Genomic DNA, 115343 nt, shown 5'->3' on the forward strand with positions numbered 1-115343 from the left:
CTTTCGTTTCTTCCCGTTTCTTGCATCTTCTCTTGCCTTTCGTGCTGCTTCACGCGCTTGAGCAGCTTTGATTGCTTTTTTTACAAGAAGAGAGCTTACGTCCGGGTTTTCTTCTAAGAAATAGGCAAGTTTTTCAGAAATAACTGCATCTACGGACGAACGAGCTTCACTTGTACCTAACTTTCCTTTTGTTTGTCCTTCAAACTGAAGCAACTCTTCAGGTATTCTAACGGAAACGATTGCTCCCAAGCCTTCTCGTATATCTGTTCCTTCTAAGTTTTTATCTTTCTCTTTTAGCAAGCTTACTTTACGGGCGTATTCATTAAATGCACGGGTCATAGCGCTTTTTGCACCGGACTCATGCGTTCCACCATCCTTGGTACGAACATTATTAACGAATGATAAAATGGTTTCAGAATAACCATCATTAAATTGAAAGGCAAATTCAACTTCAATATTATGGTGAATCCCTTCAAAAAAGACGACTGGATGAAGTGAATCTTTTTCTTCATTTAAATATGAAACGAAGGCTTGAATACCTGTTTCATAATGAAAGATATCGTGACGATCATGTCTTTTATCGATTAACTCTATTTTGAATCCTTTTAACAGAAAAGCCGATTCGCGGAGCCGTTCACACAGTGTGTCATAATTATACACAGTTGTTGAAAAGATCGTGGCATCCGGTTTGAAATGAATCGTTGTTCCCGTTTTTTTCGTTTTCCCTATTTTTTCTAGCGTCGTAACCGGCTTTCCTCCATTTTCAAAACGCTGTTCATAAATAAATCCATCTCTATGAATGGTTACAGTCAACCATTCAGACAGCGCATTTACAACAGATGCACCTACTCCATGTAAGCCTCCGCTTGTTTTATATCCACCCTGTCCGAATTTACCTCCTGCATGCAAGATGGTTAAAATAACTTCAGGCGTTGGTTTTCCTAGTTTATGCATGCCCGTTGGCATACCTCGACCTTTATCTTGTACAGAAATTGAATTATCTTTGTGAATGGTTACAATAATTTCTTCTCCGTAGCCTGCTAGAGCTTCATCGACAGAGTTGTCGACGATTTCATATACTAAATGATGCAGACCTCGTGTATCCGTACTTCCAATATACATACCAGGACGTTTACGAACGGCATCTAATCCTTCTAGTACTTGAATTGCATCTTCATTATAATTAAATTGTTGTTTCCGAGCCATTCATACTACCCCTTTCATCACAACGAACATTACTACATTATGTATGAAACACAAACGTTTGCGCTTCGTGTCTAAGAATAAATGATCATGTATCCTATCTTTTAATTTTATAGTGTTCGCATCAACAGAACGTATGTTTCTATTTTTGCGTACTTACAAGATTTTAGCACAAATTTCCGTATTATAAAAGCAATATCTTGTGTATTCATGGATTATAAGCATTATAAAGCTAGCTGTCTAACGTCTATTGTAGCGGAAACGCTCTTACTATTTCAACGCATGGTGAAACCCATGCAAGCAGTGTGCATGGGTTGGTTGTTCTGCTTATAGATCTTACTTTGTTAAAGCATGCTCAACTTTTATACAACGATCCATAACTACAGTATACCCTTTTTTAGCGAGCAGGTCATATGCTTCTTCATTAATTAAACCAGATTGTGCCCAAAATACGTCTGCATCTACTTCTAAAAACTCTTCTGCAACTTCAAGTAAATGCTCAGAGCGGCGAAATACATTAACGATATCAATATGTCCTTCAATTTCTTTTAATGAAGATACGGCTTTTACGCCGAGCGCTGAGTTTATTGTCGGGTTCACCGGAATAATCTCGTAGCCTTGTTGCTGCATGGCTTCTGAAACCATATAAGACGTTCGATGAGGGTTATCTGATAAACCTACTACAGCAATGCGCTTGCTTTTTTTTAATATTTTACCAAGCTCTTGGCGGGAAGGAATTTTAATGGACATGTCTATTACCTCTCTTAGCTATATAATATGTACTGAACAACATTCGCGATTTACAGTTGATTTCCTGCATATAGTACCCGTTTTCTCTATTTTTGTAAACGTCTTCTTTTTTTAAAATAATTGTCTCTCACCCAAAACTAGCTATGTTTTTTTAAGTATCTCATGGTAAAATAGAAACGATATAGAAATAAAGGAGCTTTCAAACATGAATTATTTATTACCTATTCTTGCCTATATCTTGGGCTCTATTCCTTTTGGACTAGTTGTTGGAAAACTAGGATACGGCATCGATATACGAGAGCATGGAAGCGGCAATTTAGGCGGGACCAACTCCTTTCGTACATTGGGTGTAAAAGCCGGAATTATCGTTACGCTGGGAGACATTCTAAAAGGAACCCTAGCAGCTTCTTTACCGCTTTTATTTAATACGAATCAAAACATTCTCTTCATTGGTTTATTTGCTGTCATTGGTCATATTTTTCCTGTTTTCGCGAAATTTAAAGGCGGGAAAGCTGTTGCCACGTCCGCCGGAGTGATTTTATGTTATGAACCTCTTTTATTTGTTTTCGTACTATTATGTTTTTTTATCTGCTTATACATAACGAAATATGTATCACTGTCATCAATGATTACCGGGGTATTAACCTTTATCTACACGCTGTTTAAACAAGACTACGTGCTTATTATGATTATTGGTTTAATTGTAGCCTTTGTCATTTACAGACACCGCGCAAACATTACCCGTATTCTTAACAAAACAGAACCGAAAGTCACATTTTTGTCAGGTAAAAAGAAATAAGAGGATCTTCCTCTTATTTCTTTTTTTATAACCACCTTGTAAGCGAATACATTTCTTATTTATTAGTTATACTGATACTAAAATAAGGAGGTGAATGATGTGAAGAAAAAATGCCCCATTTGCAAACGAAATAAGAAAATGGATGCACAGCTAGAAGGAAGCCGCTACTGCGTTCACTGCTGGGAAACCATTGGAAAACAATATGATTTCAAATGAAAGAATGAAACGATTTAATATAGAAATGAAGCCTTCACCTCTATATTAAATCGTTTTATTTTATTTTATCTCATTCCTTCCTAGCTGGATTCGTATATATTGGTAATTTATCTACCTTTCTACTATAATAAATGTATCCGCAGTATTGGAAGGAGCATAATGAATGAAATTAACAGTAACAGAAGCAGCAGCTACGTGGTACAAAGATGAAATGATGCTAGAAGGAAACGAAACAATTCGCTTTTTTGTTCGCTACGGCGGATGCAGCAACGTTCAAAAAGGTTTTTCTTTAGGTGTAAACACAGATTCTCCTAAAAACGTTGGCGTTGAAACAAAAGTTGACGGTTTAACATTCTTCGTAGAAGATGAAGACCTTTGGTACTTTGACGGTCATGATTTGACCGTAAATTATAATGAAGAAACAAAAGAACCTGACTTTCATTACGAAGCGTAAGAAAAAAAGCATCGATTTATCGATGCTTTTTATTCTTGCGCTTAACCCTGCTTTTTGGCATCTTCATAGGCTTTATGCCATTCCGGATAATTACGGCGAATCGAAATAGGCTTAAAGTTTTCTTTTTTCACACATACGTGTGACGATGTTCCTGTTAACGCAAGTTCTTCATTTGAATTAAAAATTTCGTAGCCGTACACAACGCGTAGACCGTCATAGTTCTCAACCCAAGTATGTACTACAGCTGTCTCGCCATAATGAAGCGGCTTTTTATATGAAGCCTGTATATCAATAACTGGCGACAGCACACCGTCTCTTTCCATTTGTGCATAGCTAAAACCTAAATCACTAATAAACTGCGTTCGACCTATTTCCATCCATACTAAATAGTTAGCATGATACACAACGCCCATCTGATCGGTTTCTGCATAGCGCACTTCGATTTCTTTCTTCGACACTAGCATGATTCTACCTCCTCTTGCACTGTTCCTGTTTTATCTTACCATATAAGGAGAATATACTCCTACTAGTTTGGTTGTAACTCAATATGTTGTAAGACTAAGCACATTTTGAATGCGATATATCAGTGTTTCCAGCCGCGTCATCTTATTTTCATACTTTTTATAAGGAAGTGTATATGTGTAGTCTTTATTTGTCCATAAACGGTCAAAATAAGCGTTTAGTTCGGTCATAACCTTTTTGTTAGAAGGTCCTGATACTTTAATATCCGTTTCTAAATTCAAGTCATCTAAATTTCGTTTTGTGAAATTTGCTGCTCCTGCAATAATCGTTGCCTTTCTTTTGTTCCGAATAAATAAAGTTTTAGGATGATACTGCTCTTTTCCCGTATGATACCAGCGAACTTTAATATCGCCTTTAGATTTTTTCACAAGTTCTGCTGCTACTGGACGGTTAGGCAGTCCGAACTTTTTTCTTCCAAACGCATTTTCATTAGGATCTAAAATTAATCGTACGTTTGCGCCTTGTTTGGAAGCTTTCAAAAGCGCCTTTATTACGTCTCGATCTCCAAGATAAAACATGCCAAGCCATACATCGTCTCCTTTTTTAGCATGACGTAAATCATGTAATACGTGCTTATAGATTTTTCCTTCTGTTAACAGCTGAACATAGAGGTCTCCCTTTTCTTTTTCTTTCTTCTTATACTGAGGTAACTTTCCTCCGTAAGAAAAATCTGACACCGCTTGTTCACTTTTCACCACATCTCCAATGATATTCCCTTTTACTTCAAAGGCCATGTTAGAATTATAAAAACTTGCATCATGAGGATTGGCAGAGGAGATAATAACGCTTTGATCTGTTGCTACTACTTTTCTATGATTAGCTTTTACATTTAACAACTTTAAATAAGCACGGACCGTCGCTTTAGGCGCATTGGTACCAAACGGATTTGTTATCCAGCCGTTTCCTTTTTCACCAAACCACTGAATAAAAGTTCTCCATACTGCAGAATACAGTGGAATGGAGTCTCTGAGCTTAGATAAATTGGTTTGCACCACTTTGATTCCGTTTAGCCGCAGTGAATCTAACCACTTTGAATCATGTGAGCCGTAGGTTGTATTGATTTCATCTGTAATAAAGACGATTTCGATAGTAGGATGTTTTCGTTTCTTTTCAATCAGCTTACTTGCAAGCGTATCACTAAGGTGAGGGAACGTTTCGCCTTGGTTATAGTAGCCGTTAAATAGAAACATATCCATAATAATAAAAGCTTTTGCGTCATCAATCGCATTCGTAACTGCTTGAAAAATATGTTGTTCAGAAACAGATGTCTGCTGGTCTTGATACGTTAGGTCTGATAAAAGAAATACATCTTCTACTTTGTAGGGCTTACTTTCGTATGAAACTCCTTTAGGCAAGGGCTTATGTGTTTGATAAGAGCCCACAATAATCAAGACGACAAGTAAACTGATCAAAATCCTTAGTACTTTCTTTTTCACGTGCTTTTTCACCTACATAAACCTCTTCGCTAGTTTGTATTAGTATTGTCTTACTAAAAAAATATAGAAAGAAAGCAGCTAAAACCGTTTATTTTTAGCTGCTTATTGTCGTTGCTTTATTTATTAAATCGTACCTTCGTAACCATTTTGACGAGCTTCTGACTCATCTTTTATTTCGCTGCGCATTGCTTCGATACTTACTTCGCGATTGTGATTTTTTTGCTGAATGCGCTGACGCTCTTCTTCATTGCTGCATGCAGCAGCTTCTTCTGCTTCTTCAATGTTTTTCATTGTATTTTGCACCATTGTTTGTAATTTTTCAACGTTATCACTGCGATCGTCTGGATTCGGTTTATTCCATGCCWTTGTATCTTCCTCCTCAAAATAACTTTGTTACAATTGTAGTATGCCGGATTTGTTCATCTCTATAAGTGGAAAAAAATGATTTTAGTTTACATAATATAATTATAATTAAGTTAAAATGTATATATAAAACATACATAATATGGTAATATATACATACAAAGGGGGAATCTCTATGACTAAACGAATGATAACATTACTAAGCGTCATCTTTATTGCAGTGCTTGCCGTATTTTTTATGTCGCAAACCTCATTGGCATCAAAATTGACTGCAAGTGCCTTTATGAAGCCTCATCATTACTCAAAACATGAAGAAAAAATGTTAGCTGTGACAAACCTGGACTACAAAAGCAATATCATTGCATACGATGTGAAAGCTCCTAGTGACGCAAAAGAAGCTTATGTAAAAGCTACTTACTACGAAAAGGGAAAAGCCAAAGAACCTTTATTTTCAGGAGGGTTGACTGTTTCAAAAGAATTTGACATGTTTGCTATTACATATAAAATCGATGATGATACTCACAAAGTTATGTTTAATGTAGGCAGCAACGATACAAACCTAGGAATAGAAGCGGAAAAGCCAAAAAAAATGAACGGCTATTCCTTTACTGGATTAGAGAAAAAACAAACGGTAAAAATGAATAAAACATATCCAATTGCTGCTTTATTTGGTGACGATGGCAGTGGCATACGAGTTGCTCCGCTTTCAACCGACGATGAAGAAGTCGTTAAAGAGCTTATTTCGAGCAATCCTTACGTTTATTTATTCACAGTAGAATTCAAATAATAAAAAGTCGCTGAATTCAGCGACTTTTTATTCATTCACCTTTGGTTTGAATAACTTGAGGATGCTTGCCGGATGTATCTTGCATTTGTTTTCCATTATTTCCACCAGCTTCTCTCGGTTGAGTGCCGATGTGATTCGGAACAAAAGGTTTGCTTTGTTTTTTAGGATTTCCCATGCTTATCCCCTCCTCACCGTTACTCTAACCAACTTACTTTAAAGTTATTCAGCTCTTTCAAGCATACGATCTTCTAACCGCTTTTCAATTTCCATTTCAATGCGTTCAATTTCTGACTGATCTTTTAACAGCTGCGTTTTATTTTCTTGCACTAACTCTTCAAATGAACGTTTGCGTAATTTTCTCATGATCACAACACCTACTTTATGTAATTTTTATGAAAAGTCTGAAAAATCTAAAGAAACTGATATCATATAACTATCTATATTGTAACCAATTTGTCAGATAAGTAAACATACTTTTTGAAAAGTTGTAAGAAAATTTAACATGTTTACTGACTTATCTATATATACGATGATAAAGTAAATAAGTTTCATGTTTAATAAAACAAGCAGCGAAGTTAATTCGCTGCTTGTTGAGCAAAGTTTTCCATTTGTTTAAGCGTCATTGGACCATTCACTCGTTGAACAATTTTCCCTTCTTCATCTATAAAGTAAGATGTCGGAATGGTGGAGACTCGATATTTTTTACTTCCTACACTATCTTGGTCGTCCAATAATACACGAAACGTAAACTGTTTTTCTTTAAGAAACTTAGATACTGCCTGTTTACTGCCTTCTGACGAAGTTAAATTAACCGCAAGCAATTGTACATCGTTTCCATATTTCTCATAAAACGCTTGCATATCGGGCATTTCTTTTTGACACGGCGGACACCATGTTGCCCAAAAGTTTAAAATAACTTTTTTTCCTTTAAAGTCCGATAATTGAACGGATTTCCCGCTCGTATCTGACAGTGTAAACGGAGGCGCTATATCTTTTGGTTCCAACCCATAAGCTTGACCCGAAGCCTGACGAGCACTATCGCCTTTTTTAATATTTAAATCCTTGTATTCGTTTAAGTTAGAATTATCGGATGCTTCATTTGGAGAAAGCCCTTGCCAAAGTGCGTAGCTAAGAAAGCCTACTAGAAGCAAGACCGCAATTATTTTTTTAACCATATGATCGGCTCCTTTATTTCTTCTAAAAAGTGATAATCTATGTACTAATAGATATGTGCAATATCTACTAAAATAATCCTTTTACAGGGCATTTTCTTTTATAATATAGCATATTTCCCTCTCACTTTTTGTCGAAAACGGTGCGTTTGCATAAAAAAAGAGCGGCTCACGAGAACCGCTCTTTTTCTTTATAACTTACGCATGTGTTTTAGACTGTAATTTATCACGAAGTACCATTTGAAGGATACCACCGTGGCGATAGTAATCAATTTCAACTTCACTATCGAAACGAACCAGTACTTCAAATTCTTTTTTGTTTCCGGCTTCATCAGTTGCTGTTACTTTTATAAAATCACGTGGTTTTACTGTTTCATCAACTGCTACTGCAATTGTTTCTTTTCCAGTTAAACCTAATGTATCCGCGCTTTCACCATCTTTAAATTGAAGAGGTAAAACACCCATTAATACTAGGTTTGAACGGTGAATACGCTCGAAGCTTTCAGCGATTACTGTTTTAATACCTAAAAGATTTGTTCCTTTTGCTGCCCAGTCACGAGAACTTCCCATGCCGTAATCTTTGCCTGCAAGTACAACAAGACCTGTATCTTGCTCTTTGTATTTCATACAAGCATCATAAATGCTCATTACGTCATTTGTTGGCCAGTACGTTGTCCAGCCGCCTTCTGTACCAGGAGCTACTTGGTTTTTAATACGGATGTTTGCAAACGTACCGCGCATCATCACTTCATGGTTACCACGACGAGAACCATATGAGTTAAAGTCTTTTGGCTCTACACCGTTTTCTTGAAGGTAAAGACCTGCAGGTGATGTTTTTGCAATTGAACCCGCTGGTGAAATGTGATCCGTTGTCACTGAGTCACCAAATTTCGCTACTACGCGAAGATCATTTAACGGCTCTACTTCACCTGGTTCTTCTGATAAGCCTTCAAAGAAAGGTGGGTTTTGAATGTAAGTTGAATCATTCTCCCACGTATAAAGCGCATCTTCGCTTGTTTTAATTTCATTCCAGCGCTCGTTATCATCGAATACGCGCTCATACTCGTTACGGAATAATTCAGGCGTTACGGTACGGCTAACAACTTCTTTAATTTCATCTTGAGAAGGCCAGATGTCGCTAAAGAATACTTCATTGCCGTCTGTATCAATGCCGATTGGATCTTTTTGTAAATCTACATCTACTGTTCCAGCCAGTGCATAGGCTACAACAAGCGGTGGAGAAGCAAGGTAGTTACCTTTTACTAATGGATGAATACGTCCTTCAAAGTTACGGTTTCCTGAAAGAACAGACGTTACAAGCAAGTCGCTATCTGCAATCGCTGCTTCAATTTCAGCTTCTAATGGACCAGAGTTACCGATACAAGTCGTACAGCCATAACCTACGATGTTAAAGCCGATTTTATCTAAGTATGGGAGCAGCCCTGAATTTTGCAGGTAAGCCGTTACTACTTTTGAACCTGGTGCTAAAGAAGTTTTCACGTAAGCTGGAACATCCAATCCTTTTTCTACCGCTTTTTTCGCAACTAAACCAGCTGCTACTAATACGTAAGGATTTGATGTGTTTGTACAGCTTGTGATAGCCGCAATGGCAATGGCACCTGTTTTCATTGTTGTTTCTGAACCGTCTGCAAGCTTAAACGTAATTTCTTTATCCGCGTCTTTAGCATCAAGTCCGAAGCTTTGGTTGCTAACAGGAGCTGTTAAAGCCTTCTTGAATTCTGTTTGCATTTGAGAAAGTGGAATTAAATCTTGCGGACGCTTTGGACCAGAAAGATTTGCTTCAATCTCAGCAAGGTTAATCTCAACAACGTCAGTGAAAATTGGATCTTCATTTTCTGGTGTGAAGAATAAACCATTTGCTTTTGTATATTGTTCGACAACCTGAATGTCTTTTTCATCTCTTCCTGTTAAACGCATATATGCTAATGCTTCTGCGTCAACTGGGAAGAATCCACATGTTGCACCGTATTCAGGAGCCATATTAGCGATTGTTGCACGGTCAGCTAATGGAAGTTCTGCTACGCCAGGACCGAAGAATTCAACGAATTTTCCGACTACTCCTTTTTGACGAAGCACTTGCGTAACTTTTAACGCTAAGTCTGTAGCTGTAGTGCCGTTTGGTAATTCACCAACAAGGTTAACACCGATTACTTCAGGAACTGGGAAATAAGAAGGTTGACCAAGCATACCTGCTTCCGCTTCAATACCGCCAACACCCCATCCTAAAACACCGATACCATTAATCATCGTTGTATGAGAGTCAGTACCTACTAGAGAATCAGGGAAAGCTACAAATTCACCATCTTCTTCAACAGCATGAACAACGTTTGCTAAATATTCTAAATTTACTTGGTGCACGATACCTGTAGCTGGTGGAACTGCACGATAGTTATTAAATGATTTTTGAGCCCAGCTTAAGAAATTATAGCGCTCTGTATTACGTTGAAACTCGAGGTCCATATTAATTCGTAATGAGTCAGCTGTACCTGCTTTATCAACTTGTACGGAGTGGTCGACAACGAGGTCTACTGGAATTTCTGGATTGATTTTGTCAGGATCTCCTCCTAAATCAGCCATTGCTTTACGAAGTGACGCTAAGTCTACAACCGCTGGAACTCCAGTGAAATCTTGAAGAATAACACGAGATGGTTTGAAAGGAACATCGATATCTTTAATATCTTTTGTTCCCCATTTTGCAAGGTTTTCGACGTGTTCTTTTGTAATAACACGGCCATCTACCTGACGAAGAACAGATTCTAATAATACTTTAATTGAATACGGCAGCTTAGATACATTACCTAAACCTGCTTCCTCTAAAGCTTGTAAGCGGTAATAATTATATGTGCTGCCATTAAGATCGAATGACGAACGAGCGTTGAAAACGTCTTTTTTAGTCATTACTTTTACCCCCTTAAAATTCTATGTATAAAGGATTTACTTACCCCATCCTCTATTCCCTTCACCATCTATCTTAATATAATATTATACATAAGTAAATAAAAAGAATGTTATTAATTAACATAAGTTTCACTTATAACCTTTTTCCGTCCCCCTTTTATTTTTCTAATAATTCATATTTCATTGATTTTTACGCATGCTAGAAACGGAGGTGATTCAACATGGCTAAACGCAAGTCAAACCACGTCATTCCTGGAGCTAACGCGGCTAGCGCTCAAGGAAAAGGAGCGGGTTATAATGAAGAGTTTTCAAATGAACCATTAACGGAACAACAGAAACAAAATAATAAAAAACGCAAAAAAAATCAATAAAACAATCTCTTATTGGGTATACTAATCACTAGTTAGAAAAGCAAAATCGTTTAACTCCATGAAATCTAACGAGAAGGCGTCATTATATATGACGCTTTTTTTCTGTTCCCATTTCCTGTTTTTGTTAAACCTATTTTTAGAAAGGGGAATTTTTCATCGGATAAATTCCCTGTCGCTATCCTACCCTAATAAATGAAAGGGAGGCTTTAACTATGAACAAAAACAGCAGCAAAGACATCAGAAGAAATGCGCCAAAAAGCAATTCTGGACAGCCAGAACCGCTAAGCGGATCTCATAAAGTAAAAAACCGTAAGCATTCTCGCCAAAAACACAATAGCGGACATGATATGTAAAACAGCGGCAAGCTCTCTACAGAGCTTGCTTTTTTATGCGTAGAAAAGACAGCTAGTACTTCAAGCTTATTCTTTGCGCAGGAGTTCACTAAGTACATAAACGCGCATATGATAGTAAAGTGAAACAGTTTAAATAATGGAGGAACGCAGAAATGAAAAACAAGCGTCTGCCAGCAGACCAAATGTTTGTAAAAGGCTTTCAAGAGTTGTTAGAAGTCATGCTTTCAAATCCCTTTATGAGTTATTTAGATTATGATTCCGTTCGTATAGATTTATTTGAAACAGAACAATCATTTATTGTCGAAGCTGAATTATTAGGGTATCACCCTAAGGATATTATCGTTCAGATACAAGCTGACCACTTACAGCTGACAGCCAAAAAATACTGTATTAGAGAATTTCATGATGAAAAGCAAGGAACGCTTGCAAGAGAACAAATGGAAGAAAGCGTTGAACGTACAATCGACTTTCCATTTCCATTGATGAATAAAAAAATTACCGCTACATTTAGTAACGAAATCCTTGAAATTACGATTTCTAAACATGAGACAAATGAATCTAATCAGCAAATAGTCCCTATTGAGTTCCAATAAAGCTGGAGATGTTGTCTCTGCAGTTTTATTGGAACTATTTAATTGTTTATTTAGCACATAGTTTTTTAAGAATATTCTTCTTTTCAAAACAATGGGATATCTAATTGATTTTACGGCACACTACTAAAAAAAGAGTAAAAGGAGAAAGTTTATGCTTCATACTGCTTGGAAAGGTAAAATCAGCTTTGGATTAATTGATATCCCTATTAAACTGCACGGAGCAATTGAAGAAAAAGATGTAAAGCTGCGCACGCTACACTCCGTTTGCCATACACCTATTCATCAAGAAAAACATTGCCAAACGTGCGGACGAGAAGTAGAATCCGATGAACTGGTTAAAGGATACGAAACTGCGACCGGTCAGTTTGTTGTACTTTCACAACAGGAAATTGACAGTGTCAAAGAGCCCTTTACAGCAAACAAAGCCGTTGAATTGTTACACTTTGTTTCGTTAGATGACATTGATCCCCTGTTTTTTGATAAGCCCTACTATATTTCTCCTGGGGAAACAAGCCTAAAAGCTTATTACACTTTATTAAATGCACTTGAAATAACGAATAAAGTCGGTATTGCGGATGTATTTTTATATTCCAAACAGCAAATGGCAATTATTCGCTCCGTGGGCGGATCTCTTGTTCTTCACACGATGCATTTTGAAGAAGAGCTTCGTTCAGTCACAGATGTGCCTAACTTATCCAGTACTTCTTCCATTAATGAAAGTGATACACAAGTGACGGTGGAATTAATTGATAAGCTATCTACTTCTTTTAATCCATCTATTTACAAAAACAACTACCGAGACGCCTTGCAAAACGTCATTCAACAAAAAATAAATCAAGGCGAAGTTACAAAAGGCGGCGGAAGCGAAGAACGAGATATTCGACATTTAATGGAAATGTTAAAAGTGAGCATAGATCCTTCTACTTTACACCCGACAAAATCAACAGCAGAGAAAAAAACTTCATCCTTAAAAAAGAAAGCATAAAAAAGCTAACGAAGAAATTCGTTAGCTTTCATTTGCAACAGAAGTCTTAGGAACAATAGTTCCATATGACGCCGGTATTTTTAAATATTGCGTTACTTGATTATTTTCTACAAAGACAATAAAGTTATCTTTTTTATCTTTTCCAATACCTTTTGCTTTTGCTTCAGACCACGTGAAGCCCAGCTTTTCATTTACCTCACTGCGAGTCGTTTCCGGTCCAAAAACATATACTTTATCCCATCTAAAATCACATAATTCATTAAAATCAAGGATGGAAGCTTCTTCTTTACTTTGATTTGTTTTTTTAATTTCATTAATTACAGTTTGCTGAAGTTGCGCTTGGTTGCGTTCGCTGTATACCCTGTCAATAAAAAAAGTTGCCAATAGCGCTACTAACGTGAATAGTAGAATCTTTTTCACTTCGTTGTCCTCCTGAAACGTTCTCTGCACATGATACGACTTCTTTTCGATACGGTTTTATTCTCTACTATTCTAGAAAATTCAACAGGAAAATACAACTAAAATCTCGAAATGTCATCAAAACATAAAAAACTTAACACTATGTCAACGCATAAAAAAAGTCTTGTTCACTTTCTATCTATTCACCTACTCAGCGCTGAAAAAATGTGGTTCTACCGTACAAATAGCTTCAATAAATTCTTCTACTAACCCTTCTTCTCCCGGCAAAAAAGGCAGCGCACCAACTCCAACACGTTCAATACTGTTATAAAAATGATGCTGCTTATAGCTCTCTGCTTTCCCTGGAAACAGCACAATCGCTGTTTGTACTGGTTTTATTCCATTTTCCTCTACAATAGCGTCTCGGTAACGGTGCATGGTATTAATATCTTCTTCTCTAGGTGAAGGCGTATCGTGATTTGGTTTGATACGATACTTAGCGTCAAAAAGATATACACTTTTTTTCTCCCCTTGCTTTACTTCAAGCAGTAAGTCAGGCTTTTGAATAACGGTATGAGTATGATGGTATGCTTTCTGATACCATAGCGTGACTTCTGCTTTCCCCACTTGAAAACGATGATAAGACGGCTGCATCCTGACGTTCAACCCTTGTTCTGTCGTTGTCATGATGTTTTGTTCTATCCGCTTGCCGTAAGTTTGCAACTTCTTTAAAAGACTAACATACGTCCAGTATTCGTAGAGAGTTGCGATGTCTTTTAATGAAAGGTGGTAAAACTCTCCGTTAAGAGCCAACCCTCGCGTTAAGAACATAAAGTATCTGCTTGCTTCCCGGTAGCGGGGTGCCGTACGGAGTGTAGAAGGAAGAGTTGAAACTTGTATGGTCTTCACTCTTTGCCAGAACACATTGTTTAGCAGCCTTTTTAATTCGGTATGATTGGTTTCTAGAGCAGACACCGCTTCTTTTTTTACATATCTATCTTCTATCAACTTGTCAATTAGTGCAGTTAGCTTGTGATACAGCTGCGTCATCATCCATTTAACACTTTGGTTTTCCAAATTATCATAGGTAGCTACATGTCTTGTGCCAATTGCTTTTGTGGGTACTACTTTTATATGCCGATTAATTTTAATTCCTCTGCTTGAAGATGCAAGATAGGTAGGGTGGGTTCGGACAAATGATATAGCACGGCTATCTTGTTTTTTTATTTGATCGCCTCTCATGAGCTCATGTTCAACTTTTACCGATTGAAACGCCTGATTTTCAATCTGACGCACAGAATGAAGAAAGGGTTTCATATAGTGAGAGAGAACATGATAAAATTCCGTCCATGTTGCTTGCTTAGACCAAACAGATTTTGCTTCAATATATGTTTTACGAAGCATATCGTATGCCAAATCATGAATATATCCGTTCACTTCATCAACCATGTTTACATAATCTGTCTTGTAGCTCATCTTTGAGGGGAAAATTTCAAGAGTAAAGGAGAGCTCTTTTTCTCTTTCGCTGTAAACATGAAACGTAGAATACCCTACTTCATTTTGAAAGCTTATATTTCCCGTCAGAATGTAGGGAAATCCTACGCTTTGAAAGCTTTGTTCAACTGCTTTTGAAGCGTGGTTAACAACCAGGCTTGTTTCATTTTTAGAAACAACTGTAATTTGATAGGTTTCATTTTCAAAAAATAAAGGCTCAAGCGGCGGTTTTGAGGTCATCATGCCTTTTGTTCGATTTAATACTTTTACATGTCTAATTCCTTTTCCTGTACAAGAAAAAAACATCACTTCTTCTGCAGATTTTATTTTTTTCTTATTTTTCCCTTTTATAACCACCGTACACGTGTCAGTTTCAATTTCAACGTACGGTATTAATCCAAAATGACGTGTATCCGTATACTTCAAAACGTCTCATCATCTCCATTATTTTGCGTGCGCTTTTAGGAAATCTCATTCCATCTGCATTTACGACAGCTGTCTCAAATTCATCATCTAACAGCGTATTTGTACAGTAATAATAAAGGTTTTTTAATAAATCAAATGTGTACCCATCGCTTCCTGAAATACGAGGCAAAACTTTTTGCAAAACCTGAAAATCAAACGCCTGATCAAATGTAAACATTCCACTTTTCACCGCGTAAATTAAATAAAAGCATATTTCGTCGCGTACGCGGTAACCTATTTGTAAATCGACTTCTATAAGCATCTCATTGACGGTTAGCAGTTCATTTGTTACTTCGTGAATGAGCTCAGCATGTTCAACATACGCATCTTTTAAGTGAACATATTGACTTTGAATTTGTACATTTTGAATGCCGTGCTGAGACGGATCTTTATCATCTAAAAAATCAAAAGAATCTAGTTGAATCTTATTTAACTCAATGGTGTTGGTACGATCTAACAACTTTTGGCTAAACCCATGAGTTGTTTCATCCATATTAATTGTACCGATAATGAGAAGATTGGATGGCAAATAAATATCTCGGAACATCTTATGTCCCGGGAATAACGGAGCCGTTTTGATTTTCCCTTTTGACCAGCTCCTGCTTTCCATCACGCTTAAAATGTCGCTAAAATAATGTTCAACTCGAGCTAAATTCATTTCATCCAATATGGCAACATATGTGTAAGCTGGATGCTGAATGGCTTGCTGCATAATCGACAGAAACGATCCTCTGCGAAAATCTCCTCTTAAATCAATATATCCTAATAAATCTGAACTATCGTGCCAATCGGGTCGAACCGGAATGAGCACTTGTCTTCCATTTTCAATCGTGGCACCGATACTATCTGCTAAGAGCTGAGCAAGCTTTGTTTTCCCTGTACCGCTCATTCCTGATAAAACAATAAACGGTTTGGTCTTTAAAGCAAAGTAGGCGTTGGCTATATCATGTCGTTCATATGTAAATCCAGATTTCCTAATATACTCATGAATATGGACGATTGCGTCTTTGTCCCCCATCATCTCTTTGCTCATTCCGTATGTTTTTATATACTGTTCATGCATACTTAGCAGTAAATGCAAGTCCTCTTGCAGCTGATCATTGCTAGGTAAGTCTGCTATATTGTAAGGAAGATAAAGAGCTACTCTATCCTCAAAGCTTTTCGCTTCCATGCTTGTACCAATGACAATATGATTATCTTTCAATACGCGGGCATGTTCAGGAGTAAAAAATCGAATGTCTTTCAGATCTGTTCCTTCTTCTGAGTCTCCTCTCATCATGACCAAGTAAATGCGCTGACCGTCTTCACTGAATAAATACGCGACCATCACGTCACTCTCTATATTCTTATTCGCAAGGGTCACGTAAGGAAATGTTTCAGCGTGGTGTCCCGATATACGCATTTCTTCTCGATTTATATGCTCCAATCGATAAAGAGAAATCGGAAGCCTGCGTGTAAGCATATTTTCTATTTCATGTTTTACAAGTACGTCTCCACCCATTTGTTTATAATGTTCCGCTACATACAGCAGCCGCTCGCGCAAAATCATCGAATTCTCTCCTTTCTGCCTTCACTGCAGTTTGTAAAAATAAAAAGCATCGTCAGCTGACCACGCAAAAGGTTCATTTCTTTTATTATAGACGCTTTCTTCGTATAGTAAGCTATTTTATAACGTTAGGAAACTCTACATTATTCTTTTCTCTACATACATGTTTATGTTCATTTTAATGAAACATGACAGAAAAGAAAAGCGTTAGGGGCTTAATGAATGAAGAGGCAATGATATGAACAGAAAAATAAGCAGCTTGTGTGCCCAAGTATAAAACACCCATTATGCTACATGATTATTTAACATCTGATGCTTTTGGCTGAGTAAAGAAAAAGATAAAAATAATAAGCGGCAGGGCGATAAGAAAAATACTCGTCTCTGAAGGTCTTACTGTAGGTATATCCGTTAATGACATTTTAATCAGTCCTTTGTAAATTTTTCAACTAAGTCAGGATTTACATAAAAATGTTTTGATACAGTACGATGAAAAAACTGAGAGGATTGATTCAGTTCACTTAATGCAGGTTCTGTTTTGGGAACGCCAAAAATAGGTCCGCTTACGTTAATGGTAAACCTTCCAGAAGAAATAAAGGCGCCCGACACATTGATCTGGTTATTAAGCAGCAAAGCCGCAAGAAACACATCAATCATATCAATAATAATATTAATTCCCGCATTTCCGTCTTTTCCTTCGATGCGACTGGTTCCTGTAATAGGTCCGCCTACTGAAACACGAAAAGCTCCGGGTGTCACAAATACTCCTATAATTGTTATTTGGCCAGTTAATAATAATATGGCTGTTACTACATCAAGATCTCGTTGAATGGCAAAGATAAGTTCCCTTTCTTTGTCAAAGCCGCTTTTCCATTCCACATTCTCCACACCCTTAGCACATACTATTCTAAACACGTGTAAGTGTTATTCTAATTCTGCTTTTTCTTTTCTCACTCGCGCTCAGAAAAGTGTAAAACAGATTTTACTGCGTCTTCAATTTCTTTATACCCTGTACATCTGCATATATTGGAAGCTAACCACTCCTTTATAATATCGTCACTGCCTGAAGGATGGCGTTTGGAAAGCAAATGAGCATTCATAATAAAACCCGATGTACAATAACCGCACTGAAAAGCAAAGTGTTCAATAAAAGCTTTTTGCATAGGTGAACTCTTCAGTCCTTCTATAGTCATTATTTCTTTCTCTTCTGCTTCTGCCGCTAACATGAGGCAGGATTTCATTGGCCGCTGATTTATCCCTACTGTACAAGCTCCGCAGTCTCCATTTAAACAGCCTGGTTTTGCTCCGGTAAGGCCCAGCTTTTCTCTTAATACGTAAAGCAGCGTATCTGCTGTTCGGATATCAACCATTTTTTCTTCCCCATTAACCTTTAGCTTAACTGTTATTCTATACCCTTCATCTCTTAGCACATTACGTTCCTCCCAGCTCTTTGAAAATATCAATCAATAAATTTTCAATCACAAATTTGCGATATCGATCCGATCCTTCTCCATCATTTAAAATTGGAGCCGGTATATAATCAAGAGCAGTTTGAAGTCGATCTTCTAATGGAATGTCTTTCTGGTTTAGCACTTCTTCTACTTCAGCTGATCGAAAAGGAAACGAACATACTCCGCTGAAAGCTACTCGAATGTTTTCTTCTGTTTTTAAAGCTGCTACTGTAACTAGTGGATATCCTGTATCCCACTGCTGGCGCTCCTTTATACTCATATACGGGAGGTCAGCATACTTTGTTTCCACAAACACCTGAACAAGCAACTCTCCTTTTTTCAGCTGTAAACGCCGCTGAAAAAGATCGTGAATCGAATGGAGCTTTATTCCACTGAGATCTGCCACTGCGAGTTGACTATCCGCTAGAAGGAGCGGCAATACGGCTTCTCGATAAAAGATATGCCCACAAATATTTCCTCCCAGCGTTATTTTATTTCGAGCCGTGTGATCTGCCACTTCGCTAGCAGACTTACTTAATAAAGGAAATACGTTTTTCTCTTCCAGTTCAGTCAACGTTACACCTGCACCAAAAATCATCCAGTCTTCATCGGCTTCTGCTTTTTGAAACTCGGGTATATTTTTTATATCAATGACAGCATGGGTAACAAACAAACCCAACCTGCCCAATGTCAGAATTTCAGTGCCTCCAGCATAATAACGCGGCTGTTTGCCTTGATTCTCTAACTCTTGAAATAAGGCAACTGCTTCTGAAACGGTAGCAGGTTTGTGATATTCAAAGTCAAATGAAATCATCAGCATTCCCTTCTTTCATTCTCCAAATTAATTCTGGAATAAGCGGAAGGTGGTTTAATTCTGTTTCTGCTGCCACCGTTAAGCTGTTTCCTAAAGAAGCCGGCATACCAAGCAGCCCGTGTTCTCCCACTCCTCTAGCTCCGTAGGCCGCATCTAATTGAGGCGTATGAACAAAATCTACTACGTACTCCGGATGCTCTCCGTAGCGAAGAGGACGATATTTCCGAAGCTGAGGGTTTAAAATACGGCCATTTGAATCAAACCAAAATGTTTCTCTTCCGGCAAACGATAGGCCCATACTCATCGCTCCCATGACTTGCCCTCTTGCCATTTTCTCGTTTAGCACGGTTCCTATGTCAATAACAGAGACTGCTTTTACAATACGATATCTATACGTTCTAGGGTTATATTCCACTTCAACTCCTTCAGCTGCTACCGTCCATTCAGGACCGGGACGCCCAGCTCCCGTTTCTTTATCCAAGTAGGTCATCCCTCTTAAAATATAATTGCCCCTCCCTATGATTTGCCCTCCAATTGCATTTCCGTTCGGATATTTATAGCCATATACAATTTCTTTAAAGGCCAAGGAGGTTTCAGGCTCATCCCGTAAAAAAACTTTTTCATTTTTTATTTCGATATCTTCCTCAGAAGCTCGAAATATACAAGAAGCTATCTTTTTTAATTGGTTAATCACATCTTCAGCCGCTTCTAAAACCGCTCTTCCTGCCATAAAAGTGCCTCTGCTAGCCACCGTTTTCCAATGTTCAGGAGTCGTTTGAGTATCTACTTCCATTCGCACATGAATACGTTCCACGGACATCTGCAATTTTTCAGCCAGTATTTGCGCGAGCACTGTTTTCGTCCCCGTGCCTAATTCAATAACGCCAGACATTAAATTCACGCTTCCATCAGGATTGAATGTGAGAATAACACCTGAACCTGCGTTTGTTTCAATAGTGGAGGTTTTCCAGACGCAGCTAATCCCTTTGGCAGTAATAAGGCCGTTTTCATGAACTATTCTCTGCCCTTCCTCCCATTTCATTAGCTGCTTCAAGCGACGAATACATTCCGGTAAGTTACCAACGCTGCTAGAAGTTAAACGTACTTGCGTAGGAGTGGTATCGCCCGGCAGAATAGCGTTTTTTTCTCTAAACTCCAAAGGATCTATACCTGCTTTTTTAGCAAGGATGTCCATCGTGCGCTCAAACGCAAATAATAGTTCCGAATGGCTAAATCCTCGAAAAGGGGAAGCGTAAGGGTGATTTGTATATACACATAATGAATCACAGAAAATATGTTCAAGACTATAAGGTCCCGTACAGTCAGCTGCTGCTGCTTTACTCAAGTCCGTTCCTTTATCTGCGTAAGCACCGCTGTCGAACAAATAAAGAATGTCAGCGGCCTGCAAGAGTCCCTCTTTAGAACAACCTAGCTTGATTTTGGCATCTAGACCTACGTGAGCAGGCGAAGTAAGCATATCTTCTTCTCTTGTGTTCAATATTTTAACCAGCCTTCCACCCACAGCTTTTGAAGCTAGATAAGCAAGCAGCTCCAGCTGGACAGCTGCTTTTCCTCCGTACCCTCCTCCTACTAGCGGTGTTTCAACGATCACTTTTCCCGCTTCAATTTCAAAGTACTCACTGATTAATTTTTTGACCATAAAAGGAGCTTGAGAAGAAGTGACAATTTTAACTAATCCATTTGGAAGGATTTCAGCAGCGGCGCTTCTTGTTTCCATTGCCGCGTGATCTGAAGGAGATAGAGAAAATGTTTCTTCGACTATTAACTCACTTTTTTGCCAACCTTCTTCTATATTGCCTTTTCGAATTTTAACTCTGTTTGCTACGTTGGTGCCGGGCTCTGGATACACCGTTTTATCATGCTTGTAGATGTGCATATGTTCATGCACTAAAGGAGAATCAGGCTCAATAGCTGCGCTAGGAGAATGTACGACAGGCAACGGTTCATATTGAATATGAACGGAGCTCGCCGCACGCTCAGCGAGTGCAGGAGTTTCTGCTACTACCAGGACTACGGCTTCTCCGTGATAACGCACTTTTTCAAATGCAAGCGGTCGCCGGTCACGAACTCCTTCCCCGGTTAACGGCAAGTGCTCACCCGTCACAACCGCGTGAACACCGGGAATAGCAATCGCCGCTTGGACGTCTATGGCTTGAATCCTTGCATGAGCGTAAGGACTGACTACTATTTTGGCATGCAGGGAGCCTTTAAACATGTAATCATTTGTGTATCGCGCCGTACCCGTTACTTTTTCCAATGCATCTTTTCGAATCACGCTTTTTCCAATGATCTCCACTCTTTTCACCTCCATCAATCAAAACAGTCGACGTTTCTCTTTGTATATCTTTTTAATGTGTTCATACGCTTGTTTTGTATCAACATCCATAAAAAGGGAAGCGTCGGTCCATTCGTAAAATATTCCATTTTCAGGTCCGCTTTGTCTTATGATTTTTCTTGCCCCTTGATCTCCTTGCAGCTTATCCAAGCTTGAAAACATTTGTTTTGAAAATAAAACCGGTGCTCTGGAAATTCCTTGATAAAAAGATGAAATAAATGGAACAGAAAAATGTTTTTTAAAAAGAGAAACAAATGTATCTATCAGCACGATGCTTATAAGAGGCTGATCTGCCAACAGCACAATAATAGCATCAGCGTTTAATTCTTTTGCTTTTTTTAATCCGCATTTTAAAGACGCAGACTGACCTTTTAAGGCGCTACTACAAGAAGTATGACTCCACTTCTGCTGATATGCTTCTGAAAAAAGAACAGGGTCAATCCACTCAAGATGATCTCCTTTCTTAGTTACTACTATCGTATGATTTACTTTTGAAGAAACAGCTGTTCGTAAAGCTTTACTTCCCAAACATCCATTCCCTAAAGGCAGCAGCAGTTTATTTCTGCCCATCCTTTTACTAGCTCCTGCGGCAAGATAAACAGCAACAATATTTAACCCGGACATTTTCATCCCTTTTTTTCATCATACATTCGGAGGTTTTGAATTAGTTCAGCAAGAATACTAACGGCAATTTCCTGCGGTCCTACCGCTCCTATAGAAAGTCCTACCGGCGAATGAATGCGTGAAGAAATATCAGTATTCAATAATCGAAGTGTTCGCTTTTTAGATCCTAAAACTCCTATATACTTCACAGGGTTTGATTTTAATAGCGAGAGAATTTCTTGATCGCGATAAAAATTATGCGTCATGATCACAACAAAATCATCGCTTTGTATAGATAATTGTTTGTCTACTTCCTCTGGAAATCCAATATGTATTTCCTCTGCTAGCGGAAAATGTTCTTTATTACATAAAGCCGGTCTCCAGTCGCATAAGGTAACAGAAAACCCCGTAATGGCAGCAAGTGATACTAAATATTTTGCATCAACACCTGCTCCCCAGATAACTAGACGAGGCTTTGGTTTATATAGATGAGCATATGTGAGCAGGGAGCAATTTAAAAGTTGAATACCGCTCTTTCTCCCATTCCAATCATCTGTTGCAAAAGATGATTCGTCGCTATTTCCACCAAATGTTTCGCCCGTTTTTTCTACATAAAAAGAGGTTGTTTGAATAAAGTTTTTTTCTAATTTTTTAATATGCAAAACAGGATTTCGGTTATCTAAATGACGTTTTACCCGCAAAAGATTTTGCTTCATCCTCGCAGTTACAGGTTCTAGGAGAATATACAGGATTCCATTGCAGCCTGCTCCTTGTCCCCATCCTGCATCACCTTCTTCTTTCAAATTGTACGTAACGGTTAATACGTGCTCAGTGTCGAACAACTCTTTTACGCGCTCAGCAAGATCTGCTTCTACACAACCAGCGCTTAACATCCCAATGTTCTCCCCATTTTCTTGAAACAGCATGGACGCTCCTTCTTTTAAATATGAGGATCCTTCTACATGAACAATCGTTGCCAACACACTTTTTACTGTTGATGTGTTTACAGCATGTAAAATATCGTGCATTTTTATTATTCCCTCCTTTTCCTGTCGAGGTTTTAAAATCTTTTCACGTTTTACACAGAACTACAATACGCTACAGTAGACCACTTCTACTCTCTGAATGAATCCATGTATTATTCATATTTTCAAAGAAGCTACAATAAGCTTTTAAAGACTTAGAAGAACTGTCGTTTGAAAGGAGAATAATATGCTATTCGACTCAACAAAAATCAACCTAGGAAATTTGAACGTTCGCAGTGCTGATCAAGCAAGCAGTATTTCTATTGGAAATACGTCAAAAGTTACAAGATATGTCACAGCAAAGAAAAATCAGGCCTTCGGACAGCAGCACGCTGATCAATGTTTTACAGCAGGATCTGCTTACAAAACTGTAGATAATGATTATGTAGATGCATTTGCAACAAAAAATGATAAATAAGGAGGAAACCATATGATTTTTTCGCCCATGGTCATTAACTTACAAGCCTTCAAAGTGAACGTTTTGGATAATTCATCCGTTTTAAGCATAGGACCTAATCAGCAGCTTGATGTGTTCGTATCTTACAAACGTAATCAAGGTCTGGGAGAATCAAACGGAGATTTTTCTCCGAACGTAACTCCATTCTCATGGATTATAGACTCAGATGTAAATGATTCAAACTCAGTTAAAAATAGCGTAATTTAATTTTTTCATCTCCTCTGCCTCTACTGCGCACAACTAGCAGCATATCTTCATCTATTCGTCTATTAGCATTCAATCGGAAGCCTAATAAATATAACCTGCATCTGAACTGGCTATATTTATTAGGCTTTTTCTATGAAATGGGCACTTTTTGAAAAGATGATGGGCTGTCAATTTGATCTCGATCATCGACACAGCTTCTCGTTCCTATAAAGCCGCTATCATCACCAAAATTTTGCCCAAATCCCTGTGTTTTTTTATCTGAATTATTCCAGTCTGCTAGTAAATTCTGTCCGATATTTACTGCAGACGCATTTTCAAAGGAATTTATCTTTAGCATTAAAATATTAATATTTATAGATGCACCTGCCATTTAAACCACCCCCCTTTCAAACTATATTCAAATTCCATCTTTTTATGATGTGTGGTAAGGAGGAAACCATATGGACTTTGATAAACTTATGCAGTGGATGGAATTTGCTAAAAATTATCAAACAAATGACTTTTGGAACGGTGTTTTTGATCAAACTGCTTTTAACGAATTTATGAAAGAAAATATGGATATGAATGCTCCTGATTCATATCAGGCACCTCAGGCTTCTAAAAGTAATTTTCCACCTGTTGACATTTACGTTACGCCTCACGAGATCATTGTTATCGCTGACCTGCCTGGTTATCTAAAAGAAAACTTACACGTTTCCGTTTCAGGCAGCAGACTTCTATTAAAAGGCTCACCGCACCCTCTCATCACAGGACAGCCGGTTGTACAAGAACGACCTTCTGGAGATTTCAACCGAATTATTGAGTTGCCAGAGCCCACCGATGCACATCATCTGCGTGCAAAATTTGAAAACGGGCTGCTTATCCTTTCTTATCACAGGCAGTTTTTCCAAGAAGAACGTATTCACATTGAATAAGGTTTAGTAGTTTTACGAATGAATTTTAATGCTGCACATAAGTATTTATAAATGCGAAAAATTTAACGTTCACTTCTAAACTGGCTCACTATGTATTTATCTAACTGTGATTACAGAGGAAATAAGCCCAAGATGAGGAGAAGCGAAATGTCTATGAAAGGATTTTTCAACCCCAAACAGACTAACCAACAGCTTCATACTGAGCTAGCGGACTTCAAACATCAAATCAAGCGCATTAACACGCTTGAAGTTCACATGAATCGTTTTTTAAAACTCGAACCGCAAATTGGTTCTCTCATCATGCTCAAAAAAAAGCTGGAGGCTCAGCCCACGCACTCCAATGCTTCTTCACCTTCACAAAGAAGCACTCATAAAGATACGGAACAAACGTATGCAAAAGACATGCAAGAAACTGCTAAACAGCTTCATTTTTTAAAAGAAAAAGTAGCGCAATTGGAACAAGTGATCTCCACACAACCTCCTCGCGATAAAAAGATAGAAGCTATACCTTACATGGATATAACTCGGTTAGTAGAACAATCTGTAAAGAAGCAAATGGCTCCTTATATCGAAAGAATGACAGAATTAGATAACAGAGTTTCAGCATTAGAACGCAGCATGTCGCTTGTAACTGAAGTACAGGTGGACATGCTAAAACGAACGTCTGCCCTTCAAGAAGAAATAAAAGGGATTCAGCAAAAAGCGGCACTTTTAGAAAATGCTCCCCCGCCTATTCATATTGATAAATTTTTTCTTGATAAATACGAACAAAACAACAATATTGGCCAAGTTGGCATTAAAGAACTCGGCGGTACTTTAAACATCGGAGCTACATACGGAAGCGGAGCGATACCAAAAGATTTCACGGACCAAATTCAAAAAGATATGGAAGAGTTAAAAAACGCAAAATCAGATATTTCTTCTGGCACAGCGAAGCCAGGACAAGAGGATACAAAGGGTTCTCCTTCCGTTTCAGAAAAAGAAGAAACATATACGGAAGTTCCTATTTTTGACGAAGAGGATCTAGAAGACGACCCAAAGGGAGAGTCAGTTTAAAAAAGTCATAAAATTATATCTAGTTATGACTAGAATTTTTGCACGCTATTCTTTACACTATAGGTAATAACTTCAAAAAAGGAGATATGCTGATGCCAAAGCTTTTATGGAGAATAGGTGCTGTCATGTTGCTAATGTGTGGAGGCTTTATCTTTTTATTTATTGCTGCTTCGCAAATGATGGTTCAGCAATACAAACCTTTTTTTAGACGCGAGAGTGCATAACTCTCGCGTTTTTTTATTGAATGTTATCCTGTTTATGGTAATATATATATCAAAAAGATATAGGTGAGGAAAATAAATGAAGGAAAATCAAACAACATATGCAATTTTAGGACTGCTTACCACGGAATGCAGAACTGGTTATGAAATTAAGCAGTTAATTCGATTTATCACCCAAAAAAAAATATGTACACTCTTTTTTTAGAGTTAAAAGCTTGTTAATCTACATATATCATTACATTTTGATCAACCGTACATATTTTTTATTCTGTACATAAATGAAATATATTTGTTGAAATATGTCCACTTCCCCCTACGTAAGTGCACAAGATTATATTTGAACATATTAATATGAAATATTCTTCTTATACATATATTTGAGTATTTGAGCCATAAAATGCAGGTGCAATAAATTACTTAGTTGCGAAACACCTTAATGTATATTATGGAATGAAGAATAATGCCTAATTAGAATGTCGCTATTTCCTGTGAATATCAAAAAAAATAGACGTGTGAATTGACACGTCTATTTTAAATCTATTCTATAAAACCACCTTAAAAACAACGATCTAGAATTCTATTCAGAATTCACCGATACCCCTTACCTTTATTAAACCTTTAACTACTCGTTACACATAAAACTTTTTTTATTGATATGATTTTATACTTCACGTAATTTTCTCCTATTAAAAGTTAATTTAACAAACTATTACATCAATTCATCAGCAAACATTCTCTTAATTAAATCTAGAAACTTACTCTCTCTATACACCCATTCACCTGTATTTTGTGTATATGGGGTTTACTCAAAATTTTGCCAATATCTTTTGAGAGTTTTTCACAGATTTTCAAAGCCTTTTGGGGTGAATATTCTTTTTTTAAAAGAAAATTTAAATAAATATAGAATACTGAAATTGAATTGAAATTTGTCAATGAAATAATATTTAGAAATGAATAAACAAATTAAACTACTCAAGGGAATAAGGGTATTCGAGCTAGTATAAGGAAACATTGATCAATCTGGAAGGGAAATATTGACTGAGATTACAGCACTGAAAGGCACTTTACTATACAAATAAAGTGAAAATGAAGGTTTTAATCTGGCAATCTTATATAGAGAAAATTTAAGGGATTCAAATGGAATTTCTAAGGAACAATTAAAAATGGCTAACACAGGATTCCAATCTTTATTGGACCTGTAACTCTTTTAAAGGAGGAAAATACTAGATATCCATACCTCCTTTATTCTACCTTCCATATAAAGAGTAGGAGTTACCTATGAGCAAGCTTTCTCTAAGTCAGTGCACTACATTATTCTTTAGTTCCCTAACTTTCGGTGAGAAAGCTTCCTTTATCTTGAAATGAGTTTTCTTATATGTACTAATAAGTATGAACATATAGTGTAAATTTTAGAGTATTGTCTATTAAGTTTTTAAGACGAGTTGGACAATTTAATTAGAAAAAAACTACTGTTCAAAAATATTCAGCTGTTTAGCCTTATCCATAGCTGGATTATAAAATACTGAAGAAACTACTGTTCCAATATCTAAATATTTTACTTTCCCTTCACCTTTTGCTCTATTTAACCATACATTTAGCTGTATTAATTCTATTTCGAGAACTTCACTCAATTTTTCTACCTTTATAGGTTTATTTAAATGCTTGTCAATTAAAGGCCAGACTAAAGTATATATATCAGTATATTTTTGAGGTTTTTCTTCTTTAAAAGTAAGTGCTGATTCTAACAAATTCTTTAAAGTCTTTTCTTTAAGAAAGTTTACTGTATATTTCTTGGCTCCCATATTCTCTAATTCAGAAAGCCCCTTAGAATCTTTATCCTCCCTTACATATAAGGGGACCCAATTCATCTTTAAATTTTCAACTGCTCCAGCCCAAGTCCCCCCTTTTTTATAATCACTAGAGGTAGCTACTGTAAACTCTGATAGCCCATATATAAATTTGTTTCTTTCCAAGGCTGTGTAACTATAGAAACGAGAGTCAGGATGAAAGGGAGAAATAGCTACTAATTGCTTATTAAGTATATTATTTAAGTTCTCTTTCTTTTTAATATATTTAGATAAGCCGTCCGATAAAATCGCTATAGTCTTTCCACCATTTTCTATTGCGGTTTGATGTGCAACTGAATCAATACCCTTTGAGCCTCCAGATACCACTGTGAAATTCTCAAAGACTGCTTTTTCAGAAAGTTTTTTTGTAAATTCAGTAGCATTTTCATTAGCATTTCTAGAACCGACGATTCCAATAGACTTTGTTTCTAGAAGACTAATATCTCCGGCTCCATAAATAATTGTAGGCGATAAAGATTTTAGAATTTTTTTAAATCGTTTAGGATAAAATTTATCAGCTCGAGTAATAATCCAAATACCCATTGAGGCTAGTTTTTCTACCTCTATAGCCATAGAGGGTCCCCGAGATAGCAAAGTAACAATACGTTCTGCTTCCTCACTAGTAATTCGCAATTGATTAATTATATCGTTACGAGATTTATTAAAAAGATTGGAAGGCCGGGCTATTTCTGTTTTAGCAATTTTTGTAGATAAGTTTATCCATTCTTTTTGTGTATATGGTTTATAGTTATTCACTATCTTTTCTTGAATTGTTACATAGGAACATAAAAGTAACGTAGCAAAGCTGTCTTTTGAGATAAGTTCAACCACTATTCAATCCCCCTTCTGTTTGGTAAGGTTAAGTTTTTGAAAGAGCGAGGGGAATTACGTTTTCACATCCTGCCTCTTTTAACTTCATAGCACATATTGCAAAGGTCCACCCTGAATTCATTATATCATCAATTAACAAAACTGGTCCTGAGAGGATATCACCATTTACATTAAAAGCATCCATAATATTTCCTGCTTGGCGGTTTGCATTTTTCATATTTTTTTGCTCAGGTGTGTCTTTAACTTTGACTAACACCTGTTTATAAGGTAATTTTAATGACTCTGCTACTCTTCTTGCAAAATCAGGTACTAAACTAGGATTTCGGAGTGAAGGAACAGCTGTAAGCCATTGCGGACGATTTAGTTCTTGATAGTGATCATAAATGAATTTTGCACAATAGTACGCTAATTCATCGCTAAAATGTTTATCGTAATAGCGGTTTTTTATCACTAACTCCCCTAAACCTTCTTTTTGATAAAAGCTCATAGCACGTCCTTCTAAAGATTGAAAACTTGTGTGAATATTCCCTCTCATCCCATTACTACCGCCAATAGGCCACTTTGTTTTTGGTCTTATTACTAATTTTTGCTGTTTAATAAATTGTTCTGCTTGTTGAGTGGAAATAGCATTAATTTCTGATAAAGGAGAAGGATATGGGTCGCAATTTTGGCAATTATCACAATTTAAAGTTGCCTGTTCTCCTAAGTGGGAAATTAAATAATTCATTAAACATTCGCTCTTATTTTCTGCATAAGCAACCATAAGATTCAATTCGTCCAATTTTGAGTTTTTTATTTTTGTGTTTTCTAAAGAAATTGGATTCACATTAGCAGAACGGTTGTATTTCTTTGTGTGTTCGTCTTTATAAATTAATGACTCTGCTTCAAGAAGATCGATTATTTTTCCAATCTCCCTTTGAGGTAAATTATAATAATCCATTAAATCATAAACTGATTTAGGCTCTAAAGTAATTAGTTGTAATATATTTAAATAATCTTCCTCATTAACAATGCCCGATGTAATCATTCTTTCTAATACTTCTCTATCATTTGGAGAATACAATAAGACAATTTCTGCTCCCTCATTATCTCGCCCCCCACGACCAATTTCTTGATAGTAAGTAATCAGTGAGGATGACATATTATAATGAATTACAAAACGTACATCTTTTTTATCAAATCCCATTCCCAGCGCAATAGTGGAAACTACCACCTTTAGCTCATTGTTAATGAGTTTATTTTCTATCTCTTCCTTTTCCTTTTTATTACGTATACCACTATGATAAAAACTAGCGTCTATCCCCCTAGAAACTAACCAATCTGTTACTCTTTCGCATTCTTTTTGAGTAGTACAGTAAATGATACCTGATCCTTTAAGATTATTATTTCTTAAATGGTAATCAAGCCATCCCAATTTTTCATATGAATTTTTCATATGAATGTTTCTCAGATTAAGCTTTTCTCTCACTAACGAACCACGTAGAATTTCTATATGGTTTCCTAATTGTTTTTTTATGTCATCGGTAACTCGCTCATTTGCTGTAGCAGTAGTAGCTAGCATTGGTACTTGATTTTCTAATGTATTAACAAATTGAATTATTTTTTTATACTTCGGTCTAAAGTCGTGTCCCCAGTCTGAAATACAATGAGCTTCATCAACAACAATCAGCGCTAATCCAGGTCCTCTTTCCAGTAATGGTAACGTTTTTCCTTTAAAAAGTTTACTATGAAGTCTTTCAGGAGCAACAACTAGCAAGTCGCATTCGTTGTCAACAATAGCTTGATTCACCTCATCCCATCTTTCAGTATTATCACTATTAATGGTATAAGCATTAAGACCTATTTCAGACGCAGCATCAAGCTGATTTCTAATTAATGCAAGTAAGGGACTAATAATTATGGTTACACCTTTATTTTGTTTACGAAGAAGTTTTGCTGCAACAAAGTAAACTACACTTTTCCCCCAACCTGTTGGCTGCACTACTAAGGCTCGCTTGTTCTCTAATAATAATTCTATTGCTTTCCACTGGTCTGGTTTTAATTCTTTATTTGGTAGATACGACTTAAAAATTTTATCTGCTAATTCCTTCAAAATTTCATCCCCCATAAGTCAGTGCCATTTAATCACTTCTAAATTTTAGAACTTTTTAATTTCAAACCCATTACCATTTTTTACGTTTGATTATTTTTCCATATATACTGAAATAGACATAACTCTCCCTTTTAAAAAGGACCTGTTTAAGTTTCTTAATAGCTTGTGAACTCATTTCTTTTTCATTTTAAATGGTTCCTTTATCACACTTAAACGAGGAAAGAAACTATTTTGGATATGTATTACCTTAATTAATTCCAACTCGATTCAAGAATTTATTGTAACTATAGTATTTATTATACAATTATTCTTTCCTTTTAGAAATATTAATTTAGTTCAAAATAAGACTTTTATACTTAAAAATATGGTAAATTAAAGAATTATATAATATAATTTACTTATTTTTAGGGTGGCTGTATTTCCCCTGCTTACCAATCAAATTTTATAGATAGAAGATGAAAGTGTATAAAATGAAGCTTGAATTATAATTCTCTTCCTTTCCCCTGAGCTTGACGTTAAGATTCAAGCTGTAATAAATAAAATAGTCAAAGTTCACTTATGATTTGTTAATGTCGATAATTTGTGGTGTCGTATTAACAAAGATATAAGCGGATAACATAAAAAGCCTCTTATATAAATAGAGACTTTTTATGTTATCGAAAACGTAACGGATGTTTGTCTAAGAAGTAGTAATTGCTTCTTAGCTTATATCATCTTTTGTTTAGTAACTTGGTCTATTTATCCAAAGCTTTCATTGAATAAAAATTATTTTAAACGCTGTCTTTAGCAGTTAAACTCTTTTGCTTTCTTAAAAATAAAAATATACCTAATACGACAAAGAAACCGCCTAAAATCTAGAAGCCTATAATAGGTTCTCCTAAGAAAGAGGATTACAGCTAAAATTGTTGCCCCAATGGGTTCACCTAAAATACTCATCGAAATAGTTGCTGTATTTACATAATTCATTAAAAAGTTATATATTACGTGAGCAATTGTAAGGAAAATAGCTAGTAATAAAAAAACTCCCCATTCGTGTGTATCATAGCCAATTGTAGGTACACCTGTGATAAGGTTATATAAAGCCAATGCAAGTGATGCAAAAAAAAATGCGCAAAAACTATATATCCAATGAGAAATCCTCTTTACCCTATTTTGCCCTATTAATAAATAACCAACGACTGCTAATACACTCAAAAATGATAAAATATCACCCATAATGACTGACTCACTACTTTGTCCAAGATCACCCCACCCAACCATAACGACTCCTATAATTGAAATTCCTATAGCTAGTAAGGTTGAAATACTGACTCTTTCTTTATAAACTAAGAATCCTCCTAATAAAGCAACTATCGGTTGTAAATCTGACTGAGCCATTTGTGAAATTTCTTTACTTATATCTGCTTCTCTAATTTTCTGTAGCAATGTAGCTGTATTTAAATTACTTATCTCTTTATTCTGGTATTCATATTGCACACAATTATATGCACCACCAATTAATGCATTAGCATTGGAAACTATATTAATCGCCCTATCTATATTATTTAGAGCTTATACATTATTAGCATTAAAGGTGTTCATTTAAATTAAACTTTGAACAAAGAAAACTTTAAATCAACCAGTACGGCTGTTAATTTTATATCTTCCTTTTCTGCAACATCTTTTATGTAACTTAGAACATACTCATCAGCCGCGGGCCCTCCGATAGTAATGGTATGATGGTACTCTTCCTGTTCATCATATGATATTAAATCTTTATCAATGAGTATTCGCAATTCTTGATTATAACGTATTTCACTTATATGCAAGAATCTTCGCATTACTTCACCATCCAGCTCGAAATTGCCATAAGTATCAGGCTCTTCAGTCCTGTAGACAAGCGCATAAAAGAACTCTCTTGTTATTTTAGGCAGTGACATCAAAACCTTAGTGAATCTTTTAAAAGCTTCTTCAAAATCTGTTTTCATTTCTTCCGTATACACTGTTCCTGCATCAGCTTTTAAGTATTTGATTAGTAAATCGCAATTTACGAATTCGTAATTTGGTGTAATCTCAATAGAATCCATTATTGAAGTTGATTCACCATTAGGTGTTTCATCAAACCCTAAATCACTGTATACCCTCACCAAATTTTCTTGGAGAAAATCGTAAACCAATTTTATCTTTTCGACCGGTAAAGAAACTATTTTGCTTTCTAAATCTGGAAAGTCTAATATATCTTCTGTCTCGTTAAAGTTTGTCACTTCTTTAAGGTTGTCAGGGATAGAATAAGAACTCTGTTTAGTACTTAAAATGAATATTTTAAATTTATCATAGCGCTCTTTATGTTCATCAGAAATTTTTTCTAGAGTTTCTTTAATTTTAGACTTTTTCTTATTACTAGTTATTTGAAAAGCTACTCTGTTTTTTCTATCGCCCAAATCTATACCTGGTTCATTGTGTCTCTCCTCATTTAAGTTAACTAATTCATAACCATAAACAATATTTAGGAGATCCTTTGCAAAATCTTCGCAGTAGCGGTTTAAATCATATAGGCCAACCTGTCCCCTAGTTTTAAGCGAGAAGCTTAATTGACTTAAACCATCTAATATCTCTCCTAGCAACTTACCTCTACTTAGCATAACGTTCCCCTTTCAATTACGTATTCTAATTTTCACTTTTTAATTTTACGGCCTAAATCATATAAAGTTAATCATAATTTGGATGAAAATGAAATTTTAAGAAAGTAGGAATATTTAAGAGATTTTTCTATAGAACGTATAGGAAGCCTATAGCAAAAACAGCTAAATTGGCAATTTGTGTGTTAGAGAACAACACAGTATTCTTTACTTACAAAAACTAAAGAGATGGAGATGGTGAGAGTGATAAAAAACAAGGAAAGAACTTATCAAGAATGGGATCATAGAATCATTCCTTCAAGCTTTGGGGTATTAAAGGGTCAGCAGCGTTACTATAGAATCTTCTACGGCTTAGTTAATTGGAGAGAAGCGGATAACGGCAATGATCACATAGCTTGTGTTCCCTTTGTACAATACGGCACTACTGGTGATTTTAAGACAGCACAAAGAAGAGGAGAAATTAGAATGACTTATCCGTGCCATATCTTAGCACAGGATTTAGATAGGGTATTAGCTGCTATGACGGAAATAAAGGCCGAATTCAATAAAGAAGCAGATATTTAGGCCGTGCATAAAATTAATATTTCACCCCAATAACATAAAAAAGCCATTGGCTTACATTCCAATGGCTTTAAGGCTCAAATCCCGTAAAACAACTTTCCTTTTATTTTTCTATTTAGGTTTTTAGAAGTTATTTCATAGTCAATTTCAAAGGAACTATCTGCATTAACTAAAATATACGAAGGAAATGAAATATTTTCACTGACATTTAATTTATTGAAGTCATATTTAAGCACTGTATAGTCTTGTTCATAAAATGCTTCGGCGTTTAAAAAGGAACTCATAAAACTGCGGAAGTCTGATTTAGAATCTTCCAATGTTTTAACATTGCTCATATATGATTCAAATGAAAAACTTGGTGGCATCCACAAAGAATGAGATAAGCTAACGTTCTCATTTACTTTACTGTCAGTCTGATGCCTCAATAATTGATCAAAGAAGCCATTTGATTGTGTAAACTCTTCAATTAAGTCTATGCTATTAGGTGCTTCAAATGAATTTTCAGTTGCAACATTTACGGTCTTAGGAAATTTAAGAGTGACCTTAATGTCTTCATTAAAAATTTGTCCTTTATTGCTTAATACTAAAGGGACAATTGAGTATTTGCCAAGGTATTCAAAATAATTTACCGCTGCCTCCAAATAGTCTAATCTTTTTACAAACTCCCTAATTAACTTTTCTTTTTCAATTTGTTCCCCTTCTAGGGTGGTTCTCCCACCTTCTAGAAGTCTACTTGCCCCACTTGGTTCAACAACCTTTAATTCTCCTACAAAGAAGAAACTTTTAGACAGATGTTTACCTACTAATCTGTATGTACTATTTATTATAGTTTCTTTTTGTTTATCCGGTATTTCACTATACTTAGACTTAGAAAATAAAAAATCTGAAACACTCGATTTCTGCATATTTCCATCCAATATTTCGTTTGTAGTATTACCCTCCTTTTTAGGTAATAGGCTAATACCTTCAATTTCACTAATTATGTTTAATACCTGTTCTTTAGCGCTATCTATAAGAGGGTTAGTATTAAATAAGAAAGGGATTTGCTCCATTTTTGTCGAAAAGTCTAAACTTCTGCTCTTATAGAATTGAACAACAAGGTTTTTTCTAACAGAACCTTCTCCCTTTACTTCCGGATAATTAAAATAAACCCAATCTAATATCTGTTGTTCAAATTCTTCTCTACTTAGCTTTCTACCGTCTTTAGACAATCCAAAAAATTGATAAAAAGCTCCACGCATTATCAATTGTCTAAGTTGATAGTTTACGGAATGACCGTTCTCATCCAAAAACCTCTCGAGCGCTACACTAGCCATTGATTCCAACGACTCTTGGTTGAAATTTTCAAATTGGATATGTATTTTTCCTGAATAAGAATTCAACGTCTCGGATAACTCGGATTGTTCAACTCTGGTGTTTAAAGGGGCGTTGTCTCGTTTTATTAGTCGATTAATAAACTTCTTTGTACTATCATTGCAACTTCCTATTAATAACAAAGACACCTCTTCAATATCGATCGCATCTTCAATTAATTCCTCTAACCAGTTTATAATATTTGCTTTAGAGATATTATTAATTGAAGATTTAACTTGAGTAGCCTTTCTCATTCCATTTTCGTATTCCCACAAGACATCTATTTTGTCGTTTTGTGAATCAGGCTCAACTTGAACATACTTCCACTCTTTTTCTTTTAACGAATTTAAAACAGCTGCAATCGCTTGGTATAAGTAACCTCTTGATCCTTCTTTTCCTCCCATAATAAACCCCTTCTATTTATATTTCCTATAATTCTATTATTTAACATTATATCTTAATTCTTTTAAAGGGATATCCTTAACGTTTTTGGGTAAAAGTAATTTAAAGTACAAAAAAATGAAGAAGCAAAATTTCTCCATTTTTCTATATTGTCTATTCTAATAGAAAAGTAAAGCAACTTACCTACCATTATTACTTTCTAAGCATTTTACTTGTCCTTTTTTAGTTTCCTAAGTAATTTATGATATCCATATATCCCTCCTGCTGTGAGGAAAAGAATTGTACTCCATCGGCTAGGAAGAAATTTAATTAACCACACTGACATTATGATAGTTGCTACAGTCAAAAGCCCTACCCAATTATCATACTTCAAGCGTTTTTTGTTAGCTAAAACAACGATATAACCAATTGGCGGGAATAGCTTTATACAGGCATTCCTATATGGTGTATAACATTTTATAATAAAAAAGGTAGAATACGAAACATCGCTATTTTTAATAATTTTCAAGCTAATGAAAATTATTTACTACTACATTTTGTTGCCGTTTCATAAGGTCTTTTAATAGTTATTTTAAGCGCCTATATACCTGTGTAGAAATAATAATACAGAGGTGATCTTTAAAGAAACATCAATCCTCTTTAATTAAAGTAAATTCAATATCTTTTATAAACCTAGATGGTTCTTTAATATATCCATTTAATCTTTTTGACATCAAAAAATAACAAATTGACTTCGCTCTAGTCAATGATACAAAGAATATTCTTTTTTCCTCTTCAATTTCAGACTCTTTAACTTGATAAAAAGCAGGAAAAGTCCCTTCTTCCATTGCGGGCATAATAACTACCTCATATTCTAAACCTTTAGAACTGTGCATTGTAAGTAACGATACAGCATCTCCTTGAACACCTAGATTTGAAAATTTCTCAATGTCTATTTTCTCTTTATTATGCACAATAAAGTCCACAAAATCACTTATATCATTGGCATCATCTATGTATTTAGAAGAAGACAAAATATATTCCTTTATATTTAATTTTACAAAGATAAATTTTATCCATTTTAAAAATTCTGATGTACACTCTTTAGAGTTGATTAAGGTTAAATATAAAAATATTTTTTCTTCATTGATAATTTTAATTGATGGTAGTGTGTCGTATTTGAAAGCAATCCATTCATTTAAGAGATCTTTAAAGTGAATTTTACGATTGTTCAATATCCAAGCAGCGCAATTTTCTAAGAATTTAATAAAATTCCCTCTATTAAATTCTAGTGCCATAACATAGCTAGGAATACCATTTTGTTCAAGGACATTTAGACAATCTTTTACTTTATTTCTTTTTCTCATAAGAATTGCAATGTCCTTGTACTCTATGCCATTTTGCAGACAGTTAGGTATAATCTTATTGGCAATATACTCATATTGCGTGATATGGTTTCCTTTAAGTTTTATAAGGTTAATTTCCGGACTTTTTTCTATTGGCTTTTTAGCATTAAAAAACCCTGCTGGTAAATTCATAGTATTTGACGATATATCTAATATCTTTTGATGACTTCTATAATTGTTTTTTAATTCTACGCTGTCAAATTTGTCTATGTTTTCAAGTTCTGACAAGTATTTTGGTACGGCACCGTTAAATCCATATATGGTTTGATTAGGATCACCTACAACTATTATTTTTATAGTCGTATTGTGAATTAATGTTAATACCATTTCGTGAAGAGGTTTTCCTAGATCTTGATATTCATCTATTAATACATAAGGGAACTTGGCTTCTAAACAATCTCTGAGATAAGGTTCTTGTTGAATCATCTTCGTAGCTATTTTTACTATAGAGATAAAATCAACCATATTGTGTTGCAAAAGCCTTGCCTCGTAAGCAGCTGCCACCTTTAAGGCAATGTCATAAGTTTCAATAGTTACTTTGCTTTCTCCTTCCATCATAAATGTTCTTTCTTTATCAATCTCTGCCTCACGGAGCTGATCTGAACTAATAGATAGGTTTTCTTTTATTTCTTCGATCCAAATTTTCTTATCTTCTTTAGAAATAATTTTAAAATCTTTATTTATTCCATACTCAAAGAGTCCTACATATGGCTTTAATATTTGGGATAAACAAAAAGAATGTATAGTACCTATAAATGAATTATTCTCGTCATAGTCTATTAGCTGTTGAACTCGTTCTTTAATTTCCTTAGTGGCTTCATTACTAAAAGTTATGCAAGCAACTTTTCTTGGGAATTTAATACTTTCTTTCAATAGCTTTGCCATTTTTAAAGTTAAAACATTTGTCTTTCCACTTCCTGGTCCAGCCTTAATTACAATGGATCCCGTAGAGTTATATGCTATTGTTTGTTCTTTATCATTCTCTAACATCCTTACTTTTTCTAAGTAAGCTTCATTCACATTAATCACCTGATATTTTTGACTTAAGAGCTACTAGTCCATCTTGAATATATAAGGGAACCAATAGATTAGAGTAGGTAGACAGTCTCTGAGCAAACCTACCCTTTCCTACCTTGTTTTGACTGTTTTCAATTTTTCTTAAACAACTATAAAAGTTCCCTGCTGCAAAATCATTTCTAAAATTTTGCTTTTGCTGATCCCCTCCTAGTGTTAGTTCTTCAAAGGTATCACAAATATTTTTTGAGGCTACACTGTCCTTAGAGTTTGCAATCATTAAGTCAATTTCTAAAGTATATTCACTAAAATAATAGCCCTCTTTATTAAAATCAACCTTGCTGATATCCTCTTTCTGCGAATCAAATATTTTCAGCTCTTCTAAAACATCACGAGCTAAATCAAAACCTAACCAACCTTTATTTTTATGATGCTCTTCCTCCAATTCGTGATATACGCGTTCCAGTTTATTTTCAGAAGAACTGTCTTCAACTTCATAATAGTAGTCACCATCTGTGAAAATTATATAGGGAATACCTAATTCTCTCAGTAGAACGATATAAGGCTTAAAATTAGTGGAATTGATATTACAACACACAATTCCATAAAAATCTAAGTCTATTCCTAGATTCAATGCTAGTCGTGGTATTAGATATTCTTCGGCTATTCCCTCAACCAATATTACAGCTTTTCCGAAGTATAATTCACTCCTTTTTATATCCATATATCTCTCTGTGTCTAGCAAATCTTTGTTACTGAGCTCAATATTTTTAGTAGAATTTATTACTGTCGAGTCTCCTTTGCCTCTCAAATGGACAATTGAGTTGATTGGAGATACTGAAGTTATGTCTGTAGAATGCGTTGTTAAAATGATAGACATTGATTTTTGCATAACATCCCTAAAGATACATCTCTGTAAAATGGGGTGTAAATGTGCCTCGGGTTCTTCAATAACTAAAATTGTGTGACTTTTATCGGAAGCGAAATTGTCACTGAAGAACTTATATAGGTCCAAGGAAACTTCCCTTTCCTCAGATAGTTTATAATATCTTTCACCTTGCTCATTGTAAAATTCCTCTAATAAATTTTCACTATCAAGTTCTTTCAATCTTGACAAGTCTTCTTTCGAAATTATAGTAGGGACAGTTTTATCCTCTAAAGAGAGTAAAACTAAAGATATGTATAGTATATTTGTAACACCTAAGCTTACTTCTGAGGTAGGGCGTTGCTTATTAGACCCAATCATTAATTTCAAAGTGTTTAAAATCCTGTCAGGATTAATATCTACTGTTTCTAGAGAAATGCCAGAGTAAGATGTTTGATTACCAACAATCTTAATGATATTTTTATTAATTTTTTTCTTTAAATCAATTATCTCTTCAAAACTTAAAATAGAATTGCCTTCTTCTTTCATTTTTTGAGTTATTTCTTTCAGTGATTCTTTATCGAAATCATATTGTTTAAGTAATTGGTTAAATGGTGACCTTTTTAAAGTCTTAAAGTCACTAGTTGCATCCCTTAAGCCATCAACGACTTTTAGATTTAATACTTTACGATGTTGATGAGTGAACGCAAAACTTTTATCTTCCCCTAGATAGATTAGATAGCCATATTCTTTTTCACTAGTTGGGGCAAACTCGTATGTAATTCTTATAGTTGGTGGATTTGTATCAATAGTTGCATCACAAAATGTCGCTAAAAGTGCCGTATTATGCTCGAAGCCCTGAAGTTCTATGGATACTTCAATTGTTTCCTTATTTTCCATCGGGTTTTCAATTGTATCGTTAAAATCTGTCTCTTCTAAGTGCCTATCGTAATCGGATAAAGCAGGATCCAAAATTAATTGTAATGCTCTTATAAAGTTTGTCTTTCCAATATTATTTTCGCCAAGAATTACCTGCTTACTAGTTAAATCGACGTCTGTATCTTTAAAATTCCTAAAATTTTTAATAGTAACTCTTGATATAAAAGGATATTTTATAGTTTCTTTACCCAAAATAAATCACTCCCCAAATGAATGATAGCATAACCCACACATAATATCCCATCTAAGGTTTTTGGAGGAAGTTTTAATTTTATGTTATTTAAAAAAGAGTAAAAACTCCTAGTAGTTTTTACTCTTTTTTTAAAAGAACATTTTAATTCAATTGTTATTTATTAGTTCGTTTAATAACTCTTTGTTATTAGAAAAAACCTGTTCCTCGGAGGCAGCTAAAATAAGTGAATTGTATCTTCTTACCTCATCTTCACTTATTTCAATAGTAGTAGGGTTTTTTACAAAGTTTTCTTTTGAAATTAACAATGCTTTGTCTGGTGATACAGGATAGTATAATTCTAATTCATCAGTTTCAACATCAGAAGAATAGTTTGCAAGCGTATTTATAACTGGTTGGTCACCGGTGATAAAAGGAATATTTCCTTTACAAATTAGAATATAACATTTGTAATTATCTCTTTGTTCATATATGCCAAACGCTAAACTGGTTGCGAATATATGAGATGAGATATTCCACATATTCTCTACATTCACACCCATTTTATCTCCCAATTCCTTTGCACTTCTTAAGAAATTCATTTTAATTTTTTTTGTTCTAAAATATTGAGTACTTAAAAAAATTAGGAAGTCAACAAAAGCATCATCGTTTTCTTTTACATTTAAGTAGCCTTTTTTCAATGCTTCTAAATAAGGAATAGCTCTTTTTTCAAGATTTGTATGATGTTCTTCTTCCAAATTTGTTATTAAAACATCTATCATATTATTTATTTCATCTGTTGCTATGTTTTGTGATTCTAAGAACTGTTTGATTCTAAATATTTCAGTGAAATTAACAATCCATTTCCTATTTAGTTCGCGAAGTTTAGGGGTTTTATGATCCTTAATAAATAGTTGTTCAATCAACTCAGCTTCACTAGGTGTAATGTTTTTTAGTTTATAAAACTCTCGTTCCTTTGCAATTTTTTCAGGATTTACAGGAAAAACATTTTCATCTTTTGTTCTGTAGCAATATAATTGCCTATTGTTGTAACACCAAGATGCTAAATAATACTCCCATACATAGTGCTGCTGCAACTTTTTCTCCAAGGCTATCACTCATTCCATTCATTCTGAAGTCAAATGTGCTTGTTTAAATATGTGCTAAGTAACTTACTTCATAATTAAGCTTCGATATAAGTTAGTTCTATATAAAATCAACTAAGTAATGATATTACTTAGTTGATTTTATATAGGGTCTATCTTAGTAGACAAAGCTTCTCTCTTACATTACTAAGTAAATGTCTACACAGTTATTTTTTTATTTAAAAGAATTAGAATCATTTTTACATTCACAAAGGCATTTTATCTTGATTCTTCTCTTAGATAGAATTTCACTCTGATTTTGGATAGTTAGGCATAGCTGTTTGAATTGTGAAATCGGCATCATTAATACTAATGCTTACAGGAAACCCATATTTATCTTTACCAATGAATGTGTTACCCCCAAGATATGTTGCATTTAGATAGGCTTCTATAATACAATCATACACATCGTCACGGCTCCAATTGTCTGGAAACAGAATGTTATCCTTCTTTAGTATGTTATCAATTAAAACATCAATCCTAAAAGCTCCTCTGTCACCTAAATATCGTTTTGAACGTTCAATAAAAACGATCTTTCTTGGTGTTATAGCCTCTGCTCTATGATGCAAACCTCCCGTGTCATCCCCTTCGTAAATATGTGCAAAAAAGGATCTTTCTTTACTTTTCCTTCCTTTAGACGAGAATACATCCTCTGTACTCTTTATATCCTTTAGTGCCTGCTCTCTATCACTTTCATTAAGGACAAAAAGAGGATCTCCAGTTTTCCATTCAGCATCACCACGTTTAAATTTTCCAGTTATACCTAAATACGCCTGATGAGGAGGGATGTAGTTCGGACTTTCTTCCTCTGGTTCTGTGTAAGGCAAATAATTATGGTTTCTATCTGTAGATTGAGCCAAATCTTTTCTCTCCATTCTATTCTGAAAATTCGATACCTTTATATATTAACAGCATTTCTATTAAAAAGGCTATATGAACTACAAAAAATCTATATTTTTTCTATTATTGGAAATTATATAAATCAAAAGTTATAGCGTTATCCCAAATGAAAGTCCTTAAAAATGAAGAGGAATTAAGAGCGCTGGTGGCTGCTTTGTTTAAATTAGGGCAAGGTACAGTAGAAGAACCCGCGAATTTCTTTCACCTGTTTATTCAGTCCTATGGAATGAGCTATCGAGAGGATACTAAAGAGGAACTTATTTGATAGTTTGAAAAAGGATTTCCTTCTTTAAATACTCTTACTTAACTGTCTCTTATGTAAAGATATAATGTTTTGAGTGTTTAAAAAGCCTTTATTTAAAACAAAGGCTTTTTCTTTGTTCATATATATTTTTTGTTTGTTAAAAGGAACTTATATGTTAACTCACCCAATTCATACTATTTTTCTCAAAGTTGTAGTGATCGTACTAGCCTCTTGTTAATTCTTTTTTATATTATGAAGAAAATCCGAATTAAGATTATTCAATTTAAGGTAGAAAATAATTAACTCCAGGGAGTTAATTATTAAAATTATTCTTCTAACTTATTTAAAAAAATCAACTTCTCGTTTTGTTGGTTCTTATAAAGCTCCATCTGCCACGTTTTAATACTATAAAATCCCTTGTCGATTCTATCTTTTTCTCCTCTTAGATATTGAACTAAGTCTCTTGGATAATGGGAAGTGTTATACTCTAAATTCACTTTATCATTGGGACTATATAAATTAACAACAAACATAGCCTTTCTAACATAATCCATCCCTACACAAGCAATGTGAGCTGTTGAACCTAGACGAAAGATGAACATAATTCTATAAATGTAAAATCCCCCCTTCTTTATCTCTATTTTGAGAATTTCTACAATTACTCACTAATCTTTATTACTACTTTCATTTACTGTAACTCGCATAATTAAGTAACCTTTTATTCATTAGTCCCTTTGGAAAAAGATGGGGGGATGCTTGTATGAGAATTAATTCTGCCTCTTTTAATAAAGGCTGATTAGCATTCGGTAAAACAGCAAGGATTTTTACAATTAACTGATCTTTATCGAAAGAATGTTGAAGTTCTATACTGTGGTGTTTTCTACTTAACAGTAGGCTTCGATGGGTTGCAATCCGCGCCCTTAAATTTCCACTGCATCCAATATAAACTTTATTATTTTTATTATTCTCCAAAACATAAATTCCAGCTTTATTTGGAAGATCTCCATTTCTTTTATACTTCAAAAGCTCATTTTTTTGCATCATTAAAACCAACTCCTTTTACAATTTAAGGAAAATAATAACTTAACAACAGCCTTTAGTACAAATCTCCCCACTATAAATTTCTATTTATAAGAATAAAAACACCTGGTTCACACCTAATGATTATAGGATTATTTTGAGATTCAATATTTTTAGTTAACTGTCTACAGTTAACTGTCTTTTATCTATTAAAGTTAATATATTAAAAAAATTCATCTTTTTAACATAAAAAATTTTTTTAGCTTAAAATCTTAAAAACTTAAGAGGTGAATTATGTGAGAAACAATCCTAAAAATTTTTCAGTTAAAATAATTAAAGGACACGCATATGTCTATTCCTGGTCCTACCGTAAAACATCTTATCGTACACATTCGCTATCACAACGCTATCATTGGAAATATAGAGGAAGATATGGAACTCGAAGGGTTAGAGATTTTATGAAGCGTTTAACTGTAGCAGAGCAAAATCATTTAAAAGAGGAAGTTGAAAAGAAACTTAAAATACATAAGGAAATTCAAAGAAAAATTGAGGAGATGCTACAAACTGAGCCTTTCAAATCTCAACATAGTATAATACTCAAGACTAAAAACAGAATAATACGCGAGCGTGCTTTGCAAAAGTTTTACAGTAAATTAAATTCTATTGTTAGAAAAGGTGAAATAGATTAAGTTAACATCCTAATATAAAAATTAAATAAGCAAAGAATATTTAGATAATATTCTTTGCTTTTTATAACCTACCTTTTTAACAATTCTATAAATTTTCCCAATACAATCTTCTAATATAATATTTTTTATTTATTACTTCAGTAAATTTTACGACTTCCTTTGTTGTTTTGTGTTGCAACATAAAAGAGAAGTGGTAAGGATTATTGCACTACCACTTCTCTTTTATTTCAGCTATTTATTAATATGCATCATTATTTACGTCTATAACTTCTCCAGTTCGTGATCCCACAGAATACATTCCATAAAATTTTTCTTGATTTTCCTCCTGTGAATATTCATAAACTTTTATTATATAGTCACCTTCTTCATTGATTCCCCCCTGATCAGCAACTGTTAAGTTACTATCAGCTGGTAATTTTAGATATTCTCTCACAAGTTGCTCTGCCTGTTCTGGTGTTAGTACATTTTCTCCACTAGTATTTTCTTGCGCTTGGTTTGGCGCTTCTTCTTGAATTCCATCTTCTTGAGTAGTATCACGTTCTCCTTCACTACTACCATCCTCTATACCAATATTCTCATCACTAAAGTCTGGGGGTGGAATATGCCCCTTTTTATAGTCTCCATCATAGCCAGCACTTGGCCCCGTTTGACAGTTTACTGTTCCATCAATAGAAATGTTGTTCCCATTTCGTACGAACTTTAACTGGCAATTTGGACCTCCTTCTCCATCCTTAACTTGTAATGCTACATTCCCATTGATTTTTGCAGTTCCGTCAATTTCAGTTACCTTAACTCCACCATTTAGTGCTTGTTCTACGCTTTGAACAAAAGTAGCATTAATATTAAACTTAAAGGTATTTCCCTTAACATTAGATATCGTCATTACTGACCACTCAAATTTTTGAGGGCGTGTCCATTCCCCTTCCCAGTTAGTTTTATTTTCAGTACCTGCTTCTTTTTCTGCTTTTTCTTTTTCTTTCTGTTTTTGAATTTCTTCATAATCAGTAATTACAATGGGAATTGATATTATTTTCCCTTTTAAGTCCCCTTTTTTAACCTCCAATACCATTACAGTACTCTTAGCTTCTGGTTCTTTCTTAGCCGTTACTACTATACTATTTTTATTCTTTTTGAATTGTGCAATTCCAGTTTGATCAAATTTTATCTCTAAATTTTTCGGGTTAAATGTTTTGAAATCTGTTGTGAAATTAGAAAAGTCAAAGTATTCTTCTTTTACTTTAACAGATTTATTAGTATTAGCTTTTAGTTGTACTTGGAGAGTATTTGCTTTTATCCCTTTGCTTTTTTCGCATTTCCCAACATCTTTATTTGACTTGTAAACTACTGTTTTTAAAAATTCTTTTTTGAATTCAGTATCTTTTCTTATACCTTCTATACTAAATAAAACATTCCCCCCAGTTACTAACTTACTTTTTATATTTCCACATAAAAATTTTGTTTTCTCTCTAGTAGAATATCCTGCTGCTATCTTACCATCTAAATCTGCTTTTAAAGACCCTCCTGCACCTAACCCTACTATGTGATAGGCCTTAATTTTAAATCCCATTTCAGGTCCTAGTTCAACGTTTGCCTTGCCCAGCCCATCTAATTGTGACGTTAAGTTCCCTTTGTTTTTATATACAATGTCTGGTGTCTTTTTCTTCTTGTACACTATTCCATTCTTTGTAATGTTTTCGTATTTAACCGTATATTTAAAATCCCCACTTGCTGTAACCTTTGCTACAAATTTCATTTCACCTTCTATGGAAATACCTGTTGTGCCTATAGGAAACTCACCTTTACCTAGGTTGAAACTGAAGTCACCTTTTTCTTTCTTCCCACCTATTTGTTGTACCATTTTATTAAAATCCTTAATCTCTTGAGCCTCGTCTACTTTCTTTCCTTTACGTATATTTAAATCTGCTTCAACCTTCGAAGTGGTAACAAACTCAGCCTTTTTTACATTTAAAAACCTACTATCAATGTCTACATCTACTTCTGGTTTAAGTAACTTTATACGTCCACTTAGTTTCACCTTTGCCTTACCAATGTTGATACTATTTATCCTTAATTCTATACCCGACTTTTTGAATTCTGCTCCTACCTTTTCTTCTTTATCTAATATGCTATTTTTAAATTCATACTTTGTTTCATCTTCTACTAACCCCATCAAAGCAGATATTTGTGTGTGTGGTTCAAGTGCTGCTACTTCTTCAATACTTACACCTGAAGCAGGTTTAAAGTTTTCTTTTGTAAATTCATATGTTTTATTTATGTTTATTTGCTCATATAGTTCAAAGAAATTAGGTTCTTCTACTGTAAGGTTATATGCCTCATTTTTTTCTTGTTTCTTAACCACCTTCACTGCAACACCAGTGGGTTCCTGATTAGTTTTTAAAACCAGAATATCTCCAACTTTCACGCTTTTATCATACCTTTTAGATACTGAAACTTGGTTATCCGAAGCTTCAATAATGTCCTCATCTTTTACTACCTTCAATTTAGGGCTTAATTTTGCTTCTTCAACTTCTTTTCTGTCTGTAGAGAAACTTTGGAGATATTGGCCATCTACATTTTCTCCATCAGTATATGTAAGCCCCTTTTTAAAATTAATTTGATAACTCTCGCCTTCTTTATATCCACCAGCAGGAGGGTAAATTAGAATACTTTTTCTGTCAGGGCTTAACCCCACCTGCACACTAACTCTTTGATAATTTTCATCTAAAACATATACATTACTTGAAGTAATACTATTCACATTAATTTCCTTGTAAAAAGAAAATTCCCACACCTTATTAGTCTCTACGTTATTTTCTGTGTCTACATTATTTGGGATATTTTCGGTCTCCCTAACTGTTTCCTTCTTAACTGAGATACTTTTAGAATTTTGAGTAGCTACTGTTTCTGTTCTCTTTTCACTCATTATTTTATATGCTTGAATAACAATTGCGCAGATGACTAATAGTGCAAGAACATATATGACTATTTTTTTCATTCCCCTACCCCTTTTACATAGGCTTCTTTTTATTTACGGGCAAAACTTTCTTAAACTTTTTTTACTCCTTCCTCCAGTTTTACAATACAAAAGACTCAAGTCTAAACTCCCCTCCTCATATCGATATATATAAATAATAACCATATTATGAATATATTCCTATATATTTTAATGAATATTCTGATTTATATTTTTTTGTTGATTATCATAACTATCACTTAGAGAGTTTAACTTATAAGAAGAATCGCATTATAAAATAAATAAGAACATTCTTGTTTTATGATTTTCGACAGTTTAATTTAAAACGAGACTGGATATTATTTCCTTATATCTGTATCTATTAATAAGATAAAACGAATATAGTTATAAAGTCATATTACTAATCCTAAAAATAATAACACTATCTTAGCACCCTAAATTTCTGTATAATATTGTTAATCCAATTAATAGGGAGGATAATTAATTGTCTAGTCAATTTTCGGCGGGCAACTCAGCAATCGGTTATATTTATCAAGTTAGATATGCACTATATTTAATACTAAAAGATGAAAATCTTGAAAAAGATGTAGCAATTGAAAGATTAGATGATGTTTCTTTTGAAGAAAATGGAACCCCCCAAGAATTAATTCAATTAAAACACCATACTAATAAAACAGCCTCTTTAACAAATAGCAGTTCCGACTTATGGAAAACAATTAGGGTGTGGAGTGAAGCTATTAAGAAAAAAGAAATTGAATTACCAGGGGTGGTTTTATCATTAGTAACTACTGGAGTAACCCCTAAAAACTCAGCTGCATACTTTATTAAAGCAAACTCCCATAGAGATCCTAAACAAGCTAGAGAAATTCTATTATCATTTATAGATAAATCAAAAAGTGTAGATAGAGTTAACTATGATGCTTTTCTTAGCCTAACGGATGATGAACAACTAGAGCTTGTAAGAGCTATATATATAGTAGATGGTAGTCCTGACATTATAGAAGTTTCTGACTTGATCAAAAATAGGTTGAAATTATCAACTAAACGAAATCATTTACAAGCGCTGTATGAAAGAATAGAGGGTTGGTGGTTTAATAAAATAATTAATCACCTTGTAGGTAATTCTATAGATTTTGTTTCTGGTTATGAAGTCCAAGATGCCATTACTGATTTTGCAGACCAACTAAGATCCGATTCCTTACCTATTGATTACTATGATGAAAATCCGACAGGTAATCTTAACGAAAATATGCTATTCATAGAACAGCTTCGCTTACTCAATTTGGATAATAAAAGTGTTGAGCTATCAATAAAAGATTATTATAGAGCTTTTATTCAACGGTCTAGATGGGTAAAAGATGAACTGCTTTTTGCAGGTGAGCTACAAAGATATGAAAAACGATTGTTTGACGAATGGGAAAGACAGTTTATTAAAGTTAACCGTTCAACTCGAGATACTATCGAAGAAACTTTTATAGATAAGGGTTTAGAAGTCTTTGATTGGATGAATGACTCTCAGATCCATATTAGAGCAAATTGCACAGAACCTTACGTAATGAGAGGCAGTTATCATATATTAGCCGACAAAAAAGATTTATCTTTAGGATGGCATCCAAAATTTAAAGAACGAATTAGCAAATTATTAGAAAGTTATAAGGAGCAAAAAATATGATTTCTTGGGAGCTTAGAGCTACGGAAGTAGCACATTATTATAACCCTGCTTATGTAGGAAGGCTGTTAAAAGAATTTATTAATGCTTATGAAAACGAAAAGCCTGAAGGTGTTCCTTATGAATTAACTTTTATTGCATTACCGTTAGTAATATTAAAATCTTTTAGATTAGCGCTGCCTAGAACAATAAGAACCCAATTACATAACTGGATTGAAGAAAATAGTGATTACAAAGTTGAGTTTGCAGCCACAGTTAAAGAACTAATCCCTATCGTAAAAGAAACTTTAATATTTTTATTACAAAAAAACCTATTAATAATTAATGATAAAGGCAAGTTAGTGATAGGTTCTGAAAGGTTAAATAGAAAATATCACAGAGATACAGAGGAGATTTTAGAAAGTATAGACAAAGCTAAATTTATGGGCAAATGGTTCGCAAAAGCTGGAGAGGTTACAACTATTTATGCGTTATGGGGGATTAGACCGTGACTATGCAAATAAAAGAAATAACTCTTTATAATAAGCGAGGAGAAATCAGAACTCTTCCCTTCAATATAGGTACAGTCAACGTAATTACAGGTAAATCTGGAACTGGAAAATCAGCTATTATACAAATTGTTGATTATTGCTTAGGTAAGTCCGAGTTTGGGATTCCAGATGGAGTTATTAGAAATGCTGTATCTTGGTTTGCTATAAAGCTTTCAATGAATGAAGGAGAAATCTTTATAGCGAAACCTACACCACGAGGAAATGCTGAGAGTCAAAGTAGGGCATTTATAAAGATTGGTAGAAAGATAGAAACCCCTATGCTAGATAAGCTAATAATAAATAGCAATGACGATGCAATTAATGATTATCTTTCAAAGGTTATTGGTATAAGTTCGAACCTAAATATACCTTCTGAAAAACACACTCGTGATGCTTTAGAAGCCAACTTTAAGCATACCAAATTCTTTTTATTTCAAAAGCAGAGTCTGGTTGCAAACGAACAAGTTTTATTCCATAGACAACTCGAACCCTTTATGCCTCAAGCTATAAAGGATACTCTTCCCTATTTTTTAGGTGCGGTGAGAGAAGATACTTTAAAGTTAAATTATGATTTACGTAATTACAAAAGAAAATTAAAGTTATTACAAAAAAAGATTACTGAAACACAAAAACTTAGTGGCAAAGGAACAACAAAATTAAGTGGTTTGTTTGAAGAAGCAAAATCCGTTGCGCTAGTTGATAATAATATTTCTGTAACTAATGAGCAAGAAATGATTTCAGTTTTAAAAAATGTCCTACTATGGCGCCCTTCTACATTACTTGATAGCCAAAGTGATCGATTAAATGAATTGTTTGAGGAGCGTAAACAACTATTACAATCATCAAGAAGCATATCTGAGGAAATTAAAAAGATAAATTCTTACGAAAAAATGATAAATTCTTATTCTGAGGAAGTTAAAAGTCAGGCTTCACGTTTAGAATCAATTGGCCTTTATGATGAATCTGAAAATGATAACCTTTGTCCTTTATGTTCCTCAACTCTTAATATTATTCCACCTACCATAAAAGAAATGCAGAGTTCATTAGCTGGATTATCGAAAAATCTCTTGAATGTAAGTTCAGAGAAAGCAAATTTAGATAACTATCTAAATAAGCTCAAACAACAGCTATCTGATGTAAAAGAAGAATTACTGGAAAAGAATTTACAAATAGAAATGTTAAATGCACACGAAGACTTTGTTAAAGATATTGAAGATAAAAATAATAAAAAAGCCTGGGTGGTAGGACGTATAAGTCTTTTTTTAGAAAACATTGTACCTTCAAATGAATTATTATTAGAAGAAAATGAGATTAATGAACTTGAAGCTAGAATAGAGGAGCTATTAGATAAGCTAAGCGAAGAACGCACTGAGGAGCTTATAGATTCAATTCTAAACTTAATTGGAAGACAGATGACTACTTGGGCTAATGATCTCCAACTAGAGCATTCTAAATTTCCATATCGTCTAGATTTGAAAAAATTGACGGTTATAGCAGATAGTGAAGAACGCCCTATTCCTATGCATAAAATGGGAAGCGCAGAGAATTGGTTAGGATGCCATTTAATCACCCTACTTGCTCTTCATAAATTTTTCATACAAAGAAAACGACCAGTACCAAATTTTTTAATCCTCGATCAGCCAACTCAGGTTTACTTTCCTTCAGAGGTTTATCAAAAACTTGAAGGAGTCAGTGGTGAAATAACTGATGAAGATAGCATTGCAGTTAAGCGAATGTATGATTTATTATTCAATGTGTGTGAAGAATTATATCCAGACCTTCAAATTATAGTATTAGATCACGCAAATATAAAAGATAACAGATTCCAACGCTCTCTTGTAGAAAAACCTTGGAGAAATGATCAAGCTCTAATTCCAAAGCATTGGATATCTAATTAAATTTCTTTTAAAGAGTAAGTTACACTTAAACTAAAAATACAAACAGTATTTTTAGTTTAAGTGTATTTTTAGTTCTCCATATTAGTAATAATATTTAAAGCTAAGATTATTCATAATTAACCTCTTCAAATTTTCCCACTAACCACAGATTATTTTGTCTAGCTAGATTTCTATTCATTATTAAGTGGTGATACATAACATTATCCATCCCAAAAATCCCCAAATTTATCTGCGATTCTATCATACATTTCTTCGCCGGACTTTTTCTTCTCAAGTTCCAATATTTCCTCAACACACTCCTTATTATCTTCTAATTCTTTTGATGTAGGAAACAGAACACTTATATTTGTATTAGTACTTTTTGAGGGATTCAAGCCCATAGAAATCGCATTTCCTTTAAGTCCAACTTTTTCTCGCATATTTGGAAAATAGCTCGAAATATATAAATTATTTGAAAGAGTGACATAATGAAGTAGCTCTTCTTTAAGTTTTCGATTTTCTTTGGATAATTTCTCATTTTCCTCCTTAGCTTTAACTAGTCTTTCATTCTCTTTTTCTAACTCTTTTGCCTTATTGTATAGATTAATTCTTGACTCTTCTAGATAAAACAATTGATTGACTAATTCCATTGGATTAGTCCCATATCGTTCAATAATATAATCTATATTAACGTGATTTATTTCATCGTTTTTATCCAAGTCTAATTCCCGGCCGTCTACCATAGGTTTGTTAATTAAATCTATTTTTTCCTGAATCCTTCTACGCCATATTTGTCTTCCTATAATGCCGCCAGTACATTGCTGAAGATTGCTAGGATTTATCTTTTCTCCACGCAGCTCAGCTTTAACTTTTAATGCAATTTCAACTAAATCGTCATCAGTAAACCTTGTAAGAGGACCTCTGCTCCCATTCAACCTCACTTTTCTATCTTCAGGGAATTTTTTATTAATCCATTTTTTGATTACACCTGCAATCCGGTGATATAACTCGATACTACTACTCATAATGGTATTTCTCCTCCAGTAATCTAGCATCAATTATCGCTTTATGATCAATATATTTAAAAAGTTGAATAGCCAGTGATTTACTCTCATTTTCATTCAACTTTTTGATTCCTTTCAAATCCTTATATGTATCTAAGCTTACTGTTGCCATCAAATCAAGTACCTTTATGACGTTTTCTTCAAGTTCTTTTGAATGGCTTTCTAGCCACTTAATCCCTTCTTTATATTCATCAATGGTAGGTTTAAATGAATAGTAATCTTCACAAAGTCTACAATCTTCTACACAATTACTTGGAAAGTCAATATCTCTACAGAAACCGTAATCAACTTTACGCCATTTTTCTTTTTTTACTTTTTCATCTGTGTCTATCCCCGATTTGTAACGGTCTATTTGCTTACTATTTAAACCAATAAAACCATCAGACATCGAAGAGCCAATTTCCCCTTCCACCTTCTTCTGCGCTAATTTATATACATATGAAGTCGCAAAGTGTTGTGCGTGGGTATAATAGTTACCTGGGGAGGTTATTCGCTCGTGTCCGGCCAAACGCGTAATTGACAGGATATTGAATCCTTGTAGAAACATATTTATAATAGCAAAATGTCTTGTATCTCCAGGCTTTACTTGATCTAATTCAAATTCACCATATTGTTCTTCTACAACTTCCTCATAAAAATGTTTTATAAGTCGATGAAATTTATCATCGTTTTCTACATCTTCAGTTGTAACTCGTGAAGGCATAAACCTTTTATTTATCCAGTCCAAAGGCGTTATAAGATACTTATTAGATTCAATACCCATTCCCTTTAACCATAAAGAATACTTATTAATTAGGTCATATACTCTCTTGTTAATAAGTATCTCTTGTTCCCAATGTGTTTCGTCTAAAGACGATGAAATCATCTTGAAACGAGGTATTGTTATCCAATACGACATATCTTTTTTAACCTTTAAACAGTCAGCTTTAATACGTAAAAATTCAATAGGACGAATTGGTATAATATTCGTCATAGTCCACCAGAGAAAAACAGGATAAAATTTAATTGTTGTTTCCATTGGATAAGTCACAAAATAATCATTCACACAATCATTGAAAGTTAAAACATCCTTAAATACAGGAAGATCCCGACTTTTTTTTTCACCCTGCTTTAGACCCTCGAAAATCTCCATAACTTTATTTTTTATATTTGGAACAGAATAAAAGCTAAGGTAGTTAACTAACGCCCTTCCTTTAAGATAACTATCTTCAACATCTAGAACTTTGAGAAAAAATTCTTTAATGATTTCTTCATCTTTTAAACCTTTTGTTGACACTATTGTTTCTTTTAAATGTCTTAATTCAGCTCTAACCGTCTTTGCTTTATTGCCTGATTTTCTTAAAAGTAAAAGGTAGGCTTTAAGAGAAGGCACAAACGAATTGTATCCCCCTAAATCAAAATTAAATAGTATCCACTTACACTGGATTGTGCAATAGAAATGCCAAGTTATATCACTAAATGAATTGGCTTTTACATAACCAACTTTTTTCATCCCCTCTAATAATTCTTTATATTGATTATTATTAGTTTTTGCATTAAAAGTATATTTCTCCGATACTTCGATTTTATAGTTAAGTTCCTCTGTTAGGACGCTTGTTATTTCCATTCAGATCACCTATTCAACAAATTTTTTACTTCGCAAATTTTGAATTCCCTCACGGATTTCGTCTAAGGAGATAAAACTATAAACTTGTTCTTTTGGTAAAGTTACTTTCGCCTCACTTAAGATGGTTAACGCAGTAATTAGCAACCTTTCATCTCTTTTAAAAGTGCTCTCATATCTTGCCTTGTTCATTGACCTCACCAACCTTCTAAATTCCTTTGCAGCCTCTAGTAGGACGTAAAGTTGAGGAATAAAATATTCACAACCAAAACAATTTTTTCTACTTGGATATTTACAACTTGGATATACCATACATTGCCCAGGGTTTGTTTTAGCCGGCATTTCTTGATTAAAGATTTTCTTAATCAACTCAATAAGATCATTTTCAGGAAGTCTAGACAATTGTTGAATAACATTCTGCCTTTTTTGGTAGTTATCATTCAAAAAATGTGCCCAATCTTCAAGTTCCTTGAGCTTTATTTCATTTCGTAAAGTTTCTATTGTATTTGTTCTTTCTTCTAAAGACTGAATTGCCTCAGTATCTTCCAAGGCCAATAAAATCATATAATTATATAACCATCCAAAATGACCACGTTTAAATAAATTTTCTGAAACTTTGTTTATTGAGCCATCTTTATTCATTACTTTTACATAAATAGACGTTGTATCACTGATTCCAGGATTTTCTTTTTTATCTTTGTGTGAACGTGAGTATTTAACAAACGAAAGTGCAATATCTGCATTATCTGCATCTTCTTCTACGAGGTGGTAATATAAATAAGTCATTGTACTACGATTCATTTTTCTATTCCTAAACATTTTAAGCTCTGGTTTCTTATCAAAAAAATAAAGATGATTCTTAGCGATATTATAAGATCTACCTGCTCGAGTGATAAAAGTAAAAAGAAGCTTTTCACTGCCTTTTCTTCTTCTGTGAAGCTCAGAAATGACTACGGCGTGTGCAACACATTCTACAAGAGTAGGCTCGACTAAGAATGTTAGATAAGACCTTGTTTTATTTGTACACTCTGGTCTTAACTTAATATGAAGTTCATTTATTATGGTTTGGCACTGCTCCATTGACATTCTATTTTCCTTAAACCAATCGTGGCGGCTAATTCCTATTTGTTCCAGAGTTATAGGTGGAACTTTTTCTACTATGTCGGAGTGTCTCCATACATCTGTTAGATGAATTAAAACATACACCCACATATTTGCGTAAGAAGCGCTCCTCAAAGCTCTTGGGAGGTGATCTTCAATCCTTCTTGCGTACAAATTAATCTCTTGATATATTTCAGGAGAGTATAATTCTAATTCTTCATCATCCTCTTCTTTTCTATTTTCTTTAATTGAAAACTTCTTTTTCAACTCTATATCTTTTAATGCAAAAGCAAAATCTATAAAAGTACAAAAACGCTTTTTAACATAAACAGGTGCCGTAGTTTTAATTAAGGCTGATTGTATATCATCTTCAATACCTTCACCTATATCCTTAGATAATAACAGTAATATTTTCTTGTACATATTTACATTCTCAGCAACCAAATCTTTTACTCTGCTCCCCTTTGAACGGGTTTTACCTATAACCTGCGTTACGTATTGTATGAATAAATCCGTAATTTCAGGTATTTCGGGATTTATTATTTTGAAGACACGTTCCTTAAATTCCTTTATCATATTTTCTTTTGAATAATAATCATCAGTTTTAACTACAGGGCGTGTCTCTCTTTGTAACCACTCGTAGTTATCGATATATTCAGAAACTTTATCAACTGGAATTAACCACCTACCTTCAATTTTTTGAAAATGAGGAATATCCCCTTTTTTAATTCTATAAGTTACTGTCTGTCTAGTTTGTCCCACCTTTTCACTAAATTTATTAATGGACATATACTTTTCTTGTACTTCTTTTCCTGCTAGTAGTATTTCTTCAACGTAATTACAAGGGACCATCCACGTATTTCTGGACATATAAGCATCTGGAATTACTCCCTCTTTGCAATAATTTTGAACTGATGATTTACTTTTCCCAAGTCTTTCTGCGGCTTTACTTACAGTTATATATCCTTCTTTTCTTTTATGTTTTTTTATTAAACCTTCTAAACTTTTTCTTTTAACATAAGCCACCTTAAAGAAAACAAATTTGTCCTTGTCTGGAAGTCTATTTTCTAAATTGGGCAATTGTATTAAGTCTAGTTTTAATTCCTTTGCAACTTCAGAACGGCTAACAAAATCACCAGTATCAAGCTTCTCTTTAAGTACTAGTAAAGTTCTTAATTTTTGTTGATGTTTTGATATGTAAATACCTTTTGAAGTAAGTATAGTTATTTCTTCAGCTTTAAGCTCCCCATTATTTATCATACGTTTGATGGGACTTTGACTAATTCCCAACTTCTTAGCCAACTGAATAACAGTAAAATAATTTTCCTCAACACTCTCTTTATTTAAAATAATATTCAGAATTATCAATTTGGGTATTTGCCACGAATTATCAATATTCTTACTGCCTTTAAACAAACCTTGTCTACAATAGCTAGTAACAGTCGTTGGTTTTACCTCACCTAAAACTTCAGTCAAAATAGTTGAAACTTGTTTGCTTGTTAAATAATCTCGGGTTTCTGCATTGAGCTTTTGAATAGCTTCTTTAGTACTCAGCATCTATTTCTTCTTTCCAATAATCTAGGAATATAATCATTATTCAACTCTTTAAACGCATCTTCTATTTTTTCACGCAGTCTGCTTGTCTTCGCAATATAAGGAAGGGCGGAAGTTATGTGCTTGTCACCACGTTTATATGCAATTAAAAATGGATTATCTGTACGTTCTGCAACCATATTAGTAAAAGTGCCTCTACCAATATGTGTAGACCAATCTACCATTCGAAGGTGATCTGCAACAGCAATATCATCTACATCACCGTAGACCTTTAAATAATTACAGAAAGCTTGTTTTACATTATTAAAATATTGATTGTAACTTTTCGCAGTCATTGCTTTTCCCCGTGCATTGATAAAGAGGGCGTCACTACCATTAATTGACCTGAATCGAGCTATATGATCCTCAAATAAAACAGTTAGCCAGCCTTTAACATTAAAGACCTCCTGTGTTCTCGGTCGTTTAACTTCTGAGCTTGTTTGATCCTTTATATCTGTTCTATAATTACGATTCTTAATGTTCAATATAAAATCTCCATTTTTAATCCTTCTCGTTACTTGTGCTCTTGAAAGGTTAACTACTTCTCCACAACGTAGCCCTCCCATAAACTGTAGATAAATTCCTAAAGCAATTCTTGGAGCTTCTATTACCGTTATTTCCAACAGAAGCGGGAAGTACTTAAGTGGAAACAAATGCTCTTTTTTATCTTCGGCTAATCTAGGATAAATGACTCCTTTGAACGGAGACTTGTAATATGTTGTTTTTGAACTGCCCCACTGTAATTCTTTTTGAACAAATTCTTTCTCTTCAATCTCAGGTAAAAACCCTTTTCTAGATAGGAAAACATAAAAGTTAGTTAAAGTTCGTTCATATTGTCGGACCGTTCCCCCGCTAACTTCAAGTTGATTCAAAAAGTTAGTAACGTGAGAAAGCTTTAGTTCGGTGAGGGACTCTATTTCTAATCGCTTTTCATTTAAATGAATATAATTTAAGAATTTCACTATGTTATCCGAATGCTTTTTCATCGTGTTAAAACTCTTAGCTGAATATCTTTGTAAAATAAATTCCGATAAAGGATGAATTACCTTGACAGTTGCACCACTACCTTGATTTATTTTTTTAGCAGAAATTAATGCAAATTTCTTTTTAACATTGTTTTCTCCCCAATCTATCTGCATCACATCAGTAAAATACTTAAACCTATAAATTGGTAAAACCATTGTATCAGTATTATCCACACGGTTTAACAATTTCACTCCCCCATTCTTATCTTAAACAGTATTTCTAGCAGCCTTGATTGTAATTCTTGCTTCTAGGGTCCTCATTCTCACTTCTGACGAGCCGTACACTCTCCCTAATGCTATGTCTTAATAAACAAAAAATATGTACAAACTTAATTGGTAACATTTGATTAAGATACCTTATAATGCTATTTTATTACGTTTTATATTATATGTACACACAAAAAAATCTCTATAAAATCAAAAAAGCCTTTCATATCAATAGAACTATTCAATCTAATATAATTTAATATGTTCAAAATATTTATGTACAATGATATGGCGATAATGGATCGAAGTTTAAATCATTTTTGGAAAATCAGTTATGGCCAAATTTATCCCACTTTACAAAAGCTTGTGAATAATGAACTAGCAACGGTTAATTCCGTTGCTCAAACTGATAAACCAGATAAAAAAGAGTATGTCATAACAACTAAAGGAAAAGAAGTTCTGCAAGATTGGCTGCGTGAACCTATTAAGCAGCTCCCTTCCGAAAGAAATGAAATTTTGTTAAAACTCTTTTTTAGTAGTCAGCAAGAAAAGCAGCTCACAATTTCCCAGTTAAAAAACGCTCAGCAGAAACTAACTGAACGTTATACCATGTATTGCGGAATTGAAGACAGCATTTCTAACAGCCCTTCTCCCGATAGAACGTATTGGCTTATTACCCTAGACTACGGTAAACGAACAACGTGTGCTTCGATAGAATGGTGCAAAGATACGATTAATAAATTATATGATGAGGAGGCGCATAATTTATGATTCATTCCAATCGTATGATGGCTAAGCCCGGTCAGGAGTTGGTCGTCTTTGTTATAGGAATGCGCATTAATAAGTGGACAGCCGTACACAAATGGTTCCCTGTATTTAAAGCAATGCCTCCTATGATTCGCGAGTTGTATACAAACAAAAACCTTGGCTTTTTATCTTTGCAAGGAACTTTTAATTTAAGAACCATCACGCTGATTCAATATTGGGAGTCAGTTGAGCAATTGACCTCCTATGCCAAAGGTCCTCAGCACTTAAAAGCTTGGAATTCTTTTTATAAACAGGCTTCAAAAACGAATGCAGTGGGCATTTATCATGAAACGTACGTCATTCCTGCAGGAAATTATGAATCAGTATACGTGAATATGCCTTCGTTCGGTTTAGCTAAAGCGCTTGGATCTGAAACCATAACGAAGCATACTCAAACTGCCAAAAAACGTTTGAATGTTAAAAAGCCGCTTTAACTAAAAGCGGCTTTCGTTATATTTGTTATACATATATTTTCAGCATTTGATTGGCACCTTTTTGAAATTCATACGGGACGTCTGCTATTTCTGTTCCTTTTACTAGAGGCGCAATCTCTTCTAACAGCTGCGGCAAATAAGTAGAAAGCTTTCCGCTTAAATTCGTTAAAGGAAACAAACGTACTTCCTCTTTTGTAACGCGTATCAGTTCTTTTAAAGCTTCTAAATGAAACGTATAATCTAACCGGTCACTGTACATAAATAAAAAGTTTGCACAAAGCGTTAAATCAAACTCGTTCTTTTGAAACGGCAAATTAGGAAGTGCTCCGTACTGATAGGCTTCGGGGTTCTTTTTCATATGAGCAATACAATCTTTTAATGCTCTTTTTCGATGTTCAGTTAAATCATCAATAGACGAAAAATACTTCCACACATACTGTTCCTGTACGTGCTGCATTTGATTCATCGTATGAATTAAATCCAGGCTTCCTTTCTTTTCAAGCTCTTCTGCCGTAAATTTATAGGCAATATCACAGCTAGTAGCCTCCGTACCTTGCTGCAAGGCATGAGCAGTAAAAGAACAGGCCCCGCTAGCACAGTCTAACACTTTTTTTCCTTTTAAATACTTTTCATCCAAATTAAACATAGCTCTGTACTCTTCAAACGTTCTGCCGATAAAAACAACTCGGTCAATTCCTAACTTTTTCTTTGCTAAACTCAACTCTACTCAGCTCCTATCTTTTACATAGACTTTTATTTTACAGAAAATTGGATTAAATTCCAATAGTTTATGTAGTAATTAGTTTAATCACTATCTTTTGAAGGCCTAAAAACAGGCCCCAACACATAACTCCTATCGATAAACTCATAAACAAATGAAGAGAGTTTTTTAAGCAAATATAGACGACAGCAAGTAGTAAAATAGTGCCTGGGAGTCCATAAAGAACGCCGAGTGTAAACTGACTGACCACTTCCTTTTTTCTCCTTGCACTGATAACCATACAATACTTAGTAAGCTCACAATTGGAAGGGCAGCCACAATTCCACCGTATGTCGGAAATCTTTTGGCCATTTCTGTTACCCCTGCAATAATAAGAGCCGACATTAAAATTTTGATGATACTATACATGTTTTGCACGCTCGCTCAATAACTGAAAAGCCTGTTGAATCAGCTGCTTTTCAGATGCTGTCATTTCGCGTAAAATAGCTGATACTTTTTCTTCATCCAAGCTTGAATTCCGTTTTAATAGGTCTTTTCCTGCTTCTGTTAAATGCAGAATTACTTTTCTTTCATCATGTATATCTCTATTTTTATATACATACCCTTTATCAATATTTCTCTTTACGTGTTCAGATGCCGTATTATGTGAAACGTGTAAATAATCCGCAATTTCTTTTATTCCAACCGAAGATGATTTGTCGATATGCTGTAAAAGACGTATGGTTTGGTGTGTAATTTTCTCTTGATGCGTATAGTGCAAATGATAATAAATAGACGTCCAATAGCTGTTTAACTCCTCTACTTTCATGATCCTGCTCCTTTATATCGTATTTTCAATTATTATCGTATTATACGATATATATTACAGAAACGACACCCAGTTTTCAATACTACCTTCTTTTTATCTTGTATCTCACATAATAATACGATTTAACAGTTACACTAATTGTACACACTGTGAAAGGCGGTTGTATGACATTGATTCTTCGACTGTTAAAATGGGTTCCGAATCTCTTTACGATTGGAAATTTGCTAAGCGGCGTATTTTCCATAGCCTTTAATATGAACAGCTACGAACGCTTAGCTGCTCTTTTTATTTTTCTAGCCGCTTTTTTCGATTTATTTGACGGCAAAATTGCGAGAAAGCTGAAAGTTAACAGCGAGTTTGGTGTAGAGCTAGATTCTTTGGCTGATATTATCAGCTTTGGCGTAGCGCCTGCAATGCTATTTCATACTCTTTCTCCCCACTCTTGGCTAACCGTACTCGCTTTTATGATTTATCCAAGCATGGGCGCATTAAGATTAGCTAAATTTAGTGCAAATCCAACCATAGGTTATTTTATAGGGCTTCCTATTCCTTTTCCCGCTCTAATTATCGCACTGCTTGGCATGTTTTATTACGTAAACCCTTACCTTATGATTATGTTAGCTATTTTGATGGTTAGCCCTATTCGCGTAATGAAAATTTAAATGCAATAAAAGACAGACAAAATGCCTGTCTTTTATAGTGCTGTCCATTCTTCACACAGCATTTTATGCTTAAATTTCAGCTCATGTTCTCTTTTTTCAAGCTGAGCTTGTAAAGACAGCCACTCCTTATTATCAGGTGCTGAGCATAATTTTTCTTCAAGAGACAGTAAGGAATCCAGTACGTCTTCAAGCTGAGCAGCCACTTCTCGTTGCTGTTTTATGTTCATTTTTTTCAACAGTAGTTTTTCATTTTTCTTCATTTTTTTCACCTCTTTCTTTTCTTTACCCAATGGTGAGTGTTTTAGTATAGAAAGTATTATATGGTTAAAAATATTTCTCCTGTAATAAAGATCCTTTAATAGCTTATTTTATTTTTAATGATTATTTAGAACATAGTTTAATAAGATTATTATATCTGATACAATTAGTAATACTTTTACAAACCGTGATATACTTAAAAAAAGAAAGGATGATGAATAGAAAATTATGCTGCAAAAATTTGGTTTTTCTCAGTATGAAAGTCAAGTATATGAAGCGCTGCTTGCGAATGATGGCCCGCTGGATGCTAGTTCAATTGTTACGTATTCGCATGTTCCAAAAGCAAAAATTTATGAAGTGCTTAATCGTTTAATTGATAAAGGTATTGTAGTAAATACATTGTCCGGGAAAAAGAAACTTTACTCAGCGGTAGCCCTTCAAACCGTCATTCAAAAACTTACTGCTGATTTTGAAAATGACATTAATGAATTAAAAACATATAAAATTAAAAAAACGTTTACAGATGATCATGTTTGGAGTTTAAAAGATAAATCCTCTATTTCTGCTCACATCGAACAATTGATTCATGAAGCGGAATCTTCTATTATTTTATCCGCGTGGAATGATGAGTTAGCACATTACCGCTCATTGCTAGAAGAAAAAGAGAAACAAGGCGTAAACGTCGAGGTCTTAACCATAGGAAACTTGCAGACTGCCCTCAAACATTTACATACATTAAATCCAATAGATGATCATAAAAACCTTGAGCCGTCGCAGTTGATTATTGTTGACGATGCTTACCTTTTATTTGCCGGCATTGAACATGAGACATGGAAAGCAATAAAAACCATGTCCCAGCCGCTTGTAAAAGTTTTTGCTGATTTCTTTTATCATGACGTTGCACTTACCCATATTACAAAGAAATATCAAGAGCAGCTTCTTCAAGATTCTGAGATCATGGATCTGCTTACTCGCCTGCGATATTAAAAGGTTACTAATTCATTAGTAACCTTTTTAATATTACCTATTGAAATCCTTTCTAAAAAAGGTTACTATTCTAGTTGTAACTTTTTAAAGAGGGGGTTTTTTGATGAATAAAAAAGTTTACATACTTGCGATTGCTTCTTTTGTTGTTGGAACGGTCGAATTAATTCTAGGAGGCATCTTAGACTTAATTGCCGATGCATTTCATGTATCATTAGCAAAAGCAGGTTATTTAATCTCTATTTATTCGTTTGTTTATGCCTTGTCTGCGCCGATTTTACTAAATGTGACGGCTAAGATAGAGCGTAAAAAAGTTTATATGTGGACATTATTTATTTTCTTATTGAGCAATGTATTTTCAGCCTACAGTTCGGGCTATTATATGCTACTGATTGGACGTATTCTTGCTGCTGCGAGCGGTTCTTTTATCATTGTACTATCTACCACAATGGCTTCTAGAATGGTAAAACCTGAATACCAAGGCAGAGCAATTGGCATCGTATTTATGGGAATCAGCGGCTCACTTGTTTTAGGCATTCCTCTTGGTATTTTGATTGGAAATGCGCTTGGCTGGCGTCAAGTATTTGTTATGATTGCAATTTTGACTGCCATTATTATGATTACCGTTTGGTTTACAATGGAGCGTCTAGCTCCTGCTCCAATTGTACCGTTAAAAACTCAGGTAAAAGCTTTACGCAATAAAAAAATGCTCGCTATTCACCTAGCAACATTATTTGTACTTGCGGGCCATTTAACGCTTTATGCGTACTTCACACCATTTTTGCAAGAAACACTAGGATTAAATACAACGATGGTGACCATTATTTATGGTATTTTCGGTCTTGCTGCCGTGGCAGGAGGAGGACTTGGAGGAGCTGTTTCTGATAAATGGAACCCTTCTTCATCTGTTATCACCATGATTGCTCTCTTTTTTGTTAGCATGATTGCTATGCCTTTTGGCGTTCATTTACCATTTATTGTGTTCTTGCTTCTTATGATCATTTGGAGTGCGCTCAGCTGGGCGGTTTCACCAGCTCAAAGCAATTTAATTATCCATAGTGCACGCGACACGTCGGACATTTTAATCAGCACTAATGCAGCGATTTCACACGTAGGAATTGCGATCGGCTCCTATGTTGGAGGAATTGTCGTTAATCAATACTCTGTTATTTATAACGGCTGGGTCGGGTCTATTTTTGTTTTGCTTGGTCTTTTCTGCTCTCTTTATGCGGTAACACGAACAGAAAGCACAGCAGATACGCTTCACAGTAAATAAGCTTTTATAAAAAAAGCGTACACATATAGTGTACGCTTTTTTTGATTATGATGGGTCTCCATGCATTTCAGCTGCAAATTGAGATTCGGACATGACGATAAAACCATGCTTTCTTAGCAACGCAGTCGTTACCCCTTCACCGGCTAATTTAACATTTGAAAATGCTCCGTTATATATATGTTCACTTCCACATGAAGGGCTGTTTTCTTTTAGTACAATAACAGTAGCTTTTATTTCTTTTGCGATGCTCAGTGCCTTATAGGCCCCGTCTATGTATATATCTGTCACGTCTTTTCCCGATCGTTCAATAACTCGCGCATTTCCGTTTATTACGTCTATTCCCGTTCCTTTTATAATTTCTGCCGGTTCTCTAGGCGTGTGAAATCCACCTAACAGTTCCGGACACATCATCACCGCTTCTTTATTTTCAACGAGCGCTTCAATTTCCTTAACTAAGGCACTGCTTCCATTATATCTGCAAGCTTGACCTGCTAAGCAGGAACTAACCAGAATCACAGAATTCTCCCTCCCATAAAAAAACACTTCTCATTCATCATACAAAGAATATATGATGAATGGAAGTGTTTACCTTTTATATTTTATTCAAGATCACGCTTTGACTCCTGCTCTTTGTCTCGATCCGTTTTCGCTTCAAATTCAGAGCGAGTCATTACGTCCTCTACATGCATATTTACTTCTACTACCTCTAATCCCGTCATATCGTGAACTGATTTTTTTACGTTATTAACAGTTTCAGAGAAAATGGCTGGAACATTTTTTCCGTATTCGACAATTACTTTTAAATCAAGGGCAACTTGCTTTTCTCCTACTTCAGCGTTAATCCCTTTTGTGATATCTTCAGTGCTGCGGAAGCGATCTGTTAACCCGCTCATAAATCCGCCGCTCATTGATAAAATTCCTTTAATTTCATTAGCTGCAATTCCAGCAATTTTTTTAATGACTTGATCTTCAAATGTTAATGTATTTTGATGTGTATTTTCCTGAGATTTTACTGCTGTATTTGTTTCATTAACTGCCATAACTAACATCTCCCTTAAAGTGATTTTCTATCTTCCTTTAGTAAAGAATCCTACCCAAGCATTTATGTCTAAATGACCGTCTCTCCACTTCCCGATTACATAACCAATTCCCATAAAAGCTACAATTAGCAGCGTGGGGCCAAAACCAATTGTTAATAGCAAAATTGCCAACACTAAACCTGCCAGAATACCAAGTACTCGGCCACGGTACGGAATCAATTTATCTGGAGTACTCATTATGTCCCTCCTTCATCACACAACACGCTCTTTCTTTCGTGTTTGTGTATCTGTTAAGTCAATACGGACGGAGTGAACAGGAAGCTCAAGTAAGGCCTCCACGGCGCGTTTTGTTTCAAGCTGCATCTCTTTTCCTAGTGTTGGTAGTCCATCTCGTCCAAACAACGAACAGTTGATATACAGACTAACTTTTTCTTTGCGAGAATGAATAGAGGCATGGACTTCAGGAGAGCGTATTCCCTGAAAGCTTCTAATTGCTCGTAAAGCTGTAGATTCGATCGTTGCTTTAGAAATTGTTATTTTGCCTTCACCAGTTACAATTGCTAAATTCTTCTTAGGCGGTCTGCTAAATATGCCTGTTAAAAGAAAAATAATAAAAATAACAGCTAAAAATGCGCTTATTGATAAAATTGTGTAGTAAAACCACTCCTGATGCTGCCACTTTTCTAACCAATTTGAAAGGTGAGGAACCCTATAAACCATCAGTGCTAACATACCTGAACAAATCAGTCCTGCAATTCCAATAATTGCGATTAAAAACCGATTAAAATTATTCAATTTTCCACCTCATCTCAACGTGAACTCCTACTGCTTTTTTGTTGTGTGTAAAGGGAAGGCAACGAGATATTCAATAGTTACCCGCAATATTTTTTTGATAAACTTTCTAACTGTAAAACTGAATAWAAAAAAMACGACTAGGTTTCCCTAGTCATTTTCCGCGTCTCTATACGTTGTCTTGTGAGCTTTGATGAACTTATTACCGTTTATTAAACCGCCAATTAATAAAATAGCGGCGGTTAAATAAAACCAGACCATTAAAATAATAATACTTCCAAGCTGACCATAGATTTGCGAGTAGCTTCCAAACTGGACATAGTATCCGAATCCGGTAGATACAACTTGCCATCCTAGCGTGGAGAAAACAGCCCCTGGAAGTACATCTTTCCACGTTACTCTTGCGCTTGGCATCAGTTTGTAAAAAAGAATGAAGAAGCCTAATAAAAATAATGTCCCAATTCCCCATCTAATTGTCGTCCAGCTTTGAAACCATATATCAGGAACATGGACTTTTGTTAGGACCAAATGTCGAATGACCTCTTCAATAATTGGTACAAACAATGAAATAGCTACCACAACCATAAAACCAAAAGTTAAAATCAAATCATTGATTAAACCGCGCAAAAACGTTTGTTTTCTTTGAATATGATACGCGTCATTTAACGAGCGAACCAAAGATTGTATAGCCATAGATGCGAGCCAAAAAGTCGCTAATAAACTAAAAGATAAAACTTTTTTCCCGCTATTGTTAACTGTTTCAATTGACCGTTCAATTACGTCGTAGGCGCTTTTAGGCGTAAATGGTTCAATAAATATCAGCAAATTGTTTGTATCAATTGGAAAGAAACTCAGCAGAGAAAAAAGAAAGATAATAAACGGTACAAAAGATAACAAAAAATAGTAGGCTGTTTGAGCAGCCTGATCAAAGAAACGCTCCGTAAAAAAACGAGCGGCAACGGTCTTAGATGTTTGAATCATAACAGCGTTCTCCTTTACTTTCGCTTCACCCTGTAGTGAAATTCATATTCATTTTTTATGTTCAACATGTATTGGATAAGTTTCGGCTTATAAAGCTTTCCTTTTCCATTATCCGCGGTTAACAAAGAATTTAACCTGTAAAATTATACAGCCGGTTCATAAAGAAGATATTATTATAATTACATCTGCCATTACCACCATATCAATAGATCTTCTTTTTCTTTCATAAAACCGTAAATTCTCTGAGACTGCTTTCCCTTTTTTCTTACATCTTAAACTTTTTTACGCAATGTTAAAAAAGTAAAACATAAGAGCGCCGATCAGCATCAGCATAATCATTGAAACAAAAATAACCAAAGCGTGAGAAGATTGATACGTTTGGCTGTTAATTTTTTTGCGGGTTGAAAAATAATGATAGGTTGAGAAGAGAAGCAAACCTGCACTTGCAGCTAAAGAAAAGATAATAACAGCAATAATAAGAGTATCGGCTGCTTCACTTAATTTTTTTCCGGAATTGAAATGTAGGCCGCCTGCAACAAAGCCAATGCCGAGTGTGGCAATAGACGTTCGAATCCACGCTAAATACGTTCGTTCATTTGCTAAATGCTGCTGAATATAAATGGATTCATTTTCTTTTTTAGTCATTTACATACCACCGTCCCTTTATATGTCTTCTATTATAAATAAATGCTCAAACGAAAATAAATTGAGGACGCTTCACGCCACATTATACCCGAAAAGAACGAATCATTACCATCTTCAAGCGGTCAAAAGAGCTTCTTCATAAACTAAAAAAAGCCAACGGGATAACCCCAGCTGGCTTTTTTGATTTATGAAACATTTTCCTTATCTTGATTATGCTGATATTCTTCGTCCCAATAATCAGCGTTTTGAATTCCTAATTTCCTTGGAGAAAAGGTAGGGTCTATCCCTAGTTTTCTCTGCTGGCGATAATCTTTTAAAGTTATTAAAGCAGGCTTAGCTAAAATCAAAATTGCAATTAAATTGAGCCAAACCATTATTCCAACTCCAATATCTGCTAACGCCCATGCAGTTTCAGCCGTTCGGATAGATCCGTATAAAGTAGTGGCTAAAAGAGCTGCCTTAAGGAACATGGATACTATTTTATTTTGTTTGCCTTTCAATATGTAAGCTAAGTTCGTTTCCGCAATATAATATTGTGACATAATCGTAGTAAAGGCAAAAAACACGAGAGAAACAGCTACAAACCCTGATCCGAATCCAGGAAGCACCGTCTCAACTGCTTGCTGCGTATATTGAGGCCCGGCTTCAACTCCTTTTAAATGATCCACAATGAACGAACCATCTGGCCCTTGGGTGCTGTAAGAACCTGTAATTAAAATCATAAAGGCTGTAGCAGAGCATACAAGCAGCGTATCAATATAAACTGAAAAAGCTTGTACCAGACCTTGCTTGGCAGGATGTGAGACTTCCGCTGCTCCCGCGGGGTGAGCTCCGGTACCTTGACCCGCTTCATTTGAATATACACCTCGCTTGACTCCCCACGCTATAGCCATGCCAATAATTCCACCGAACGTAGAATCAAGTGCAAACGCACTTTTAAAGATTAAAGCAATAACTCCTGGTAAAGCTTGAATGTTCAATCCGATAATCACTAACGAAACAAGAACATATCCAATGGCCATAAACGGAACAACATATTGTGCCACGGCAGCAATACGCTTAACGCCTCCAAAGATAATTAATCCTAAAATAACAACAAGTACAATCCCAGACGTTAAAGGCGGTATTGAAAATGCATTATTTAACCCTGCTGTAATTGAATTTGCTTGCACTCCTGGTCCAAGTACACTCATAGCTAGCAGTGCGGCAAAAGCGAAAATCAGTGCGTACCACTTCTTTCCCATGCCTTTTTCAATATAATAAGCAGGCCCACCTCGGTATTCTCCTTTATCTTTTACTTTATAAATTTGAGCAAGTGTTGATTCAATAAATGCACTAGCTGAACCTATAAAAGCAATAAACCACATCCAAAAAATTGCTCCTGGACCACCGAATGCAATGGCTGTTGCAACTCCCGCAATATTTCCAACTCCCACGCGCCCTGATAAAGCAAGTGTTAACGCTTGAAAAGACGAAACGCCCGATTCAGAACTTTTTCCATTAAACAATAAAGTAACCATATCTTTCAAATATCGAACTTGTACAAATCTAGTGAGAATAGTAAATAAAAGTCCCACTCCTATACATAGATAAAGCATCGGCGTACTCCAAATCATTTCACTTATTGTACTAATCATCTGCTCCAATATACACTCCTCCTTAAAACACTCTCCACATTATGAATAATGAGAACATAGTTTTAATATAGAGTTAAAAACCAGAAAATTCATTCTTTTCGTCAGGTTGTTTTACACATTATTTGATAAATAGACAAAATTTGTGGGTATAACGTATATTTTGGACAGATTATCTGACGCAGTTTTTAGTGAAGTATAAGTTCTTTACATAATTCCATTGTCACAGCATAAAGTAATGAGTGAACCAAGGGTCACTTTATGTTCTAAGCCAAGCGTAAACACAGGACATCTTTCTGTTTTCATTTCACGGTAATATTTCACTAAGTGAATCATTTTATTTTTAAATATTTCTGATATATGGTATAATTTAAACCGATAAAAAGATGCTGCATGTATGCTAAAAGAGCAGGCCATATGGTTTCGCTCTTTTGTTGTTTTTACGCTATGCGGCACAACGAAAGAAGGAAATAGAATGGAATTATGGAAACGAAACTTGTACATTTGCTGGTTCGGTTCTTTTTGCACCACAGCCGGGATGAGTTTAGTTATTCCGTTTTTACCGCTTTATATTGAAAAGCTGGGAGTTCACGATACGAGTTCCATCAGCAGATGGGCTGGTATTGCGTTTGGAGCTACCTTTTTAATGGCGGCTATTGTTTCTCCTTTATGGGGGAGTTTAGCCGATAAATACGGGCGAAAGCTTATGCTCCTTCGCGCAAGCTTGGGTATGGCAATTGTTATGACTTCTATTGGTTTTGTGCAAAATGTCTATCAGCTTGTCGGACTGCGCTTTTTAATGGGCGCTGTTTCCGGCTTCATCTCTGCAGCCATTACGTTAGTAGCGACTCAAACACCTAAAGAGCATAGTGGTAAAGCATTAGGTACGTTATCTACAGGGGCTGTATCAGGATCTTTATTAGGACCGCTAGTAGGGGGCTATTTAGGAGATACAATTGGATTGCGTCACGTCTTTTTCGTGACGGGTGCATTTATGTTTTTGTCTTTTTTAATTGTAAATTTAATTCAAGAAGACAAAAAAGAGACGGCGAAAACGACGAAAGAATCTAACATTGGGTTACTATCTCTAAAAAATTCAAAGGCCGTGATTGGTATATTTGTTACAACTTTTTTACTGCAGCTTGCAGTTATGGCTATTCAGCCAATCGTTACACTGTATGTAAAACAACTGTCTACTCATACCGATCACCTTGCCCTTATTTCAGGTTTTGTCGTGGCGGCAACAGGAATATCAAATATTTTAGCTGCATCAAGACTCGGCAAAGTCAGCGATCGCGTTGGTCCTCAAAATGTACTTCAAATATGCCTGCTCATCGTAGCAGTTATTTGCGGCTTACAGGCCTTTGTGCATAGTACTTGGCAGCTATTCTTACTTCGTTTTTTACTCGGTTTTGCAATGGGAGGATTATTACCTTCTATTAATTCTTATTTAAAGAAAATTGTGCCGGACTCGATTACCGGTAAAATGTTTGGCTATAATCAAACAGCGCAATACTTCGGGAATTTAGCCGGTCCAGTCATTGGCGGACAAATTGCCGGAGCTAAAGGAATTCCTTACGTATTCTTAACAACCAGTGTTCTTCTACTATTGAATGCTGGGTGGGTGTATTATCAGCGCCATCACGGACAACAGCTAGACGGTAAAGCCGCATAAAAAAACCTTCCGTTAAAACGGAAGGTTTTTTTATTACCACAAGGGTTCTTCTTCGCTGCTTACTTCATAAGAAAGTGGCATCATAACAACCGCTGCTATGAAGAAAATAAGCTCCGCGACAACAATGGATGGAAAGGAAAAGTCAAATAGTGAGAGAATAAGCCAAATAATAAGGGGTGCAAATGAGTAGATTGATAATCGCTTTTGGGATTTTGCAGAGATATACTGTTGTTTGTCACAGTGTGGGCATTCTAAAACGTTTCTAAATGTTAACAGTTGTTTAAAGGTTGTCCTCCAGTTCCATTTATGATTACAATTTTGACAGGTGGCCATGGGCATCACGCTCCTAAAAAGATTTATGTACATATAAAGTATACGTACAAGTTGGTAAAGAGTTTCATTTTTATGATTAAAAACGTTTTTACTATTATAACATAAAACAAAATAAAAGGCTTTTTACAAGAAAAAGCCTTTTATTTCAACGTTTATTTAGATACAGCTTCATTCGTTTGAGAAGCTGTTTTTACTTTTATAACCATAATAACAAAAGCTAGCAACCCAAGAATCGCTGCTACGAGAAAAGGAGCTTGAGGCGCTACGGCATTGCCGATAACTCCTGATAATAAAGGAGCAAAAGCTGCACCTAACCATCTTAAGAAATTATATCCTCCAGATGTAATTCCTCGTTCATAAGGAGATACTTCCATTACATGACTCGTAAATAATGCATTATTAAGTCCTGATACAAGACCTGCTGCCATGATTAAGACAATACGCAACCATGTTGCATCAAAGGCAAATAAACAAATTAAAATAAGTGAAAAAACAATTAAGCTAACATGTAACACTTGTTTTGGCTGATATCTTTTCTCTAACTGATGTGCTAAAACCGCTGATCCATAAGCTAAACATAATCCCCATCCAAAGAAAACAAAGCCAATTTGAAGAGCTCCGATCGATAGAATAAGCGGCGTATAAGCTAACACTGTAAAAAACCCGTAGTAATAAAGCATGCCTGATACAGCGCCTTGAGTAAATGGTTTTAATTTATAAAGTTTAACCATGTCTTTAAAACCCGCTGCTTTACGAGGCTTAGTGCTTGTAGGCTGTTTAACAATCGTTAATACTAAAATAAAGGCGATAAAAATTAAAGCACTTGTACCGAAAAACGGCAATCTCCAAGAAGCATTTCCTAACACGCCTCCTACAAGCGGTCCTCCGGCCATTCCCAAACCAATCGCAGCTTCATATAATCCTACTGCTTTTTTCACTTCACCTGATAATGCAATAAGCAGCGTCATAGCTGTTGCAAAGAAAAACGAATTACCAAGTCCCCATCCTGCTCGGAAAATAGAAAGCTGAGGAATATTGTTAGAAAACCCGCATAGTGCTGCAAAAATCGTTACAATGATAAGTCCTGTTACCATCAAACGCTTGTCTCCTACACGTGATGCTAAGATGCCTGCTGGAATCATCATAATAGCCATCATTAACAAATAGGAAGTAAATAACATTTCTACTTGCCAATGAGAAGCTCCAATTTGCTTAGCAATCTCTGGTAAAATCGGATCTACTACCCCGATTCCCATAAATGCTAAAAAAGTAGCTACTACCGTAATAATTTGACCTAATCGGTTATTTGAATGCTGTCCTTCCACTCTTTCATCTCTCCTTTTGTTTTTTCATGTATTTCCATAGCAGATTCTCGCATTTGTTTTAATTCTGTTTTAAATGCCTGCATTTTAACCACTTTAAAATCAATCATCTTGATTTGATTTTCCAGTAAATTTTCTATTTTAGTTATCTCTTTCGCTGATAATCCTTGCTGCTCACTTCTTTCTTCAATCATTCTTTTGAGCGACATAAACTGCTGCAGCTCCTGTAAAGAAAAACCGAGAACTTCTTTTGCTTCTGCTACTTTTTTTAGTTCTCTTACCTCTTCTTCGGAATAAATCCGTGCATTTCCTTTTGTACGCTGCGGAGGCAAAATGAGTCCAATCTCTTCATAATACCGAAGAGCACGCTTGGTCAAACCAGTCATTTTCGTTACGTCATCGATTAGATACATATTTTCCCCTTCACCTCCCTCAAACATTAACGTTAACGTCAACTATCTATTACCATTATAGATTAACGTTAACGTTAATGTCAATAATATYGAGACATTTTATGTAAATTTAAAAATATGTGCACAAAAAAACCTATTGATAAATCAATAGGTTACATCAATATGTCATATAGCTGCTGTGCTGTTTCTCCTGTAACTTTACCATATACTCCTCGTCTTTTAGAAGTAAGTTCCGCACTCTCGGAGGTGAATCGTACATTGTATACGACTCCTTCATAAGTAAGCTGTACATCTGGGTCAAGAGCGACAGTGTAATCAGCTTTTTTCCATTGAATTTGTTTCATAATTGATTCTACAGCTAAAGCATCTTCTGAACTTAACGTTTTATCTCCTGCTTTTATAAGCTTGCCCTCCCTTTTTTTATTAAATTTTAGTTCAGAATGATAAAATGAAAACTCAAGTTGGTTTTTATCATGTGCTATGAAATCTTGGGGTAGTTCTACATAGCGGACAACTTCTCCTTCGTGTACAAACACAAGCATTTGATTAGCAGCAGATATTTTTTTCATTACCTCTTCACTGATCGGTGCGTTTACAAGTTTTTCTACGTCGGCTTTCTTGCTTTTGTTTGTGAATAAATATCCTTTTTCCCATTTAAAATCACTTAACTTCGATACATCCACTGACCTTACACCTTTTTTTTCAAATAATTGCTGAATATTCTTCCCCATTTCTTTGTCGTTGGTGATTTGAGCATTAGAACTGCACCCTGCTAAACAACAAAAAATAAAGCCTATTGCTATAAGAGCCTTCACTTTTGCCTTCCTCCTCCCTACCATTCTTTTAGACAATTCCAACTTTGTACCATTTTAACATATAATTCCTATTTTTTCGTCAAAACAAAGAAAGAATACGCTTACATAATTTCACGCATATAAATGTGATTTATTTACAAGTTTTTTCTGAATATTTTAAGAAAATTTTAATATTTTATTTAGTTCGTTTTTAAACTTTATCTTTAGACTAAAAAATAAGTTAAAAATAAATAACACAGGAGGAAAACAATGACTTGTCTATCTGAAGTTTTAAAGTTTAATAAAAAATTTGTAACAAATAATCAATTTGAGGCTTTTCAAACATCCAAATTTCCTAACAAAAAAATAGTCATCTTAACTTGTATGGATACACGTTTGTTAGAATTACTTCCTAAAGCCATGGGGCTAAAAAATGGAGATGCAAAAATAGTGAAAAATGCCGGAGCTGTTATCTCCCATCCCTTTGGCAGCGTCATGAGAAGTATATTAGTTGCCGTCTACGCTTTGCAAGCTGATGAAGTATGTGTCATCGGTCATCATGAATGTGGAATGACGGGCATGAAAGCTGAAGCTATTTTAGCCTCTGCTGAACAAAGAGGGATCAGCGCGGAACAGATTCGTAATCTAAAATATGCCGGTATTGATTTAGAATCATGGCTGACTGGGTTTGAATGTGTAGAGGATAGTGTCGAAAACAGTGTGGATATGATTCGAAATCACCCTTTATTACCAAAAGATGTGCTTGTTTCTGGAATGGTTATTCATCCCTCAACAGGAAAACTTGACGTCGTTGTAAACGGCTATTCCCAAGACCAAGCTGAAACCGTAAGCTCATGAAGGAGGATTTTATCGAATGCTAAAAGATAACCGATTTCAAGGCTATTCAGCAGGGCATTTACAAAAAGATATTATCGCCGGTTTGGTTGTTGGGGTCGTTGCTATTCCTTTAGCAATGGCCTTTGCCATCGCTTCTGGTGTAAGACCTGAATACGGGATTTATACAACCATTATCGCAGGAATTATGGTTTCCATATTAGGCGGATCTAAATTTCAAATTGCAGGTCCAACAGGTGCATTTGTTCCGGTGCTGCTTGGAGTTGTCATGCAATATGGTTATGAGAACCTCATTATTGCCGGCTTTATGGCTGGAATTATGATTACGCTGCTCGGGATATTTAAGCTAGGTAAATTTATAAAGTTTATTCCGCGCCCTGTGACGATTGGATTTACAGCAGGAATTGCGATTATTATTTTCTCAGGTCAGATCGCTAACTTTTTAGGATTAAAGGGAATTGCAAAACATGAGGAATTTCATTTAAATATGATTGAAATCCTACGAAAAATTGCAACGATTAACATTTACAGCGTCATCATAGCCGCTATTTGTTTAGCTATCGTGATTATAACGCCAAAGTTTTTACCTAAAATTCCCGGTGCTCTTCTAGGTCTTCTTATTTCCACACTTGTAGCCATTACACTGTTCCCAGGAAAAGTTGCAACGATTGGCTCTACTTACGGTGCCATTCCGAGTAAACTACCATCTTTTAGCTTCCCAGATTTAACATGGGATAACATCGTGATGCTATTTCCGGCTGCCTGCGTAATTGCGATGCTTGGAGGTATTGAATCTTTACTATCAGCTGTTGTTGCTGATAATATGGCCAAAACCAAGCATAATAGCAATAAAGAGCTTGTGGGCCAAGGAATTGCTAATATCGCTACCTCGCTATTTGGCGGAATTCCAGCAACTGGTGCCATTGCCAGAACAGCGACCAATATCAAAAACGGCGCAGCTTCTCCGTTATCAGGAGTTATACACGGCTTAGTTGTTTTATTGGTCCTTGTGATGCTGGCTCCTTATGCATCAAACATTCCGCTGGCAAGTATGGCACCTATTTTAATGTTTGTGGCTTGGAATATGAGTGAGCGTAAAGAATTTGCGCATATTTTAAAAACCAAGTCAGCTGATTCATTTGTACTTGTAGCTACGTTTTTATTAACAGTTTCAATCGATTTAACAACAGGTGTAGGCGTGGGTCTACTTTTAGCTATTGTTATGTTCGTGAAACGAATGAGCGGATCACTGAAGATTTCAAAAGTTTTAGCGGAAACATCTGAAAATGCTCACAAATCTGAGTTGATGGAATATACCATGCAAGGATCTCTTTTCTTTGGATCGGCTGAAGTATTAGAAGATTCCTTTGATAACATCGCTGAAGCGAAACCGAAAGTTTTATTGCTTCGAATGAGCCAAGTATCCTTTATTGATACATCTGGAGAAGCTTTACTATCGAAGGTAGTCGAACGTTTGAAAGATTCGCATAGCCAAGTCGTTATTTCTGGCTTACAGCACCAGCCGAAAGAAATGTTAAAGTCAACCGGTCTATATGATAAAATCGGTGAAAAAAATATATTTTCTTCCGAACCTCCCGTGAGTAAGATTAAAGCTCGTCATAGAATCGTTACTACGTAATAAAAAAGAGATCCGAACGATTAATCGTTCGGATCTCTTTTTTTTAAATATTAAACCGGTACCCTGCTCCCCAAACCGTTTCTAGGTACTGAGGGTCTGCTGGGTTTTCTTCTAACTTTTCTCTTAGTTTTCGAATGTGAACTGTTACGGTTGAAATATCTCCTGAAGAATCGAATCCCCATATTTTTTCAAATAGATGTTCTTTACTTAATACTTGATTTGGATGAGAAACGATAAACTTCAGCAAATCGAATTCCTTCGCTGTAAAAAACACTTCTTTGTCATTCACAAATACTCTTCTAGCGAGCGTGTCAATCGCTAAGCCATGAATGCGAATCATACGCTTTTCCTGCTTATCAGAGAGTCTTTCATATCTCGCTAAATGCGCTTTGACCCTTGCGACCAGCTCCCCAGGGCTGAATGGCTTGGTAATATAGTCATCTGCACCTAGCCCGAGACCTCTAATTTTATCAATTTCTTCTTTTTTAGCTGAAACTAAAATGATTGGAATATCTTTTGCAGCTCGAATTTGCTTGCACACTTCAAATCCGCTCACTTTAGGGAGCATAATATCCAAAATAACCAGATCAAAATGTTCATTTAGAGCTTTTTCTAACCCCTTATCCCCGCTATATTGAACGTCTATTTCAAAATCGTTAATTTCTAAATAATCTCTTTGCAATTCAGCAATACTTACTTCATCTTCAATTAACAATATCTTCTTCATGTGTATCACCATTTTCATTCATTTTTTGCAAAGAAAAGAAAATACTTGTTCCTTCGCCAAGCTTACTTAGTGCCCAGATGTCTCCCCCGTGGCGTTCAACAATTTGTTTTGCAATGGCCAGTCCAAGTCCACTTCCTCCAGTATTGCTATTGCGGGACTGTTCTGCTCGATAAAACCGGTCAAAAATATGCGCTAATGCTTCCGGTGAAATCCCAGAGCCGTTGTCTTTCACTTCAATAATGAGTTCACTTTCGGTAGCAGAAAGAACGATATCGATTCTTCTTCTTTCTTTATCCATAAATTTAATGCTGTTGGTTGTTAAATTTATTAAAACTCTCCGCAGCTGCTCAGCATCTGCCTTTGCATACAGTGTCGTTAGAGAATCATTAGAAAATAAAACATCAATATCATGTTCGCTCATTTCAAACTGAAGCTCTTGCACATAACTTTCCATAAATGCTGAAATATTAAGTTTTTTAAACACAAATGGAATTTCGTGCAAATCCAATTTAGAAAATAAAAATAGCTCATCGATTAACGCATTCATGTCTTTTGCTTTTGTTGAAATCGTTAACAAATATTTAGAAAGCTTATCCGGCGTATTAGCTACTCCATCTTGAATTCCTTCTACATATCCTACAATGGAAGTAATAGGAGTTCGTAAATCGTGTGAAATACTTGAAAGCAGCTGCTTTCGATTATCTTCATATTGAATTTGCAGTTCAACAGAAGATTTTAGTTTTTGCCTCATTTCTTCAAAAGCTTGCGTTAATTCGCCTATTTCATCCTTTGAATTAGCAGAGATCTCAAAGTGAAGATCACCTTGTTTTATTTTTTCAGCCGCTTCTTTTAATTCACGAATAGGTTTAATAATGCTTCTTGAAACAAGATAGTTTAAAAATCCAATAATAACAATGACTAAAATTAATAGTAGAAAGATTAAAAAAGGGAAAATTCGATTAATAATACCTACATAAGGGCTGATTTTTCGCAAAACGTAAATGCTTCCTTTTTCTTGATTCGAGAAAGGAAAATCAAGGTTGATATATGTAAAGTACTGCTTGCCTATGCGCAGCATGTCCTGCTGATACGAATGATTTCCTTTACTTTTTTGATTCTTTGGCAAGTATTTACGAAGGTTTTCTCCTTTAATGGATTCTGAAGCATATACAACCTCTGTGTTTTTTTGAATCACAATATCAATATTTTCAAATTCATATTTTTTAACCATATCCGGCCGCAGCAGCTGCTCCGGTTTTTCTTCACTCAATAACTTTAAATCCAAGAATGCATTTTCTTCTTCTGGCGTTAACAATTTGTACTCATAGGAGTGACTGTACAGTTTTCTTACAAAATCGGCGTCTCCAGTAATAGAGAAGAAAATGAGAAAGCCCGATAAAAAAAGCAAAATAATAAAGACAAACACAATACTGATATACGTTAAAACAAAACGCAGTTGAATTGACATTTCTTACCCTATGCCCCTTTGGCTTTAACAAAACTATTTGATAGACTAGTAAAGGTGAATAACAAATAGATCGTTAGACATTATACATGTAGCAAAAATTAAAACAACAAAACAAATGTATATTCTCACTTTACCGTGATAGAGTGAGAATGAACACCACCTTTTTTACCATTTTATGAATTACTGGAAAATTATGATCTATTTTTCATAATATTCTTAGGCTGAAAGGTATACTATATGCCTTAATATTTAAAAAAAGGAGATTTTTTAATGAAAATTATTAAAGCTACTTCCTCTCACATCCCTTCTGTTGCCCGTCTGTACGTAGACAGCTGGCGCATTACATACAAAGAGTTAGTACCTGATGCTTATTTAAACAACTTGTCTTATGAACAAAGTAGAGAAAAATGGTCCCTTTTTCTTACCGATCCTTCTCATTTTATTTTGCTCGCTATCGATGAACGAGGAGAGATCGTCGGCTTTTCAGCGGGTAAGCCTCATTTGTCACGCGCTGAAATATACGCGCTATACGTTTGCAAGGAAGTGCAAAGCCAAGGAATTGGTCATCTTCTATTTTCTCATTCAGTAAAAGAATTTGCTGATCAGCAATATACGTCTATGATTATTTGGGCTATGAAGAAAAATAAGAAAGCGACTCAGTTTTATAAAAAATTAGGCGGCAAAAAAATCTTGAATCGTACAAGTCAGTTTGGAGAAACTAAAGTTGAAGACGAAGCATACGGTTGGGAACGTCTTCCTTCTAATAAATAAACGAGCACACTAGTGTGCTCGTTTATTTATTAGAAGATAATATTATTGAGCCGTTGTCTTTTTATCCGTTGAATGAGCTTTATTACAAAGCCCATTCCAGTGCCAAAAACAATTCCCTTGACTCACTATAAAACAATCCAGCCATTTCTGAAAATTCATATGTAATACATGTGCATCTTGAAACGATGCCTTCCGCTTTTTTACTATTATATACGCAGAGTGCGCTGATTTTTTAGAGTCAATGATAATCTCTTCTTCTCCGACAGACCCAATTGTCATATAAAGACTCTGACTTTTATAAGCTGTTTCTCTTACATCTTCTAAGCTATAAAGATTCCCTGCTATTTTTTTGTCAGCATCAATGAACAAATTACACCCATTTGTTAGCTGCAAAAACTGCTTGTAGTCTTCAGGAAGTGATACATGCATTTCTTCTTCAAAAACATTCAGTTGATTCTTGCTTACTCCATTAAAAAAAGTACATGTGGTTCTGTATACTTCTCCTTCATTTTTACACACTTCTATAACATTATTGTTTTCCCACAGCCGCTTTCGAAGTGAATTTATTATTTTTTCAATCATACTCTTCCTCCAAGCGTTGGATTTAAAACGGTTACATTACATTAATTAAACAATAATGTGCTAATTCCTTCTTTCCTACTAAATTATACGACAAACTTTAGAAATTCATGTTCAAATAACATAGAAAAAAGCAGCGAATATCGCTGCTTTACAGGTTATACAGGTGCTTTTTCTTCCTGTTCAGGATGGTGATCGTAATCAATAAGCGCTTTTGGAAGGCCGGTATATTTAGCCCAATAATAAATCCCAAGAGATACGACCGCTATGATAATTAAGTCTACAGGCGTATCGATCAAACCCTTTCCTCCGCCGAACGAACCAATATAAGAAATAAAGAGCATGATAATATAATAAGCAACTAACCACCAAGTTGATTTAATCTGCTGACGAAGACTTACTTCGTTTTTAGGCACATATTTAGCAAAAATCAAATATATAACAAACATAACCAATTGAGAAGTTAACAGCCATGAAATAGTCTTCCATCCTGACCAGTAGACAATAAAGGAAGCAAAAATAAAGGATAATGGACCAATTATACTCATTCCTCTTAATTTAAAAGGCTTTTCCAAATCTTTTGCATTCACCATAAAGGCCGCTGATGAAATTGGTGCAATCGCGTAAGAAAGAATAAGCGCAACAGAGCATACGTTTACGAGTGCATTCCATGAAGGAAATGGCAGTGTCCAAAAAATCGAAAGTCCTAATGAAAGCCATAGAGATGATCGAGGAATCCCTGTTTTTTTATCCACATGAGCAAACGTTTTAAATAGCGTACCGTTACGAGACCAAGCATAGATAAGTCTAGATGTTGTATTCATAAAAATATTACCGTTACCACCCGGTGATAAAATAGCGTCTAAAATAACAAGTGTTGCTAGCCAGCCAAGGCCAAGAACAACAGCGATGTCTTTAAACGGCAGTGAGAATTTATCTTGAATGCCGGACCAACCGCCTTTAATCATGTCAGATGGAATAGCTCCGATAAATAATACTTGTAGAGCAGTATAAATGAGAGCTGCTAGAATGATACAAATCACAAGAGCAATTGGAATATTACGCTGAGGATTTTTCACCTCTCCAGCTACCGATACAATTGGATGAAGGCCTAAGTAGGCGAACATAACCCCGCCTGTGGCAATGGCGGCCTGGATACCATCAAACCCCCCGGGAGCAAACTCTCCCATCGTAAAGTTTCCTGACTTAAAATAAAATGCCAGCGTTACGATTACTGTAAGCGGTACAAAATATTTAAAAATAGAAATGATAATATTCGATTTTGCAAATGCTTTTACACTCCAGTAATTGAGTAAAAAGAATAAGCAAAGCAACACAAATTGTAGAATCCATCCAGATATGGTCGGTGAATCAGATCCAGATTTTGTTAAACCCGGAAACCAATAGGCCACATACTGTCTCACAGCTGTTACTTCGATAGCGATTAAGCTAGTGTACGCTACAATCGTAATAAATGAAATCATATAGCCTACAAGATGACCGTGTGAATAAACAGGATATCGAATAATTCCTCCTGTACGAGGCAAGGCAGCCCCTAGCTCAGCGTATACAAGGCCTATTAATAAAATAATAACTCCACCAATAACCCAAGAAAAACTTCCTGCAGGACCGGCTTGCGTAGCGACATTACTAACGGCAAACAGCCAAGCGGAGCCAAAAATAGCCCCTAATCCAATCAATGTTAAGTCTAATAGGGATATCGTCTTTTTAAACGGACCTTTATTCTCCATAAGCTTCCTCCTTTGGATGAATCATCACTTTTGTTGTTTTTTTTGACAACATTCATATATATTCGATAATATGTGTCAAAATTTTTATTACTATACCCATTCAAAATCACTTTGAATCCCTTTTCTTAATTTCTACAGATTAATTAACAGAAAATTTTAAAAAATAACTCTTATATTCAAGACACACTAAAACTTTTTCTTCTCTTCTTTAATAGGTAAAATACTCAATAAATGAAAGGAGCTAGACAAATGACTTTACCAGAAAATTTGCCTGTTGATTTTACAGCTTACAACCACTTAACATTCCTTCCGCTCGGACGCAAAAATAAATCGATTCGGTCCGTAGGAAGTAAACATACTAAAGGGCTGCTTGGACGTTTAAATGACTACTTTGAGCGAGCAATGAATGAGTTATCTCAAGAAGATATAGTCCTTTTTCAAACGTTCTTATATGGAAGTCATAGGGGCGGTTTTCCCGTCGCAATTGATAAAAATGAAGACGTTTATCCTCACTTTTGGAAACCAACTTCATTCCTATGGAAAGAATATAATAAGAATCGCGGCATTCCTATTCATCATGATGAGCTTTATTCTCAAGATTTTACGGTTTTAACTAAAAATGAGTTGGAAAACTACCTCGGAAGTATTATGAAAGATTACATGTTTTGCGCTAGGATACATGATTCTTCCAAAGAAGAATGGATTCAACATATTAATAAGTGTTTCTTCAAACATCCGCTCATTTCCCTTTATCATCGAAATGCAGATGTGATTGAAGCAATTGAACAATCAAAAAAATCACCTTTGCTTTTTATTATGAAAAACCCTGAGCAAATTGCTTTTTGGCGCAATCGGATTGAAATCATTATGAGACCTTTTCGCTCTCTTTCTTCCATCGCCTTTGAGAGAGGTTTTTCAGATACGGAAGATACGGTATTAACTGTTCACGGAGAAAACGAGATCATTCGCTTAACTTCAGAAAACAGGGGTCTCGCCGTAACATATGATGTCACAAATGATACTATTTCACTCGATGATGAGTATAATGTAGTGCTAGCAGCGAAACGATTAGCTACAACTCAGCGGCAGTTCGAAGAGATTATAGATGAAAATGAAGAAGTAATTCAAAAACTGCTTGTCTTTTTTAAATGGAAAAGTCTTTTAAAGCATCATGAAGTGCACATCAAAGAGATCCAAGACAAATTGTGCATCCTAACCACTTATCAACTTAATGAAGAACAAGTTTTACAGAAAAACGAGCCCTTTCTTTCCTTCATTCAAAACGTATTACAAGTGAAGACACCGAATGCCAATCTCGAAGTTGGTTCCATTCAATGGTTTTCACAGTGGGATTTTCCAGATGTCACCCTGCTGCAGGAAACAAACAAATTTACATGTTATATGAGTCCAAACGAAATAGAAACGAAGCTGACAGAAATAAGCGCTAAGATAGAAAATGAACTTCATAAGCAGCGTCAGGACCTGCTTTCGACTCCGCTAAAAATCGGTCAAATAACTTTTGATTCAAACCAAATGTTACGGCTATTAACACTTATAGATACCTTAAAAAACACGGAAACTCAGCAGGTTTACGTACAAATTTTAGAAGGCGTTTCTACTAACAGTATTCGTCAAAAAGAGCTCGATATAATACCCGCGTTTGGATTATTAAATTCCATAAAGCGCAAGCGCATTGTTACGTATTTACAAGAATTACAAAACTATCAGATGCTTAAAAAAGAGAAAAAAGGATTCAGCCTCACTCCAAAAGGAGAAGCCATCCGACGTCTATTTGAAGAAGAATCACGGAGAATATGAGATTGTATCTCACGTGATTCTTCTTTTTTGATTTTGAAGACTACTTTCTCTATTAAATGCTTATCATAATTAGAAACCTCCATTCATATAATCATTACTAGATTAGCAAAGTCCTTCATACCTATTAGCCTGACGCTGACATAGAGAGGAGATTTCGCCATTGAAATCTAGTAATCGCGCCAATTTTGTAGTGTTAACATATAAGATGGTTCTTGTTATTTTATCCGTTGTTTTAATGACATCATCTATCATTGTTCTAGTAAGTTACTCAGCATTTAAAGAACAGTTCAATTCTTCTATTGTCTATCAAACGTTATCAAAGCATAAAGCAGAAAGCCTTTATTATTTGATGAGCCAGGAAAACCACCACTTTTCAACGGCTTTTGATAAAAATTACTCGCCTCCAGGTCTTTCTTCTACACTGCTCGAGTTATCAACAAGTATTCGAGCAGAAGACGCGAGAAGCTTGTTTGGTTCAGAACTGCCTGGATTCAGTATTTACGACTCCAATATTATCATCGCCGGTGAAGGCACAAATTTCACCAACTTCCCTAGAGAATCTGCACCGCCGCTAGATGAAACGCTAAAAGAAAGAAATTCTACTACAAAAGTTCAGCAACCTAAAGAAAACGATGGTACGAACGCTCCAAATAATAATACAACTGGCGGAAAAAAGGTATTTTATATTTATCATACACACAGCTGGGAATCTTACTTGCCTCTGTTAGGACTTGAAGGTGATCCAGATGCTAATAAAGCAGTAGATAGCAAAACCAATATTAATATAGTCGCAAATATGCTAGGAAAAGATTTAGAGGCTCAGGGAATTGGGGCAGAAGTGGATCAAACCAATATTGGACAGAAATTAAAAGAAAAAGGCTGGAACACCAACCAATCTTACGCCATGTCTCGCACAGTCATTGAAACGGCGATGACTGAGAATAGAGATTTAACTTACTTTATCGATTTGCATCGAGATTCGCTTCGAAAAGATAATACAACCATTAAGATTAACAATAAATCGTATGCAAAAGTTGTGTTTGTTTTAGGGAAAGCGAATCAAAACTTTGAACAAAACTTAAAAATGGCAAAAGCGCTTCATGAAGGTCTTGAAAAGAAATACCCTGGGTTAAGCCGCGGAGTTATTGGCAAAAACAAATCCAGCGGTAACGGTGTATATAACCAAGATGTTTCTAAAAATGCGATTTTAATTGAAGTGGGCGGGGTTGATAATAACTTTGATGAATTAACCAACACAGCAAAAGCACTGTCTGATGTCATTAGCCAATTTTACTGGCAAGCTGAAAAAGTAGATGCTCCTGCTCAATAAAAAAAGCCCTCTTCACTGAGGGCTTTTTAAAATTCAATTCCTTTTACAGCCGGAATTCCTTCATCATAATAGTGTTTATGAGGCTTCATTTCCGTCACAAGATCTGCTGCATCCATCACTTCTTTTTTGGCAGAACGCCCGGTAATGACCAAATGCATATGCTCAGGGCGCTTTTGAATAAGATCAATTACTTCGTGTAGCGGTAGCACATCATCAATAGGAAATTTCTCGATAGCCAGTGCATTATTTAACTCGTCTAAAATAACTACATCATATTCGTTCGAGAAGACTTTTTCCTTCGTTAGCGCCCAAGCTTTTTGCAAAGCTTCACGATGTTCAGGCGGTGTTTTTGTCCACGTAAAGCCGACTCCTGTTTGAATCATTTCAATTCCTATTCTGTCAAACATCAGCTTTTCGCCATATGTACGCTGAGGAGATTTAATAAATTGAATCATTAATACTTTTTGTCCGCGTCCCGTAGCGCGCAACGCAAGACCTAAAGCAGCGGTTGTTTTTCCTTTACCGTCTCCGGTATAAATTAACGTAAGACCCCGTTTGTCTTTCAATCTAAAAACCTCTTTTTCTTCGAATTTCAGTTTACAGCCATGTTGTTTTTTCTGTAAACGGTGTTCTAGCAGGCTCTTTCATTTTTGTAAGAGACTCTTCATTTGGGTAACCTAAAAATACGTTTCCTACTACGACTTTACCTGAAGGCTTGCCGATAAACTCATGCAATCTCTCGTCTCGAACAAGACCAACGCCTCTTGTTCTCCAAACGAATCCAAGACCTAGTTCTTTAGCTGCTAGCCACATGGAATGAATCGCGCATGAAACCGCATATTTGTTGTCTTCAGTGGCTTCGTCGTCTCCTTCAACTGTGTCAGCAGTTACGACGATATGTACAGGCGTATTTTTTACTGCTTTTAACGAACTTTCTACTAAATGGGGCTTTGTAGGAAAGCGCTCCTTTAAATAAGCTTCAGCCAGTTCTTCATACTTCTTTTTTGCTTCTCCTTGAATCACATAAAAGCTCCAAGGCTCTCTCATTCGGTCATTTGGAGCCCATGTTGCTGCTTCAAGCAGCTGTTCGATTTTCTCTTGCTCCACTTCACGCGCTTCATGATCTCGTACCGCTCTTCGTTCTTTTAGCTGTGAGATAATCGTCATATTGTCTCCTCCTTTTAACATTAAAGCAGAATATTTTCCGCTCTTTCTTCGAACCATTTTATTTTTTCTCTAATTGTCACTACTTCACCTACAAGCACGATAGCAGGATGAGCAATTTCTGCTTTTTTTGCTATTTCTTCGATTGTGGCAAGCGTTCCCGTTACGGTGCGCTGATACTTCGTCGTTCCCCATTGAACAAGCGCTACTGGCGTATGTTTATCTCGTCCATGGTCCATCAACTGCTTGCATATATGAGGTAAATTTCCAACGCCCATGTAAAACGCAATTGTATCTATTCCTTGAGCAAGCGCTGACCAATTTAAATAATCTTTTCCTTTTTCTTCTCTTCCATGACCCGTTACAATCGCAAAAGAAGTGGCATGATCTCTATGGGTAACAGGAATTCCTGCATAAGCTGGAGCTGCAATTCCTGACGTGATACCAGGCACTACTTCGTAAGGAATTCCTTGAGTAGCAAGCACTTCAGCTTCCTCTGCTCCGCGGCCAAACACAAAAGGATCGCCTCCTTTTAAGCGCGTCACTACTTTTCCTTGAAGCGCTTTTTCAACAAGCAGTTCGTGAATACGATCTTGGATGACTCCGTGCTTACCCGGTAATTTCCCGCAAAAAATAAGCTCGGCGTCTTTTTTAGCATAGTTTAACAACTGTTCGTTGGCTAAGCGGTCATATAAAATAACATCCGCTTCTTGAATACACTCCATTCCATATACGGTTATTAGCTTCGGATCTCCTGGTCCTGCTCCTACTAAATATACTTTTCCAACTGTCACACGGCATCTCTTCTTTCTTTTTTTACCGCTTTACACTGTTCCACCCAGTTTTCTACCATCTTCGTAGAAGAGCCGAAATGAAAGTGCGTATAGCCGGCAATTAAATTATTGTTCATATAGCCTTCTTCTTTCATTCCTCGCATCCCTTTTGTATCATAGGCAGGCGAAAACTCTTTCTCTGAATGAAAAGTTGAATAATGAAATTCATGGCCTTTAGCTTGTATATCGCCTTTAAATAAAAAATTCCCCTGCTTTCCCGTTACTTCTCGGTACCCTAAAGCAGCTAATTTTGTCTGCATTCTTACTTGTCCAGGAATAAGCCCCACCATTTCATGGCATGTATCATCTGTTGTGACAATACCATCTGTTAAAAACATAAAGCCTCCGCACTCAGCTAGTGTAGGAATCCCTTTTTGGATGGCTGCTCGAACAGAATTTTTAACGTCGATTTGCTTAGCCAGCGTTTCAGCAAATTCTTCTGGAAATCCGCCTCCTATATAAAGACCGTCAGCATCTTGTGGAACCATTTCTCCTTTTAAAGGCGAAAATTCTACAAGCTCTGCTCCGTAAGCTTTTAACAATTCGAAATTTTCTTCATAATAAAAGTTAAAAGCGGCATCTCTCGCTACAGCAATTTTCACTTGAGGTACGGACGGCTTTGTAAAGATAGGCTCATTAATTTCTATTTTAGGAGCTAAAGCCAGTTCATATACTTTTTCGATATCAATTGTATCATGAACAAGCTTTCCTAACTGTTCAAAAAACGGTGTTAACTCTCCTCGTTCAATCGACGGAATGAGCCCGAGGTGACGTTCAGGAATCGTAAGATCATCGTTTCTTTTCAAGTAGCCTACTACAGGGATATGACATTCCTGCTCAATCGCTGCCTTAACAAGTTTATAATGTCCTTCACTTCCAACCCGGTTAGCAATTACACCAACGATGTTAGCTTCCGGTAAAAATTGCTGAAACCCTTTTACAATCGCCGCTGCACTTCTAGCCATACTAGCACAATTGACGACTAAAAGGACAGGGCTATTGGTGATTAAGCTGATTTCTGCTGTTGTTCCTTCGTTCGTTAACGGGTTTTTCCCATCGAAAAATCCCATAACTCCTTCCATGATGGAAATATCAGCATCTTCACTAGCGCGAGCGACAATTTCTCTAACCATATCGTGTTCAAGCATCCAGCTGTCTATATTTCGAGACGCTCGTTCTGTAACAGCCGTATGATACGTTGGATCAATATAATCGGGTCCGCATTTAAACCCTTGAACTCTGTAACCAGCTTGTCTTAATGCTGCCATCAGCCCGATTGTAAGTGTTGTTTTCCCTACGCCACTTCCGGTACCGGCAATGACGAGTCTTCTGTTTGACATGTTGCTCTCTCCTTTAGTCATATGGAATAAGTGCCACTGAAATGGTTACATTCCCTGACTTTTTCTTCACAAGTTCAAGCTTATCAGCACCGCTGTATAACATAGCAGCAGGTTCACTGACGCCATATGCACCTGTATATTTAAAGACAGTATCTGAAGGCTGTTGGATACTTATGCTGTTTAGCTCTTGGGGCGAATAATAGACAAACTCCCAGCCGTACTTAGATGCCACTTCTAACAGCCCTTCTTCATCTTTCTTTAACTCTATTGTACATAATGCTTTTACACTTTTCATTGAAAACTGAAGTTCAGCAAGCGTTTTTTCAATAACGGTTTCAATTTCCGCTGTACTTGTCCCTCGATTGCATCCCATCCCAATCGCCAGTACTTTTGGACGGTAAAGAACACCGTTTTCTAAGATCGCTTCTTCCTCTTCTTCTAAATTGCGATGCGTTACAACCAAGGCTGCATGTGGCGATGCTTCAAGAGCTGTCTGAATCGATGAATACGTTTTAATGTTAGCTGGAACAGGGTGTTCATAATGCCACCAGTTCTTTTCACCTGATTCTTGAACCACTGCTATTTCTTCTTCATTCACCACAGAAGCGCTGACAGGCGTTAGTTTTTCTGCTGATTCCCACACCCATCCAAAGCGCTTACCAAATAAATCAACTGGAATTGTTTTTTGCACATCGGATGCTGTTGTAATAACAGGATGAGCTTCAAGAGCTGCCGCAACTTCACGCGTAAGCTCATTTGCTCCTCCGATATGACCTGAAAGCACGCTGATGACATTTTCACCTTTATCATCAATGACAACAACCGCAGGATCCGTTTTCTTATCTTTTAAAATAGGGGCAATCATACGCACAACTGCTCCGAGTGAGATAATAATAATAAGTCCTTTATAGGATTCAAAAAGAGAAGGCAAAAGCATCCGAACGCTTCCTGAAAACAGCTGAATGTTCTGCTCTTGTTCGTCTCCTTTTTCAAATTTGCTCATGTAATACACGTCAGACTGCTGAAAAGTGCGGCCTAGATTTCTTGCAATTTCTACGCCGTGTTTTGTGATAGCTACAACGGCATAATCTCCGCGCTGTGTAATGAGGGCTTTTTTTCCTTCTTGGAGTTGAATCATTCCGACTTCACTCCTCTTCGAAAGCCATGGGTAAATGTTTTGTCATAAAGTTTTGAACGATAATCTTTGTCATGAATGTGTGGATCAAGTGCCCAGCCTGCCAAAATCATCGCCTGCTTGCGAATGCCGTTTGTTCGCATAGCATCATCTAGGTCTTTTACCGTTGTGCGAACAATTTTTTCATCTGGCCACGTTGCTTTATAGACTACTACAACCGGCGTGTCTTCACTCCAACCGGCGTTTATAAATTCTTTCATTACTTTTTTTGTGAGCGTCGCGCTTAAAAATAGCGCAATCGTACATTTATGTTTTGCTAAATCAGTTAATTTTTCAAACTCAGGCACAGGCGTTCTTCCTTCAGCACGAGTTAAAATAACTGTTTGAGTCAAATCTGGAATGGTTAATTCCGCTTCAGCCGCTGCTGCAGCAGCGAATACGGAGCTGACGCCCGGAACAATTTCAATATCAACGCCTTCTCTTTTTAAAAGTACCATTTGTTCCATAATGGCTCCGTACATAGCGGGATCTCCGGTATGTACTCTTACAACCATTTTTCCTTCACGCATGCGCTCAAGCATCGTACCGACCATTTCTTCTAAATGCATACCCGCTGTTTTTAACACTTCAGCTCCTGGTTTAGACTTAGCAACTAGCTCTTGACTTACCAGTGAGTCAGCGTACAAGACAACATCTGCCTGCTGAAGTAATTTTAAGCCTTTTACGGTAATTAAATCTGGATCTCCGGGTCCAGCTCCGATTATGTATAACTTCATTTTCGCACCACCATTAGCGTTAAGTATTGTAAATCCGCTCCTTCTAGTTCTGAAGCTTTCCAGATAATTTCTTCATCTGACGTTACTTTTGTCACCACTGACGCTTTTTCAAGCAGATCAAGCTCTTTTAAAAGACCGACCATAAAATCGATGACTTTGGCCACTTTAATAAAAATGACGCAGTCGTTTTCCATTAATACTTTTTTCATTGTTTCATAATCTTCACGAGCAGGAACAATTGCTACGTGTTCATCACCGTCTGCTAACGGAATACCTAAACGAGATGCAGCTCCATTAATGGATGAAATACCAGGAATTACTTGAATCGGAGCTTCAGGGTGACGTTCTTGCATCAGGCGCATCATGTGAATAAACGTACTGTAAAGCATAGGGTCGCCTTCTGTGACAAATGCTACATCTTTTCCTTCCTGGAGCTTTTCCCATACCCGTTCTACCGTTTCGGTCCATTTTCTTTCCAAAATAGCAGGATCTTTTGTCATTGGAAACACAAGGCCGAGCATATCTTTTTCATTTGCACTGAAATAGACATCAATAATTTTTTGGGCGTAGCTTTTGCTTCCTTTTTGTTTTTTCGGGTACGCGATAACGGGTGATTCTTTTAATTTACGAAATGCTTTTACTGTAATCAGTTCTGGATCTCCCGGTCCAACTCCAAGTCCGTACAATGTTCCAATCATATTCATTCTCCTCTTTTGGCTGTAATAATATAAATGGGGTTTAAAGCGTCAAATCGTGTTAAATGTAAAATGGGCTTGCTTCTTGAAATTTGTGCAAGCGTAACAGCAGTCTCGAATCCTCGCTCTTTAAAAGCTTTCATCGCTTCTGCTAAATTTTCAATCGTTACGGCATTTAATACGATGCGCCCTCCTGCATTTAATCGGCTGCAGCACACGTCCAAAATGGTTTCCATGCCTCCTGCTGTCCCTCCAATAAACACCGCATCAGGATTAGCAAACTCACTTAACCCTTCCGGTGCTTTTCCGTGCACAGTGTGGGCGTCTACTCGAAATTTCAATAGATTTTCTCTGCAGTTTTCTAAGTCTGCTTCATTTTTTTCCACGGCAAAGATTTGTCCTTCACGCGCAATTTTAGCCGCTTCAATTGCGACTGAACCCGTACATGTTCCGATATCCCATACGACGCTGTCTCTCTTTAGCTGCAGGGCGCTAATACTAAGTGTACGAACTTCTTTTTTAGTAATAAGTCCTTTGTCCGGCTTGCGTTGAATAAATTCATCGTCCTCTATTCCAAGAGGCCAAATTGGGCTTTTTTCTACCTGCTTTAATATCACGACATTAAGCGGGGAAAAGAGTTGATTCGCCGCTTCTTCCAGCGTAAGCAGCTGACAGCGCTCCGTTTCTCCTCCTAAATTCTCTGCTACAAACATCTTGTATTCCGTCATGCCAAATGACAATAAGTAGTTTGCCAGAGCACTAGGAGAATTTTGCTCATCTGTTAAAATCGCTACTTTTTTATGGCCGTCTATGCGCTGAGCGAGTCCCTTTATACTTCTGCCGTGCACGCTTGTAAAATAAGCGTCTTGCCATCGCTCTTTTAAACGTGAGAATGCAAGCTGAATAGAACTTAAATAAGGATATATTTCAACGTCTAGCTTTGTAGAAAGATAGCTTCCTATTCCGTAAAATAACGGGTCGCCTGAGGCTAACACAACCACATTTCCTTCTTCGTTTTTTAAACGTTCAACAAGAGGAGAAAGACCCCCTTCAATCGCTACTTTTTCTCCTTCGAAATCTTGAAAAAAATCCAGGTGACGCTTTCCTCCAATTAGCACATCACTTTCATACACCCACTGTTCATACATCGGAAGCAAACTTAACTTCCCATCGTCACCAATTCCAATAATTTTAATTGCCATGTTGCACCGCCTGTCCTAAAAAATCTCCTTTTAATGTGTAAAGAGACGTATCGACATCGATTCCGTCCCCTACTTCCTTTAATGCTGATAAACAGCAGTACTCGCACAGTTTTTCAAAAAACTGATGATGACCGCTTTGCGTCATTAAATCTCCCACTTGAGAAGCTGTGTTTGCACCTTTTATTTCCTCTACCAGTTCAGCAGAAGCGCCTGACTCAGAAGCAGCTTTTGCTAAAAAATTAAAATCAATGGGTGCACTTTTTGAATGAACCATCATAACGCCCTGCGCGACTTTTGAAAACTTTCCCATCATGCCTACGAGCGACACTTTTTTCATTCCTTGCTTTTTACATTGTTTTAACGTAAATCCAACAAAATCTCCCATTTCGATAAATGCTTCTTCCGGAAGTTCAGGGAACTGTTTCATTCCATACTTTTCGCTTCGGCCCCCTGTCGTAATGACAACGTGCTCACAGTTACTCGCTTTAGCAACGCTGATGGCCTGAACGATACTTGCTTTATAAGCAGCTGTCGAGAACGGAACGACAATCCCCCGCGTCCCCAGTATCGAAATGCCTCCTAAAATACCTAGACGCGCATTTAATGTCTTTTTCGCCATTTCTTCTCCTTCAGGAACCGAGATGACAATCTTAACGCCTTTTTGTATATTGTATTGGGCTAGAAGCTGTTCAGCCGTTTCTTTCAGCATCTTTCTTGGAACAGGGTTAATGGCTGCCTCACCGACAGGAACTGGGAGACCGGGCTTTGTCACACGCCCTACTCCCACTCCTCCATCAATGATAATGTCTGCACCATTACACCACGAAACTTCAGAAATAATCAGCGCTCCGTGCGTGGCATCGGGATCGTCTCCAGCATCTTTAATGATGCTGGCTACAGCACTGCTTGTGCGATACTCGCATTCTTCAAGATGAAACGTAGCAAAGCGACCTACAGGTAGGTAAATCGTTGACTCATCTTGCACTTCTCCTGAAATTAGCGTAAGCAGAGCTGCTCTCGTAGCTGCCGTTGCACAAGCGCCCGTCGTATAGCCTTCTCTGAGTTTCTTAGGTTCTTTTGGTACTTCCTTCATGCGTTACACCTGATCTGCAAGAATTGAAATTGCATTTAATGCAGCAACCGTTACCGTACTGCCGCCTTTTCGCCCGATGTTTGTAATAAACGGTACGTCAAGTTTTGCAAGTTCTTCTTTAGATTCAGCTGCTGAAACAAATCCTACCGGCAGACCAATAACAAGCCCAGGCTTCGCTTCTCCTTCTTTAATCAAACGAATTAATTCAAGTAAAGCTGTGGGTGCGTTCCCAATTGCAAAAATTCCACCGTCTGCTTCTTTGATGGCTTTTCGCATCGAAATAATTGCACGCGTTGTATTTAAGCGCTTTGCTTCTTCCATTACGTCCGGATCCGAAATATAAACTTTGATTTCACCGCCGTGTTTTTCAATTCGCTGCTTGTTTGTTCCTACTTGCACCATTTGTACATCTGCAACTACTTGCTTGCCGCTGCGAATAGCTTTAATTCCTGCTTGAATCGCATCTGGATGAAACAGCATGCTGCGCCCAAGTTCAAAGTCTGCAGACGCATGAATTACGCGCTGAACAATTGGGTACTGTTCGTCTGTAAACGGATGAGGCCCAAGCTCTTCTGTAATCATCTCAAAACTTTTTCCTTCTATTTGCTGAGGCTGAACAGTTAACGGTTTAAATTCTGTACGAAAATCCATCTCAATCAACTCCTATTTTGGTTTACTAAAGCATGAACCACTTCTTCAAACGTGGAATACACGGTTCCATACTCAATTTTCGGTCGCCCAATCATAATAATATCTAAGCCTAACTCTTTAGCTGCTTCCACTTTTTCATCCACAGATCCAACTTTTCCGCTTTCTTTTGTGACCATGACCGTCACTCCGTATTGCTTATACAGCGCTCGATCAAACTCTTTTGTAAACGGCCCTTGAATAGCAATAATATTTTTTTGCGGGAATCCCAATTGCTGGCACTTTTCCATATTATCCAGCCTTGGAAGCATACGAGCAACAAGCCGTACATCTGAAAGAGGAAGCAGCTTTTCTGTAAAAACCTGCAGCGTTTTGCTGCCTGTTGTGAGCATAATAACTCCTTTTTTCACAGCTGCTACTTCTGCTGCTTCTTCATACGTAGAAACCATCGTCATATTATCATAGGTAAAAGCCTGCGAAGCCCGCTCATAGCGTATGTAAGGAATCGCTGTTTCAGCAGCTGCGCCGATAGCATTTTTAGACGCTTCTTCCGCAAAGGGATGACTTGCATCCACAATAGCTTTTACACGATGTTCGTTTACAAAATCCATCATATCTTCTTTTGTGAGACGTCCAATTTTCACTTTCACTTCTGCACGCTGTAATTCGATAGCTGCGTTTTCGGTTACAACCGTTGCCGTAACCTCATGACCTGCTTTTTTCACTTGCACGGCTAATGCACGTGCATCGCTAGTTCCGGCTAACAATAAAATCATTTTAGCCCGCCGACCTTATCTTCATGGTGGTCGTGGTCATGATGGTGATCGTGGTGATGGTGTCCGTGATCATGGTCATGATCGTGATGATGATGGTGATCAATATGCTCCATAATGCCGAGGCGATATTGACACGTATCGCAGTTCATTTTCACTTCACCTTCTAATCCTTCTTCAGCACGTTCTTTTAAAATTGTCTGCAGTTTTGGGTGAAAACCGAAATAGCCGGCGAGCTTAAACTCAATGTTTTCATGCTGCATTTTATACTGCGTCACCATTTCTTCCAAACGCTTAATTAGTACTCCTGTAAATAAGAAATACGGGAGAATAACCACTTTTTTAGCGCCTAGTTTTAAACATCGCTCTACCCCTTCATCAATCAGCGGAGCAGTTACGCCCATAAAAGAAGTTTCAACGATTTTATAGTTTGTTTTTTCCCAAAGAAGGCGCGTAATTTTATATAAATCACTGTTTGCATCAGGATCACTTCCTCCTCGCCCTAAGACGATAACAGCCGTGTCTTCAGCTGGAGTTTCTAAATTCTCTCCTGATTCTTGTAATCTCGTTTTTAAAATTTCAAGGGCTTCTTCATGAACGCCAATGGGACGTCCGTATACGAAGTTTACGTGTGGATATTTTTCCTTAGCTTCATCTATAGCCGCCGGAATATGTATTTTAGAGTGGCCAGCAGGCAAGAGCATAATTGGAATTACAACTACATCTTTTGCTCCTTTTGCCACACATGTATCAATGCCTTGACTTACATTTGGGCGTTCAAATTCTAGAAAACACGTTTCTACTAAAATAGATGCGTCCCAATCATGCTTCATAGTCGAAATAAATTCGCGAATTTGATCGTTCCCTTCAGGATCTCTGCTTCCATGACCGACAAATAAAACTGATTTCATATAATGCCCTCCCATTTTTTAATCTCCACACGGAGCTGGTTCTACTTTTATTTTTGGTGTTATATCTTGATAGTCGAATCCATAAACGTTCTTCACACGCTTAAAGAATTTATGAAATCGCTCATTAGGATGACCTTTTTCTTTATATTCATGGACAATGTTCTCCACTATTTCAACAATGTCGTCAGGTGCTATGCCTTCCGCCACAATTTGACCTGAATGCGCATTTCGTCCAACCGTTTTAGCTCCTAAAAATAAATCAAACGCACCTTTTCTATAGACAATGCCGATATCTTCTTGAACTGCGCCATAACAGGCCATACCGCATCCATTAATACCAAGCTTCAGCTCTTTTGGCATGTCCATTCCCCCGAGGCGTTTTTGTAATTCTTCCGTATGTGGAATAGCATCGCTTTTTTCTCCGTCACAAAAATCACACGCTTTAATTGTGAACACGTCTCCGACCGGAGATAGTAAAAAGGAAGCTGCTTGGAGCTTTTTAATAATCACATCTGGCTGGGCTGTTGGAATTTGAAGTTTGATTTGATGGTCAGGTGTATACTCCATCGTACCTTTTTCACCAACAACTTCTGCTAGTGTTGTCATTTGAACAGGCGTGAATTTCTTATTGGCAAGTCCTGGACTAACCGCGACTTCGAAAATAGACTGTACTGGCTGACGTACGACCGCAGAAGTAGGTTCACCTAAAATTGCTTGAAGCGCTTCTTCTGCAAGAGCTCGTGAAGTTGCTGTTTCTTCTGTTTTGGTCTGAATTGCTTCAATAGTCGAAGCTGTTTGCTTTACAGTCTCTTCTTGATCGAGAGCCCATGGTTCTGCTTCTTTTCGAAGTCGCTGATGCGGTCTTAGCGGCTGCTCCGTTTGGTTGAGGGTATATTTTCGCTGATACCCGCGCGGTGTAATCATTAAATCGTCGTAAAAGAACGTAGATGAATTTCCGACAACAACGGTAGTCAGCATGCCAATTTCATGATTTAACATGTCTTTTAAGTTGGTCATTACGACTTCTTCACGGTCACGATAAGCGCTTTTCACAAGACCAACAGGCGTATCAGGGGAACGATACTTTAATAGAATTCTTTGCGCTTCAACAATTTGTCTTGTTCGTCTTCCGCTCTTTGGGTTGTAAAAAGCCACTACAAAATCTGCTTGTGCAGCTGCTTCAATTCTTTTTTCGATTAGCTCCCAAGGCGTAAGGTGGTCACTTAAACTAATTGTACAAGCATCGTGCATCACGGGCGCTCCAAGGAGAGATGCGCATGAATTGATAGCCGAAATGCCAGGAATTACTTCCAGCTCTACGCCCGTTTCTTTTTTCCAGCCTTTTTCAATCAACACTTCATACACAAGGCCTGCCATTCCGTATACTCCCGCATCTCCGCTCGAAATGACAGCTACGGTTTTTCCTGCTTCAGCTTGCTTTACAGCTTCCTGTGCACGGCTTACTTCTTCGGTCATTCCCGTACTAATAATTTGCTGATTCGTTAACAGTCCTTGAATTAATTCCACATAGGTTTTGTAACCGATGATCATATCACTTTCTTGAATGGCTTCTCTTGCTCGCTGTGTAATATGTTCAAAGCTTCCCGGCCCAAATCCAATAACTAAAAGTTTACCTTTCATGCTAGCTCCTCCTTTATGCGTTACTTTTTACTTTGTCAATTCCTTCTATGGAGTCACTGTTTTCCGGAGAAACGAAACCATTTTGATCATATTCATAAATAAGCGATTCCTTTATACTGCAGCCTCCTGCTAAATGTTCTTCGACAATCCGATGAGCCACGGTTTCAGTGACCTGCTTGTACCAATCTCCTGAAGGATAGACGATAGCTACAGGAGCATCTTTGCATCGTCCGTTACAACGTGTACGCGTTGTATGAACCGTTTCATCCAAATCCAGTTCTGTCACTTTATTTCGAATAGCTTGCGTGGCTTCTTCTCCACCTTTTCTCATACAGCTGCTTCCATTACAAATCAATACGTGATGTTTTGTTCCATTTAAGTTCCACGTCGTCACACTCATTCGCTCCTTTACTAAAAAAAGCGCCTCTATCAATGATAGAGGCGCAGAAAAATTCAAACTAAGTTTTTGCACTTCCACCTATATCCCGTAGGGTAAGCTTCGCATTGGAAAAAGGCTGGTTTCCTGACTTCGATTCATCACTTGATTGCGCCTTCCCGAATACAGTGGCATATGCAATCAGCTCATCTTCACAGTGGCGGGTACCGCGCTGGCTTCACACCAGACTTCCCATTTAACGCAATGTGGACATTGCGCACCTTTTTTGCACGATATGTAGTTTTGCGATACGAGAAAAACCCGCTTCGCTAATATGCGAGCGGGTAAAACGTCAGAATAAGAGTGTACACGAATGCCACTTTAAGCCAACGTTTCCCTTCCCGCTCCCCGGAGAAATAGAAACTTCACAATAAAGACAGGTCTCCTGACTTGTGTATCATTCTACTTGAGAACCTTCCCGTGATTTTTCCACAGTGGTTATACTCGTTCGTCCACACTTACAGTTGCGGGGGCAGTACTGGTCTTTCACCAGTTTCCCTATTAAGCCTTCTTGGCATCTTTACTGTTGCTGTTTGATATATATGAACCTTTTAAACTATCAGAATAATAGAAGTAACTACCATATCATAGCGTACATTTTTTTTTATTTCAACTCTATTCTTTTTATAGGATATAAAGAGCCATAAAAAAACAAGAGCAAAAAATCAGCTCTTGTTTTTCTACTTATATAGCTACCAATGTTAAATGAGGATCATTATAATACACGACTTCTGAAAGAACTTTACAGCCATTTGTTTTGGCAAAAGCTTCTCTCGCCTGCTTTTCAGTTTCAAATTCAAACATTTTCATTTCTTTTCCAGCATATACCGTCAGTACCCACATGAAAAGATTCGCCTCCGATTATTGTAGTGATCGCTATATCCACATTATGACGAAACCATTTCCTTTTGAAAACCCATTCTACAAAACTTGTCACAAGAAACTTTTAAAAATTTAAAAACATTTTAACTTCTGTAAATGAACAAAATGTACAAAAGGTTTAAGCAGTATGGTACCTTTTTAAAAAGGTGCTTTTTTAACCAACTGTTGATTCACCAGTAAAAAAATATATAGTATTTATAAAAAAAAAAGAAGCCAGACAGCCGGCTTCTTTTTTAAGAAAGGAAAGAACAGACATCACAATCCCGTTCTGTTCTTTCCTTTGCATAAAAATACACTAATTAAATATCCCTTTCTTAAAGCAGAATCATGTTCGACTGAACATAGTAATAGAGAAGCTTATACGTATGATTCAATGAATCTTGATGCGTTCTCTCAAACGCATGAGAAGAATCAATTCCTGGACCAATCAAGCCGTGTACGATATCGTGTCCGGCACGAATAGCAGCAGAAGCATCTGATCCGTAAAACGGATAAATATCTAATTTGTACTGAATATCATGCTGCTTAGCTAGCTCCACTAAATGCTTTCTCAAACCGTAATGATATGGGCCGCTTGAATCTTTTACACAAATAGACACGGTGTATTCATCAGTAGATTGTCCATCTCCCATAGCACCCATATCAACCGCTAAGTATTCTACTGTTTGAGGCGTAATGTTCGAATTTCCTCCGTATCCAATTTCTTCATTATTTGAAATGAGAAAATGCGTAGTGTATGGCAGTTCGATCTGTTCTTCTTGAATTATTTTCATGAGCTGAAGCAATAAAGCTACGCTTGCTTTATCATCGAGATGACGAGATTTAATAAAACCGCTTTTTGTTATTTCTACACGAGGATCAAACGAAACAAAGTCGCCGACTTCAATTCCAAGACTGCGAACATCTTCTGCGCTATGTACTTTTTCATCCAATCGAATTTCTATATTTTCTTGATTCCGCTCAGCTTTCCCTGCATCTTTATACACATGAACAGATGTTTGATGCATAAGGATGGTTCCTTTAAATACTTCTCCTGATGAAGTTTCAATTTCACAATATTCTCCTTCAATAGAATTGTAGCGAAACCCTCCAATCAGGTCGATTTTCAGACGTCCACTCGGTTTGATTTCTTTTACCATAGCACCTAATGTATCGACATGAGCCGTCAGCATGCGGTGGTGATCTGTATCTTTACCGGGAATAGTAGCGACTAAGCCCCCTTTTCGATTGCGATACGTTTGAATATTTAGCTCTTTTACATAGTCTTCGACAAATGAAATTACCTTTTCTGTATTTCCAGAAGGACTGGGAATCGAAACAAGCTTTTTAATTAACTGAACAGTTTCCGTCATTATGACACTTCCTTTGTCTCTCATTTCTTTTATTTTACCATATGTTTCAAAAAAGATAACAGGCAGCTCCAAACAAAAAAGCCGGGCAGATGCCCGGCTTTTTTGTTTTAAGCTATGTTTGATTTCTTTAATTGATTTGTGTAATTTAATGATTTTTGCTTATCAAACTCGCCTTCAGACTTGGACATTACAATAGCAGCTAAAGCATTTCCTACTACGTTAACTGTGGTACGCATCATATCAAGAATGCGGTCAATTCCTGCAATAAATGCCATGCCTTCAAGAGGGAAGCCCATAGATTCAAGTGTAGCAAGTACAACTACAAACGATGCCCCTGGTACACCAGCCATTCCTTTTGAGGTTAACATTAGCACAAGAAGGAGCTGAATTTGATCCATAATGGAAAGGTCGATGCCGTACATTTGAGCAATAAACAGCGATGCCAGCGCCTGATAAATGGTTGAACCATCTAAATTAAACGTGTAGCCCGTTGGAATAACAAACGATGTAACCGATTTAGAACAGCCGAAGTCTTCCATCTTTTTGATAAGAGACGGTAAAACGGCTTCTGAACTTGCCGTTGTAAAAGCAAGAAGCAGCTCGTCTTTTAACACTTTTATCAGCGTAAACATGCTTGTTCCAGCCATTTTAGCAATAATTCCAAGAACCACAAGCACAAAGAAAATCATGGTGAAGTAAACGGCGAACACTAATTTTCCTAATGGAATAAGTGATCCGACACCAAACTTTATAATATTAACACCAATAAGTGCAAATACACCTACTGGAGCAAACTTCATCACCAAATTAGTTACCCAAAACATTGCATCCAAGACGCCTTCAAAAAAGGCTAAAACAGGTTTTCCTCTCTCTCCAATCGAAGCTACGCCTACACCAAACAGTACGGAAAATAAAATGATTGGTAAAAGATCGCCTTCTGCTACCGATTGAAAGACGTTTGTCGGAACAATATGAAGAAGCTCTTGAGCAATCCCTGTACTTTCAGACGTTTTTGCCGTTGCCTCATATTGAGAAATATCGCTTTTTTCAATATGTCCCATATCAACCCCTGCACCAGGGTGAAATAAGTTCGCGGCAATAATCCCCACTACAATAGCAATGGTTGTAACAATTTCAAAATAAAGAATTGTCTTTCCGCCAAGCTTACCTAATTTTTTGATATCGCCTACTCCTGCGACCGCTACGATTAATGCTGAAATCACAATCGGTACGACAATCATCTTAATTAAATGAATAAATATGTCTCCAACCGGCTGTAAAATAGAAATGGCTGTATCGCTTCCGTAAAAGATAGCACCTACAGCTACGCCTAAAATCAGTCCAATTAGAATCTGAGTTGCTAGACCTAACCTTTTCACTTTCTTGCTCCTTTCGCACAGTTGACTTTCACCCATCGAGCATATGCGGTTCCGCGAACCGTGTATAAATATACATCCTTACAGCACCTTATGTAAACAGTTCTTTACTAAAAGGATGTAAGGCCGCACATGCGAATTTTTAAAACTTACAGTTCTGTTTTATCATATCAAATAATTGTTGTATATTGAGATTTTTTTGCTAAGAATTTTTCTATTTTTGCTATTTCAGCGAATAAATTAAAAAAATAAAATTTTATATTGAAATATGCATTTTAGGTTAGTATAATACGATACATGTTTATTTTTATTATTCGAATATAAAATTCTGAAAATTTTAATTATTCAACGCGATAATAAAAAGCATTTATAATTTTGGAGGTTTTAACGTGTCAAACAAAGTTCCTTTTTCATTTATAGTGGTTATTGGCTTTATGCTTTTTGCCCTATTCTTCGGCGCAGGTAATTTAATCTTCCCTGCAATGTTAGGTCAGTCTGCTGGAAGCAATATTTGGTCAGCAAACGCTGGATTTTTAGTAACGGGTGTAGGTCTGCCTCTTCTAGGCGTTCTCGCATTTGGTTTTTCCGGAAAAGAGGATCTGCAGTCTTTAGCTAGTCGCGTACACCCAGCTTTCGGTATTATCTTTACTACGATTTTATACTTGGCAATCGGACCGCTTTTTGCGATGCCAAGAACGGGAAGCGTTTCGTTCGAAATCGGCGTTAAGCCTTTTTTATCAGAAAATTCAGGGCACCTTCCCCTTATCATTTTCACGGTAATTTTCTTTACTATTACCTGCTTTTTTTCGCTAAATCCTGCGAAAATTGTCGATTTAGTAGGAAAAGTTTTAACACCTATTAAATTAACGTTTATTGGAATATTGGTAGTTGTAGCCGTTGTGAACCCAATTGGAAAATTTGAAGCACCAAGCGAAGCTTATACAACACACTCATTTTTTAAAGGCTTCCAAGAAGGCTACTTAACAATGGATACACTAGCATCATTTGTTTTTGGAATTATTATTATTAATGCAATTAAAGAAAAAGGAGCAAAATCCAACCGACAAATTATCACAATTTGTGCAAAAGCTACGGCTATCGCTGCCGTTATTTTAGCTCTTATTTATAGTGCATTGTCCTATATGGGTGCTTCAAGCGTATCAGAGCTTGGACGTCTTGATAACGGAGGTACGGTTTTGGCTGAAGTATCAAATTACTACTTTGGCTCTTACGGAGGAATTCTTTTAGGTCTGATGATTACCGTTGCTTGTTTAACAACAAGTGTAGGTCTTGTAACATCTTGTTCATCTTTTTTCCATAAGCTGTTTCCAAGTGTTTCTTATAAGTTGATTGCTGTTATTTTATCAGCATTCAGCGCCGTTGTAGCGAACTTTGGTTTAACGGAATTAATCGCTATTTCGGTTCCCGTCTTAACAGCTATTTATCCGTTAGCTATTGTGTTAATTGCTTTAACATTCTTACATCCTTTATTTAAAGGACGTTCTGAAGTTTACCAAATGAGCCTTCTGTTCACGTTTATCGTTAGTTTATTTGATGGCTTAAATGCTGCTGGATTCAAAATTGCGGCAGTAAACGATCTGTTTACATCGATTCTACCTATGTATGGAGTAGGTCTCGGCTGGGTAGTTCCTGCTATTGTAGGAGGATTAATCGGTCTTGGCATTACCTTCCTTCGTACAAATGATAATACGAACAGAAACACTTCAAGAAAATTGATTAAATAAAAAGAGGATGCACTCGCATCCTCTTTTTATTATGGCGTATTATGAATAAGGAGTTTTTTTCTCCATTAACTTCACTTCTTCTCTTAACACATGTTTTTCGTATAGATATTTATCCGTACGTTGAAAATGATATTTATCCGCTTTTTCTTTTTCAGATGTGGTCAAAAGCACTCGATGATTAGAAGCATCTGACACACCAAACGTTTCATTTTGATAAGTAGCATACGGAGCTATAAAAAACACTTCTTCAACAGCATCACGAGGAACTTCTTTTGTGAAAGTCGTATCATTGTATGGAATGAATCCATTTGCTACATCGCCTTTATCATAGCTAATTAGCTTTACACCCCCGTTTTCCGTTTCATAACATTCGTAATCTCGTTCATTATATGCTGCATACAAACCTTTTCGAATCACAAAAAACCAGTCCTTTACATTGGGTTAGCAACCGCTGGTACAAATCGTTTTTCTTCTGCCACATAGGTAGCCACAAGTACTTCTTCCCCATTTACCACTTGGTATAGTTCCGCTCCGTTTGCTGGTGGATAATAGTTATCGAATTTGAACTCTGGAACGGTTTCCCCGTTTCGAGATCCTGTAAACCCATTAAGCGTACATGGAGGTCCGTCTGTTGTTTTTCCTCCGAACACAGTTCCGTAGGGAATATCAACGTGGCTTACCGCTTGCGATTTAAACTTGATTACACCATACGTCGATCCTTCTTCAGGAAACGGCCTTTTGCCTGAACCATCGATGTAATCTAAACGTAAGCTTTCAACAAAATCTTTGTAAGAAGTAATATCATGAACATCTTCAGCTTTAGCTACATACCCCCCCACTGCTGTATAAGATCCATCTACATACTTTTCAATATCTTTAGCAGGAATCGTTTTTTGCAGCAGCGTATCTTTTGTAAGGGGAGAAACAGAATCACGTATAACCTTCATTACTTCTATTTCATGAGAAGTTAATGTTTTAACATCCTTTAATTTTAGTTCATTAAACTCTTTTTTTGTAAGATTAACGCGCTTCAGCACTTCATTAATTTTTTGATCAAAATCTTCTAAGCTTTCTAAATCTGAAGCCTTATAATGAGCATCAACTGTTCTTACATCTTTATGTACTTTTTTAACTTCGTTTAATTCATACTGTTCTACTTCATCAGCCGTTTTAAACGTTTCAATGCTTGAAATCGTTTTGCCATTCGTATCAGCTACAACGTAACCGTCTTCAGCTTTGATCACATATCCGACTTCTCCGTTACCTAACGCAATTAAGTCTGACTGTTGAAAAGCGGCTTTCTCTTTTTCTTTTTGAAATTCCTTATCTGTCATTCCCTTAGTAACGAGAGCTTTAAGTTCTGACGTGTCTTTACTGTCTTTTTGATTTGCTTCTACTTTCTCAGCTGTAACTGATGAAGTTTCTGTATTAGATGGAGAATGAGTGACTGTCCCGATCACAAAAATAAGACCAAACACAATCCCTATGCCATACAAAAATTTGCTTGTTTTATGAGCTCTAAATAAAATTCCTAACACAATACAAACAATACCTGCAATCAAGCTATCTACTAATAATAGATGTCCCAACCAAACCCCTCCTCTTTAATTCTTGTTTATGTTAAAAAAATCCATAAAAGAAGTCAATACAATTAATGTAAATAAAGTTTTAAATAGGAATATATTCATAATTATTACTAATTAATCCCTTTTAGTAGGTATCAAAAATAAAACACACCATCTAAAATAGATGGTGTGTGAAGTATAGTAAGTAATTAAGAAATTTGTTTAAGTTCTGATGAGAGTTTTAAAAACTCTTCTTTATTTTTCATCAATAGCGTGCGGTCGATTTCTTCTTTTAGCTGTGCTTTACGAAATTCTGCAATCGCCTTGTCTAGAATCATCTCAGCGAATAATGCATCAAGCACCTTTCCGTTGGATTTTTGCGGTGAATTAAGTAAATTCTTTTTCATAAGAAATCAACTCCTTGGCTTTTTTATAATATAACACAAATATTCTGACTTTTCAATCATTTAAACCAAGTATTTTAATCTATTTTTTTTCACATAAAAAGGCCGCCCTTTTGTTATAAAGCGCGGCCTTTTATTACGAATCTGCGGCTTTTTCTTTTACTTCCGCATAGTAGTTTTCATATTCAATAAATTCAGGAGCCTGATGAGCTGCCATGATACCGTGGTAGCTAATATCTAAGCCCACTTCTTCTTCTTCTTCCGTAGATCGAAGCGGAACCACCAAGGAAATAACCTTTAACCCTATCCACGTCGTAACAAATCCCCAAGCGCATAGAGCGATTAACCCAAGAAGTTGAACGCCAAATAATGTCCAGCTCCCTCCTGTAAACACACCGCCGTCTGTAGAAAACAAGCCTACAGCCAACGTGCCCCATATTCCCGAAGCAGCGTGTACAGGAAAAGCTCCTACAGGATCGTCGATTTGACGTGCTTCGAGCCAGTTTGTAGCTGCCATCATTAATAAACCAGATACAGCTCCAATAAAAATAGCAGATGGTGTGTTAACAAAAGCGCACCCGGCCGTAATGCCAACCAGTCCGGCAAGCGATCCATTTATCACAGAAGGTGCATCTGAACGGTTGTAGCGAAATAAAGTATAAAATAAAGTAGCTGCTCCGCCTGCTGCTGCTGATAACATTGTGACAATAGCAATGTGACCAATTCTAACGTCAGTAGCACTTAGCGTACTTCCTGCATTAAACCCGAACCATCCAAACCATAATAAAAAAGCACCCACTGATGCAAGCGGCAAATTGCTTGGAAGAGAAACAGAACTGATTCCATTTTTCGCGAACTTCCCTTTTCTCGGTCCAATCATTATTGCAGCTGCTAAAGCTGAAAAACCGCCAAGAGCATGAATAACTGCCGAACCGGCAAAATCAAGCATCCCTAACTTACTAATCCATCCGCCTCCCCAAATCCAGTGGCCGGCTATAGGATAAATAAATGTAGTCATCAAAATCGCATATAAAAGATATGCGCGGAAATTAATTCGTTCTGCCACCGCTCCAGAAACGATAGAAATGACCGCAATAACAAACGCACATTGAAACAGCCAAAACGTTTCAAGCCCAATTGGAATGTCAAGGTGCGATAAATTACCCGAGAGCGCAAAACCGCTTTTACCGACAACTCCACCTAAATCATCGCCGTACATTAATCCAAAACCAATTAAATAGAAACAAAGCGTTCCTATTGTAATATCAGCGAATACTTTCATAATAATATTCACGCTATTTTTATAGCGGACAAAACCTGCCTCTAGCAAGGCAAAGCCGCCTTCCATTAACAAAATCATCGCGGCTGTTAATACAACCCACGTTGTATTTATACCTAAACTTAGTTCATTAACACTCATATCCCAACGCCTCCACTGCTTTTTAATCGTTTTATTTCTTGTACAATAGCAGGCGAAAGCGTAATTTCACTTGTTTCTTCATTTTCCGCTTTTATTAATTCAAGAACTTCATGAAGTTCTCGCATTTGTGCTTTAAGGTGATCAATTTTTTTAAAGCGCTCCTTTACGTATACCATATACTCGACCGCTTGATGCTGACTTAAAGGACGCCCGGTAAAAAATTTACGAAACGGTGATAGTGATTGATACCAAGCTTCTTCAGCACGTTTCTTCTCTTCGTATTTACTAATTTTCGTTTTTATATCTTCTATTTCTTGTGCTTTAGCTTCTTTTAACTTCATTATAAATTCAATTAATTTTAATTGAGGCAACGTAATGACCACATTATGATAAAGTTCATCCACTATAACCATGTTATATCTCCTTACATAAGATGTTATATTTTGATTATATGTAGAACACTATAGTAAGTCAATGTAATTTTTTGAAAACTCTTTAAATAGTAAATGCGCCCTATCTTTTTAATACTTATAGAATATTAAGTTCGTATGTGTTGAAATATGACGTTATTTGTTTTATCGTAGGAAGAGGAATCATGTTAGTTCCCTATTTTAATTTTATTTACCTAGGCAATTATTCGTTTTATTTTTTATAAACTTTTATTAAACAAAGGGTTACGAGGTTCTTCACTTATTTTTTCAACGAAATGAGTTGATTTTATCTCGTATTAAAATTAAAATAGAATTATGTGCAAGATTTCACAACTTCACAATGTAGTTTGAAAGTCTAGCAGATAACTAGGAACTACATATGCAACAGTATCCAGCAAAGGAGGACTTTTCATGTCTCAATCAACTATTCAAAAATCAGCTGCAGAGGAAAATGCTGCTGTACAAACAGAAGCGGCAGTTAACAAAGGTCAAGCGGATGTGTTAGATCAATTGTTAAAGCCTGAAGTACAAGAAGCTCTTACTGTTCTTGTAGATAATTTACCAAAATTATCTGAAATGGTAACGGTGCTTACAAAAACTTACGACGTTGCGCAATCATTATTAACTGACGACGTATTAAAAGAAGATCTACTTGGTGGAGTAAAAGAATTTATCGAGCCGGTAGAAGGAACAGTAAAAGGTCTTGCAGCTACTGCAATCGAAGCAAACGATCGTGCAGAAGCAAATGCTTCTAATTCAATCGGTTTATTCGGTTTATTACGCATGCTTAAAGATCCACAAGCTCAAAAACTATTCCGCTTTGCACAAGCGTATTTAGACATTACAAACGAAAAACAAAAATAATTTTCATTAAAAAGTGTGGACGGAGGATCGACTATGTCAAAACATATTTTAATTTTAGGCGGCGGTTACGGTGGTTTATTAACTGCAATGACAGCTCGCCAACACCTAAGTGCGGATGAAGCAAAAATTACAGTAGTGAACCGTTTTGCTACTCACCAAATCATTACAGAATTACACCGTCTAGCTGTAGGCGGCGTTTCTGAACAAGCGGTAGCTTTACCACTTGATAAATTACTTAAAAACTACAACGTTGATTTAAAAATTGCAACGGTAAAAGAAATCTCACCAGATCAACGTGAAGTATCTCTTGAAGATGGTACAAAATTAAGCTACGACTACCTTGTTACAGCTTTAGGTAGTGAAACTGCTTACTTCGGTATCCCTGGTTTAGAAGAGCACAGCTTCGTTCTTAAATCAGTAAATGATGCAAACCGTTTACGTGCACACGTAGAAGCTTGTATCGCTGAATACAGCAAAACAAAAAATAAAGCTGACGGTACAATCGTAGTTGGCGGCGGCGGATTAACAGGTATCGAACTTGTTGGTGAATACGCTGACTTAATGCCAAGCCTATGTCTAAAACACGGTGTTGATCCAAAAGAAATTTCTCTATACTGTGTAGAAGCAGCTCCTACAGTTCTTCCAGGCTTCCCTGCTGAATTAGTAGAGCGCGCTCAATCAAGCTTAACAAAACGTGGCGTTACATTTGTTACTGGTACACCTGTAACAAAAATGGATGCTACAACTGTTGAACTTAAAGACGGCAGCAAAATTGAAACAAAAACAATGGTATGGACTGGCGGAGTTCAAGGTAACTCTGTAGTTGCTAACTCAGGTATCGAAGTAAACCGCGGTCGTGCACTTGTAAATGAATTCTTACAATCTACATCTCATAAAGATGTATTCCTTGCTGGTGACTCAGCGGTTGTAATGGGTCCAGAAGGTCGCCCTTACCCACCTACTGCTCAATTAGCTTGGCAAATGGGTGAAGTTGTAGGCGTGAACTTAGCAGTAGCTATTCGCGGCGGAGCAATGGAATCATTCGTTCCTGTCTTCTCTGGTACACTAGGAAGTCTTGGACGCAAAGATGCAATTGGTACAATCGGCGGAAACAAAACGCAATTAAAAGGTTTACCAGCATCACTTATGAAAGAAGCAAGTAACGTTCGTTACTTATCTCATATCAAAGGATTATTTGCATTAGCTTATTAATCCGTCTTAAAACGAAAGAGGAATTCTCCTCTTTCGTTTTTTTATTTACATAAGCCAAGAAATAAGAAGCGGCAGCGTAATCAACGATAAAATAGCACTAATAACAAAAGCAGATGCCGTTTCGTTTTCCAAGCTTTCAAACCGCAAAGCAATCATCGCTGCTACAGCAGACCCAGGAAAAGCTACCAGTAAAATAGCTTTTGTCACTTCATCTGAAGACAACCCTATCCATACTGCAATTCCGAGCATAACGATGGGTTGAACCGCTACTTTTAAGACGGCTATCCCAAGCGCCCCTTTACTAAAGTTAATTTTTCCAATTCCAATCGTTACTCCTACCGCAAACAAAGCTGCTCCCGATGTAATACTTCCGATTTGATCAAGCATATCCTGTAAAAGTTTAGGTGACTGAAAACCGCAAAGGGTTAAAATCACTCCAATTAACGGTACACATGCCAAAGGCTCAGATAAACCATGCAAAATGGAATGAACCGTTACTTTAAATAAACTTGTTTTCTCTTGCCCTTCTTTTCGCCCCCGTTGTCCAACGGTTCCTAAAATCGTTGCCAGCGGATCTAAAACCGCATTCACCACGATTCCTGTTATAGCAATTGGAATCGCTACTGCGCCTGCACCAAACAATCCTCCGAGTACTGGAATGCCCATAAAAGCAAACGTTGGCTGAGCTGAGTTTAAGGCAAACATAGAAGAGGCAGTTAGCGTATTCTTCCCTGCATACTTCACGACAAGCAAGATAATGAGGTAAAACCCGACGATTCCTAAAATCAGCGCTACTAAAAACGGCCATTCGTCTATGAGTGTTTTTCTTGGCGTTGTCGTTACACCTACAAATAAGTGTGCAGGAAGCGCAAACTTCGTTACTAATGTGTTGAGCCCCTTAGACGTTTGCTTATCAAATTTTTTAAAGTGCCCTGCTAAATAACCAAGCAAAATGACAAAAAAGATAGGCGCGAGAATGAGGAAAATTTGACCTATGCTCATTTATCATTCACCTCATTCATCTTTTGCCTTAACCGGTTTATAAACAGGCTGCCATACCGCTGCTTCTACAAGTTCATTTACATTTTGCTTGGTAACAGTTGCTACGGTATCTTTTACAGCAGCATCAGCAACTGCTACAGCAACCGCCTTTGATACTTTTTGAAGATCTTTAATGTTGGGAAGAAGCGTATCTCCTTTTGTGTCTGTTTCTGCTATACGCGCTACTGCATTGGCTGCTTCTGCAAACATAGATTCAGTAAACTTTTGAGCGCGAACCACAATTGCACCTAAACCAAGACCCGGAAACACAAACGCATTATTAGCCTGTCCGATTTCATAAGTGTTCCCGTTATATTCAACGGGTTCAAATGGACTTCCCGTTGCAATAAGGGCTTTTCCTTCCGTCCATTTTATAATATTTTCCGGAACAGCTTCAGCAAGTTTAGTAGGGTTGGAAAGAGGCATAATCACCGGGCGCTCTACATGTTTTGCCATTTCTTTAATGATTTCTTCAGTAAAAGCATCCGTGACGCCTGACGTTCCAATTAAAATTGTTGGCTTCACTTGCTTGACAAGCTCCAACAGTGAAATTTTATTTTCATCGTCTTTTTCCCATTCTTTAATCTCTTCATTTTGGCGAACATACGGCTGTTGAAAAGGAGCTAAATCTTCCATATCTTTGGTTAACAGACCTCTGTAATCATATGCCCAAAAACGATCATATGCTTCTTCTTCAGACAGCCCTTCAAGCATCATCGCACTATGAATACGATCAGCATTCCCAATTCCAGCAGATCCCGGTCCAAATACAACAACCCTTTGATCTTTTAGGGGCGTTCCTGTAATGCGCACCGCTGTTAAAACGGCTGCAAGAGTAATTACTCCCGTTCCTTGAATATCATCATTAAACGTTAAAATTTTATCGCCGTATTCTTTCATAATGTGACGCGCATTAATATTCCCAAGATCCTCCCAATGAAGAAGCGCTTTAGGAAACTTGGTCGTTATTTCTTTTACAAATTGAGCAATAAAACGATTATAGTCTTCTCCTTTTACTCGTTCATGACGATTTCCTAAATACAAAGGATCTTCAAGAAGCTTTTTGTTATTGGTCCCCATGTCAAGAACAACAGGCAGTACGCGGCTTGGGTCAATTCCTGCTGCAGCCGTATAGACCGCTAACTTTCCAACTGCAATATTTATCCCTCCTACACCCCAGTCCCCAATGCCGAGAATACTTTCTGAATCCGTTACAACGAGCAAATCAATATCTTCGCTGTCGAGTCCTAAGTTTTCAATCGCATCACTTAATCGATCCGCTTCATTTACGGATAAATATAGTCCATCAGGTCGATGGTATTCATGGCTGTATTCTTGGATGGATTGACCTACAGTAGGCGTGTAAATAATGGGAAGCATTTCACTTAAATGATCGGTTAATAAACGATAAAATAAGACAACGTTCCGATTATGTAGGTCATTCAACGAATTATTTTTTTGAAGATCATTCGGTGCTTTTTTGAACTGTTCATATGCTCTTTTTGCCTGTTCTTCTAACGTTAAAACCGTTGGAGGAAGAAGTCCCTGCAGATGAAGGTTTTCTCTTTCTTCTTCAGTAAAAGCAGAACCTTTATTTAAATAAGAAGTGGATAAAACTGATTTTCCTTTTAGTGAAGTTGAAATTGACCCATCTTTTTCTACTTTATATGCTCTCATGTTTCTTTACCTCTTTTCCTAAAACAATTAGATAGGGTTAGGTTCAGCAAAGAGATATATTTTTAACCATTTATTTTTAATGAAAACAAAAAAGAGATTGAGCCATAACTACATCAATACAATCTAGAGACGAAAAAACGGGATAAATGAAACCTGTGTTCAACCTAACAATAAAAAAATCCGAACGATTTATCGTTCGGATCTTCCTTACACGAAAATACGTTTTTTCCCATCTCGTTTTTTATACTACACTATAGTCTTCCTGCTCACTTTCTAAGTAATTAGGTGGATGTATATGTGAAGGCACAAGACATTCATAGCTTTCCCCTTCTAGTCTATCCTCCAGCTCTTGTTTGGCTTGACTAATCAGCTCTTGATTTTCTATCATTTCAATCGCCGTAGCCGCGATGGCTTTTCCAGCTAATAACATCGCATCATGGGCATACTCCGTTTTCCCTTGAGCAACGGCTTGCCATGTATGAAACGGCGTAGCATAAGCCCACGTTGCGGTCACGCACTGTGCAGTGGGAACATTCCAGCTAACGTCTGCGACATCCGTTGATCCTGTCATGAAGGAAACATTTTTAGACATAGGAGCAATTTGGTTGAAGACTGGATGATCCGCTAAAGCTCTGTCTAGCAGTGAACCCACTTGTTTTTTTGCTGCCTCTTTATCTTCGGCGGATGTAGACTCGTAAATAGCTTTGGCAAAAGCTATTTCTTCATGTTTCACTTCAGCCAAATTTATCTGCATCATTTGCTTATGCATGAGCTGCTCCATTGTTTGATTTGGAATTAGATTAGCGCAGGCTCCTTGAATTTCCTGTTCCATTTGTGTTTCAGTCATTAAAGCCGCTCCCTTTGCAATTTTCACAACCCGTTCATAAAGTTCTTTTACTTGAGATGGCTTCGGAGCACGAATTAAGTACATCACTTCCGCTTCTGCTTGAACAACATTAGGAGAAATGCCTCCGCTGTTTGTAATGGCGTAGTGTACGCGCGCTTCATCTATCATATGTTCACGCATATAATTCACACCAATATTCATCAACTCTACAGCGTCTAAAGCGCTTCTACCAAGGTGAGGACTAGCAGCTGCATGACTGCTTCTTCCTTTAAATTTAAAAGTTGCTTGCATAACCGCATTCGATGACGTATGCATAACACCATTAACGGTAGCGGGATGCCATGAAAACGCGACGTCTACATCTTGAAAAAATCCTTCTCGTACCATATACGTCTTTCCGTAACCACTTTCTTCAGCTGGACATCCATAGTATCGAACGGTCCCCGGGACATTTTTTTCTTTTAAATATTCTTTGACAGCAAGTGCAGCTGCTAGTGAGCCTACGCCAAGTAGGTTATGTCCACACCCATGGCCATTTCCGTTTTTTTTGACCGGATCTGCTACTGCACACTTATCTTTTTGACTCAGCCCGGTAAGCGCATCGTATTCACCGAGAATAGCGATGATCGGATAACCGCTCCCGTAACTTCCAATAAAACCTGTTTCAAGGTTAGCAATATGTGTACGAAGCGTAAACTCTTCTTTTTCTAACATGTCGCAAATCAGCTGTGCAGACTTATACTCTTCAAACCTCGTCTCTGCATATTCCCATATTTGATCACTGATTTGAGTTAGCTCGTTTCGCTTTTTTTCAATAAGTTGTTCGACTTCTTTAATAATACCCATGAGACATTCTCCTTTTTCTTCATTATTTAACAGCATTTTGTGCGTCCACTACCACTTTTGCAGGTCGAATCGAAAACAACGAAATAGCACAGACAAGAGCGCAGATAATTAATAAAGCAAATGCTGCATTATACGACCCGCCAAACGATTGTACTAAAAAGCCAATGAGCATCGGTGTTAATACGCCGGCTGCTTGAGCTCCTGTATTGATAAAACCATTTGCTGAACCGACCACTGATTCAGGCAACATTTTTAAAGGAGCTGAAGCGATTAAAATCACATTAAACGAAAACAGCAAGGTGACTGCACTTTGAAAAACGATAAACATGCCTACGCTAGGTGAAATGGCCATGAAGCAAAGAAAAATACCCATCAGTAAACCAAACACCGCCGCTATCGTCTTGTCTTTTCCGTCCGGAAGCTTGTCTAAAACAAAGCCGCTAACAAACATTCCGATAATGCCTACAAATGCTGGGATAGCGGAAAGAAAACCGATGTCCGTTAAATTCAGATGTCTTACTTCGGCTAAATATGTAGGCATCCACGACATGAGCCCCCAGTTAATGGCGTAGATACTGAAGTATGCAATAAATAAATTCCAAATCATCGGAGTTTTGATAATTTCTTTTAATGTCATCTGCTTAGCAGGAATAGCAGAAGTCTCTGTTTTTTCTCTCTGCTGCTTTTCTTTCAGTAAAAAAACAAACAGAACTGTAATAACGAGTCCGATGGCTCCTATGATATAAAAGATACTTCTCCAGCTTATCGTTTGCATCAGCTGCGTCGCTAGAATTGGTGTAACCACGCCCATAATCGTACCTGACGATAACAAGAAGGACATGGCTCTACTGCGTTCTTGCTGAGGAAACCACCCTGCGATTCCTTTTGATGCAGATGGAAAATAACTCCCTTCCCCTAAACCAAATAAAAAGCGAATGATAATAATAGAAGCAAAAGACCAGGCCATGCCGGTAAAAACCGTAAACAAAGACCATAAAAGCACGGCGATTGTAATGACTTTTTTAAATCCAAAGCGGTCTGCTAGCCACCCTCCAGGTATTTGCATCAGTGCGTATCCTGCAAAAAAGCTGCTTAAGATGATGCCTGTAGAAGAAGCATTCAGATGTAGATCTTTCGAAATATCTAAAATAGCGTAGTTAATAATAAAACGATCTAAGTTTCCAAGCGACCAGCCTAAAAATAATAAAAATAAAATGACGTATTTCCAGTTCGACCTTGCTAGCATAAATGCACTCATCTCCTTTTTATTCCATTTAATGTAATGTTTTGTAACAAATCAATTCGTTATATAAATATTAAAAAATTCTGACTATTTTTTCAATGTGTATTTCTATATAATAAGAACTATAACTATGTATTTTTTTACATTAAGTAGTCTATAAGGGGTTGTTAACATGAGTGATTTATTAGCTAATATGAAAGGTTATCTTACATCTATTATCAAAAATAGTCCTTATCAAATTTGGACAAGTATTGATTCTGCAAATTTTAACGTGATTTTTTCCAGTTCTTCATGTTCATCCCTGACTTACCCTCCTCCCACTAGCCTACATAACGGCAGTGATTCCTTTCAAAAGCATATGGCATATGAAGAGTTCGAGGAAATTTACTTGTCCTTTCCAAATCGCTATGCGTTTGTTGTTCGCATATTTGCTAAGCACGACTGGACACCCCCACAAATAAAACAGCTATCGGCTACCTTTTCTCCTTATGTGCTGCAAAAAAAGCTGGAGCGGCATGAGCACATTTTAAACGTGCTTATGAAAAGCATTAAGGAAATTTCACTTTTACAAGACTCAGATTATCTATTAACAAGAATTCTTGAAAATGCTCTTTCAGTTATTTCTGTTGCGGATATGGGCGTGCTGTGGATGTTTGATTCTTCCACTCAATTTCTTTTGCCTCGCGCCTGGTCCGGGGGGCCAAACAATGAAATTCAAAACATGAAAATGAAAGTTGGCGAAGGAATTATCGGAAAGACATTTCAGCATAATAAAAGCTATATGTATACGAACTTAAAAGATATATTACGCGATTCTTCTACTATGACTGACGATAATATTCATTATCTTAATCAGTCCTATACGTTTACAAACATTCAATCTATTATTTCTGTCCCCATTTGTATGGAAGAACAGACGGTATGCGTACTCATTATTTATCAAAATGGTACAACCCCTCTTTTAAATGAAGAGGATAAAGAATTGTTAGAAAGCTTTTCTGATCAAGTATCGATTGCTCTCTTAAACTCAGCGCTTTTTGAAGATGTAAAAAAACAAAATGAACTTTTAATACGCCGGGATCAAATTCATCGCACCTTCATGAATGTTTCACTTCAAAGTAAAGGAATTGAACCAATACTTACCGAATTGCGCCGAATGGTTACATCCCCTGTCACCATTGTAGATTTTGTTGATAATAAGGCCTATGGCTTCTTGAAATTCTTTGATATAGACACAAAAACAGCTGAATTTCATACACATTTTCTTTCACATACAAAGCCTTGTTTTTATACTATTGAGGCACACAATGAAGCACACAGTGTTTATATTCACCCCATACACGGCATTGACACGCTCTTAGGGTTACTTATTATGCAGGCAAATCAAGGAGATCTTTCCTCTCTAGATCAAGTGGCACTCGAACAAAGCAGCTCTGTTATTGCATTAGAAATGCTGAAAAAACAAACGTTAGTTGATTTATTTTACAAGCGAACACATGAATTATTTAGTGAATACTTATCGTGTTATGACACCACTTTGCTGTATCAAAAAGCAGCTGAGCTAAACATTGATACAAAAAAGCATATTCTAGTCGCTCTCATTACCATTCGTTCACAAGCGGACCTGCA

At 36.4% G+C, this 115343-nt stretch carries 110 protein-coding genes, 3 pseudogenes and 2 riboswitches (2 of these 115 cut by a window edge); of the genes and pseudogenes, 34 read left to right on the top strand and 79 right to left on the bottom strand.

Annotation, left to right across the window (positions count from 1 at the left end; all coding sequences use genetic code 11):
• Both parE and AC1D0Y_RS21315 read right to left on the bottom strand, forming a co-directional pair.
• Positions 1-1206 carry the 5' portion of a DNA topoisomerase IV subunit B gene (parE, locus tag AC1D0Y_RS21310; RefSeq protein WP_013057241.1) on the bottom strand. 771 nt of this gene lie to the left of the window's left edge, so 1206 of the gene's 1977 nt are visible here — the first part of the coding sequence; the start codon lies at positions 1204-1206; the stop codon falls past the left edge of the window.
• 333 nt (positions 1207-1539) lie between these two features.
• Positions 1540-1953 (bottom strand): CoA-binding protein, encoded by a 414-nt coding sequence (locus tag AC1D0Y_RS21315; protein ID WP_013057242.1) that lies wholly within the window; start codon positions 1951-1953, stop codon positions 1540-1542.
• A gap of 205 nt (positions 1954-2158) precedes the next feature.
• On the opposite strand from AC1D0Y_RS21315, the gene plsY reads away from it, so the two are divergent.
• Together plsY and AC1D0Y_RS21325 are read left to right on the top strand one after the other, a co-directional pair.
• The gene (gene plsY / locus AC1D0Y_RS21320; protein WP_060745510.1) at positions 2159-2752 is read left to right on the top strand and encodes a glycerol-3-phosphate 1-O-acyltransferase PlsY; all 594 of its coding nucleotides are present in this window, start codon (positions 2159-2161) and stop codon (positions 2750-2752) included.
• Positions 2753-3131: 379 nt separating this feature from the next.
• A complete protein-coding gene (locus AC1D0Y_RS21325; protein WP_013057245.1) occupies positions 3132-3422 on the top strand; it encodes a HesB/YadR/YfhF family protein in 291 nt (96 codons plus the stop codon).
• A gap of 41 nt (positions 3423-3463) precedes the next feature.
• Here AC1D0Y_RS21325 and AC1D0Y_RS21330 read toward each other — a convergent pair whose 3' ends face one another.
• The 3 genes and pseudogenes from AC1D0Y_RS21330 to tlp all read right to left on the bottom strand — a co-directional run.
• Positions 3464-3886: an acyl-CoA thioesterase gene (locus AC1D0Y_RS21330; protein WP_028408348.1), complete on the bottom strand. Its 423-nt coding sequence runs from the start codon at positions 3884-3886 to the stop codon at positions 3464-3466.
• Positions 3887-3964: 78 nt separating this feature from the next.
• On the bottom strand, positions 3965-5392 hold the full coding sequence (locus AC1D0Y_RS21335; RefSeq protein WP_397427715.1) for a phospholipase D family protein: 1428 nt from the start codon (positions 5390-5392) through the stop codon (positions 3965-3967).
• 111 nt (positions 5393-5503) lie between these two features.
• A pseudogene (gene tlp / locus AC1D0Y_RS21340) lies at positions 5504-5740 on the bottom strand (small acid-soluble spore protein Tlp); the annotation flags it as partial.
• A 178-nt stretch (positions 5741-5918) separates the two neighbouring features.
• On the opposite strand from tlp, the gene AC1D0Y_RS21345 reads away from it, so the two are divergent.
• Entirely contained in the window at positions 5919-6530 is a 612-nt protein-coding gene (locus AC1D0Y_RS21345; protein ID WP_028408346.1) for a hypothetical protein, read from the top strand.
• A 31-nt stretch (positions 6531-6561) separates the two neighbouring features.
• Here the strand turns inward: AC1D0Y_RS21345 and AC1D0Y_RS21350 are convergent, their stop codons facing one another.
• The 4 genes from AC1D0Y_RS21350 to acnA all read right to left on the bottom strand — a co-directional run bounded on the left by AC1D0Y_RS21350 (position 6562) and on the right by acnA (position 10621).
• Positions 6562-6705 carry an acid-soluble spore protein N gene (locus AC1D0Y_RS21350; protein ID WP_013057251.1) on the bottom strand — a complete coding sequence of 48 codons (144 nt, stop codon included), beginning with the start codon at positions 6703-6705 and terminating at the stop codon, positions 6562-6564.
• Between the two features lie 44 nt (positions 6706-6749).
• Positions 6750-6893: an FbpB family small basic protein gene (locus AC1D0Y_RS21355; RefSeq protein ID WP_013057252.1), complete on the bottom strand. Its 144-nt coding sequence runs from the start codon at positions 6891-6893 to the stop codon at positions 6750-6752.
• Positions 6894-7105: 212 nt separating this feature from the next.
• Positions 7106-7705: a TlpA disulfide reductase family protein gene (locus AC1D0Y_RS21360; RefSeq protein WP_098658312.1), complete on the bottom strand. Its 600-nt coding sequence runs from the start codon at positions 7703-7705 to the stop codon at positions 7106-7108.
• 195 nt (positions 7706-7900) lie between these two features.
• A complete protein-coding gene (gene acnA, locus AC1D0Y_RS21365; RefSeq protein ID WP_477707890.1) occupies positions 7901-10621 on the bottom strand; it encodes an aconitate hydratase AcnA in 2721 nt (906 codons plus the stop codon).
• A 221-nt stretch (positions 10622-10842) separates the two neighbouring features.
• Between acnA and sspO the strand changes: the two genes are divergently transcribed.
• From sspO to ku, 4 genes are all read left to right on the top strand, one after another.
• Positions 10843-10992 carry a small acid-soluble spore protein O gene (gene sspO / locus AC1D0Y_RS21370; RefSeq protein ID WP_013083371.1) on the top strand — a complete coding sequence of 50 codons (150 nt, stop codon included), beginning with the start codon at positions 10843-10845 and terminating at the stop codon, positions 10990-10992.
• A gap of 212 nt (positions 10993-11204) precedes the next feature.
• Positions 11205-11345 carry a small acid-soluble spore protein P gene (locus tag AC1D0Y_RS21375; RefSeq protein ID WP_013057256.1) on the top strand — a complete coding sequence of 47 codons (141 nt, stop codon included), beginning with the start codon at positions 11205-11207 and terminating at the stop codon, positions 11343-11345.
• 152 nt (positions 11346-11497) lie between these two features.
• Positions 11498-11938: an Hsp20/alpha crystallin family protein gene (locus AC1D0Y_RS21380; RefSeq protein WP_013057257.1), complete on the top strand. Its 441-nt coding sequence runs from the start codon at positions 11498-11500 to the stop codon at positions 11936-11938.
• Positions 11939-12089: 151 nt separating this feature from the next.
• The gene (ku, locus tag AC1D0Y_RS21385) at positions 12090-12923 is read left to right on the top strand and encodes a non-homologous end joining protein Ku (RefSeq protein WP_098658310.1); all 834 of its coding nucleotides are present in this window, start codon (positions 12090-12092) and stop codon (positions 12921-12923) included.
• A 21-nt stretch (positions 12924-12944) separates the two neighbouring features.
• On the opposite strand, the gene AC1D0Y_RS21390 is transcribed toward ku, so the two are convergent.
• The 9 genes from AC1D0Y_RS21390 to AC1D0Y_RS21430 all read right to left on the bottom strand — a co-directional run bounded on the left by AC1D0Y_RS21390 (position 12945) and on the right by AC1D0Y_RS21430 (position 23076).
• On the bottom strand, positions 12945-13343 hold the full coding sequence (locus AC1D0Y_RS21390) for a hypothetical protein (RefSeq protein ID WP_013057259.1): 399 nt from the start codon (positions 13341-13343) through the stop codon (positions 12945-12947).
• Positions 13344-13529: 186 nt separating this feature from the next.
• The gene (locus AC1D0Y_RS21395) at positions 13530-15242 is read right to left on the bottom strand and encodes a DUF2357 domain-containing protein (protein WP_477707891.1); all 1713 of its coding nucleotides are present in this window, start codon (positions 15240-15242) and stop codon (positions 13530-13532) included.
• Complete coding sequence (locus AC1D0Y_RS21400; RefSeq protein WP_477707892.1) at positions 15196-16830, bottom strand: MrcB family domain-containing protein; 1635 nt, start codon at positions 16828-16830, stop codon at positions 15196-15198. Before AC1D0Y_RS21400 ends, AC1D0Y_RS21395 begins: the two co-directional genes overlap by 47 nt.
• Positions 16831-17250: 420 nt before the next feature.
• The gene (locus tag AC1D0Y_RS21405) at positions 17251-17703 is read right to left on the bottom strand and encodes a hypothetical protein (protein WP_025751732.1); all 453 of its coding nucleotides are present in this window, start codon (positions 17701-17703) and stop codon (positions 17251-17253) included.
• Between the two features lie 71 nt (positions 17704-17774).
• The gene (locus tag AC1D0Y_RS21410) at positions 17775-18254 is read right to left on the bottom strand and encodes a (2Fe-2S)-binding protein (RefSeq protein WP_034651629.1); all 480 of its coding nucleotides are present in this window, start codon (positions 18252-18254) and stop codon (positions 17775-17777) included.
• Between the two features lies 1 nt (position 18255).
• The gene (locus AC1D0Y_RS21415; RefSeq protein WP_028408338.1) at positions 18256-19089 is read right to left on the bottom strand and encodes an FAD binding domain-containing protein; all 834 of its coding nucleotides are present in this window, start codon (positions 19087-19089) and stop codon (positions 18256-18258) included.
• Positions 19076-21406 (bottom strand): xanthine dehydrogenase family protein molybdopterin-binding subunit, encoded by a 2331-nt coding sequence (locus tag AC1D0Y_RS21420; protein WP_477707893.1) that lies wholly within the window; start codon positions 21404-21406, stop codon positions 19076-19078. The genes AC1D0Y_RS21415 and AC1D0Y_RS21420 overlap by 14 nt, the downstream gene beginning before the upstream one ends.
• Before the next feature lie 18 nt (positions 21407-21424).
• Complete coding sequence (locus tag AC1D0Y_RS21425; protein WP_477707894.1) at positions 21425-22075, bottom strand: NTP transferase domain-containing protein; 651 nt, start codon at positions 22073-22075, stop codon at positions 21425-21427.
• Positions 22072-23076, bottom strand: a complete 1005-nt coding sequence (locus tag AC1D0Y_RS21430) for an XdhC family protein (protein WP_263035731.1) — start codon at positions 23074-23076, stop codon at positions 22072-22074. Before AC1D0Y_RS21430 ends, AC1D0Y_RS21425 begins: the two co-directional genes overlap by 4 nt.
• A 184-nt stretch (positions 23077-23260) precedes the next feature.
• On the opposite strand from AC1D0Y_RS21430, the gene AC1D0Y_RS21435 reads away from it, so the two are divergent.
• The gene (locus AC1D0Y_RS21435; RefSeq protein WP_028408334.1) at positions 23261-23491 is read left to right on the top strand and encodes a hypothetical protein; all 231 of its coding nucleotides are present in this window, start codon (positions 23261-23263) and stop codon (positions 23489-23491) included.
• 12 nt (positions 23492-23503) lie between these two features.
• Entirely contained in the window at positions 23504-23737 is a 234-nt protein-coding gene (locus AC1D0Y_RS21440) for a hypothetical protein (protein WP_013057270.1), read from the top strand.
• A gap of 130 nt (positions 23738-23867) precedes the next feature.
• Here AC1D0Y_RS21440 and AC1D0Y_RS21445 read toward each other — a convergent pair whose 3' ends face one another.
• Positions 23868-24107, bottom strand: coding sequence for a hypothetical protein (locus tag AC1D0Y_RS21445; RefSeq protein ID WP_013057271.1), 240 nt, complete (start codon positions 24105-24107; stop codon positions 23868-23870).
• A 70-nt stretch (positions 24108-24177) separates the two neighbouring features.
• On the opposite strand from AC1D0Y_RS21445, the gene AC1D0Y_RS21450 reads away from it, so the two are divergent.
• The 4 genes and pseudogenes from AC1D0Y_RS21450 to AC1D0Y_RS21465 all read left to right on the top strand — a co-directional run.
• Positions 24178-24651 carry an Hsp20/alpha crystallin family protein gene (locus AC1D0Y_RS21450; protein ID WP_028408333.1) on the top strand — a complete coding sequence of 158 codons (474 nt, stop codon included), beginning with the start codon at positions 24178-24180 and terminating at the stop codon, positions 24649-24651.
• A gap of 147 nt (positions 24652-24798) precedes the next feature.
• Positions 24799-25707, top strand: a complete 909-nt coding sequence (locus tag AC1D0Y_RS21455; RefSeq protein WP_098432926.1) for a hypothetical protein — start codon at positions 24799-24801, stop codon at positions 25705-25707.
• A 92-nt stretch (positions 25708-25799) separates the two neighbouring features.
• Positions 25800-25931 (top strand): hypothetical protein, encoded by a 132-nt coding sequence (locus AC1D0Y_RS21460; RefSeq protein WP_013057274.1) that lies wholly within the window; start codon positions 25800-25802, stop codon positions 25929-25931.
• A gap of 76 nt (positions 25932-26007) precedes the next feature.
• Positions 26008-26091 (top strand): annotated as a pseudogene (locus AC1D0Y_RS21465) (PadR family transcriptional regulator); the annotation flags it as partial.
• 1303 nt (positions 26092-27394) lie between these two features.
• On the opposite strand, the gene AC1D0Y_RS21470 reads toward AC1D0Y_RS21465, so the two are convergent.
• From AC1D0Y_RS21470 to AC1D0Y_RS21485, 4 genes are all read right to left on the bottom strand, one after another.
• The gene (locus AC1D0Y_RS21470) at positions 27395-28606 is read right to left on the bottom strand and encodes a DNA-processing protein DprA (protein WP_477707895.1); all 1212 of its coding nucleotides are present in this window, start codon (positions 28604-28606) and stop codon (positions 27395-27397) included.
• 28 nt (positions 28607-28634) lie between these two features.
• Entirely contained in the window at positions 28635-30698 is a 2064-nt protein-coding gene (locus AC1D0Y_RS21475) for a RecQ family ATP-dependent DNA helicase (RefSeq protein WP_477707896.1), read from the bottom strand.
• 783 nt (positions 30699-31481) lie between these two features.
• Positions 31482-32174: a DMT family transporter gene (locus AC1D0Y_RS21480; protein ID WP_477707897.1), complete on the bottom strand. Its 693-nt coding sequence runs from the start codon at positions 32172-32174 to the stop codon at positions 31482-31484.
• Between the two features lie 110 nt (positions 32175-32284).
• Entirely contained in the window at positions 32285-33319 is a 1035-nt protein-coding gene (locus AC1D0Y_RS21485; RefSeq protein ID WP_477707898.1) for an SMEK domain-containing protein, read from the bottom strand.
• A gap of 240 nt (positions 33320-33559) precedes the next feature.
• On the opposite strand from AC1D0Y_RS21485, the gene AC1D0Y_RS21490 reads away from it, so the two are divergent.
• Entirely contained in the window at positions 33560-33880 is a 321-nt protein-coding gene (locus AC1D0Y_RS21490; RefSeq protein WP_477707899.1) for a hypothetical protein, read from the top strand.
• 74 nt (positions 33881-33954) lie between these two features.
• Here AC1D0Y_RS21490 and AC1D0Y_RS21495 read toward each other — a convergent pair whose 3' ends face one another.
• The 5 genes from AC1D0Y_RS21495 to AC1D0Y_RS21515 form a co-directional block, all read right to left on the bottom strand.
• A complete protein-coding gene (locus AC1D0Y_RS21495; protein ID WP_477707900.1) occupies positions 33955-35634 on the bottom strand; it encodes a hypothetical protein in 1680 nt (559 codons plus the stop codon).
• A 627-nt stretch (positions 35635-36261) separates the two neighbouring features.
• A complete protein-coding gene (locus AC1D0Y_RS21500; protein WP_477707901.1) occupies positions 36262-38037 on the bottom strand; it encodes an ATP-dependent helicase in 1776 nt (591 codons plus the stop codon).
• 1 nt (position 38038) lies between these two features.
• The gene (locus AC1D0Y_RS21505) at positions 38039-40027 is read right to left on the bottom strand and encodes an ATP-dependent nuclease (protein WP_477707902.1); all 1989 of its coding nucleotides are present in this window, start codon (positions 40025-40027) and stop codon (positions 38039-38041) included.
• 147 nt (positions 40028-40174) lie between these two features.
• Complete coding sequence (locus tag AC1D0Y_RS21510; protein ID WP_477707903.1) at positions 40175-41113, bottom strand: DUF4238 domain-containing protein; 939 nt, start codon at positions 41111-41113, stop codon at positions 40175-40177.
• A 284-nt stretch (positions 41114-41397) separates the two neighbouring features.
• Positions 41398-42009 carry an EndoU domain-containing protein gene (locus AC1D0Y_RS21515; RefSeq protein ID WP_477707904.1) on the bottom strand — a complete coding sequence of 204 codons (612 nt, stop codon included), beginning with the start codon at positions 42007-42009 and terminating at the stop codon, positions 41398-41400.
• Positions 42010-42155: 146 nt separating this feature from the next.
• Here AC1D0Y_RS21515 and AC1D0Y_RS21520 point away from each other — a divergent pair, with 146 nt between their 5' ends.
• Entirely contained in the window at positions 42156-42314 is a 159-nt protein-coding gene (locus tag AC1D0Y_RS21520) for a hypothetical protein (RefSeq protein ID WP_477707905.1), read from the top strand.
• A gap of 663 nt (positions 42315-42977) precedes the next feature.
• Here the strand turns inward: AC1D0Y_RS21520 and AC1D0Y_RS21525 are convergent.
• Positions 42978-43337: a GIY-YIG nuclease family protein gene (locus AC1D0Y_RS21525; RefSeq protein ID WP_477707906.1), complete on the bottom strand. Its 360-nt coding sequence runs from the start codon at positions 43335-43337 to the stop codon at positions 42978-42980.
• A 272-nt stretch (positions 43338-43609) separates the two neighbouring features.
• Between AC1D0Y_RS21525 and AC1D0Y_RS21530 the strand changes: the two genes are divergently transcribed.
• Positions 43610-44002 (top strand): hypothetical protein, encoded by a 393-nt coding sequence (locus tag AC1D0Y_RS21530; RefSeq protein WP_477707907.1) that lies wholly within the window; start codon positions 43610-43612, stop codon positions 44000-44002.
• A 238-nt stretch (positions 44003-44240) separates the two neighbouring features.
• Here the strand turns inward: AC1D0Y_RS21530 and AC1D0Y_RS21535 are convergent, their stop codons facing one another.
• Positions 44241-46997: an Ig-like domain-containing domain gene (locus tag AC1D0Y_RS21535; RefSeq protein ID WP_477707908.1), complete on the bottom strand. Its 2757-nt coding sequence runs from the start codon at positions 46995-46997 to the stop codon at positions 44241-44243.
• 463 nt (positions 46998-47460) lie between these two features.
• Between AC1D0Y_RS21535 and AC1D0Y_RS21540 the strand changes: the two genes are divergently transcribed.
• Genes AC1D0Y_RS21540 through AC1D0Y_RS21550 form a run of 3 tightly spaced genes read left to right on the top strand, consistent with a single transcriptional unit; the run spans position 47461 to position 51073 of the window.
• Positions 47461-48648, top strand: a complete 1188-nt coding sequence (locus AC1D0Y_RS21540; RefSeq protein ID WP_477707909.1) for an ABC-three component system protein — start codon at positions 47461-47463, stop codon at positions 48646-48648.
• Positions 48645-49136 (top strand): three component ABC system middle component, encoded by a 492-nt coding sequence (locus AC1D0Y_RS21545; RefSeq protein ID WP_477707910.1) that lies wholly within the window; start codon positions 48645-48647, stop codon positions 49134-49136. Before AC1D0Y_RS21540 ends, AC1D0Y_RS21545 begins: the two co-directional genes overlap by 4 nt.
• 2 nt (positions 49137-49138) lie before the next feature.
• Positions 49139-51073: a DUF3732 domain-containing protein gene (locus AC1D0Y_RS21550; protein WP_477707924.1), complete on the top strand. Its 1935-nt coding sequence runs from the start codon at positions 49139-49141 to the stop codon at positions 51071-51073.
• A 200-nt stretch (positions 51074-51273) separates the two neighbouring features.
• Here the strand turns inward: AC1D0Y_RS21550 and AC1D0Y_RS21555 are convergent, their stop codons facing one another.
• From AC1D0Y_RS21555 to AC1D0Y_RS21570, 4 genes are read right to left on the bottom strand one after another with little or no spacing between them, the layout of a single operon-like run.
• The gene (locus AC1D0Y_RS21555) at positions 51274-52077 is read right to left on the bottom strand and encodes a hypothetical protein (RefSeq protein WP_477707911.1); all 804 of its coding nucleotides are present in this window, start codon (positions 52075-52077) and stop codon (positions 51274-51276) included.
• Positions 52070-53722, bottom strand: coding sequence for a hypothetical protein (locus AC1D0Y_RS21560; protein ID WP_477707912.1), 1653 nt, complete (start codon positions 53720-53722; stop codon positions 52070-52072). The genes AC1D0Y_RS21555 and AC1D0Y_RS21560 overlap by 8 nt, the downstream gene beginning before the upstream one ends.
• A gap of 9 nt (positions 53723-53731) precedes the next feature.
• Entirely contained in the window at positions 53732-56377 is a 2646-nt protein-coding gene (locus AC1D0Y_RS21565; protein WP_477707913.1) for a hypothetical protein, read from the bottom strand.
• The gene (locus tag AC1D0Y_RS21570) at positions 56371-57624 is read right to left on the bottom strand and encodes a hypothetical protein (protein WP_477707914.1); all 1254 of its coding nucleotides are present in this window, start codon (positions 57622-57624) and stop codon (positions 56371-56373) included. Before AC1D0Y_RS21570 ends, AC1D0Y_RS21565 begins: the two co-directional genes overlap by 7 nt.
• A gap of 318 nt (positions 57625-57942) precedes the next feature.
• Between AC1D0Y_RS21570 and AC1D0Y_RS21575 the strand changes: the two genes are divergently transcribed.
• Together AC1D0Y_RS21575 and AC1D0Y_RS21580 are read left to right on the top strand one after the other, a co-directional pair.
• A complete protein-coding gene (locus tag AC1D0Y_RS21575; protein WP_477707915.1) occupies positions 57943-58416 on the top strand; it encodes a PadR family transcriptional regulator in 474 nt (157 codons plus the stop codon).
• A complete protein-coding gene (locus AC1D0Y_RS21580) occupies positions 58413-58886 on the top strand; it encodes a DUF4188 domain-containing protein (protein WP_043982854.1) in 474 nt (157 codons plus the stop codon). The genes AC1D0Y_RS21575 and AC1D0Y_RS21580 overlap by 4 nt, the downstream gene beginning before the upstream one ends.
• A gap of 25 nt (positions 58887-58911) precedes the next feature.
• Here the strand turns inward: AC1D0Y_RS21580 and AC1D0Y_RS21585 are convergent, their stop codons facing one another.
• The 3 genes and pseudogenes from AC1D0Y_RS21585 to AC1D0Y_RS21595 all read right to left on the bottom strand — a co-directional run bounded on the left by AC1D0Y_RS21585 (position 58912) and on the right by AC1D0Y_RS21595 (position 60415).
• On the bottom strand, positions 58912-59607 hold the full coding sequence (locus AC1D0Y_RS21585; RefSeq protein WP_098432927.1) for an SAM-dependent methyltransferase: 696 nt from the start codon (positions 59605-59607) through the stop codon (positions 58912-58914).
• Positions 59608-59674: 67 nt separating this feature from the next.
• Positions 59675-60015 (bottom strand): annotated as a pseudogene (locus tag AC1D0Y_RS21590) (DUF3147 family protein).
• Complete coding sequence (locus AC1D0Y_RS21595) at positions 60008-60415, bottom strand: MarR family winged helix-turn-helix transcriptional regulator (protein ID WP_013057279.1); 408 nt, start codon at positions 60413-60415, stop codon at positions 60008-60010. The pseudogene AC1D0Y_RS21590 and the gene AC1D0Y_RS21595 overlap by 8 nt, the downstream one beginning before the upstream one ends.
• A gap of 170 nt (positions 60416-60585) precedes the next feature.
• Here AC1D0Y_RS21595 and pssA point away from each other — a divergent pair, with 170 nt between their 5' ends.
• On the top strand, positions 60586-61077 hold the full coding sequence (gene pssA, locus AC1D0Y_RS21600; RefSeq protein WP_176526105.1) for a CDP-diacylglycerol--serine O-phosphatidyltransferase: 492 nt from the start codon (positions 60586-60588) through the stop codon (positions 61075-61077).
• A 32-nt stretch (positions 61078-61109) separates the two neighbouring features.
• On the opposite strand, the gene AC1D0Y_RS21605 is transcribed toward pssA, so the two are convergent.
• Positions 61110-61337 (bottom strand): hypothetical protein, encoded by a 228-nt coding sequence (locus tag AC1D0Y_RS21605; RefSeq protein ID WP_028408327.1) that lies wholly within the window; start codon positions 61335-61337, stop codon positions 61110-61112.
• Positions 61338-61563: 226 nt separating this feature from the next.
• Here AC1D0Y_RS21605 and AC1D0Y_RS21610 point away from each other — a divergent pair, with 226 nt between their 5' ends.
• Positions 61564-62322: a TrmB family transcriptional regulator gene (locus tag AC1D0Y_RS21610; RefSeq protein ID WP_060745498.1), complete on the top strand. Its 759-nt coding sequence runs from the start codon at positions 61564-61566 to the stop codon at positions 62320-62322.
• A gap of 103 nt (positions 62323-62425) precedes the next feature.
• Positions 62426-63595, top strand: a complete 1170-nt coding sequence (locus AC1D0Y_RS21615; protein ID WP_025751718.1) for an MFS transporter — start codon at positions 62426-62428, stop codon at positions 63593-63595.
• A gap of 45 nt (positions 63596-63640) precedes the next feature.
• Here AC1D0Y_RS21615 and AC1D0Y_RS21620 read toward each other — a convergent pair whose 3' ends face one another.
• The 7 genes from AC1D0Y_RS21620 to AC1D0Y_RS21650 form a co-directional block, all read right to left on the bottom strand.
• Entirely contained in the window at positions 63641-64111 is a 471-nt protein-coding gene (locus tag AC1D0Y_RS21620; RefSeq protein ID WP_028408325.1) for a 2-thiouracil desulfurase family protein, read from the bottom strand.
• Between the two features lie 83 nt (positions 64112-64194).
• Positions 64195-64635, bottom strand: coding sequence for an Asp23/Gls24 family envelope stress response protein (locus AC1D0Y_RS21625; RefSeq protein ID WP_025751716.1), 441 nt, complete (start codon positions 64633-64635; stop codon positions 64195-64197).
• A 27-nt stretch (positions 64636-64662) separates the two neighbouring features.
• Positions 64663-64872, bottom strand: a complete 210-nt coding sequence (locus AC1D0Y_RS21630) for a DUF2273 domain-containing protein (RefSeq protein ID WP_016764344.1) — start codon at positions 64870-64872, stop codon at positions 64663-64665.
• A 15-nt stretch (positions 64873-64887) separates the two neighbouring features.
• On the bottom strand, positions 64888-65430 hold the full coding sequence (gene amaP / locus AC1D0Y_RS21635; RefSeq protein WP_025751715.1) for an alkaline shock response membrane anchor protein AmaP: 543 nt from the start codon (positions 65428-65430) through the stop codon (positions 64888-64890).
• Between the two features lie 147 nt (positions 65431-65577).
• A complete protein-coding gene (locus AC1D0Y_RS21640) occupies positions 65578-66408 on the bottom strand; it encodes a YihY/virulence factor BrkB family protein (protein WP_013057287.1) in 831 nt (276 codons plus the stop codon).
• 282 nt (positions 66409-66690) lie between these two features.
• A complete protein-coding gene (locus AC1D0Y_RS21645; RefSeq protein WP_016764347.1) occupies positions 66691-67053 on the bottom strand; it encodes a YidH family protein in 363 nt (120 codons plus the stop codon).
• Between the two features lie 185 nt (positions 67054-67238).
• A complete protein-coding gene (locus AC1D0Y_RS21650; protein WP_432766836.1) occupies positions 67239-68690 on the bottom strand; it encodes an alanine/glycine:cation symporter family protein in 1452 nt (483 codons plus the stop codon).
• Between the two features lie 472 nt (positions 68691-69162).
• Between AC1D0Y_RS21650 and AC1D0Y_RS21655 the strand changes: the two genes are divergently transcribed.
• Entirely contained in the window at positions 69163-70362 is a 1200-nt protein-coding gene (locus AC1D0Y_RS21655) for a multidrug efflux MFS transporter (protein WP_028408323.1), read from the top strand.
• 33 nt (positions 70363-70395) lie between these two features.
• Here AC1D0Y_RS21655 and AC1D0Y_RS21660 read toward each other — a convergent pair whose 3' ends face one another.
• From AC1D0Y_RS21660 to AC1D0Y_RS21675, 4 genes are all read right to left on the bottom strand, one after another.
• Entirely contained in the window at positions 70396-70695 is a 300-nt protein-coding gene (locus AC1D0Y_RS21660) for a TIGR04104 family putative zinc finger protein (protein ID WP_016764349.1), read from the bottom strand.
• Positions 70696-70847: 152 nt separating this feature from the next.
• On the bottom strand, positions 70848-72020 hold the full coding sequence (locus AC1D0Y_RS21665; protein WP_028408322.1) for an MFS transporter: 1173 nt from the start codon (positions 72018-72020) through the stop codon (positions 70848-70850).
• Positions 71990-72430, bottom strand: coding sequence for a MerR family transcriptional regulator (locus AC1D0Y_RS21670; RefSeq protein ID WP_098333360.1), 441 nt, complete (start codon positions 72428-72430; stop codon positions 71990-71992). The genes AC1D0Y_RS21665 and AC1D0Y_RS21670 overlap by 31 nt, the downstream gene beginning before the upstream one ends.
• 152 nt (positions 72431-72582) lie before the next feature.
• Positions 72583-73245, bottom strand: a complete 663-nt coding sequence (locus AC1D0Y_RS21675; protein WP_253352872.1) for a hypothetical protein — start codon at positions 73243-73245, stop codon at positions 72583-72585.
• A 249-nt stretch (positions 73246-73494) separates the two neighbouring features.
• On the opposite strand from AC1D0Y_RS21675, the gene AC1D0Y_RS21680 reads away from it, so the two are divergent.
• Together AC1D0Y_RS21680 and AC1D0Y_RS21685 are read left to right on the top strand one after the other, a co-directional pair.
• Positions 73495-74082: a beta-class carbonic anhydrase gene (locus AC1D0Y_RS21680; protein WP_253352873.1), complete on the top strand. Its 588-nt coding sequence runs from the start codon at positions 73495-73497 to the stop codon at positions 74080-74082.
• A 16-nt stretch (positions 74083-74098) separates the two neighbouring features.
• Positions 74099-75718 carry a SulP family inorganic anion transporter gene (locus AC1D0Y_RS21685; protein WP_050691663.1) on the top strand — a complete coding sequence of 540 codons (1620 nt, stop codon included), beginning with the start codon at positions 74099-74101 and terminating at the stop codon, positions 75716-75718.
• Positions 75719-75761: 43 nt separating this feature from the next.
• Here the strand turns inward: AC1D0Y_RS21685 and AC1D0Y_RS21690 are convergent, their stop codons facing one another.
• Positions 75762-76445 (bottom strand): response regulator transcription factor, encoded by a 684-nt coding sequence (locus AC1D0Y_RS21690; RefSeq protein ID WP_013057296.1) that lies wholly within the window; start codon positions 76443-76445, stop codon positions 75762-75764.
• Positions 76423-77913, bottom strand: coding sequence for a sensor histidine kinase (locus AC1D0Y_RS21695; RefSeq protein ID WP_098331784.1), 1491 nt, complete (start codon positions 77911-77913; stop codon positions 76423-76425). Before AC1D0Y_RS21695 ends, AC1D0Y_RS21690 begins: the two co-directional genes overlap by 23 nt.
• Before the next feature lie 270 nt (positions 77914-78183).
• Here AC1D0Y_RS21695 and AC1D0Y_RS21700 point away from each other — a divergent pair, with 270 nt between their 5' ends.
• A complete protein-coding gene (locus AC1D0Y_RS21700; RefSeq protein WP_028408315.1) occupies positions 78184-78684 on the top strand; it encodes a GNAT family N-acetyltransferase in 501 nt (166 codons plus the stop codon).
• A 42-nt stretch (positions 78685-78726) separates the two neighbouring features.
• On the opposite strand, the gene AC1D0Y_RS21705 is transcribed toward AC1D0Y_RS21700, so the two are convergent.
• Together AC1D0Y_RS21705 and AC1D0Y_RS21710 are read right to left on the bottom strand one after the other, a co-directional pair.
• Positions 78727-79266: an SMI1/KNR4 family protein gene (locus AC1D0Y_RS21705; protein WP_060746918.1), complete on the bottom strand. Its 540-nt coding sequence runs from the start codon at positions 79264-79266 to the stop codon at positions 78727-78729.
• Between the two features lie 155 nt (positions 79267-79421).
• Positions 79422-81014, bottom strand: coding sequence for an APC family permease (locus tag AC1D0Y_RS21710; protein WP_013057301.1), 1593 nt, complete (start codon positions 81012-81014; stop codon positions 79422-79424).
• A 249-nt stretch (positions 81015-81263) separates the two neighbouring features.
• Between AC1D0Y_RS21710 and AC1D0Y_RS21715 the strand changes: the two genes are divergently transcribed.
• The gene (locus AC1D0Y_RS21715) at positions 81264-82832 is read left to right on the top strand and encodes an RQC-minor-2 family DNA-binding protein (RefSeq protein ID WP_221840609.1); all 1569 of its coding nucleotides are present in this window, start codon (positions 81264-81266) and stop codon (positions 82830-82832) included.
• Positions 82833-82992: 160 nt separating this feature from the next.
• Positions 82993-84162 (top strand): stage II sporulation protein P, encoded by a 1170-nt coding sequence (spoIIP, locus tag AC1D0Y_RS21720; protein ID WP_060746920.1) that lies wholly within the window; start codon positions 82993-82995, stop codon positions 84160-84162.
• A 26-nt stretch (positions 84163-84188) separates the two neighbouring features.
• Here the strand turns inward: spoIIP and cobO are convergent, their stop codons facing one another.
• The 17 genes from cobO to AC1D0Y_RS21805 all read right to left on the bottom strand — a co-directional run bounded on the left by cobO (position 84189) and on the right by AC1D0Y_RS21805 (position 100422).
• Positions 84189-84728: a cob(I)yrinic acid a,c-diamide adenosyltransferase gene (gene cobO / locus AC1D0Y_RS21725; RefSeq protein ID WP_013057304.1), complete on the bottom strand. Its 540-nt coding sequence runs from the start codon at positions 84726-84728 to the stop codon at positions 84189-84191.
• 31 nt (positions 84729-84759) lie between these two features.
• Positions 84760-85329, bottom strand: a complete 570-nt coding sequence (locus AC1D0Y_RS21730) for a nitroreductase family protein (protein ID WP_028408310.1) — start codon at positions 85327-85329, stop codon at positions 84760-84762.
• A gap of 20 nt (positions 85330-85349) precedes the next feature.
• The gene (gene cobA / locus AC1D0Y_RS21735; RefSeq protein ID WP_013057306.1) at positions 85350-86120 is read right to left on the bottom strand and encodes a uroporphyrinogen-III C-methyltransferase; all 771 of its coding nucleotides are present in this window, start codon (positions 86118-86120) and stop codon (positions 85350-85352) included.
• A complete protein-coding gene (locus AC1D0Y_RS21740; RefSeq protein WP_098333073.1) occupies positions 86117-87499 on the bottom strand; it encodes a cobyrinic acid a,c-diamide synthase CobB in 1383 nt (460 codons plus the stop codon). The genes cobA and AC1D0Y_RS21740 overlap by 4 nt, the downstream gene beginning before the upstream one ends.
• A gap of 13 nt (positions 87500-87512) precedes the next feature.
• Positions 87513-88637: a cobalt-precorrin 5A hydrolase gene (locus AC1D0Y_RS21745; RefSeq protein WP_098249575.1), complete on the bottom strand. Its 1125-nt coding sequence runs from the start codon at positions 88635-88637 to the stop codon at positions 87513-87515.
• Positions 88634-89410, bottom strand: a complete 777-nt coding sequence (gene cobM / locus AC1D0Y_RS21750) for a precorrin-4 C(11)-methyltransferase (RefSeq protein WP_028408307.1) — start codon at positions 89408-89410, stop codon at positions 88634-88636. Before cobM ends, AC1D0Y_RS21745 begins: the two co-directional genes overlap by 4 nt.
• Positions 89407-90108 carry a precorrin-2 C(20)-methyltransferase gene (cobI, locus tag AC1D0Y_RS21755; RefSeq protein ID WP_013057310.1) on the bottom strand — a complete coding sequence of 234 codons (702 nt, stop codon included), beginning with the start codon at positions 90106-90108 and terminating at the stop codon, positions 89407-89409. The genes cobM and cobI overlap by 4 nt, the downstream gene beginning before the upstream one ends.
• A gap of 2 nt (positions 90109-90110) precedes the next feature.
• The gene (locus AC1D0Y_RS21760) at positions 90111-91307 is read right to left on the bottom strand and encodes a bifunctional cobalt-precorrin-7 (C(5))-methyltransferase/cobalt-precorrin-6B (C(15))-methyltransferase (RefSeq protein WP_028408305.1); all 1197 of its coding nucleotides are present in this window, start codon (positions 91305-91307) and stop codon (positions 90111-90113) included.
• A complete protein-coding gene (locus AC1D0Y_RS21765) occupies positions 91297-92400 on the bottom strand; it encodes a cobalt-precorrin-5B (C(1))-methyltransferase (protein ID WP_028408304.1) in 1104 nt (367 codons plus the stop codon). The genes AC1D0Y_RS21760 and AC1D0Y_RS21765 overlap by 11 nt, the downstream gene beginning before the upstream one ends.
• A 3-nt stretch (positions 92401-92403) precedes the next feature.
• On the bottom strand, positions 92404-93051 hold the full coding sequence (locus AC1D0Y_RS21770) for a precorrin-8X methylmutase (protein ID WP_013083415.1): 648 nt from the start codon (positions 93049-93051) through the stop codon (positions 92404-92406).
• 5 nt (positions 93052-93056) lie between these two features.
• Positions 93057-93824, bottom strand: a complete 768-nt coding sequence (cobK, locus tag AC1D0Y_RS21775; protein ID WP_028408303.1) for a precorrin-6A reductase — start codon at positions 93822-93824, stop codon at positions 93057-93059.
• Positions 93821-94732 (bottom strand): sirohydrochlorin chelatase, encoded by a 912-nt coding sequence (locus tag AC1D0Y_RS21780; protein ID WP_221840612.1) that lies wholly within the window; start codon positions 94730-94732, stop codon positions 93821-93823. Before AC1D0Y_RS21780 ends, cobK begins: the two co-directional genes overlap by 4 nt.
• Before the next feature lie 18 nt (positions 94733-94750).
• Positions 94751-96373: a precorrin-3B C(17)-methyltransferase gene (cobJ, locus tag AC1D0Y_RS21785; RefSeq protein WP_377238260.1), complete on the bottom strand. Its 1623-nt coding sequence runs from the start codon at positions 96371-96373 to the stop codon at positions 94751-94753.
• 13 nt (positions 96374-96386) lie between these two features.
• A complete protein-coding gene (locus AC1D0Y_RS21790; RefSeq protein WP_016764370.1) occupies positions 96387-96767 on the bottom strand; it encodes a (2Fe-2S) ferredoxin domain-containing protein in 381 nt (126 codons plus the stop codon).
• Positions 96768-96869: 102 nt separating this feature from the next.
• Positions 96870-97049: riboswitch (cobalamin riboswitch) on the bottom strand.
• A gap of 118 nt (positions 97050-97167) precedes the next feature.
• Positions 97168-97346: riboswitch (cobalamin riboswitch) on the bottom strand.
• A gap of 147 nt (positions 97347-97493) precedes the next feature.
• The gene (locus AC1D0Y_RS21795) at positions 97494-97652 is read right to left on the bottom strand and encodes a hypothetical protein (RefSeq protein ID WP_013057318.1); all 159 of its coding nucleotides are present in this window, start codon (positions 97650-97652) and stop codon (positions 97494-97496) included.
• 353 nt (positions 97653-98005) lie between these two features.
• The gene (locus tag AC1D0Y_RS21800; protein ID WP_028408300.1) at positions 98006-99043 is read right to left on the bottom strand and encodes a M42 family metallopeptidase; all 1038 of its coding nucleotides are present in this window, start codon (positions 99041-99043) and stop codon (positions 98006-98008) included.
• Between the two features lie 107 nt (positions 99044-99150).
• Positions 99151-100422, bottom strand: a complete 1272-nt coding sequence (locus AC1D0Y_RS21805; RefSeq protein WP_286127411.1) for a cation:dicarboxylate symporter family transporter — start codon at positions 100420-100422, stop codon at positions 99151-99153.
• A 386-nt stretch (positions 100423-100808) separates the two neighbouring features.
• Here AC1D0Y_RS21805 and brnQ point away from each other — a divergent pair, with 386 nt between their 5' ends.
• Positions 100809-102164 carry a branched-chain amino acid transport system II carrier protein gene (gene brnQ / locus AC1D0Y_RS21810; RefSeq protein WP_060746926.1) on the top strand — a complete coding sequence of 452 codons (1356 nt, stop codon included), beginning with the start codon at positions 100809-100811 and terminating at the stop codon, positions 102162-102164.
• Between the two features lie 39 nt (positions 102165-102203).
• On the opposite strand, the gene AC1D0Y_RS21815 is transcribed toward brnQ, so the two are convergent.
• From AC1D0Y_RS21815 to AC1D0Y_RS21835, 5 genes are all read right to left on the bottom strand, one after another.
• A complete protein-coding gene (locus tag AC1D0Y_RS21815; protein WP_102812823.1) occupies positions 102204-102581 on the bottom strand; it encodes a hypothetical protein in 378 nt (125 codons plus the stop codon).
• A gap of 14 nt (positions 102582-102595) precedes the next feature.
• Positions 102596-103753: a hypothetical protein gene (locus AC1D0Y_RS21820; protein WP_253352877.1), complete on the bottom strand. Its 1158-nt coding sequence runs from the start codon at positions 103751-103753 to the stop codon at positions 102596-102598.
• A 185-nt stretch (positions 103754-103938) separates the two neighbouring features.
• Positions 103939-104136, bottom strand: coding sequence for an IDEAL domain-containing protein (locus AC1D0Y_RS21825; RefSeq protein ID WP_013057324.1), 198 nt, complete (start codon positions 104134-104136; stop codon positions 103939-103941).
• Positions 104137-104269: 133 nt separating this feature from the next.
• Positions 104270-105553, bottom strand: coding sequence for an ammonium transporter (locus tag AC1D0Y_RS21830; RefSeq protein ID WP_286127414.1), 1284 nt, complete (start codon positions 105551-105553; stop codon positions 104270-104272).
• Complete coding sequence (locus AC1D0Y_RS21835) at positions 105550-105966, bottom strand: hypothetical protein (RefSeq protein ID WP_013057326.1); 417 nt, start codon at positions 105964-105966, stop codon at positions 105550-105552. Before AC1D0Y_RS21835 ends, AC1D0Y_RS21830 begins: the two co-directional genes overlap by 4 nt.
• 429 nt (positions 105967-106395) lie before the next feature.
• Between AC1D0Y_RS21835 and AC1D0Y_RS21840 the strand changes: the two genes are divergently transcribed.
• Complete coding sequence (locus tag AC1D0Y_RS21840) at positions 106396-106848, top strand: DUF1641 domain-containing protein (RefSeq protein ID WP_013057327.1); 453 nt, start codon at positions 106396-106398, stop codon at positions 106846-106848.
• A gap of 33 nt (positions 106849-106881) precedes the next feature.
• Positions 106882-108060, top strand: a complete 1179-nt coding sequence (locus AC1D0Y_RS21845) for an NAD(P)/FAD-dependent oxidoreductase (protein ID WP_013057328.1) — start codon at positions 106882-106884, stop codon at positions 108058-108060.
• A gap of 45 nt (positions 108061-108105) precedes the next feature.
• Here the strand turns inward: AC1D0Y_RS21845 and AC1D0Y_RS21850 are convergent, their stop codons facing one another.
• The 4 genes from AC1D0Y_RS21850 to AC1D0Y_RS21865 all read right to left on the bottom strand — a co-directional run bounded on the left by AC1D0Y_RS21850 (position 108106) and on the right by AC1D0Y_RS21865 (position 113717).
• The gene (locus AC1D0Y_RS21850; protein ID WP_263035724.1) at positions 108106-109062 is read right to left on the bottom strand and encodes an AEC family transporter; all 957 of its coding nucleotides are present in this window, start codon (positions 109060-109062) and stop codon (positions 108106-108108) included.
• Positions 109063-109074: 12 nt separating this feature from the next.
• Positions 109075-110778: an NAD-dependent malic enzyme gene (locus AC1D0Y_RS21855; RefSeq protein WP_263035723.1), complete on the bottom strand. Its 1704-nt coding sequence runs from the start codon at positions 110776-110778 to the stop codon at positions 109075-109077.
• 241 nt (positions 110779-111019) lie between these two features.
• A complete protein-coding gene (locus AC1D0Y_RS21860) occupies positions 111020-112471 on the bottom strand; it encodes a M20 family metallopeptidase (protein WP_098578702.1) in 1452 nt (483 codons plus the stop codon).
• Positions 112472-112493: 22 nt separating this feature from the next.
• On the bottom strand, positions 112494-113717 hold the full coding sequence (locus AC1D0Y_RS21865) for an MFS transporter (protein WP_028408291.1): 1224 nt from the start codon (positions 113715-113717) through the stop codon (positions 112494-112496).
• A gap of 169 nt (positions 113718-113886) precedes the next feature.
• Between AC1D0Y_RS21865 and AC1D0Y_RS21870 the strand changes: the two genes are divergently transcribed.
• On the top strand, positions 113887-115343 hold the 5' portion of the coding sequence (locus AC1D0Y_RS21870) for a helix-turn-helix domain-containing protein (RefSeq protein ID WP_263035722.1). 622 nt of this gene lie beyond the right edge of the window; the window shows 1457 of its 2079 coding nt (coding positions 1-1457); the start codon lies at positions 113887-113889; its stop codon lies off the right edge, out of view.

The organism is Priestia sp. P1_B12_1, assembly GCF_056406695.1.

Excerpts from the sequence above, each read along its gene's own strand:
- AC1D0Y_RS21315 (WP_013057242.1), bottom strand. The coding sequence starts at position 1,953 with ATGTCCATTAAAATTCCTTCCCGCCAAGAGCTTGGTAAAATATTAAAA.
- plsY (WP_060745510.1), top strand. The coding sequence starts at position 2,159 with ATGAATTATTTATTACCTATTCTTGCCTATATCTTGGGCTCTATTCCT.
- AC1D0Y_RS21325 (WP_013057245.1), top strand. The coding sequence starts at position 3,132 with ATGAAATTAACAGTAACAGAAGCAGCAGCTACGTGGTACAAAGATGAA.
- AC1D0Y_RS21330 (WP_028408348.1), bottom strand. The coding sequence starts at position 3,886 with ATGCTAGTGTCGAAGAAAGAAATCGAAGTGCGCTATGCAGAAACCGAT.
- AC1D0Y_RS21345 (WP_028408346.1), top strand. The coding sequence starts at position 5,919 with ATGACTAAACGAATGATAACATTACTAAGCGTCATCTTTATTGCAGTG.
- AC1D0Y_RS21350 (WP_013057251.1), bottom strand. The coding sequence starts at position 6,705 with ATGGGAAATCCTAAAAAACAAAGCAAACCTTTTGTTCCGAATCACATC.
- AC1D0Y_RS21355 (WP_013057252.1), bottom strand. The coding sequence starts at position 6,893 with ATGAGAAAATTACGCAAACGTTCATTTGAAGAGTTAGTGCAAGAAAAT.
- AC1D0Y_RS21360 (WP_098658312.1), bottom strand. The coding sequence starts at position 7,705 with ATGGTTAAAAAAATAATTGCGGTCTTGCTTCTAGTAGGCTTTCTTAGC.
- acnA (WP_477707890.1), bottom strand. The coding sequence starts at position 10,621 with ATGACTAAAAAAGACGTTTTCAACGCTCGTTCGTCATTCGATCTTAAT.
- sspO (WP_013083371.1), top strand. The coding sequence starts at position 10,843 with ATGGCTAAACGCAAGTCAAACCACGTCATTCCTGGAGCTAACGCGGCT.
- AC1D0Y_RS21375 (WP_013057256.1), top strand. The coding sequence starts at position 11,205 with ATGAACAAAAACAGCAGCAAAGACATCAGAAGAAATGCGCCAAAAAGC.
- AC1D0Y_RS21380 (WP_013057257.1), top strand. The coding sequence starts at position 11,498 with ATGAAAAACAAGCGTCTGCCAGCAGACCAAATGTTTGTAAAAGGCTTT.
- ku (WP_098658310.1), top strand. The coding sequence starts at position 12,090 with ATGCTTCATACTGCTTGGAAAGGTAAAATCAGCTTTGGATTAATTGAT.
- AC1D0Y_RS21400 (WP_477707892.1), bottom strand. The coding sequence starts at position 16,830 with ATGATTTTGCGCGAGCGGCTGCTGTATGTAGCGGAACATTATAAACAA.
- AC1D0Y_RS21415 (WP_028408338.1), bottom strand. The coding sequence starts at position 19,089 with ATGATTTCATTTGACTTTGAATATCACAAACCTGCTACCGTTTCAGAA.
- AC1D0Y_RS21425 (WP_477707894.1), bottom strand. The coding sequence starts at position 22,075 with ATGAAAATGTCCGGGTTAAATATTGTTGCTGTTTATCTTGCCGCAGGA.
- AC1D0Y_RS21430 (WP_263035731.1), bottom strand. The coding sequence starts at position 23,076 with ATGCACGATATTTTACATGCTGTAAACACATCAACAGTAAAAAGTGTG.
- AC1D0Y_RS21435 (WP_028408334.1), top strand. The coding sequence starts at position 23,261 with ATGCTATTCGACTCAACAAAAATCAACCTAGGAAATTTGAACGTTCGC.
- AC1D0Y_RS21440 (WP_013057270.1), top strand. The coding sequence starts at position 23,504 with ATGATTTTTTCGCCCATGGTCATTAACTTACAAGCCTTCAAAGTGAAC.
- AC1D0Y_RS21445 (WP_013057271.1), bottom strand. The coding sequence starts at position 24,107 with ATGGCAGGTGCATCTATAAATATTAATATTTTAATGCTAAAGATAAAT.
- AC1D0Y_RS21450 (WP_028408333.1), top strand. The coding sequence starts at position 24,178 with ATGGACTTTGATAAACTTATGCAGTGGATGGAATTTGCTAAAAATTAT.
- AC1D0Y_RS21455 (WP_098432926.1), top strand. The coding sequence starts at position 24,799 with ATGTCTATGAAAGGATTTTTCAACCCCAAACAGACTAACCAACAGCTT.
- AC1D0Y_RS21460 (WP_013057274.1), top strand. The coding sequence starts at position 25,800 with ATGCCAAAGCTTTTATGGAGAATAGGTGCTGTCATGTTGCTAATGTGT.
- AC1D0Y_RS21485 (WP_477707898.1), bottom strand. The coding sequence starts at position 33,319 with ATGCTAAGTAGAGGTAAGTTGCTAGGAGAGATATTAGATGGTTTAAGT.
- AC1D0Y_RS21495 (WP_477707900.1), bottom strand. The coding sequence starts at position 35,634 with ATGGGAGGAAAAGAAGGATCAAGAGGTTACTTATACCAAGCGATTGCA.
- AC1D0Y_RS21520 (WP_477707905.1), top strand. The coding sequence starts at position 42,156 with ATGAAAGTCCTTAAAAATGAAGAGGAATTAAGAGCGCTGGTGGCTGCT.
- AC1D0Y_RS21525 (WP_477707906.1), bottom strand. The coding sequence starts at position 43,337 with ATGATGCAAAAAAATGAGCTTTTGAAGTATAAAAGAAATGGAGATCTT.
- AC1D0Y_RS21535 (WP_477707908.1), bottom strand. The coding sequence starts at position 46,997 with ATGAAAAAAATAGTCATATATGTTCTTGCACTATTAGTCATCTGCGCA.
- AC1D0Y_RS21545 (WP_477707910.1), top strand. The coding sequence starts at position 48,645 with ATGATTTCTTGGGAGCTTAGAGCTACGGAAGTAGCACATTATTATAAC.
- AC1D0Y_RS21550 (WP_477707924.1), top strand. The coding sequence starts at position 49,139 with ATGCAAATAAAAGAAATAACTCTTTATAATAAGCGAGGAGAAATCAGA.
- AC1D0Y_RS21555 (WP_477707911.1), bottom strand. The coding sequence starts at position 52,077 with ATGAGTAGTAGTATCGAGTTATATCACCGGATTGCAGGTGTAATCAAA.
- AC1D0Y_RS21560 (WP_477707912.1), bottom strand. The coding sequence starts at position 53,722 with ATGGAAATAACAAGCGTCCTAACAGAGGAACTTAACTATAAAATCGAA.
- AC1D0Y_RS21565 (WP_477707913.1), bottom strand. The coding sequence starts at position 56,377 with ATGCTGAGTACTAAAGAAGCTATTCAAAAGCTCAATGCAGAAACCCGA.
- AC1D0Y_RS21575 (WP_477707915.1), top strand. The coding sequence starts at position 57,943 with ATGGATCGAAGTTTAAATCATTTTTGGAAAATCAGTTATGGCCAAATT.
- AC1D0Y_RS21580 (WP_043982854.1), top strand. The coding sequence starts at position 58,413 with ATGATTCATTCCAATCGTATGATGGCTAAGCCCGGTCAGGAGTTGGTC.
- AC1D0Y_RS21595 (WP_013057279.1), bottom strand. The coding sequence starts at position 60,415 with ATGAAAGTAGAGGAGTTAAACAGCTATTGGACGTCTATTTATTATCAT.
- AC1D0Y_RS21605 (WP_028408327.1), bottom strand. The coding sequence starts at position 61,337 with ATGAAGAAAAATGAAAAACTACTGTTGAAAAAAATGAACATAAAACAG.
- AC1D0Y_RS21610 (WP_060745498.1), top strand. The coding sequence starts at position 61,564 with ATGCTGCAAAAATTTGGTTTTTCTCAGTATGAAAGTCAAGTATATGAA.
- AC1D0Y_RS21615 (WP_025751718.1), top strand. The coding sequence starts at position 62,426 with ATGAATAAAAAAGTTTACATACTTGCGATTGCTTCTTTTGTTGTTGGA.
- AC1D0Y_RS21625 (WP_025751716.1), bottom strand. The coding sequence starts at position 64,635 with ATGGCAGTTAATGAAACAAATACAGCAGTAAAATCTCAGGAAAATACA.
- AC1D0Y_RS21630 (WP_016764344.1), bottom strand. The coding sequence starts at position 64,872 with ATGAGTACTCCAGATAAATTGATTCCGTACCGTGGCCGAGTACTTGGT.
- AC1D0Y_RS21640 (WP_013057287.1), bottom strand. The coding sequence starts at position 66,408 with ATGATTCAAACATCTAAGACCGTTGCCGCTCGTTTTTTTACGGAGCGT.
- AC1D0Y_RS21645 (WP_016764347.1), bottom strand. The coding sequence starts at position 67,053 with ATGACTAAAAAAGAAAATGAATCCATTTATATTCAGCAGCATTTAGCA.
- AC1D0Y_RS21650 (WP_432766836.1), bottom strand. The coding sequence starts at position 68,690 with ATGATTAGTACAATAAGTGAAATGATTTGGAGTACGCCGATGCTTTAT.
- AC1D0Y_RS21655 (WP_028408323.1), top strand. The coding sequence starts at position 69,163 with ATGGAATTATGGAAACGAAACTTGTACATTTGCTGGTTCGGTTCTTTT.
- AC1D0Y_RS21660 (WP_016764349.1), bottom strand. The coding sequence starts at position 70,695 with ATGGCCACCTGTCAAAATTGTAATCATAAATGGAACTGGAGGACAACC.
- AC1D0Y_RS21670 (WP_098333360.1), bottom strand. The coding sequence starts at position 72,430 with ATGTATCTAATCGATGACGTAACGAAAATGACTGGTTTGACCAAGCGT.
- AC1D0Y_RS21680 (WP_253352873.1), top strand. The coding sequence starts at position 73,495 with ATGACTTGTCTATCTGAAGTTTTAAAGTTTAATAAAAAATTTGTAACA.
- AC1D0Y_RS21685 (WP_050691663.1), top strand. The coding sequence starts at position 74,099 with ATGCTAAAAGATAACCGATTTCAAGGCTATTCAGCAGGGCATTTACAA.
- AC1D0Y_RS21690 (WP_013057296.1), bottom strand. The coding sequence starts at position 76,445 with ATGAAGAAGATATTGTTAATTGAAGATGAAGTAAGTATTGCTGAATTG.
- AC1D0Y_RS21695 (WP_098331784.1), bottom strand. The coding sequence starts at position 77,913 with ATGTCAATTCAACTGCGTTTTGTTTTAACGTATATCAGTATTGTGTTT.
- AC1D0Y_RS21700 (WP_028408315.1), top strand. The coding sequence starts at position 78,184 with ATGAAAATTATTAAAGCTACTTCCTCTCACATCCCTTCTGTTGCCCGT.
- AC1D0Y_RS21705 (WP_060746918.1), bottom strand. The coding sequence starts at position 79,266 with ATGATTGAAAAAATAATAAATTCACTTCGAAAGCGGCTGTGGGAAAAC.
- AC1D0Y_RS21710 (WP_013057301.1), bottom strand. The coding sequence starts at position 81,014 with ATGGAGAATAAAGGTCCGTTTAAAAAGACGATATCCCTATTAGACTTA.
- AC1D0Y_RS21715 (WP_221840609.1), top strand. The coding sequence starts at position 81,264 with ATGACTTTACCAGAAAATTTGCCTGTTGATTTTACAGCTTACAACCAC.
- AC1D0Y_RS21730 (WP_028408310.1), bottom strand. The coding sequence starts at position 85,329 with ATGACGATTATCTCACAGCTAAAAGAACGAAGAGCGGTACGAGATCAT.
- AC1D0Y_RS21740 (WP_098333073.1), bottom strand. The coding sequence starts at position 87,499 with ATGTCAAACAGAAGACTCGTCATTGCCGGTACCGGAAGTGGCGTAGGG.
- AC1D0Y_RS21745 (WP_098249575.1), bottom strand. The coding sequence starts at position 88,637 with ATGATTCAACTCCAAGAAGGAAAAAAAGCCCTCATTACACAGCGCGGA.
- cobM (WP_028408307.1), bottom strand. The coding sequence starts at position 89,410 with ATGAAGTTATACATAATCGGAGCTGGACCCGGAGATCCAGATTTAATT.
- cobI (WP_013057310.1), bottom strand. The coding sequence starts at position 90,108 with ATGATTGGAACATTGTACGGACTTGGAGTTGGACCGGGAGATCCAGAA.
- AC1D0Y_RS21760 (WP_028408305.1), bottom strand. The coding sequence starts at position 91,307 with ATGGCAATTAAAATTATTGGAATTGGTGACGATGGGAAGTTAAGTTTG.
- AC1D0Y_RS21765 (WP_028408304.1), bottom strand. The coding sequence starts at position 92,400 with ATGAAGGAAGTACCAAAAGAACCTAAGAAACTCAGAGAAGGCTATACG.
- AC1D0Y_RS21770 (WP_013083415.1), bottom strand. The coding sequence starts at position 93,051 with ATGGATTTTCGTACAGAATTTAAACCGTTAACTGTTCAGCCTCAGCAA.
- cobK (WP_028408303.1), bottom strand. The coding sequence starts at position 93,824 with ATGATTTTATTGTTAGCCGGAACTAGCGATGCACGTGCATTAGCCGTG.
- AC1D0Y_RS21780 (WP_221840612.1), bottom strand. The coding sequence starts at position 94,732 with ATGAAATCAGTTTTATTTGTCGGTCATGGAAGCAGAGATCCTGAAGGG.
- cobJ (WP_377238260.1), bottom strand. The coding sequence starts at position 96,373 with ATGAAAGGTAAACTTTTAGTTATTGGATTTGGGCCGGGAAGCTTTGAA.
- AC1D0Y_RS21795 (WP_013057318.1), bottom strand. The coding sequence starts at position 97,652 with ATGTGGGTACTGACGGTATATGCTGGAAAAGAAATGAAAATGTTTGAA.
- AC1D0Y_RS21800 (WP_028408300.1), bottom strand. The coding sequence starts at position 99,043 with ATGACGGAAACTGTTCAGTTAATTAAAAAGCTTGTTTCGATTCCCAGT.
- AC1D0Y_RS21825 (WP_013057324.1), bottom strand. The coding sequence starts at position 104,136 with ATGAAAAAGAATTTACTTAATTCACCGCAAAAATCCAACGGAAAGGTG.
- AC1D0Y_RS21830 (WP_286127414.1), bottom strand. The coding sequence starts at position 105,553 with ATGAGTGTTAATGAACTAAGTTTAGGTATAAATACAACGTGGGTTGTA.
- AC1D0Y_RS21835 (WP_013057326.1), bottom strand. The coding sequence starts at position 105,966 with ATGGTTATAGTGGATGAACTTTATCATAATGTGGTCATTACGTTGCCT.
- AC1D0Y_RS21840 (WP_013057327.1), top strand. The coding sequence starts at position 106,396 with ATGTCTCAATCAACTATTCAAAAATCAGCTGCAGAGGAAAATGCTGCT.
- AC1D0Y_RS21845 (WP_013057328.1), top strand. The coding sequence starts at position 106,882 with ATGTCAAAACATATTTTAATTTTAGGCGGCGGTTACGGTGGTTTATTA.
- AC1D0Y_RS21850 (WP_263035724.1), bottom strand. The coding sequence starts at position 109,062 with ATGAGCATAGGTCAAATTTTCCTCATTCTCGCGCCTATCTTTTTTGTC.
- AC1D0Y_RS21855 (WP_263035723.1), bottom strand. The coding sequence starts at position 110,778 with ATGAGAGCATATAAAGTAGAAAAAGATGGGTCAATTTCAACTTCACTA.
- AC1D0Y_RS21860 (WP_098578702.1), bottom strand. The coding sequence starts at position 112,471 with ATGGGTATTATTAAAGAAGTCGAACAACTTATTGAAAAAAAGCGAAAC.
- AC1D0Y_RS21865 (WP_028408291.1), bottom strand. The coding sequence starts at position 113,717 with ATGCTAGCAAGGTCGAACTGGAAATACGTCATTTTATTTTTATTATTT.